We start from the raw sequence: 83,676 nt of genomic DNA on the forward strand, positions 1-83,676 counted from the left end.
TCCCATCAACAACCTAGGTTGATGATGGTGGAGCTAGGCGGGATCGAACCGCCGACCTCTTGCATGCCATGCAAGCGCTCTCCCAGCTGAGCTATAGCCCCGAAATTAAGAACCGCAGTTTAATGAGACACCTCAATACTGTCAAGCAAATTTTAAAATAAATCTGGATTAATGCCCACTTAACCCTCATCTGCACTTTTTAGAACTCTATTTGCTAGAGCAAACATTAAGGGAAGATTAAATTCTATGCAATCACTTAATCTTTCGTTAAGGAAACGCTCTTATAATTTGTGTCCTTTATTCCAACTAGAATTTAATTTTATATGTCAAAACTTACGCAATTATTTAAAAAAGCTCAATCCAACTACGATAATTATCTAAAGAGAGATAACGTTGATGGTCTAGAAGAAACTATTAAAGCCTTTGAAAAAATTTCTCAATCAGAACTTAACGCAACGCTTAAAAAAGCTACTCTTACAGAACTCCAAAATTGCAATGAAGTATTGTTCTTAATTGCCAAAAGTTATACAGCATATGCTTTTGCCAAACAAAAAGAGCTTTCTTATACAGACGCTGTAGACTCCCTTACCAAAGCCAACCAATGCTATCAAGATATCACTAATTACATAGCGAAGATTCCACCTTTCAGCCTCCCCTTAGATCTCGGACGACAGAATACCGAAGCTGAATTTTATAAGCATAAGATGAAATTCGAACAAGCAAAAATGGAACAGTTTTTTATTAAACATAAAATGACAGGTGCTTATGATGCAGAAAAAGCATATGAAGCCTTGCAAAATATCGCTACCGCTTATTCTACCTTTCAACGTGTGCTTGAAAAAAGTTACAAATATATTTCTTACAAAATAGATTTTGGTATTAATGACGAGTTGACAAATTCTATTAAAGACGAACTTAGTGAAGCTAGAACTCTCTTGGCACAGGCTAAAAATAAAAAATCCAAACGACGAGCCGATGAAACACCTACTAGCAAAAAAAATGATAACGGCAATACCCAAAAGAAAAGAAGACTACGGCAGCGAGTAATTATTGAAGAAGAAAGCGAACAGATTGAATCTTTGTCTAGTATAAACCATTCAAAAGAAGAAGAAGATACCTACGAGATACCTGCTTCTGAGCAAGAAAAAAGGCAAGCAACCAGTGAAAGTTTGCCTACAGCGATGGAACTTAGTCAATCGCAACCTGTGCCTTTACAAGGATTAGATCTCTTAAGCACTCTGGCAATGAGCTTTTTTGCACCACCTCAGAATGTATCATCCCCACTCCCCCGAATGTCTTCTACTCTAGAAAATTCGATAACAGCCCAACCCCAGCTAGAAAATACAAATGTGTTCTGGAATCAAAATTCAACCCATATTAAGGATAGCCAAGAATGTAACCGTTTATTGAATGAATGGAGTCTAATTTATTTTAACAGTTTGAGCACACCTGTCTCTGAAAAAGACAATCAAGCCTTAACCCTTGAAAGGTTAGGACATGCTCTGTTGTTGGCAGCCGCAAGACTACAAAAGGAAAGCCAGTTTTTTGGTCAACAAAAGATAAATCCGGCACTTCGTATTGCTGTACAACTATTATCAAGGTCAGCCGAATTGTCAACTAAGCATTTCAACCCCGAACTAACAATGAAAGAGCTATCCGCTCAGTACGCTCCCTTACTCAAAGCATTCGCAAATCCTGGAAGACAATTATATAACCTTGAGTACCTACAACATCTCCGTAGGCAAGTCTATAAAGAGTCTCTTCTTATTAATACGCGAGAAGCAAGCGTGACAGACATAGTCACAGCATCCTTTAAAGCTTTGGCTAATACCTGTTTTGGCAAGGATTATGAAATAGTGAGAGATACTTGTTTTGAAGCCTTACTAAGTGCCACATACGCATTGAGTAAAAATAATCATATATAATCTTGTTTTGATAGTAATGGGGATTATAAATCCCCTTACTAAATTCTATTGACTTCAATTCTATCTAAGGCGACACTGCCTAAAAATCAGCTCCTACTTGATTTGTAAAATCGGAGCAATAATTTTTCCAGGATAGTTCTCAAGTTACTTAGGATTAGTATGAAATTTAAAAACGCCATTGTTAGAAAACCAAGTCAATCTCTGGTTCGCGGATTGACCTCATCTCCCATGCTTGGCAAACCTGATTACTACTTAGCATTACAACAGCATGAAAACTATATCAATGCGTTAACACAGTGCGGTGTTGAAATAACCCAATTACCCGCAATTGAGGAATATCCGGATGCTTGTTTTGTAGAGGATGTAGCCTTGTTAACTGAAAAAATAGCCTTGCTAACCCATCCAGGTGCAGCTTCAAGGCAAGGCGAGGTCACACAAATAGCCCCCACAATCCAAGCTTTTTTTCCTAATAATTTGGCTAGAATTACTGTCCCAGGAACATTGGAGGCAGGCGATGTTCTTTGTATTAATAACCACTTTTATGTCGGTTTATCGGCACGAACTAATCTAGAAGGGGCTCAGCAAATGATGCAAATCATAACCGCAGTCGGTTATACAGCATCTTGCATCCCACTGAAGGAATTTCTCCATCTTAAAACCGGCGTCAGTTATTTAGATCATGGTTATTTGCTTGTCAGTGGTGAATTGATTAACCACCCTGAATTTTGCCAGTTTAAGCAAATTCCTATCGATAACAATGAAGCCTATGCGGCTAATTGCATCATGGTCAATGGCACAGTATTAATGCCCAATGGATTTCCCAAAGCAAAAAAAGCGGTAGAAGACCACGGCTTTTCTGTGGTAACACTTGATGTCAGTGAGTTTAGAAAAATCGATGGCGGCTTAAGTTGCTTATCATTGAGATTTTAAATGAATAGGCACTTATCTGTACTTAGTCTTAGCTTAATTACAGTTTGCTCGGTAGACAGTATACGCAACTTGCCGGTAGCTGCCATGGCAGGAAGCCAATTACCAATCTATTTTACTTTAGCATTACTATTTTTTTTACTCCCTTCGGCAATCATTGCTGTCTGGTTCTCACAACAATCACAACAGGGTGTCTACGGATGGGTAAAAATAGGTCTAGGGAAGCAATTTGCATTTTTAGCCATCTGGTTTCAATGCATACAAAACCTACTGATCTACCCCACTTTTTTAGGTTTTATAGCGGGAACTTTGTTATATAGCTTTTCCCCACAATTAGCCATTAACAATCATGCTATTTTCATAACTATCATTGCCTCAATCTGGACATTAACCTGGATCAATTTAAAAGGCATCCATGTTTCCAGCAATTTTAATAGCTTTTGTACCTTATTAGGCCTCTTATTACCTTTTCTTGTAATTCTTACTTTGGGGGTAGTCTGGTATTTTTCTCACAGACAAGGCATCAAATCTTTCTTACCCTCTTCTACCCCCTATTCTTGGAACTCATTAATAGCGATCATGCTATCTTTCTGTGGTATTGAAATAGCAGCTGTACATGCCAAAGAAAGTCAACATGGCGCATTTTCTAAAGCAATTTTTATTTCAGTCGCCGTTATCTTCTTTACGATGTTGTTTGGCGCAATAACTTTAGCGATGATTATTCCATTACAGCAATTAAATTTTATTAGTAGCATTCCCCAATTAATTGAACTGTTCTTTAATGAATTACACTGCAAAGAATTTGCTTTTTTGTTCAACGGATTAATTGCTTTAGGATGTATCGGCACAGCAAACAATTGGATTATCGCACCAATTAAAGGCTTAAGTTTTGCTACTAATGAAGGCTTTTTAGGGGCCGCATTCGCAAAAAAAAATGCTGAAAACATTCCCGCTAAACTTCTAATTTTACAAGCTGGAATTGTATCAATTATCAGTAGTTTATTCTTAATTTTTCCTACAATTAATGCTTCTTATTGGGTGATGCTTAATTCTGCAACACAAGTCTATTTATTAATGTATATTATGCTTTTTTTAAGTGCGATAAAAATTGTCTTCAAGGGAAAAAAAATATCGTGGATTATACTTATTTCTGCTTTATCAGGGCTTTTGGGTATTAGCCTGGGTTTGATAATAAGTTTGATTCCCCCTCTTTCCTTGCATTTAAAATCCCAATTACCCTACACCATGTTAACTGCCTTATTTTTACTGGTAATAATTCTAGTTCCTTTAAGATTAATGCAAAATAATTCAATTGATTCAGTTAGTGAAGCATTCTCTAAATAGCGTTTTACTCTTATTTTTATACAGTAACGATGAAAAAAATAGTTAGTTGCTTTTTAATTTTTTCCCTCTATATTCAAGCCACTACCGCTTGTACTCGTATTTTTTGGAATAAAAAAAATTCCATGACCGTTGCCAGGACATTTGACTGGGATAACCATTATGAGGAAACCCTCCTTGTCTTACCACGAGGCATGCGGCATACAGGAGGAACGGCAACAAATGAGGCAAACTGGTATTCCAAATTTGGCAGTATAGTTGTTCAAGAAAATTATAAGACACAACGAAACGAGCAATCACTGACGGGGTCAACGAGGTAGGATTGGCTGCTCATTTGTTGGCTTTTGAAGATGGACAATATCAGACACGTGACCCTAAAAAACCTGCTGTCACTATCCTTCAATGGTTACAATATTATTTAGATAATTTTGCTTCTGTAAGTGATGTCATTAATAACATTGATAAGATTCAAATTGTACCCGCCTCTTTCGCTGAATTTAACAATCTTTCTTTACATGTAGCGATTGAGGATAGTTCTGGAGATTCAGCAATTCTTGAGTTTGTATTGGGATCTTTGAAATCTATCATGATAATGCTTATCGAATTATGACCAATGAACCCGAGTATGAACTTCAATTGCAAAATTTACAGTATTATGAACAAAGAAATTGTAAACGAGCAGACCTCCCTCTTGATGATCAATCAAAATCACGCTTTGTTCGTGCTGCATGTTACTTAGAATCCTTACCCATGGCACAGAATCAAGCACAAACGGTAGGCTTACTTGCCTCAATTGCTGAAAATGTTTCCATAGCTCACGGTATGTCGAGAAGCGAAGCAACGTGGTGGCGCACATATATTGATCTCAACAACCACTATTATTACTTTAAATCGACTCTAGTCCCGACGATATTCTGGTTAAATTATGCAACCATCGATTTCAGTAATCCCGCATCCTACCGCGAAATTAATGCTCATGATACTGAATTGATAGGGGATATCACTTAGATATTAGCCCAGCCTCTGCTAATGAGGAAGATAAGGCGATTAAATCATTGCTATTTAATCGCCTTATAAATTTCTAAGCGTGCGCGGCTTCAGCACGTTTTTTAGCCGCTTTTTTATGCTGTTTCCAATCACGATCTTTTGCAAAAACAAAGCTGGCTGCTTCCTCAATAAAAAATCCGACATCATCAATGTTTGCCCAAGCGCAATACTCATTAATCATTTCAAAGGTTTCACTACTGATTTCCGCCTTGATCTTTTCTTTTTTTTGTACACGAGTACTGTTAATAATTGGCATATCTGACCTCAATGTTATTTAAACGAATTAAATCTTAACAAATAAAATAATGATTGCAAAGTCGACTAATCTGAACTTTTCAAGACAAAATTTATTGTTAATTCGAAATATTGACCTCCCTTAAGACTAAATAATACTGAATGGCTTAGGGATTTCGGGATAAAAACTACTCCAAATTCTTTCACAATAATTTAGTAAATTATTGTGATTTTGCAGATGTATTTTTAAAGGATCTTCAAAAGGTAACCAAGCAATGTTTGTTAAAAAACCAAAAGCAGTTGCATCAATACTGGTAAGCTCATCACCGTGAAAGTATTTCTTATTACCAAGAGTAATCGCAATAGCATCCAGGGTTTTATAACCCATTTCTTTAATCTCATCAGAGTTATGACGTCCCATACCTTGTAAGTACAATGCTTTTTTCATTGTTTTATGAACAACATTTGGAACAACTAATTTTGCAAATCCACGTAATTTGGCAAAAAAAGGTTCGCGCAGATGTGACCAGCCATACTCATCTTGCCAACGTAAATAGACCATAAGCCAATACAAACGTTCGGAAAAAGTATTATCAAGTAGTACCGTCAATGCTTTTTGTTCTTTCGTTAAATTCCTATCGAGCGAATCGCCAAACTTACCGACAAGATAATCAATAATTAATTCACTATCTGAAATAACCTCTTCATCAATTTTAATAAAAGGCAATTTTCCCTTCGGCGCTTTTCTAGGATTCATAACGAATCTAATTTCATAAGGAATTTCTGCCATTCTCAGATAAGTTTCTATCTTTAGGCAAAAAGGACTTGCGTTAGGTAATCCCCAAACGCCAGGAAATTGATACAATGTAATCATATTTTGTTTATACCTTCGGCGATAATTTATACTTTGAAAGCTATTCGCTAGGTGCGCGATTATACCCATGTACTTTTTTCTGTAAAGCGCGCTGATAAATTCAGGTCATAGGAATTAATAATGAATAAATGCCCTTGTGGCTCTGCTTTAGACTATTTAACTTGCTGTGGTACATACATCGAGGGATTTTCTGTTCCGCAAACCCCTGAAGCGCTAATGCGCTCGCGCTACACAGCCTATAGTCAAGCTAATATTGATTACATCAAACAAACCATGCGTGGCCAACCTCTTATAGGCTTTAATGAAACAGAGGCGGCAGTATGGGCCAAACAAGTGATATGGTTGGGTTTGCAAGTCATTAAAGCATTCAATGATGAAGCCAATCCTAATAAAGGCTATGTTGAATTTATCGCACGCTTTAAAGAAAATAATCGGCTTCAAACTATACATGAGTTAAGTGAGTTTCAATGTATAGACAGCGTCTGGTTCTATACCGCCGGTCAAAAACCTGAGGCAGAACCTCAATCTAAACAAAAAACTCCACGCAATGCCCCCTGTCCTTGCGGGAGTCAAAAAAAGTTTAAAAATTGCTGCTTAAAATAAATATCTGAGATGTAAAGTCAGATAATGAAATCAATGAACTTTTTAATTGTAAAAGGGATGCCAGATGAATACTTGCGAATTTGGCTAAATCCCTTCTATTCAAACCTGAAATATGCTTATGAAGTTTGTGACAGTAATTTATTGGTGTAGGCAATGGCCAAAGCTGATACGAGTAGTGTTAAATGAATAACTACTTGCCACATTACATTGTCATAGGATTGCTTGCTTGGATCAATAAATGTTCTTAGCAGATGGATAGAGGATATACCAATTAAAGCCAGTGCTAATTTAATTTTCATGGCTCCTGCATCGATATGATCCAGCCATTCCGGTTGATCGGGATGATTATGTAACTGCAGTCTGGAAACAAAGGTTTCATAGCCTCCCATAATCACCATGATTAGTAAATTAGCGATCATGACAACATCGATCAAATCCAATACTCCCAGCATGATTTGAGTATTATCGGCCGTATTAATATGCACCATTAAATGAAATAACTCGGTAATAAATCGGTAGGCATAAGCCGTTAGAATTAAGAGCAACCCCAAATACAAGGGTGCTTGTAACCAACGACCCATAAAAATTAATTGGCTAAACATTTGGGGAAATTTTCTCATTTTTTTATCGTCCCCGCCTATTTTGGTAGTATTGTCATTCATGATTTACAACTGTATTGAAAAGAAGTAGCACATTTTAAAACTGATTAAGACTATTTAATAGATGAAAAGTGTTCATCTTTGGAATTAAAGAGATGGTGGGCCGTATAGGGTTCGAACCTATGACACAGAGGTTAAGAGCCTCCTGCTCTACCAGCTGAGCTAACGGCCCACAACTTACAGCATAGCTTGGCTCAGAATAAAATTTCAAGTATTTCATAAGGTTTTAGATTACCAAGATGATACAGGTCTCTCTCCAAGTTCCTCTTGGGTAATAGGTGCAGCATTTGTTGATAATAATAACAAGGCCATAATTTGTTCCCGCAAAAGTCTTTCTTGCGATGAAATAGGTTCGCCTTGTAAAGACCTGTCCTCAATGCTAGCTAGGATAGTTTTTAGCATATTAAACTCTTCTTCTAAATTTTGTTTTAGAGTTTGGTTTTTTACTTGTAATTCCAGCACTTCGGTTTTGAGAGTCTCATTTTCTTTAGTAAGTCTCTCGAACTCTCCCTCTAGATTTGCCTTAAGTTCTTTTTTGCGCGCTCTTGATTTTTGTGCCGAGAGCCTATTACGGATCATTCGCTCTTCTTTTTTTTGTGATTCAGTAATCTTGGCAGCTTCTTTTTTTTGTCCTAACTTTTCGAGATCCGATAACACTTCCTTTCCTTTTAGTTTGGATATCCCGTTACCTTGGGAATAAACAAGTGAAGGAGAGTCTTCTATGATAAAGCTTGAATCTAAACTTATTTGTGGATTAGAAAAAAATGATCCGGGAAAGGTGACTTTTGGAGGTAAAGTAGTAACGGATTTCAGGGCGAGAATATTTTGTTCATCGTTCGTAGGAAATAAATCAGGTAAATTAAAAGACTCCTCAACTAAAAAATCACTCAAGCTAGTTTTTGTGGTTGGAAAATTTAACGCTGGAAGCCAGGTTTCTGATGCAGCTCCAGTGCCTAAGAGAACAGCTAGCAACCCTTGTTGTTCATCATAATTAAGAGCATATTGATTGCTGAGGCTCAGGGAATCCAATAGCTCCCCCATTAATTCTAGGTTGATAAGCTTATCTAATAACCCAAGCTGCTGTTCTGTAAGAAGTGATAATTTTTTAGAAGTATTATCTTGAAAACTAACCTCTACAAATAATTTAAGAGTAAGCTGTTTTCTTTGTTCTTCTTGGTAAAAATCTAGCATGTCTTTACTACCCTTTAAGAATTAAAGGCCGCAGTCTAACAATATAAAATTAAGAAACTATTAAAGATTTAAACTGCAGGCTAAATTTTTACCAAAATCTAGATTAATGCATTCTCAAATGAACCAATTGTCTCGCCCTCATAACAAGAATTTTGTGTTTGTTTTTTAGCGGCAATTTCCTCATCCTTGGGCAACCTATTCTTGGCAAATAGACGATGCCTATCTTCTTTACATCGGTCAAAAAATTTTTCTCGCCTTTTAGGCAAAGCTTTCTCGATCATTTCCATTATACCGCGTAATTTTAAAGGTATCTTTTCTGGATCCAAATCTGCTGGTTTGCTACTCAGTTCATGTTGGTGCAACTCGATAGGAAAAAATTGATTATTAACTTCTGCGAAGCGCACACCTTTTGCATCAGGCGTGTAGATTGAACCATCATAATAATAGATGGGACTATTCTCAGTTCGTAAACACTGAGATTGAAAACTCACTGCTCTTTGAGAATTAATACTTTGCTCCCCGCAGAAATAAGTATGGACTGAGTAAAAACAATGAGCAACAGGTAGAGTGTCTTGAGTAAATCGTTCAGCCACAGTTTTCATATCAATAAATATAGCTAAATCTCCATCACTATTATTTGCTACTTGACCAGGTTTATTATTATAGCCGTGTGCAAGAACAAAAATCGTACTGCCATAATTAATGGCTTCCTGGTCATAGTCTTCATTATGATAGATGAGTTTTATTTCCTCAATAGAATTAGACTTATGATTTGTTATCCAGATATTGGCAAGTTTCGTTAAATCGCCAGCCTCAGAGAATTCAAAGGGTATATACAGTATTATCATTGCAAAACCAGTAATAAAAAAGAACAATTTTAGTGGTTTTTGCTTAAAGAAATATTAATAAACCATACAAATAGATCAAAATTAACAAAAAAAGAATTAAATTATCACCAATAGTGACAATATTATACCATTTTACTATTATTCACTCGCATATGTAATCTGTACACTCAATCTAACAGCTAGTTCCTTTTGTTCAATCACCGCATTAACAATTCGTAGTTCTTGAACACAACTAGATATTTCAGATCTTATCCATGCATTGCGTTGCTCCAACTCATTTCTCTGCTTTTCAAGTGTTATTAATTCTTTTTTTGCAAGGTCTTCATTAGCATCATTACTGACATGAAGGCACATTGCTTGTAAGATTAAATAACGCTCCGCAGAATTGCCTGGTAAGTTCTCAAATATGCTTTGGCGATACTCTGCTTCTGATAATATTTGACGGTTATTTATTTCTATTTCTTTTTTTATAGTATTAACTCTATCGCTAATTGCACGAAGCTTATCTACATTCTCATCTTCTTGATTGCCAAGCCTCTCAAAAAGTTCTCCGTATTGATGATTGAGTTTTTTTAATTCACTAAGAGATTGATGTTGACAATAGTCTTCAATCTGCTTTGGGTTTTGCATATTAAAAAAAGGCATAATAGTCTTCCTGAATACATTAATGATCATGTGCATATTATCAGTTATATGGCCAATAAAAAACCAACAAATGAATATGCGCCAATTGCCTATGACCAGTTAAAAAATGCAGTTATGCAGAGTGAACAAAAGTTTGTTTAAAAGCATCCACGAAAGAAGTAGCAGTCAATACCTAAATTTTTGCTCCAGGCCCAGACTCAATGTCGCTATTTTCTGTTTTGCCAGCTAACGATTCATATAATTTCGCACCCTCGTTGATTGCTATTCCACGTGCAAACATTCCGAAAGCAGACAACGCGATTAGCGGATAAAAACCTCTCACACCGCTTGACTTATAAATTTTCCCCGTCATTTCGACAATATTGAGAGAGTCTACGGAAGTTTTTTGATTAAGCCCAATAACACTAAAGGGGTTACTAAAGAGATATCCCAGAATACCCGCAGCACCGGCTACCACGACATTATCTCCAAATTGTGCTTTAAGATGTGCTATCACATTAAAATAAACACCAAATTGAATACCATCCCGTATGGCAATTGCATTCACACCAGACATCAGACGTCTTACGCTGAGAGTATCAAGAGATACGTTAGTCATCATTCTTGTTTTTAATACAGAAATTGGAGTAGTGACATAAACAGTTCCAATTCCAGCCAAGAACCCGGAATAACTTTGTGCTATTTGCTCATTAGGCCATATCATACTTAATACGCTTTCAGTGGCGTATTTTGTTGGGAAAAACACAATATTTTTCGTGCAAGAGTTAAGAAGAGCAACTGGATAGCCTGTTACAGGATGCTGCCAGGAAGAACGATATGCGGTTGCATAGAGACTATTATTCCAGCATATCGAAAAATTTCCTCGCCTGAGCTCTTGTATAAATCCAGAAAAACCGAACGATGGCTTACGAAAAGTTTCTGCAACTGCTTTCGTCGCATAGGACAAGGGTTTATCTATTGCAAAGAAAGTCGCTGTTGTACTAATACTGCCTATTACAGCTCCCTTTTTAACATTTTCAATGAACTCTTTTGCATTGAATGACTTAAGTTGAGGTGTTACTATCTCTTTCTTTTCTTGCATAGTTTATTTAAATCTATATTGAGTTAATTGATAGAGGATGATAAAAAATTAACCTTAAGTAAGTATTAAGTCGGCTTTTTAATTGCAAAGGGGTTGCTATGTTTAAAAAAACTGAGTCAATGAAAAATTGTGAGCAAACATCCAAACGAGCTCAGTCTTTAATAAAAACGTTGGAGGAATCTCTCTTTTTTGATAACGGCTTTTTTCCAATTGGCTTTCGTGAATCTCCGGCAAAAGACGCTAGAAATAAAACTCAGAAAGAAAAAGAGATGCAACCAACCCCACCGGAAATCACCTTCTAAGAGTTAATCTGCTTATTTACTAACGAATAGAGATTGAGTTTCTTATCCACGAATATAATCAGCAGGTGTCGAGTGGTATTGGCAAAGATAGTTAGCAATACCACTTCTTAATGCAGTTCATCACGATAAAAGATTAAATTAAAAGGTGCGGGTACAACGAACCGGCCGCACATTATTCTTGCCCGAAGAGGTAAGGTCAGTGTTCCAGAGACGACTTCCCCACGCGCTACCAATAGGAGTAACACGTTGTGAAGAACTCCAGTAAAAATCAGATGAAAACTCGCCGAAGTTGCATGGAAGCGCATTATTGGAACAAAGTACATTATGGATACTAGAAACCAGAAGTCCATCACATCGCATCCGTCACTTCCCTTACTTATTTTAAAATCCTTGATCAAAATGTCTTATCATAATAACGTCTAACTTGTTTTTTAATGGGTAAATTTACCCGTTTCATATGGCGTTTATGGCAGGAAATTCTGAATAGTTACAGTATCTATTTTTTTCTGTTTCGTAGCTCGGAACAATCTTGGACTATTGCTCTGTTTAACATCGCTATTGGCTTGTCCAACATCGTTTGATTCGTTCGAGAGATTATGCAGCCCAAGCTTTGGACTGTGTTGTCTTTTAGGTATTCGTTTTGGTGAATGTGAAGCAATAGGATCATCACTGCCTTTTTTGGAACGATGAAGAACAGGTGGGAATGTTGTTGCAGTCATTGAGTTTTCGACACTAGTACCATGCACATCTAGTAGCACATGGTAAAAAAGATCTTTAGAGATACGATGCACTACTCTTGGTTGTCCGGGGCTACTTGCATCATTAGGATCGATAAAATAAAGATAGCCACCATTGTCTGATTCTGCACCGATAATTTTAATGATATGAGTATCCTCCCCAGCTTCCTCTACTTCTGTGGGGGCGACTTCATAAACAAGATATCCTTCATTTATGGCAGAAGCAAATTGCAGTGTTGGATTTGTTGTGAATTGCTTAATTAAATTGTAATCGATTTCGGCTAGAAAATAGCCAGTTCGTAATTCATCAAGTAAAGGCTCGAATCCTTTGGCAGGATGCCATGAAGAAGGAGTGTAATGAAACTGCCAAATATGCTGGATAATAGAGCGGTCATAGTACGAAGCTAATTCATCTGGTGACATTTCCTGCTGACTCATACCAATGTTGTTTTCTTGAAGTACATCGCTCACAGCTTTTACAACATCAAAATGAAGTTGCTTACTGACCTCTATTGCAGCCGCAATAATGGCCTTTCCTTGTCGGTTTAAAATAAAGTAAGTTAAGTCACTCTCGATCTCACATTCTAAAAAGTCTTGAAGAAGACTTGGCACTGTACTGTTTGCCGGAAAAGAATGCTTTTGTAATAAAAGACTCGCAAAAACTTTATCCTTAGAGATATGTGGAGCGGCTTCTTGGATATTATTTAACGACAACTGATCATTAAACCAATCAACAAAGCTATTTTCCTCAGTTTTAAGCTGCTCCAACTGCTTACAGGTTTTATGATAATCTGAAACAATTTTTTCAATTTGCCGCCGTTTTCCTTGAAAAAAAGGGCCAAAGTATTCACTTTTAAAAGCACCATACCAACAAATTTTTCCTGCACGTTGCGGTTTTGCAGTTGGATGTTCTGGTAAAGGAAAGAAACGGTCATCTTGTAGATAAGTTAATGTAATCGAACTTCCCGGTAAATTTTGTTCAAGTTCCTTTATACCAGCTGTTTCTAGAGTATTTTGGTAGATTTTTCCTGCACGAAATTTATGAATAACTTTTGTTTTTTCATTGACATAAAAGGACATTGTTACACCGTATCTTAATTATTTATAACCAACTTCCATGCAGTGAAGATCAAATCATTTTGAAAGAATGTAAACACGTGATGTTTTTACCCCCAAACACTATTGAGAGTTCATTTCTAAAAAGTGCCCACATTAACAGAATTACAGATAAACAGACACTTATTTTTTCAGATAGCTACGCTTGGAATTTAGTCTATTTCGTCAATGCTCTGGCTGTCGGATGATAGATTAGGATCAACAGGTTCACCAGGAATTTTTTTGTTTTCGCTAGCCCACTCGCCTAAGTCAATTAATTTACAACGATAAGAACAAAACGGTCTAAAAGCGTTTTCAGGCTGCCAAGTATTTTTTTTACCGCAAGTTGGACAAGTGATTTTCTGCAAATTGCTCATATTAATTCTTTGCTAGACCCTATTACGTTGGAGTATGTATAAAGCACACCAGATTATCAACCTCCAGATTACATCGACTCATGAAATGGGTGTTTAACATACTCCCCCTTCTAGTCATATTTCTTTTCCTTGTGGATAATTTTTAACCATAGTCTATACTGGTAAATGTTTGACCTATTTTTAATAAAATAGTTTAGTTTTACTTATTAGAGGCTTCAAGCATAGAACAAGAAGCAGTATCAATTTATAGAGATGAATCAAACTTAACTTTCCTAATCAGTTAAGTAAAAAAGTATAGGGTTCAATTATCATTTTTATCCTCTTCCGAAAATATTTTGTTCTTTCACGTAATATTAGCTTAATTTTTTTGAGTTAATATTAATCATTATGGTTTTAAAAAAGATTGCCTGGACAACCTCAATACCACCCAATCGCAATCTGAACTAGCTCAGAGGTCAGTATGAAACACCGTATCGTAATTAATTTTGCCGATGACCTTGGAGGCCCACTAAGGCTTAAGCTTGGAGATATCTTACTAATAGCCCGTAGAGACAAAAAGGGAATCCTTAAAGTCGTACAGGAGCTACAGTATCATTATAACGATGAACAAGGTATGCCTATTATTGCTCCAGCCCTCTATGATTCTTTGGATGAGTACATAGAAGAAGCATTAAATGAAGGAATGCTCAGTGTTGAAATCTTAGCGCACTCCCCCTATAAAAGTTCACATCATCTTTCCTCATCAGTGACAAAAAATTGTCCAATTCAACTATTTACAATTGATGAATTAACAGCGTGGATTGAATCAGATATTTTAAAAAAACATATCACTCAAACATCAATCTCTTTGATCATCTGTCAGGCTGCCTCAGCAACAGTAGACTTCCCTTCAATCGCCGAGCAAATGTTTGCATTATTTAAGGAGAAACCTTTAAAAATGACAGCAAGGGAAGGTTTTGTCTATATGCGTAACAGAGATAAAATTTACAGCCTTAGCGCTTTTGATACGTTGTTGCATAAAGCGTATATAAGTCAAGAAACTTCGGCTAACACCTTTCTAGAACGGTTCTCATTTCCGCTCCTACGGGGATTAAGAACTTTTCTTAGTACAACTCAATTGCATACTTATGATAATAGCACCCCGCTTAATGAAAAATTTGCTTATTTTATAAATGATCAAAATGAAACTTTCAAAATCGATAAACACCTATATGATCTTTACATCTTATCTAATCCCAAACCAGACAAAAAACTAGAACTGTGCACCAAAGAAGATTTCATAAACTTGGCTAATTTGGGAATAAAATCTGATAAGAACGGAAAGTTATACAAAAAATCAGAAATTGTTTTAAAAGAAATTGATTTGATCCATCCAGCAATAGTTTTACAAATTCAATTAGGAAATTACCAGAAAAGAGATCAATTATTTACTATGATTGATCAAATGCATGAAGCCATTAGCACAACCCCATCAATCCAAAACGCAAAGAAACTAAATGTGCTATTAAATATCATTGAAGCTTATATTAATGCTCGTTACTTCTTAAATCTCCCTGTTAATTCTACAGAGCATTTATTGAATTTGTTACATACAGTTATTGCGAATAATGGGCAATTTGATCAGCAAGATTTTCAAAAAATAGAAGCAATGGCTCAGTACCTACAATTAGACAAGACTATATCGTTAGATGCTTCTGAATACGTGCGTTTAGCAGGACTTCTATGGCCATCTGACGCTATCGAAATAATGACTCATTGCAGGCAAATGAATGAACAGTTTGCAAACCGTTTAGAAACTTTTTGTAAAATGATTAAAACAGAAAATCAATTATTCGAAAATAGAAAAATTTATATAAAAAAATCAGATATCAATGAAAATCCTAATGAACTAGTTGCCCCAGAAAAGAACGAGAATCAAATACACGCAGATCTTGAGAAATTGCAGCAATTAATCCATCATCAAATACAAGAGACCTCTTATTTATTTAGTTTTAATAAATTTACACCTACTCAAACAGAAATTTTAACTTCGCTTCTACAATTAATCCATGTAGCACAAAAGCAGGAAATTAAAAATAATGAACCAGATTCTTTAGTGCCTTTATTGGTACAAGGAATAAAAAAACTCGTGTCAACAGATACTGAAAATACTCGCTTAAAGCTCATAGAGCATGCAGTAGATGGTTTTGTTAAGAAACACTATAACATTTCGGAAAAAATCCCAGAAAATAAAAAAGAAAAGAAAACTTTACAATTAGAATTTTTTGCCCATAAAAAATCGGAAAACCAGGAAACTAAAGACAAGTTCGATCCTAACAATAGCTTATTTGAACTAGATTAAGCAGTGTAAACCTTATTTGGAAAAACTATTTAAAAATGAGAGGCTCCAATTTTAATGGAAATGCGAACTTTTAATCAAAAAGGGGAACTCTCATAATGTGACTTAATTTAAGAGTCCAACTAAAAAGAAGGACTCGCATCATATCTACCTGTGGCGCTTTCGCCAAAGTCATTTGATTCATTTGTACACATTGTTTTATTTTCTGCTAAAGGCAATAAAAAGTCCGTTATATACGTAATGCGCCTTGCTAGAGAACCCTGTGTATTTACCAATTGAATTTTCTGTAACTCCACTAAAAGTTCATCCACTGTCTCAGGAAATGAATTCAGAATCTTCGTTACCGCAGGAACATGATGACGATTCCAGTGGCCAGTAAAAAAACGTGCCCAGGCTGAATCAGATTTCGTATAATCACGCAGCAAAAAATATGCTTTCTCCATAGCATTATCTTGTGAAAGAGTGACACGATTGTAAGCATCAAAAGTACGAATTTGAGTAAACCACGAAACCAACTCTTTATGTCCATGCTTTTGGGCTATTTGATACAGAGGTAAGATCTCTAACTCTTCTCCTGTACGTGCTACAGCACGCGTGATGGCTTTGACTAGCGGCAGATTTCCTTGCTGCACAACTTCTCTTAATTTTGTACGCCATTCATTTTGTTGCCAAAAATTATTGAATTTTTCGAGATGGCTTATCATTTCCGGTTTATTTAATCGCACCATTTGATTAAATACTAGAGTTATTAATTTGAATGGTGTGGCTGATTCTTCGCATAGCGATTGAATCATCGCACCTTGATTTGTCTCTACTAAAAAAGAAATCGCTTTAATTTGGTTAGCAATCGATAAACATTGAAAATAAGCAGATTTTGACAAAAGAGAAAGCAAGGGAATTTGCTTAGAAGATAAAGCTTGTATGAAGACGTCATTAATGACATCTGCGTTTTCTTTAAGCTTTGGTGCGCGCAATAAAGTTAATACCACAGACAAGTTACCTGCTTCTATGGCTACAAATAATTCCTTTTTCAGACTCTCAAAAGTAGGTGCTAATTCTCCACTTAAATTAGTAATTAGATCCACAGACTTATAATCATTGGCCTTTAACGCACCAGTCATCAAAGCATCCGCATCCTTAGAGGTTATTTTTTTTAATCTGCAAACACTTTCTAGTTGTCTCACAACATCCTGGTTATAACGTTTTTTTCGAGCCTTTGCCAAACTGAATAGAAGCATCTCGCTGTCAAGATGAGTCAAACTATATTTACACAAGATTTTGAGTATCCCTGCATCCCCCTTTCGTAAAGCGAAATCAAAAGCTTGTTGTACAGTATCAGCATCAGGATGTAATTCCGGCTCAAACGTTTTATAAATTAACTTCAGCACAGTTTTATTACTGTCAGGGACAATAACATCAAGAATGGCATTTTCTATATCAGCTCTCTCCAGAGCTCTCCCCTCGGGTAAATTGACAAGAATATTTGCAATTGAAAACCACGTCGGGGTTTTTAGAACACTTTTTAACAGACCTTGAAGCCATGATTTGGTTAACTGATTTTCCCCCGTTAAATGAAGTAAAAACGCCAAGCCTTCATATTTTCTGTGTTGTTGATACCATGTCGCACCGTGACAAGTCATCTTGTGACTGAAGTGATTCCCACAAGCTTTTACAAACCGCTCTTGTTCTGGCCAAGACATCTTTTCTAAAACGTACTGCCAAGCAGTATCCATGGTAGTTTCACTGGGACGCTTGCTATCCTCAAGGCCACACAGAAATTCCACACACTCCCAGTTTTTGGCTCTAAACGCCTGCCTAAATATTTTGTCAATCTGTCCTGCTTTGGGCTTAAACTTAGGTCCCAATAGCAGCGACAATCCGTCCGGCCAATTAAACTCAACAGCCTTAGACAGTAATGTTGAATACAAGCTATCGGTCAAATTTAATAATCGTCTATTTTCGACAAAATAACTAAACAGATCTCTGTCTTGTGTTGCTAAAGCTTTCAAATACAAACTTTTAATATCATTCTCATCCAATTGACTAATCACCCTTGGGATTAAGAATAATTTGATAAATGGTGAAGCCTTTTTCTCTATAGCCTCTTCAAATGCCCTAAAAAGTGAATCTTTCTCACAGAAATCATATTCTTGCGAAAGAAGATAAGTGGCTAGCTTAAGATTTTGACGGTCGACTGCTTCCTCTAGCAAAGGCTTAAGATTGTTATCCCACGAAATAAGCAACCAATGGCGATTATATTGGCCCAATATTTTGATGGCTTGCTCACATAACCAACCATCATTGTTAATCAATACATTGATTAACAATTGCTGACATGCAATGACCTCCTTTTCTTGAGATAAATTAAAAATGACAGATAACATGTCTTGTAAATTGAACTTTTCACCTAGTAATAAGAATCGTTGTTCGACAAGTGTTTCTTTAAATTGGGTATATTTATTAGATGATCTATCTTCATTTTTGGCCGAACAAGTCTTATGAAAAAAATCCATTTTTTGTTTAAAATTAGGCCAATTTTCCTCTAATTCTTTATAGTCAGTTTTTTCAAATGTGGACTTACCTAGATTCAGACGACATAGATCCAACCATTGCTGCTCACAATTGCTTTTTTGTTTTTCTAAAAACTCAAGAGTCTGAAATTGAAAATTTGCAGCTATAACCTCATTCTCTGACCATTCTTCACCGTCCTCAATTTCACTGCTGCTATCATCATTCTCGCCGTCTTGAAGACAATGATACTCTTCCTCAAGTATAGAAACGTTATCGTCATTCAGTAGAATATCAGGAGGCGATAACAACAAAGCAACCAATTGCTGATACAGATAGTGAGTTAAAGCTAATTTATCATTTTCTCTACACCATGTTTGCAATCGACAAAGAAGATCAAATTTTCTCTCAATACTTATCTGCTTATCATTGAGTAATTGTTCGGTATAATCAATTAAAAAAGGAAGCTCAAGAAATTCTTCCATATCATCACGATATATGAGCAAATACATAACTAATACTTGCCTATTAGCTATTAAATGCTCCATCATTGTTTCTTTAGAAATCAATGAAGACAGTGATCGTAATCGACGGGAAAGTTTTTCATCTTCAAAGGAATGCAGCAATTGGTTAATTAATGCTGGTAATGCCGAAGAAGCAACCCCTGCATTATTTAGGCCTGCAATCAAATATTCAGAGTAATCTTCTTCATCATAATCATCGTAGTAACATAAAAGCATTTGATAAAGAAACTCAATACCAAATAATTCATACAAATTATTAAATAAATCTTGAGACTCTATACTTCCACCATCAAAATCAGCTGCCTTAATCTCCACTACATTTAGATTCTTAGCTACTTGGCCTTGTAGATTATAGCCCTGTAACTCCTCTCTCTGCACCGTGGTCTTAGTAGCAAGCTCGACTAATTTTTTAGTGCGCTCATGTGAAGCTAATACACTGTAAAATTTGTTTAGTGGATTGTCCTCGTCACCAATTGTATGGAGATGAAATATAAAAATAGACTGCAGTATCCCTGACTGAAGAATTTCTTCTTCCTTCAATCCCTGCTGACGCATCCAAATAATAAAGGCTGCTAAATGTCCTGGTTTTTCGAAATAGGCTTTTAATAAAGGAACAATGACAAGAGGGGCTTTAATTGTATGTAATTTTACAGTGATCTCCTCCACCAACTTCTTTAAATCTAAGTCAGATTCAGACACTGTTTTACTGTTCTTAATTAGTTGTGCACCAGTCGGATAGTGAGATCTTAAACGCTCTCGCTGTGCATAAAAAGAAATTGCCTCAGCATTCTGATTTTCAAGAAAAGTACTAAATATTGGTCCCATTTTCTGCTGATATTTAAACTTCTCTGCTCGAGAATCAGACGAGTCATAACGTTCAACCAACCAAAGGAGACTAGCTTCGTAGATATTTTGTAATTTTTCCTTTTCACAAAAAGTGATAAATTTTTTGGCATTCTCTACTATCACTATTTCAGTATTCTGCATTTTTTGCGAAGCCAGATCCTGATCTTCCATTTTGGAAAGGTCAACTTCCCTGCTTTTTAATCCCATTTGTAGAGAAGCCCAAATGTCTGCAGAAAATTTAATATCATTTGGTAAGGGGAATTTCCCTCCGCTGACTGCAAACCATTGCATCAGCTGGATTAACTGTTCAGAAGTCATTCAATAATCCATCACAAAAAAATAAGCCTAAATTGTATATTATTGATTCATGCTAGTAAAATACTAGACTGACTAGCTCTTATTTTTAGAACTCAAATTCAGTAAGAATAAAATGAGATTACAAATGGTATACATTCAGTCTATCTTTATTTAACATGAACTTAACCCCCAATCCCCATCTAGAATAACTTCATGACAGGCAATTATTATGATGTTTATCAGAAAAACCCCGTTTTTTCGGAGGAGTTTTTTGGACAATTTCTAAGGACGCTTGGTAAAAGTTATGTACAGTGCGCAGATATAGGTGAATGTTACGTTACACTTGCCAAAATTGAAGATCAAAATTTTAATAGTTGGTATGATGCTTGGTATGAATTAGCCATGTATCTTACGAGCCTTGCGGAAAACAGTTGGCAGATGGGGAATTTGCAAACAGCAGGTTTAACTTACCTTCGAGCAACTGAGTACTACCGTACCAGTGAATTTTTTTTAAGAGCGAATGTCGACGATCCCCGCATCTTACCTTGCTTTGATCAAGTACGATTTTGTTTTGAAAGAGCCTTACAGGCCTTACATCCTGATGTCAAAAAGGTTGCCATTCCTTATGATAATCATGTGCTAGGAGGGTATTTGTTTTATTCTCCCAAGAAAGCTAAAGCGACCTTATTACTCCCGGGTGGTTATGACAGTACTGTAGAAGAAAGTTACACTCTTGTGCCTGCAGCTTTAGGACATAATTACAATATTTTAATCTTTGATGCCCCAGGCCAAGGACAGGTTTTACGAAGACAAAAACTTTACATGCGCCCTGATTTTGAACATGTACTTACACAAGTATTGGATTGGGTGGAGCAAGTTCCTGAGCTATCGAATAATAAATATGTACTAATTGGTAGAAGCTTTGGTGGTTATTTAGCCCCAAGAGGTGCTTGTGGAGAATCACGTTTGGATGGCTTAATTTGTGATCCTGGTCAAATGGATATAGCCGGCTCAGTCAATAAATTATTGCCCCCTCCTATCCTGGCTTTATTCCAACAAGAAGATGCAACTGCGGTCAATTCGTTTTTTTATGACTTATTTTTAAAAAATAAAATGAAAGAATTTTATTTTAAATCGCGTATGAACACTCATGGAGTGACTACTCCTTTTGATTATATAAAGGAAATGACTCGGTATACCTTTATTGATCGCGTTAGCGAAATTACCTGCCCCACTTTAGTTTGTGATAATCCCAGTGATAAAATCTCTAACCGCGGCAATACACTTTATGAGGCCTTGCTATGCGAAAAAACTTACATTGCTTTTTCCGATAACAGAGGTGCAGGCATGCATTGTGAAGCCGATGCTAATGGACAATTCCAGCGAGTAATTTTTGATTGGTTAGACCAACATTTTGCTTGTAAATAACAGTACTATCAATCTTAGGGAGATCCTGGGGTATCTTCTCCCGTCACCCTATCTTCGTCCTCATCTTCTTCAACAACCTTATTCCCATCCTCCTCATCTTCTTCGCTCGCAAATTGTTTATTAGCCACTTTAGGCTTTTTTTCCTCCACTGGTGCTTTCTTCACTTCATCCACATTTACAGTAGGTTTTGGTATTGGTTTTTGCATGGGTGGTGGGTTAGTATCTTCTAATTCAACATCGCCAACTTTCTCGTTGTTTTCTTCTGTGTGCGGGGGTTTCTGTTTACGAAACATACCAAGAGTAGCTGTTTTTTCATGCTGCATTACAAGAACGGGAATACTGGATTTAGTAGGAATCTCATTGTATACCCTTTCAACTTCCGTCATTATTTTTTCATCGTCAGCAATCTTTTCATCAATGTGAGTATTCAAATTTTGCTGATGCTGCTGTTCACGAAAGACGCGCACAGCTAAAAGGCTCGCTGCAAATACAGCCACAGCTAAGGATAGTGCAGTAACTACAATAACAGCAGCAATAGGTACCCCTACCCCAGGGATTATTAATGCCAATGCAGTAATCGCTAGCACAAAACCTGCAATAGAAGCTGTATAACCAGCTCCTTTAATTAAATTCGCTTCGCGAGACCAATGCTTTTTCTCCAACAACTGTCGCGCAATAAAATTGCTCTTTGCAGGATCATGAAGAGTATTTTCTAATGCTTCAATTTCGGCGAGGGTATCAGGTGCAATTTTACGTTCCCCTAATGACAACTCTTGGGAGCCCCTATAAAGATCCGTACTTTGTTTCACGAAATCAACAGCCCCGTATCCTAGGACTACAGCTCCTAAAACCAAGCCTGGAATAATTAACGGTGGGAAAGCCAGTCCTAATACAGCTGCGGTTGCCACAAGTAATGCTCCAACCCCAATCCAGGCTATATCTATCAATAGTTTTTTACGATTATTGGTTTCTTTTAAATAGGATAAACGAGTATCAGCCAGTAATTGATTATTCTGCTCAATCAACGACATAGAAATCATATTCGCTAAATCTTGATATGACTCATTAGCAACTAAATCTTCGATTAATATTTTCTTGTGAGCATCATAAATACGTGGATTACTCTCTTTCTCTAAAAAGTCTAATTCAACTTTCCAATGAGGATAATAAGAGTGGTCTTTAAACCATGACGGTAAATTTTCATTTAACTCTTTCGTATTTGCAATTGTTGCATCCCGAAGAAACTGGAGGAGGTGATTGAAAAAACGGTAGTCTTCCAAAATGCTTTCAAGATCCTCATCCAATACTAATCTCTCTTTTAAATTAGTAATTAATTGATTAAACCGTTTTTGTTGAATGAGGAAAATTTCTCTGGATTCTGCATTCAGCATTGCCCTTAAAGATTCTTGCGTGGCTATAAGGATTTTACTCTGTAATTGTTTTGCTTCCTCTGAAGGATTTTTAGCAATTATGTCATCTGTAATAGCATGCAATTGATGCTCTATAATCAAGACTGCAGCCAGTTCGCGTTTCAAAGCTTCCTGATTAAAATCCTCAATTTCCTGATCTAAATTTTGTGCCATTCCGTTATATCCCAAAATACCTTAGTTCGATAAGTTATTTATATCACAGAGAAGAATATTACACCTGACTTAAAGAAAAATTATAGCAATATTGATAGGTGTTGGAGCCTTGTTACTCTCGAAATCACGACAATTAACTACAATATATTTAGGGACAACGAGCAAGTCTTATGAATATTAAAGCGAAGCTTTCTCAGGCCATCAAAACACATCATGCAATTGAATGTATTTATCATGGCAAAAAGAGATTTATTGAGCCCTATCACTACGGAACTCTTGGGGGTAAAATGCAATTGCATTGTTTTCAATATGATGGTGAGAGTGAGTCAGGGGGACTTCCAGAATGGAGAAATCTCAAACTCAACGAAATTAAAGACATTCAAATCATCGAGAAACATTTTACAATTAGAGCAAGTTATCATCCCGAAAATGCACATTATATAACGATAGAACAAAGTATTTATGACAACGCAACAAAATAAACCATCCATTATTAGTTCATTCAATATCTTTAGTTGCTACTCTATTTTAGGACCTTCGACTACTGAAACTTCATCGACGTGCAATTTTTTTTCTAGCCTCCCTGACTCAGCCTTTTTTCTCGCTCGTATATAAGATTCGCTGTCATCATAGGTATAAGAGAACCGAAATAAAGATTGCGGGCGACGCTTTAGCATCATGACATCCTTTGATTGTTGATAATCAACATAACTATCAGGATTGTTACCAAGAAAAGCCTTGACATCATTTTTGTACTTAGTATCTGTACAATGAATATTCATATAATGTAATTGGTTTATTGTGTCTAATTGATTAAAGCCGGGAATTAAATTGAAATACCCTAATGCCCCTTGGGCATATTGATTATAGAAAATGGTCGATAAGCAAGGGAAACGGAAAGAATTAAGCATTAGATATTGGTTAAGGAAATCAGGACTCGTGAATCCAAAAACCTCATCTGGATAAACATCTAATAATTGCATTTTCCCTCGTTTCCTCTCGCGCATAATATCAAATAAACAATAGACATCTTCTGAAAGTCCACTCTTTACAAGCCAGGCATCTGCTTTGAATAACTCACGCTCAGTAATATCTTTCTCACCAGGAACAGTAAGATCTCCTAAATATCCACCTTCTAAAAGTTTGGAAATCAGATATTCCTGGATTACATGACTATACACCCCATGTAAGCGAGAATCTGAGTCTGGAAAATCAGGTGGATCGATAAAAAGCATTCCTTTTTTTAATATCGTAATTGCCGCCTCTGGTGAAACAATGCCAAAAAAAGCCAACCATCCATCTGTTTTAAAAAAAGTAGCAGCCTTACCACGAGGAGCAATATTCACATTATGTTTTTGCAATTGCTTGGCTAATACTTGAGTTAAGATTTCGAGGGGATATTTAATATCAAGAATTTCTTTTGAAATAATGGGGAAATAGTAGACCTCTTCAATTTCATCATCCTCTTGCGCAGGGTATTTGACAGTAAAACTCTTATAATATTTAGGGCATAAGTTATCTTTTAAAAGCCTCTCTTGGTCAATTGGAAGATTCAGCATATTGAGTGAGCATTCTTTTTCCAGCTCATCAAATAAACTATCAATCAAGAGTTTTTTGCTAATAAAAATATTAAAAATAGTTGCCTTTATGTATAGAATTTTTTTAAATCGTGCGACAGAAATATCTTCTGGTTTCTTAATTACCTTTAGTAGGCTAGCATAAATATGACGTGTCAAATCCAATAAGTCAGATAACATCAACTCCATATCAGCATTGCAAGAGAGATATTTTTTTTTATCTTTTTCAATTTCTGCAAGTGTAGGTTTAGGAAGTGGCATAATTTCACAAAATAAAAACAAATTGCATTTATTTTATCCCAATAAAATTAACATTATATTAAAACTTAAAATTTAATTTTTAATGAGAGTCTTAACCAGTCCCTTCCCGCAATAGATAAAAAATATATTAAAATTTAAATAGTTATACTCAATTTTTGCTTAAAATTTGTGTTTTATGGCCAACATGTGTTATATTTTTTCAAGTTTGATTTTTTTGGGAGCACTATGGCTAAAACTAAAAAATTCAAAATACGCCGTGATTATCTAGCAAATTATGGTGGAGCAGATCACACAAATTCAACAAGCTTTCCTGTACCAACATCCAATTACAAAGAAATTTATGCTTCTTTATTGACTCTCGTACGGGCCAATAGGACACAGCAGTTGGAAAAAACTTTAACCTCCGAATTTATTGATCCCCAAGTTCTAGAAAGAGAACAAATAGAGACTCATAATTCATTTCCTGAAAGCGAGGGAGATTTTGTCTACTTTGGTGAACAACTGAAATATATTCCCAATACTCGTTATGGCATGGGTCAACGTGATACGGATACCTTTGAAACTCATAGGGTAGCTCCTGTATTAGAAGAGTTAGTCATTCATCATTTCGATGATTTTGTTACCTTACTGAAAGAGGCGTCGCCTGGGTGTCAAGCAATATTATTAAATTTTACTGACTTAGATTTAACAGGTCTCGATTTTACCAAGTTTCAATTAGCCCCCCCATCTATATTAACGCAAAGTATATTTACCAGAGCCAAGTTAAAATCCACTAAAGGCCTCACTCAGCAAATACTTGATGATAGCCAAGATTATATAGACGCCCAATTACCCGAGCGCTTGGTTCCTTTCTGGACACAGTCTAAAAAGGAAAAAGTTCTAGAATACATTAATCAACTTAGTGATTATGGCAATATTTTATCAAAATCAAATTTTGAAGCAGGTCGGCAAAGAGGCCAACTAGCAAACGAATTAGCATTAGAGCTAAAAGGTATGATTGCTTCAGCAAGCAAGCACAATGGTACATTTCAAAAGCAATTTTTAAAAACTCTGCATCAACATGATGAAGCATTCAGTGATCGCCGCTTTTATGGTATTAAAATGATTATCGCAAACCTTTCCTTATTTATCTTAGGTTTTGGAATCGGGTATGCCGCAGCCGTAGCGGTTAACTATAGAAAGACAGGAAACTGCCTCTTCTTCAATAAAACTGAGACTCAGCGAAGGGTAGAAAAAATTCAAAGTGAATTTAAAGAGCCGATAGAAGAAACAACAGCAGACACTGAGACTCCAAGTATTTAAGTATCGATTTAGCTCTTTAAAAGGGCTAAATCTGATTTTCTTGTGTTTCAAAATAAAAGCAATTAGCCATAATCTGGTCAAAATTCCTACCGACAGTTATAATGGTCTAAACTTAAACATTATGGTTATAAGAGACACATTCGAATGCCAAGCAAATCTTCTCGCGATGAAGCACTAGAGATTTCTTCTAAATGTCTTGACAAAACAGCTAAAGCTTTTCGTCTAGACTCTACCAATATTAAGCCAATAACCAAGAACTTATATTCGGATAAAATTACAATTTCCCCCACATTTTTTGCAAATAACTCTAGAAAGCGCAATTTAGATGCAATTTTGTTGCAAACCAGCCATGAGATCTCTAAACAACAATTGAATAAAAAAAGGAACAACGAATTATTTACAGAAAATTATTACAACATGTCATCTTTTAACCCTAGAACACAGGATCATATTGATGCGATGATTTCCGCCGAGGTTTCCTCAGGAAACTGTGGCGAGTTAGCATTTTTTACAGCGATTATTGCTAAAGAATTAGGGTATACTGGCTCAGTCGAATGTATAGGATTTCAGAAATACGACCATGTTTTTGTTGTGCTCAACAGACCTAAAAACTCAAATCCCAATGATCCCTCTACTTGGGGTAAAGATACCATTATCATAGATCCCTGGCTAAAAACCTCTTTTCCAGCCGACAGATTTAATGATTTCTGGTTAAAACACATTGACTTAGTCAAATTTAAATCTGGCTTGTCAACAAAACAGAAGTTAACAAAAACCACCGACTTGGCAACTGAAATAGAGCGTAAAGCAAAATACTTTTCCCGTTTATATACTAATTCAACAGGACCGCGGATTCCCAATGCCCTAGTCCATTCGGATATCGTTGGTGGTTTAAATGCCGATGATGCTTTCCGACTATTTAAGTATTTCGAAAAATTATATGGGGCAGATTATTTGCAGAAGAGCATTCTCACACCAGAAAATAGATTAAAAATATTACAGGATCTCTCCTATGAAAATTATTCCTCGTTTATCCTGCAGAGACTTTGTGCAAATTCTTATAAAGAAAAATATCAAGCTAATACAGCCAGCTCCCTAGAGGTAATATTATTTGCACTAACAACTGATGATATCACTTTAATCTCATCCACTCGCTTACAAAAAGCTATTCATGAAATGGAATCCATGTTAAATAATGATTCTATAAACAGTCTATCTAGCACAGTACAGTTACTTTCAGAACTAGAAAGTGGTCAACCTGAATCAATCGTTCGTTCCAATATCGTCGACATTCTGCTCAATGCTCTTCCGAGCCGATTTTTTCCGCCCAGCAAACTTTTTCTGGATAATGTCAATGTAGAAAATAGAGATTTGAAAGAAATAAAATTAGTAGAATGTAGCCTAAAGAACGCCAACTTAGCGCATTGTAATCTTGAAAATAGCGATCTCCATGGTACCGTTTTAACAGGTGCCAATCTTAAAGGCGCCCATCTTCAAAATGCCGTGTTGCGAGACGCTAATTTGTGCCATGCGAATTTAAAAGATATCGTTTTTGACAACAATACCAATTTTTATAATGCAAAATTTTTAGAGGAAGCAGCCTTTGTAAATAGGGTGGCTTTTGAAACTGCACTCGATGAACTAATACAACATACAAGTTTCGAACCACACGATGAAAATTTGGCTGTTGCAATTGCAACTGATATCGATAAGCAACTTAAGGAATTAAGCTTAATTCATCCTGAATTAGCCAACGAGCTTAGAATGCGTGCCATCCAACATCCTTTATTCTCTAAATGCCAATCAGAACAAATCAAAGCAGTGATGCAATCTGATGAGCCATCCGATTATGAAGAGAGCGATAACGATTCTATGCGTTTCATATGAGTCATCAGATATTAAAGGGAAGAAACCTTCCCTTTATGACATTCTAAACGTGCAGATAAGCTATTGAGCCGCATTTGCTGTACGTTCACGAATACGCTCTAAGCCCTGCTGTAAGCGTGTCAATGTCCGTTTTCTGCCTAATAAAGCAAGTGTTATATCGATTGCTGGGGACATGCTACTACCTGTTACAGCAACTCGCAACGGCTGTGCTATTTTACCCATATTAAGATCAAATTCTGCACTGACATCATTAATGCATTCTTGCAAACTATCTTTTTCCCAGTTCTCTAATTGACTAAGACGCTGAAAAAGCGCTTCCAGTGGTGCCAAGACAACAGGCCTTAAGTGTTTTTTTACTGCATCTTCGTCATACTCAATTTCATCTTGATAAAAATAAAGACTTTTCTCGCAAATTTCTACCAATGTTTTACAACGCTCCGCTTGCATTGTAACCAAATCTGCTAAACCCGGTCCTTGATCAAGATCGATATTTCGTTGAGCAAAATGCCATTGCAATGCCTTGGCAACTTCTTGTGGGGAGTCGCTTTTTTGATAATGCTGGTTTAACCAATTGAGTTTTTCATAATTGAAACTTGAAACGCCTCGACTAACATTCTTCAAATCAAAATGCTTAATCATTTCAGCCACATTAAAAATTTCCTGGTCCCCATAAGACCAACCCAACCGCACTAGATAATTAAGTAAGGCATGGGGCAAAAATCCCAATTCTTTAAATTGCAATACACTAACCGCACCATGACGTTTGGAAAGACGTTTGCCATCATCCCCAAGAATCATGGGTAAATGGGCAAATATAGGAACTGGCGCATTAAGAGCTGTAAATAAATTAATTTGTCTAGGTGTATTATTGATATGATCATCACCGCGTATCACATGCGTAATTTGCATATCCCAATCATCGATCACTACGGCAAAATTATAAGTGGGATGGCCATCCGAGCGCACCAATATCAAATCATCCAGCTCACTGTTATCAATATGAATGTCACCATAAACCTGATCAGTAAACGAGACTACACCAGTTTTGGGGTTTTTAAACCGTATTACATGAGGGGCATTACTCGCTGGCAAATTTTTATCGCGACAATGACCATCATAGCGAGGCTTTTCTTTTGCTGCCAATTGGGCTTCACGTAATTCTTCTAAGCGTTCTTTACTACATTCACATCGATAAGCCTTACCTTCCTCTAATAATTTTTGAGCTATTTCCTGGTAACGGTCATAGCGCTTGGTCTGGTAAAAAGGACCTTCGTCATAATCCAAACCTAACCATTCCATCCCATCAAGAATAGCTTGTACTGATTCCTCGGTTGAGCGCTCTTGATCAGTATCTTCAATACGCAATATAAATTGGCCTTTATGATGTTTCGCGTATAACCAGGAAAACAAAGCAGTACGAACCCCACCAACATGCAAAAATCCAGTTGGGCTGGGGGCAAAACGAGTTCTAACAACCATTAAAAGCTCCGTTGTAAGCGGCTGAATAATCGAGCTATAATAGCCCACTTTACAAGCAACGCAAAATAAACCATAAGGCTCTTTTTATATGCTTTTCCCTGCGGGGCTTCACCAGCTTGAGTCGACAAGACTTGATTTCAAGCATGAAAAATCAAGAGTAGTGACCCAAAATAGTGGAGACGCTTCGAAATTTGCTAAGCTTAAGCAAATGCGTTTTAATGTGGGTAACTTGTTTGTAAGAAATAACAAACCCTGTGTCCGTCAATCATGATGAATGACAAAACCAACTAAAAATTAAAACGTCTCATAGGGAACCACCGTGGCAACAATGTTTAAAATAACTTGTAGCGGGTGCCATTTATGAAAAGACTTGGCATCAAATATCAGCTTCGAATCACCACTCTTATTCCAGTTTTTTTGGTTGCTCTCTTGTTTGCTGTATTTTATAACGGCCAATTTAATAAAGATTTAAATCAACACATGTCCAGGCTTGGTGAAGCCTATATTCGCCAGCTCTTACCTGCAGCACAATTTGCCATGATGCGAAACGATAGCAGAACTTTACAAGGTTTGATTAATGCATCCACTATTAATCCGGAAGTAAAAGCCCTGGCTTTCTACAATGCGCAAGGAGAGCTATTAGCCTATCGAGGAGGAAAACACTCCATTCACAAACCCTTTAGGCCCCCTGAATTTACAGGTGATTATATTGAAAGTAAGCAAATCGAACCTTATACCATTAATTTTATAGCACCAATCACTATTCCTAAATTTAACCTCTATTCGAGCCCCTTTAAAAAATCTTCTAACCCTACTTTACAAGCAGACGATATTTTAGGCTGGCTCTCACTTGATATTGATACGCAATCAATGCTTATTAAACGCTATCAAATGTATATCGTGACAATTTTTATCACTCTTTTTGGTTTATTGATTAGTTTAACCATCCATTTCTTTTTATCCAGACGCATTTATCTCCCTATTTCACGATTACGCCGCAGCATGAAACAGATTCTTAGTAATGAATTTGAAACACATATTAGTACAACAAGCACTGGTGAGTTGGGTCTCATTGAGAAAGGTTGCGCCCATCTACAAAAAGAGTATTTAAATACTTTGCGAGATTTAAACCATCATATTGAAGTAGCCACTGCAGATTTACAGCAAAGCTTAGAGTTATTGGAAGAAAAAAACATAGAATTATCTTTAGAAAAAAAGAAATACGAAGAAAAAAGCAGGCAAAAATCAGAGTTCATTGCCAACATGAGTCACGAAATCCGCAACCCCATGAATGGAGTCATCGGTTTTACCAACGTTTTATTAGAATCTAAATTAGATAGCTTGCAATTAGATTACGTCAAGACCATCAAATCGTCTGCACAAGACTTACTAACAATCATCAATGACATTCTCGACTATTCTAAAATGGATGCAGGGAAACTGCACTTAGATTGCATTCCTTTGGATATCCGCGCTTGCATTGATGAAGTTTTAGCCTTGGCTGCTCCAAATGCCCATAAAAAAGGGCTTGATCTAATCCCTGCCACTGAAGTGAATGTCCCAAGAAAAGTACTTGGCGATCCAATTCGCATTAAGCAAATTATTACCAACCTGGTAAGTAATGCAATTAAGTTCACTGACCACGGTTACGTTTTGATTCGAACGGCAATTGAACAAGAGTCTGAAAAAGATTACACCTTGTGTTTATCAATCACCGATACTGGCATTGGTATTTCTCCTGAAGATCAGCCGAAACTATTCAATGCCTTTAATCAGGCAGATACGACAATAACGCGTCGATTTGGGGGATCAGGATTAGGCTTGGTTATTTGTAAAAAACTTACAGAGCAAATGCAAGGGCGAATTTCTTTCGTCAGTGAAATCAATAAAGGCTCAACATTTTCTGTGCGTATGAAACTTGAAAAACTGGCCGCTTATGAAGTTGAGAAAGAACAAAGTCATCGTTTTGATAACCTCAAAGTACTTTGCTTTGATGACAATCCCTTATATCTGGAAGCCATGTGCAATGGGTTAGGCTTTTGGGGCATTGAATGTGTACAGATTTCGGCATTTAACCAACTAGAAAAAGCCTTCAAAGAGCATAGCGATTGTTCACTAGCTTTTATCAATGTTAATGAAGGTTGCGAAAAGCAAGTTGCTCAGGTTTTACGCAAAAAAACCATCCCTTGCGTACTGGTTTCTAAATGGGTAATTCATAATCCTCAAGCACTAGGGGCTAAAGCCTTCTTATTTAAGCCCATTAGTATTCAAAAAATGCATGAAATTATTGAGTCGGTATTGAATGAAGCCTCACAAGCCTTAACAACCAATCATGAATTGGATAACTTGCGGGCTCAACTGCGCCTCTCTCATCCGGATATCCTCATTGCTGAGGACAATCCTGTGAACCGAATGTTATTAACCTCCCTATTACAAGAAAACTCTAATATTGAGACAGTCGATAATGGTGAAGAAGCTGTCAAAATTTGCCACAGCAAACGTTATCATGCCATTTTACTTGATTTGCAAATGCCCAAACTTAATGGTCTTGATGCTGCACACCTCATTCGCCATGAATCCATGCTAAACAAGCAAACTCCTATTATTGTCATTAGCGCTGATAGTAGTAATTTAAGTAAAGACAAACTCAAAAAAGCCGGTGTTGATTTTTGCTTACAAAAACCGATTGATGAAAAACAGTTGCTGACTTATTTGCTTCGTATCGTTAAAAAAGCTAAATCAGCGGCCATAGACTGGCAAATGTGTGTGCAAAAAGTATCAGGAAATCAGGCTCTTGCTGAGGAATTCTTAAGCCGCTTTATACAGGAATTACGAAAAAATCGCGAAGAATTTATTCAATTGTTACATGATAAAAATATTAAGGGATTAGAAAGCGCTGCTCACAAATTACATGGGGCTTGTTGTTTTTGTGGTGTTCCTCACTTGCAAACACAAGTTACTCGTCTGGAAAAACAAGCAAAAACCGCTAAACAAGTCGATGATCTCAAAGATACTTTTGCCGAAATGATTCAAAGTATTGACGAGGTCATCGATGAATTTGACAATTTATATCAAACCAGTTCTTCTGACTGAATTTATATCACGGAGAAAATATGTCCATTAAAAATGCAATCTATGCACAATCTGGTGGTGTTACTGCAGTTATTAATGCCTCGGCTTGTGGGGTCATTCAAACAGCAAGGCTGCACCCCGAAAAAATTGGAAAAGTCTACGCAGCACAGAATGGCATTATCGGTGCCTTGAATGAATTATTAATTGATACTTCTTTAGAAACTGATGAAGATATTGCCAAACTTTTGCATACCCCCTCAGGCGCTTTTGGCTCATGCCGCTACAAATTAAAAGATAGCGGTCCAGAATACGAACGATTAATCGAAGTATTTAAAGCACATAAGATTGGTTATTTCTTTTATAATGGTGGCGGCGACTCTCAAGATACCGCTTATAAGATATCAAAATTAGGCAGTGAAATGGGTTATCCAATCACCTGCATTGGTATACCCAAAACAGTTGATAACGATTTACCTTTCACCGATGCTTGTCCAGGTTTTGGTTCTGTTGCCAAATATGTAGCGATATCTACTTTAGAAGCAGGGTTTGATGTTGCCTCGATGGCAGCATCTTCAACTAAAGTTTTTATTCTCGAAGTCATGGGACGTCATGCGGGATGGATAGCAGCTGCTAGTGGTTTAGCCGGACGCAACAAAGAAGAGCCACCCCATATTATTTTATTCCCGGAAATTCCTTTTAAACAGCAAAATTTCCTCAATAAGGTAGATGAATGTGTTAAAAAATACGGCTATTGCGTAATCGTGGTTTCCGAAGGTATTCGCAATGAGACTGGGCAGTTTTTAAGTGACGCAGGCCTAAGAGATGCCTTTGGCCATGCTCAATTAGGTGGTGTAGCACCTGTTATTGCACAATTAGTTAAAAGCGCATTGGGGTATAAATATCATTGGGCTGTTGCTGACTATCTACAACGTGCAGCAAGACACATTGCTTCTCAAGTAGATCTTGAACAAGCTTATGCTTTAGGTAAAGCAGCGGTTGAATTGGCTTTAAGCGGTCATAATGCAATTATGCCTATCATCAAGCGTGAGCAAGACTCTCCCTATCGCTGGTCAATTGGACATGTTGCTTTGGCTGATGTGGCCAATCAAGAAAAAACTATGCCTGATAACTTTATCAGTGAAGATGGTATGGGTATCACTGATCATTGCCGCCGCTATTTAGAGCCCTTGATTCAAGGTGAAGCTTACCCGCCCTATCAAAATGGCTTACCTATTTATGTACGTCTTAAGAATGAACTGGTAGCACAGAAGCTATAAAATATAGCCCGTATGAAACACAGTTTGATACGGGCATGCTTACTTGTTTTATCCGTAATTCAAATATCACTTATGAGCTTCACGGTCAAAACCGCGAGATTTGAATCCTTTTATCGACAACCTGAAGGACGATATTTCTCTTCCAATGTACCTCCAGTGCAGGTCCAGGTCAGCTCGCCATTTGTCCTCATGGTTGGCGTTAGCAAAAGCGTGCCATCACCTGCTTCAGGGGTATAAGTAATTGTGATTACACCTTTATCACCAATGGTAATAGACTTAACATTAGAAGTAGGAGGAGGACTAGTATAACCGGTCACCTCTTGACTGGTAGGCAAAGTATGTTTAGCCATGGCGGCTTCCGTCACTGCAATTTTTGCAGGAGATGCCAAATTTAATCCCTCAATAACTTTCGCTCTTACTATATGTTGTCTATAGGCAGGCACAGCAACAGATATCAGAATACCTAAAATTGCTATCACGATCATTAACTCTATAAGCGTGAATCCTCTATCTTTCATACCATCTCCTTAGGATACTATGAGGTGTCTTTACCATTTCGCTAGCTTGTCCTAGACAGTCGGTAAACAGCTCCCCTTAAAATTTAAAGAAGATATCATAGCTTATGGGATAATTCATTGAAAAAATTATTGTGGTAATCTAATAAACCATCATTAATCAAATAATTCATATATTACTCTTTAAGTAAAAATTATTTGCTATAAATAATTTGATAATACGATTATCATGACAACTCACTAAGGCCGTTTACATTTGCTAATTATTAGAAATATAAACAGATCTTGGATTTATTAGGTATACTTTATTAATGCAAAATTAGAGAATTTCCATGAAACGAGAAGAACGGATCGCTAAGTTAATCACTACCCATTTAACAACTTCTCATTTTTTAATTGAGAATGAGTCCAATAAGCATCATGTACCAGAGGGATCAGAAACTCATTTTAAGGTTCTCATTGTTGCTGAAGCATTTAAAGAGATGACGATGCTCAACCGCCACCGTACTATCAATACGTTGTTGGCTGATGAGTTAAAAACTGGATTACATGCTTTAAGTTTGCATTTATATACTTCAGAAGAATGGGAACGCTGCCAACAAAAAACACAAACCTCACCTGCTTGCCGAGATGGGTATCGTCATGGATAAACAAACCCCTCTTTATTGGCAAACTGAATGTATTTTGGCAATGAAGTCTCGAGGATTCCATCTTATTACAGAAGAATTAAAACCTACCCTCGCTACAATCCCAATGATAAAGAAAGGATTGGCTCATTTCTTTCTTCAACACACATCAGCCTCGCTAGCTATTAGTGAAAATACTTGTGCCGATGTACGCCTCGATTTAGAAGCTCATTTTAATAACACAGTTCCTGAGGATAACAGTCTTTATCGCCATACTCTTGAGGGTGAGGATGATATGCCAGCGCATATTAAAAATGTTTTGTTGGGCTCAAGCCTTACCCTCCCTGTCACAGAGGGCAAATTAGCCCTTGGACAATGGCAAGGAATTTACTTATGCGAACATCGCAATAAAGCCCCTGCACGGCGAATTATTCTTACCGTGCATGGTATTTAGCTTTTTAATTTATTGCGGCGCCATACCTCTTGTTCGCTCTGGCGCGGGTTCATTGAGTAATGGAACAACCGTATTTGACAAGTGAAGTACTGCATCAACAGCGAGTGCAGCTCCTGGCACCTCAGAACAACCCAGAGTTGTCATCCCCGCATAAATTGCTCCTAGTCTAACAGTATTAATAAACGAAGAGCCTGTGGTAGTTAAGAGATTAGCGGTGTCACTTAAAGCAAAATAACTTACACCGTGAACAAGCATGTCTAAACCAAATTCAGCTACACTAGCTTCAGGATTCGTCAGTAAATTATAAGCTGCGCCCCCAAATGCAACTAAATTAACTACCTGCATACCCCCACTAACAATACTTTTACGATTAAATGAATCTTTAAACAACCTAAACATAATTTTTCCTTAAATTAATCAAGCGCTTCTATTTAACAAAAATGTTATTGAAGATACAAGCACGTTGAAAAATAAATTTTTAAACAGATAGGTTTAAAATTAAATTCATTTATAAATTCATAATGATGCGACATTCTCAATCAAAATCCGGTTGATTGTTTACCGTTTAAAATTCTACCAAGACCCCGCAGTCTTTTTCGCAGCGAGGATTGGTAATCATTGCAATAATCCACCTGCGATAACCAAAACCATCTCCCGCAGCAAATGACCGCGGGATCCAATATTTTTATGCCTACTTTCAATAGAAGGATTTGATCTAGAAAGAAATTTTTATGAAACACCAGAGCAATACTTTCCATAGATTCCATCCTTCCCTATAATGTCTATCTTTTTGCCAATTATCTTATCGGAACTGTTTATGAAAGCATGGTCTTCGGAAAAAATCTCTGTACTCGCTTTAGTATTGTTAATTACTGGGGCCATTGACAGTATCCGTAATTTACCAGCCACCGCACTTTTTGGATCCTCATTAATTTTCTTTTTTGCTTTTTCGGCAATCGTTTTTCTTATTCCGGTTGCATTGGTTTCAGCGGAGCTTTCCTCAACCTGGTCAGAGGAAGAAGGGGGAGTGTATAGTTGGGTGAAACACGCCTTTGGTGATAGCGTAGCATTTTTGACAATCTGGCTACAGTGGATTAATACCATGGTTTGGTATCCAACAATTTTATCATTCATTGCTGGAACCTTAGCCTATTTAGTCAATCCTGCTTTAGCCCAAAATAAATATTATTTAATCTCCGTTATTCTGGTTGTTTTTTGGTCCCTGACTTTTTTAGGGCTTGCAGGTCTGCGAGCTTCTGCAGCTTTTGCTAGTTTTTGTGCTGTCATTGGCATGATTTTACCCATGGGATTTATAATTTCGCTAGCAATAATTTGGCTTATTAAGGGGAATCCATTAGCCATTGATTTAAGTTTCCACAGTTTATTTCCCCATTGGAAAGACAGCCAATCGTGGGTCTCATTAACAGCTATTATGACCTCTTTTCTTGGGATGGAACTTGCTGCAGTTCATGTTCGCAACGTTCGTGACCCACAACGCAATTTTCCCAAGGCCATGTTTTTTTCAGTTTTGCTAATTTTAACAACAATGATTTTTGGCTCCCTTGCCATCGCTTTTGTGCTACCTCAAGAAAAAATTAGTTTAGTAGATGGTGTGATGCAAGCATTCACTAATTTTTTTCAAGCTTACCATTTAACAGGGTTAATGCCTTTGATTGTTATTCTCTTATTACTGGGTAGCCTGGGAAGTATGGTCAATTGGATTATCTCGCCAGCCAAAGGCTTACTGCTCGCTGCAGACAATGGTTTCTTGCCTCATTGGCTTTATCGTTTGAACCATCATGGTATTGCATCGCGGATTCTAATTCTGCAGGCTATCTTAGTAACTTTACTTTGTAGCGGTTTCCTATTATTTCCCAGTGTAAATGCCATTTATTGGCTATTTACTGACTTGAGCACAGAGTTGTATATTATGATGTATGTTCTGATGTTTTTAGCAGCTTGGCACTCTAAAAGGAAATTCGCACAGCTACCTCGTACTTTTGTTATTCCTGGTGGGAAATTTGGCTATTACCTGACCTGTATTTTAGGTTTAGCCGGTTGTTTGATTACATTGTTTGTTGGATTTATTCCACCTGAGAGTAGCATGGAGATGGGAGGAGCGGGCCACTTTCGCGTCGTTTTTGCAAGTGGTATTTTATTGATGATTTTTCCGGCCTTGCTATTGTATTTGCGTAAAAGAAGAATCGATAAAAACTAACTGATAGGGAGCATGTCATGAATGATAATGACAAGCTTGCGAATATCCGCACACAAATTGATGAGATTGATAAGCAATTTTTTGATTTGCTGCGCAAGCGAGCGGTTTTAGCGGCAGAGGTTGCCAAGATAAAACAGCAACATCAATCTCCTGTCTATTATCGTCCCGAACGGGAAGCACAGATTTTGCGTTCTATTACCGCTAATAATGACAGCCTCTTGCCTGACAGTGAGGTAGCACGCATTTTTCGCGATATTATGACAGCATGTCTTGCTCTACAGCAGCCTCTATCAATTGCCTATCTTGGTCCTGAAGGTACTTTTTCACAACAAGCAGTTGAAAAGCATTTTGGTGAAAGTGTCGATATGGTTCCTGAACTGTCCATCAAGGAAGTATTTAAGCAAGTTGAAAGTGGCAACGTCCATTACGGCGTGGTGCCTATTGAGAATAGTACGGAAGGAGTAGTCAATATCACGCTTGATAATCTTATAAATAGTGAGGTACAAATTTGTGGTGAAATTTCGCTACGCATCCGCCACCATTTAGCACGAGTTGCCCCCCAAGAGCCTTTAAACGTTATTTACGCCCATCAACAGACACTTGCACAATGTCAACATTGGCTCGCTGTACATTACCCCAATGTCTCATTAAAAGAAGTAGCCAGCAATGGCTTAGCGGCACAACTTGCTTTACAGGATCCTAAATCTGCAGCCATTTGCGGCGATAAAGCTGTCGAAATTTATAAACTTCATAAATCTCATCAACACATCGAAGATTTTCCAAACAATACCACGAGATTTATAATTTTAGGTAAACAACTCCCCGCTCCCAGTGGTTATGACAAAACATCACTTGTTATCTCTACTCCTCATGAACCAGGCAGCTTGATGCAGTTACTTGCCCCTTTCGAAAAATATAAAATCAATATGACATCGATAGAATCACGTCCCTATCGTCATAGAAACTGGAGTTATCTCTTTTTTATTGATTTTGAAGGCCATCAGTCTGAACCCCATATTCAAACAGCCTTAAGAGAATTAGCCAGCAGTTCAATTATGATGACGTTGTTGGGATCTTACCCTCAAGCTATGGGGTAATGTCAGAAAATAATTCTGACCGTTATTACATCCAACTAAAATCTTTTTGCAATCTCACTGAGAAACTAAATTACGCGCTGATACTAAATCCTCCTGGGTATTAATATCCTGCAAAGGCTTTACACAAGCTTCTTCCACTTTAATTTTATAACCAGCCCATAGCACTCGAAGCTGTTCTAAAGCTTCACTGGCTTCAAGCTCACATACTGGCCATTTCACAAAATCCAGCAAGAAATCCGCGCGATAGGCATATAAACCAATATGACGAAAGACTTGTTTAATACTTTCAGGTTTGTCGCGATTGTTAGGAATTGCACTCCTGGAAAAATAAAGAGCGTTCTGCCAGCAATCCCGTACTACCTTGACAATATTAGGATTATGTAGCTGTTGAAAATCATCCAAAGGCCAACACAATGTCGCCATAGGTATTTGCTGCGAATCATATAAACTTTTTGCAACTTGAGAAATTAACTGTGGTGCAATAAACGGCTCATCACCTTGCACATTTACAATAATATCTTGAGAGTTAAACTCCCCCTTCGATACCACTTCTGCAATTCTATCCGTTCCCGTTTGATGAGTTATTGCCGTCATTTTTACTAACGCGCCAAAACTTTCGGCATGTTCTGCAATGATTAAATTATCCGTTGCTATCGTAACTGATTTAGGCCGGGCTTTGAGAGCTTGCTGATAAACTCGTTCAATAACAGTTAGACCATCAATCTCCATCATTAATTTACCAGGCAAACGTGCGGATTGATAACGTGCTGGAATAATTACATGAAAGTCGTGATTCATAATTGCTCTTTTTCCTCTAGAGGAATCAAACGTGCCTCCTGTTCTAACATCACAGGTATACCATCGCGAATCGGATAGGCTAGGCGATCAAAACTACAAATCAACTCATTTTCTTTAAGAATTAATTTACCTTTACATAGCGGACAAACCAGAATGTCAAGTAATCGCTTATCCACGTGATTCTCCTTGCGTTATTTGATTACGTACGTATACAGGCAATGCCTCCGCCGCACTGATAGCTTTTATAGTACCACTTAAAGCCAGGCGAATCATGGTTTGCGCGTGGGGATAGACCGTTGCTTTTTTAATAACCCGCTCTTGAATTGCATTGGGTAATTGTTCTAAATAGGGTTCAAAACCAACGCCTGCTATTATTAATGACGAATCCGATGGTAGCTTTAGCATCGAAACATCTGTGACAAACTCTTCTGCTTGTCGTTGGTTTTTAGCATAGCAAGACCAATACACTTGATTCATACGCGCATCAATCAGGGTTAATACTTCCGTATTTTCCGCGGTAGTATCTTGTTGAGAAAATACTTCCTCGGCGATTGCCGCAAGGCTACTCACAGGATACAAAGGTAGATTATGAGAATATGCCAAGCCTTTGGCAATGCTACAGGCAATACGAAGGCCTGTAAAACTACCTGGCCCTCGACCATAAACCAAGGCATCAAGCTGATGCAGTTTAACATTAGCCTCTGCTAATAATTGCTCAATCATAGGCAGCAGCACTCGTGCATGCTGGCGTTGTGCGCCTTGTTCTGTGCTGCTTAGTTCACCGTTTATACTTAACGCGACGGAAGCACATTCTGTTGAAGTATCAATAGCCAACAGGTTCATTTTTTAAAGCCAATTCATTAATAAAATTTAGTACCGTTCGTTCTTCGCGAGTTTTCCGTAAAGATGGCAAACTGGCAAAAATAAGACGACCATACTCTCTGCTTGTCAAACGAGGATCGGCAATCATCAATACCCCACGATCACTGACATCACGAATTAATCGCCCTACACCTTGTTTTAAAGCCAATACGGCATTGGGTAGAGATAATTCATCAAAGCCTGATAAACCACGAGATTTAAGATAGGCCATTTTCCCACGTACTACAGGGTCTACAGGATTTGCAAACGGTAGCTTATCGATAATTACACAGGATAAAGCATCACCTTTAACATCAACACCCTCCCAAAAAGTTGCTGTCCCCAAGAGTACAGCGTTACCTAATTGGCGAAACCGTGCTAATAAAATTGGCTTGGCTTCTTCCCCTTGAATTAAAAGGGGGTAGTTTAAATTATTGGTAAGCCGTTGAGCAACTAGTTTTAATGCTTTATGGCTTGTGAATAAGAAAAAGCAACGTCCACCACAAGCATTTATTATCGGCAATGCTTTTTCCAATAACGCATCATAATAACGAGCATCTTTAGGATCAGGTAAATTGCGTGGCAAATAAAGTAATGCTTGCTCTTGAAAATTGAAAGGACTTGCCAGGGCCAACGTTTGGGCATTAGATATGCCAAGAGGCTTAAGAAAACAATCAAATGACGAGGCCATCGTCAACGTTGCTGAGGTAAATATATAAGCGCATTGCTGTCTTGCAAGTAGTGCACTAAACGCATCCGCGATCTCAAAAGGAGTCGCTTGGAAAACCAAGCTATGCTTAAAACGCTCTAACCAGCGAATTTGAATTTTATCAGTGTTTGTAAAGCTTAATAAGCGTTTTTTTAATTCCTCTAGTCGCTTTAAGCAACGCGTGAGACCAGCGTTTCTTTCAATATCGGCCTCTTTTAAACATATCAGTAAAGCATCAACCAACTCTAACAACTCTTCCCATGCACTATTGAACGCTTTATTCCGTACTAATGCATCCCAAGCAATGCGTTCCTCATAAGCAGGGAGCGCTAAAAATAATTGATCAGAAATCCTATCAGCGCGTAAGCTTAATTCTTTCAACGGCTGATTTGCCAAATCAAGAATGGGCCACTCCCGTAATAAATCATCAATTAAATCCCTAATTTGGCGTGTGCCAATTCGCTCACCATTAAAGTTGGCAGCAATTTCAGCAAGTTGATGTGCCTCATCAAACACTACGGCATCCATATCAGGTAATAACTCACCAAAACCATCCTCCTTCAGACGTGAGTCAGCAAAAAATAAATGATGATTAATGACTACAATATCAGCTTCCAAAGCTCGCTTTCTGGCTTTCACTAAAAAACAAGTCTCATAATGTTCACATTCACTACCAAGACAATTTTCAGTGGTTGAGGTTACAAAGGGCCAAACGGTAGAATCTTCATGAATCTCTGGTAATTCAGAACGCTCACCCTCTTTAAGCTGAGGCAGTTTTTCGCGTATGTGGAGAAGCTCATGCACTGATTGGGGATTCATGAAGCGACCTTCTTCAGCATGTAAGTCGATACGATAACGGCAAAGATAATTGGCTCTTCCTTTTAGATTTTGCATCCGTACTGAAAGGCCAAGTGCACGAATTAGCATAGGTAAATCTTTTTGAAAAAGTTGATCTTGCAGGGTTTTCGTTGCTGTCGAAATCAGTGTTTTTTTATTGCTCAACAGGCAAGGGATAAGATAGGCGAAAGTTTTACCAGTTCCTGTTCCTGCTTCTGCAACCAGGATAGTTTTTTCAGCAATCGCTTTTGCAATTGCCGTTGATAAAGTAATTTGTGGCGCACGTGCTATAAAACCTGGAATAGCTGTAGCGAGTCGTCCATTTTCCCCTAGCACGCGCTGACAATGAGCAATAGCATCATCAGCAAGCGTGTTTATTCCTTCCACTCTTTTTCAAGATATTGTAGTTTATCTTCGACGCCTTCCCAAGACTTTGCATCATCTGGAGCATCTTTCTTCGCGGTAATATTCGGCCAAGTTTTTGCTAACTCAGCATTAAGCGCTTGAAATTGCTTTTGCTCGTCAGAAAGATCATCCTCAGAAACAATGGCTTGCACTGGGCACTCTGGCTCACATAAGGCACAATCAATACATTCGTCAGGGTGGATGACTAAAAAGTTAGGACCTTCATAAAAGCAATCCACAGGACAAACTTCTACACAATCCGTATATTTACATTTGATGCAGTTTTCTGTAACAACAAAGGTCATAGTAGCCCATTCAATTTATCTCAATAATGAGTCTATTAAACCATAAACCCCCTTCCTCCGGCTAGTTTCTTGATGAATCTTCCGCAGACTTTTTAGCGAATTCCCAATATACTCTTTGCTTACATTAAAGCAGCAGTTCATCTTTAGAATTGCGATTTAACGTACCTTCATCCATAGCTGCCGCATAAATCCTGCTGGGTAAACCGCTAAAAATGCGAATATTTTTTTCCTTGTAGTCTGAGGTTCCATAAGGACCAATATTCCTATTTATTAGCCAATAGATTACAAAACAGATTTTATGAACAATGTAATTTTTTACCTTTTCCCACATCGACTCACCAAACACTGAAGCATATTCTGTTTGGAACCAAGAATAGGAATCGCTGTCCTTTTTATCGCGGTTATAAGTTTGCCTGCTTCCCTCGAAAATAATGTTACGATCACCAAAAAGAAATTCCGGTATGAGTTTACCCTGTGTTGAATGTGCAGGAGTAATGGAGAGATGACTACATTCATGCGAGCGGTCTCGAGCCTTTAAGTTTTTTTGAAAGAATTGTTTTAACTCACCACCATCCTGCACTGCAAACATGCCTCCTTTAAAATAGTGAGCAATATCTTTTTCATTAGGCTTAAATTGCAAGAAAATATTTAAAACCAGTAACTCTTCAAGATTAAGATGCTCCCAAGCTTTCATTACTTTTTGATGCAAATTAACTTCTTTATGCAATGCACGATTTAATGTCTCAGTCACAATGGGATACAGTACTAAAGCCTTGTGCTTTTCACTGGGACATTCTTTAAGCAAGCTATTGCATAAAGCAATTAGTTCTCTGTCCTCGCTCGCAAGAATTTTTTGATAAACCGCAAGCGTAATAAATTGATGACGTCCGTTAATCATTTCGTTTTGCAAGAATGCTTTCACAAAAGCAATTTTCTGCTGCGCCAATAAAACCCCCAATAAAAAACCAGGTTCGGGTTGCAGCTCTCGATTTTGAGCCGGCTCATCCCCATAGCGGTTAATCAATGAAACAAATGATTCATCGAGACTCGTTGCTGTTAATTTGTCACGGAGGTGATGATTAATGGAGATAGTTCTTTTGAAGAAAAAGGACATAGCCACCCCGCATGAAAGGAGCATACATACTGCAGCTATCGTCATTCTCATCAAGGTTCTTTAATCAAAAATCAATCTTGGTCCAACAGGAACAATCTGCGTTGGATTAATATTTTTATGACTAAAATAGTAATGTTGTTTGATGTGTAAAAAATTCACTGTGTCACGCACACCAGGATGGTGATAGAGTTTTTTTAGATAGGATTGTAGAGCTTGATAATCAGCAATTCTTTGCTGGTTCGTCTTGAAATGACCATAGTAAACAGCATCAAACCGAATAAGCGTCGTAAACAAACGCCAATCTGCCTCGGTTAATATATTACCCACTAGATACTCATGATTACTCAGATGAAGCTCTAACTCATCAAGTGTCGTGAACAAGTCACTATATGCGCTTTCATAGGCTTCTTGCGTTGTTGCAAAACCACATTTATAAACACCATTATTCACCGTGTTGTAAATTTTATCATTGATAGCATCAATTTCGGCACGCAAAGGCTCTGGATAAAAATCTTGTTTATCTCCCGTTAAATGATTAAAGGCATGATTAAACAGGCGGATAATTTCAGCAGATTCATTATTAACGATTGTTTTTTCCTTCTTATCCCATAAAATTGGAACGGTAACCCTCCCAGTGTATTGATTATCGGCTTTGGTATAAATTTCATATAAATAATTTAAGCCATAGAGGTTGTCTCCAGTAGCACCCATTCCTACTTTAAATTCCCATCCATTTTCCAGCATATGTGGATGCACAATAGAGATATCAATGTGATGTTCTAGTTTTTTGAGCTTTCTAAAGATTAGAGTACGATGGGCCCATGGGCATGCTAGAGAAACATATAAATGATAGCGTCCTTTTTCAGCAGGAAACTGGGCATTCGCATCACTTTTAATGACATTCCGAAATTGCGTAGGCTCTCGCTTAAACGCACCTCCTGTTTTGGAAGTGTCATACCATTTATCATGCCAATTTCCATCAATTAATAAGCCCATTATCTTTCTCCATCAACGTTTTCGTTGTAGCAATGATCCTTCGATACTAGGGTCTATTTACAATTCAATTTATTCAAAATAATCGTCTATTAAACCATAAACTCCCTTCTTCCAGCTAGTTTTCTTGATGAATCTTCCCGAGGGCTTTTTAGCAAATAGTTTGAAATAACCATCACAATACCTTTTATATTTTAAGGTATGTCTAAGTGCAGTTGTAATGCATCATTTATTTTCAACATAACATCATTCATAACAACACCTACTGGGATAGATTTAGAAATCCTCAATTTAGATATAGTTCTGATTTGATGACATTGAGCTTTAGAGTCTTTATTAAGACCAGTGTCTTTTCTCTTCAATAACACTTCGAAGGGATATACCTTTTTAACATTTGAAGTAATTGGAACTATTGTGACTGTGGCTGCTACATTATTGTTGGCATTATTACTAACAATTAAAACAGGTCTCTTTTTTTGAGTTTCCTCCCCGATAGCAGGATCTAAATTAGCGAAATATATCTCACCACGCTTCATTATCTTCAATTCCATCTAAATTTGTATTTTCAAAATCATGATTAATTTCTTGATTTGCTTCCCTATAACAGCGCTCTAATTCTCTTTGTTGTAGTAAATATAGTGCTTCTTTAATTACTTCAGATCGATTTTTAATTTGATGGTCTACTAAGTAATGTTCAATAAATTCACATTGCTGTTTTGGCAATGAAATAGATAGTTTTTGTGATTGCATACCCCCCCCCAAAAAAAAAGTAACACTAAATTTGCTACTAATAGTAGTATAAAAGTTAGGAAAATAAAAGCAAACAACAGGGGTTTTCTATATCAGGTAGTTTTAAAGGTTATATTTATAACTCCCTGACTACATCGTGTTCTGATTATTAGAGTTATTTATCATAGGTCTTCATACACTATGCTTATTTATCTCAGTTTTTAATAAGCACTAAAAGCTTTAAATTAAACTCATTTCCCTCCCCCAACCCTCTCCCGCGAAAGAAAACTTCGAGGACGTTGCCTAAAAGGAGCATACGTATTGCGGTTATCATCACCCTCATCAAGGTTCTTTAATCAAAAGCCAATCTTAGCCTGGCCCAACAGGGTACAATCTGTGCTGTATTAATACTTTTATGACTAAAATAGCAATGCAAAACAGAGCCTGATGGTCCTCAAATAAAATTACCAAACCTAGGACGTGCCCTCAACTACACCAATAAAAAACGAAAGTTTTTTTGAATTTCGGTAAGGCTAAATTTATTTAGAAATAAGGAGAAGCTCATCCATGCACTGAGTGCTGCCAGATCTTGAAACGGTGGTGGCAAATAAACAGGCGGAGCTAAGAGACCACGTTCTTTTAATTCACCAAGAAGAGGTAAGTCATCAAGAACCAACTTACCTGTAAAAAGTAGCGGTATAGAATCAATCCGGCGCTGGCTAATAGCAAACCGCATGTAATTGTATATCAGCAAAAATCCTTTGGCATAAGCCAAGTCTTTCGTAAAAGGCCCCCCTTCCGGAGTACTACCACGAAATACGCGCACAGTGTGATTATAACTGTCGTCTTCAGTCAAACCACATTCGATAAAATATCGATAAATATCAATAAAATTTGCACCCTGTCTTACTTTATCCAAAGCAATGACACGATTAGTAATTTTACGAACACGAGCAGGATAAGATGAGAAGGTTACAATTTCTGTAATTACCGCAAGCCCCTCTTGAATTACGCTGCTTGAAGGAGAACCTTTTGAGAGAAAGAAACAATAAGGTTGCGTGGCGCCATTAAGTGTTGTCCCCACATGAACCCAACCCTCATGAACTTCAAGATACTTAAGATCGCGATCACTAAACATAGCTTGTTGGCTTAGTTTAATAGAATCAGCTCCAGCCGAAGCATCAGCGACCATATCATCACTGACCATCACAGTGACTTTACCCGGATGCTGAACAAAAAATTGACTAAGTCGCTCCTGTAACAACTCTTGTGCCTTTTGAGGGGTATGGCGTTTGACATCTGCTTCTGACTTCAGTTGTACTTCAAGCGCTGTTAGTACATCAAACAAAAGCGTCCCTAACTCAGACAATCGTGGCCCACCTGAATAAAAAGCATCATTTGGGCTTCCATAAAGCTCCATGGCCAACTCGCAAAAAGCAGGTGTTCCGCGTACATCTAACATTTGGACAGCGCGAGCATACTCTTCACATTGCCGTTTAATTAAACGAGTAACTGGGGAGTATTGCCCAAGCTGATTTTGCGCATCACGCAAAATTAAACGAAACTCATCCTGTTTTTCAGCAGCATCAAACGGCAAAGGTTTTTCGAGATAATAATCTCTGTCTATTTTAGGTAAACTTTGTCCCTTTTTTGCCAAAAAATCCTGCTTTACGGAATCATCCCATTTAATACTATCCAAGATACGTATCGTTCGTTGTGCCTCAACCAAGCGCGTGGATAGTTCCTGGATAACTATTAACTCGTCTGATTCTGTCGCCATAAGTCAACCCTTTACTTTAAAAATTATGTCGCTGGTTCATTAATTGTTGAGTCTGAAGGTGGTGCAATACTTACACGCGCATTTTGAGTTTGCGCTGGCAAATCATAAAAATGGCTAATATTACTATCGGTTAATGGTGGAGGAACTACTACCGTTGGGCCGTTCTTGCTACGTAAATATTGTGCTTCCCCGTTACTAGCATAATTTGAGCATGCAGATAAAAGTGATACCGAAAGAATTATAAAACCAATTTTTTTCACAACAATTTTCCCTCGTTAATAACATGAGTTTGGCATAAAAATTACCAATTTTCTTATATTCAAACTTACTAAATTAATTGCAAGTTTCTTAATACCTGTTCCAAAGCCTGGTGATGTTCCTGAGATAAAGATGTTAGTGGTAATCGCAGTTCGTCTTGCACTAAGCCCATTTTGCTTAAAGCCCATTTTACCGGAATAGGATTTGACTCCACGAATAACAACTGATGGAGTGGCATCAATTGTTCATTAATCCGCAAACAACCCGCATGATCGTTATCAAAGGCAGCATCAGCTAATTTTGCCATCTGTCTTGCTGCTACATTAGCTGTGACTGATATAACCCCTTTTGCTCCCGCTAAAACCCACTGGGCGGCAGTTACGTCATCACCGCTGTAAACATCAAGGCCTTCGCATAAACGCAATATTTGCTGCAATCTTGTCATTTGCCCAGTTGCCTCTTTGATCCCAATAATATTGGAAATCTTTGCCAGTCTGGCAACAGTTTCAGGCATTAAATCGCAAGCTGTACGACTTGGAACGTTATACAAAATAATAGGAATAGCTACTGCATGTGCTATATGACTATAGTGCTGATAAAGTCCCTCTTGCGTCGGCTTAATATAGGCGGGAGTCATAATGAGAGCAGCATGCACACCACACTCCATCGCCTCCTGAGTTAAAGCAATACATTCTTTCGTACTATTTAACGCAGTACCTGCGATAACCGGAATGCGCTCTCGAGCTTGATCTACTACGGTTTTAATTACTAACAGTTTTTCTTGGTGGGAGAGAGTTCCTGCTTCACCAGTAGTGCCTGCAGCAACAATAGCATGAGTTCCTGCTGCAATATGAAATTCTACTAACTCACGCAAGGACGTGATGTCAATTGTATCATCCTTCATAGGTGTAGCTAGTGCCACTATACTACCACGAAACATAGCGCCCCTCTTTTTCCAAAATTGATTTGCCAATACTACTGGGGGATTGATAATTTCTCAAGCGCAAAGGAAGAAACCCAACTATATTCCTTAAAATATAAGGTCATCAAATAGCTTCAGAAAAGTTTCATCTTTAATCTTTTGTAAGTAAATTACCTACAAATAGCTATTCATCAATCCTAATACCTAATTGTCAGGAAGCAGCAACTTCTAAAAAAGTCCCTTTTCAATTTGATGCTTCGCTAATTCCATGGCTTTTATTTCTGCCTCTTTTTGCGTAGAAAATGTTTTTCCTACGGATTTTTTTACCACATAGGTGTATTGATCATGATGAAAAATGAGGAGGTATGCTCCAACATATTTGCCGTTACATTTTTGAGACAAACACTCAAAGTCTATTCCGTGATGTTTTCCTTTCATAGATTTCCCTACCTACTTCTTATTACAGTGCATCCATTCACTACTTTTTAAGTATAGATTATAGAACGCAGTTGCCTTGCATCTAGATTAAATTTTTCTTATTAACGCCTCTGATAGAAATGGTTTATTTTTAAGCAATTGAATGTTTTTTGTACTAATATCTCTAGTGAAGGAACTACTTTCAAGAGGAGCTTAACCATGAAAAGAGTAATTTATGTTATGTTTTTCTTGGGGTTATCGACCACTGGATTAGTTTCATGTACTGCAACCCAGGTAGGTACGGCAACCGGAGCTGCTGCAGGTGCTGGCATAGGATATGCAGTCAGTGGTGGCGATGCGTTGGGAACTGCCATTGGTGCTGGAGCTGGCGCATTAATCGGTCACCAAATAGGTCGAGAACAAGACAGGAGAAATTGGTACTATAGAAACGGCTACTATTATTATTACTAATTTACAAGTAATAATTTCAAAGTTCATCCATTTTGTCTTGATTATAGGTCTGTGTACACTATGAAGTTATTGAGGCAAAATGGAAAACTCATTGTTATACTGGTAACAATAATTCAATACAAGGAAAGTACCATGCGATTAAAAAATAAAGTAGCTATAGTTACTGGAGCCGCCAGTGGAATTGGGAAAGAAATTGCTATTGTTTATGCTCGGGAAGGTGCAAAAGTAGCAATTGCCGACCTCAATCTTAATCAAGCTCAACAAGCCGCCGATGAAATTCAGTCAATGGGCGGGCAAGCCATGGCCGTGGCAATGAATGTCACCGATGAAGGACAAGTAAACGCAGGCGTTGACTCAGTTGCTAGTAATTATGGTGGAGTTGACGTACTTGTTAGCAACGCTGGGATTCAAATTATTGAAGCTGTTGATAAACTGTCATTTGCAGACTGGAAAAAAATGCTGGCAATCCATTTGGATGGCGCTTTTTTAACAACTAGAGCTTGCTTAAAGCATATGTACTCCTCTAATAAAGGTGGCAGCATTATTTATATGGGCTCTGTACATTCCAAAGAAGCATCTTTATTGAAAGCTCCTTATGTAACAGCGAAACATGGCTTGCTTGGTTTATGCAAGGTAGTTGCTAAAGAAGGTGCGGCTCACGGAGTACGAGCGAATGTTATTTGCCCAGGTTTTGTCCGTACACCATTAGTTGACAAGCAGATACCTGAGCAGGCAAAAGAACTTCACATTAGCGAAGAAGAAGTCATCAAAAAAATCATGCTTAAAGATACTGTCGATGGTGAGTTCACAACCACTGATGATGTGGCACAAACCGCACTGTTTTTTGCTTCTTTTGCTTCAAATGCCTTAACAGGACAATCCTTGGTTGTCAGCCATGGCTGGTACATGGAGTAATTTTATTACAAAAAAACGAATGTCTAAAAATACTTCCTTGCAATGCATCTGCAGATAATGCTACGAAGGTTCTCTAAGGTTACATGTAGCAATTTAGATAGGTCGTGGGGTAAATATTCTCTACTCAAATTACAGGAGTTCTAAAGATGAATGAGTCACAAATTAAAGAAAAAGCCTTTGCTATGCCATTCTGCAGTCCTTCTTATCCTCGTGGCCCATACCGTTTTATTAATCGTGAATATTTAATTATTACTTATGAAACAGATTTAGATTTACTTCGCGAGGTAGTCCCTACCCCTTTAGAAGTCACCGAACCATTGGTAAAATTTGAAGTCATTCGAATGCCTGACTCAACTGGATTTGGGGATTATACCGAATCGGGTCAGGTTATTCCCGTTCGTTATCAAGGCAAAGAGGGAGGATACAGTCATGCCATGTATCTTGATGATCACCCCCCTATCGCAGGTGGCCGTGAAATCTGGGGCTTCCCTAAAAAACTCGCTCAGCCTGCCCTTAGAATTGAAAAAGAAACACTTCTTGGTACCTTGGATTATGGCTGTAACCGAATTGCTACAGCCACCATGGGATATAAATATGAAAAACTCGATCTTAAAAAAGTTGCCGCTGCTTTAGGCACACCTAATTATCTTTTAAAAGTAATCCCCCATGTTGATGGCAGCACACGAATTTGTGAATTAGTTGAGTATTATCTTGAGGATGTAGCCATTAAAGGCGCATGGACAGGGCCCGCACAATTAGAGCTTTTTCATCATGCCTTGGCACCTGTAGCCAAGTTGCCAGTGAAGAAAGTTATTAGTGGCGTTCATTTCGTATCTGACTTAACACTTCCTTATGGACGGGTTGTTCATGACTATTTGAAATAATTCTTATGAAATTAATAACTATCTGTTGAATAACAGATAATTTCCCTTGTATCTTAATCATCAACAACAAGATAGGGACATAAATGCTTATTTTACTTGGATATTTTATAATCCTACTCTCAGTTTTTGGTGGATTTGCATTAGCTGGCGGACATTTGGCGGCAATTATACAACCTGTGGAATTTTTAATTATTGCAGGTGCCGCCATCGGTTCTCTCGTGGTAGGTAATAGCTTTAGCGTCTTAAAATCCATTGCCAAAGCAATACCTACCCTATTTAAGAGCCCCAAATCAGCCAAAATCTTATACAAAGACCTCTTAGGCCTTTTGTATGCCTTACTAAATAAAGGGCGACAAGAGGGTTTTATGTCCTTAGAATCCGATGTGGATGATCCAGCAAACAGCCCCATTTTTAGCAAATATCCACGCATCCTGGCTCAATCCCATCTTATTGAGTTTCTCTGTGATTATTTGCGCTTAATGATAACCTCCAACATGCAACCATTTCAGCTTGAATCGCTGATGGAAAGTGAAATTACTACTTATCATCAAGAAGAATCTATTCCTGTCAACGCCATTACTAAATTAGCTGATGGTATGCCAGCCTTTGGAATTGTTGCTGCCGTTCTAGGCGTTGTACACTCTATGGAATCAATAAACCTGCCCCCCTCCGAATTAGGAGTCTTGGTAGCACAAGCATTAGTAGGGACTTTTTTAGGGATTTTACTAGGTTATGGCTTTATCGGCCCGCTTGCCACCGCCCTAGAACAACGCGGCAATGAGTTTATCCTGATGTTGAATTGCGTCAAAGTAACCTTATTAGCCAGTGCTCATAATTATCCACCTATTATTGCCACTGAATTTGGTCGCAAAGTTTTATTTTCAACAGCCAGACCCTCTTTCAACGAACTCAATGAAGAAATTAAACCAGTCAAACAAGAGACGCCAGAAGCAGCTTAGAGAACCCCTATGTCAGCAAATAGTGAAAAAAATTTGGTTATTATTAAAAAAGTCACCAAAAATCATGAGGGGGCACATGGAGGTTCCTGGAAGATTGCTTATGCCGATTTTGTTACCGCAATGATGGCATTTTTTTTATTAATGTGGCTACTTGCCTCTCTTAATAAAGCACAAAAAGATGGTTTAGCGGAGTACTTTAAGCAACCCTTGCGCATTGCACTAATTGGCGGTGATAGCATGGGAGCAAGAAAAAAAACTATTAATGGTGGTGGTGAGGACATCAAAAAGAAAGACGGCCAAGTTAAAGCCGGTAATCAAGCCACTGAAGAAAAACAGGAAATAAAACAATTAGAAGATCTAAAAACTCAAGTCATGTCCACGATAACTCAAGATCCGGCATTGGCAGAGTTAAAAAAACAACTCTTGATAGATATCGTTTCTGATGGTTTACGAATTCAATTGATTGATAATAAAAACAAACCTATGTTTGGTATGGGCAGCGATGAAATAGATCCTGATGTCGAACAACTCCTTAATAAAATAGCAAAAATATTAATTAGCGTACCTAACAAAATCAGCATCCAGGGTCATACAGACGCCCACCCTTATCATAATCCCGAAGATTTGAACCAAAGCAACTGGGAGTTGTCCACCCAAAGAGCAAACACAGCACGCCGTGCACTTGTCAAAGCAGGTATGCCGGAAGATAAAGTGATGCAAGTGATAGGCTATGCTTCAACCGTTTTACTGGATAAGAGTAATCCATTAAACCCTGGTAATCGTCGCATTACAATTATCGTTATGAAGAAAGAAATTGAAGCAAAAATTATTCGGAACAACTAAATCAATACAAACGCTTAGACGTCTATTCTAAGATATGATCTACAACATAATACCCCTGCACGTGGTCTTTGCCGCGGGAGCCAAGCCATCTCTTGCTATTGTTAGAATTAACAACCTGACAATGCAATTAAAAGCAAAGACCTATTGACATCTTATTATTTTCAGATACATACTGCTCATAATTAAATCTAAGAAAGCATTTTTAATTCTTAAAATATAAATTATGAACCAAATACTTCTTCAGCGAATGATGCGCAACCTGGACACTGTTTTCCGGGTTGGGCAAGAAAAAGATAGTGAATAAGCGCTAATCTATTTATCAGCCACCAACACCAGTGTCCAGGCTCCCAACACTGGCGCCGCCAATAAGCGCTTTAATTGATAATTCAATGGTAATCACTGATCTATCACTGAATTCCATCTTAAAAAGAAACTGAATCATCGTTTCTTTTAAGGTATCCAGAAAGGTTGTCACAAATGAAAATATCGAACCCTAATGTGCAATTAGATTCTTCTTCACTTGAGTTTTTCTTTAGAGCATATATTCGACGATATGTTAGTGCAGTTCCTCCTAAATACTCTTATGTCAATGAATCAGGAGTAAATCCTGCTTTTCAATCAATTGAGGAAATTACCTACCCTCTACTGACTAATGAAAAACGGCTATTTGTTTTACGGCGCGATTTAATACTTGCAACAGGCATTAAGAATGCATACCAAGAGTATGGCTATCAGGGTCTAAAAAAAGCTTTTGCCAGTAAAAATCATGACTTTATCAATTGGGAAGACAGGTATGGCCACACTTCCTTGGCAACTCCTGATAATCAGTATGACGGGCAAGTTCTTTATGCTGGCTTTATTTGCCAACGCGACAGTTATTTGGAAATATTTTTATCCTCAGGCCGTTTTAATAGGCATAGTAGAACCAGCGAAGGTGTTGAACCCTTATCGACGGAGCAAAGAACAATTGTCGAGAGTTATTTAACATTAAAGTTCACACAAACCTATGGTCAACAATCTGTTATTTTTTATGACACATTGCCTGGTAAACAAGATGATGAAGACTCCGCACTCTTCTTTGCAGATAAACCCTTTCCAGATACCAAAATTTGTCGAATCTACGATGAAAAATCCATCTCTGAAGCAAAAAAATTTGCTTTAGTCGCTCTTAATTATATCGGAGCACAACAGTATATTTGTAAATATATAGCCCCGATTAAACCTAAATATAAATATGACAATGAAGGATGTATTAATCCGGCATTTGAGAACATTGAACAAATAAAATTCCCCCTAAAGCCATTAGAAAAACGCATATGGGTTTTAAGAACTGATTTTATTTTAGCCACTGGAGTAAAAAATGCTTACCAAGAAGAGTATGGATACTTTGGACTAAAAGACACCTTTAATGAAACTCTGCATACTTTCTTAAACCCCAGGGATAGATACGGCCACCCTTCTTTGACCATCCCTGAACAAGAGTATGATGGTTCAGTATTTTATGCAGGTTATTTGTGCCAAAGACAAGGTTTTTTGCAGGCTTATTTAGTCTCTGGCCGCTTTGATAGGAAAGATTTGAGTGATGAACAAACCCAGGTTCTAGAAGCCTATATCGCCTCATTACTACAAACAGCCTATGGGCAACAACCCATTGTTTTTGATTATGGCGATCCTGATAATACTAATTATCACAAAATCTTTTTTGGCAATGGGATCTTCGCCAAGACCAATCCTCAACGGATTTATACCCTCTCTCGTGTTAATGAAGTCATGGATAATATCCCGCAATTGCTTGGGCAAAAACGAGGCTCTCAAACCGATCATCAAGATTATCATTCTGAGTTGCCTGAAGTTGTTGTATATTCTTGACTGCCATGAAATGATTCTTTGATTAATTAAGTTATAGAGATAAGGATATCCTTAATGAAAACAAGACCTGTTTACATTGCGGGGGGCATTCGCACCCCCTTTGTCAAATCCATGACGGTTTATAAACAAGTTTCTACGCAAGACTTGATGATTACATCATTGCAAGCCCTTGTAAAAAAAATGAAGCTTGAACAAAGAATTATTGGTGATGTGGGACTAGGGGCTGTTATTAATAACTCTTCAAACTGGAATCTTGCACGAGAATGCGTTCTAGGCACTGAGCTTAACCCGCATACTCCTGCTTACACGTTACAACGAGCCTGTGGAACCAGCCTGGAAACCACCCTGCAAATCGCCCTTAAAATTGCGAATTACCAAATTGAGGATGGCATTGCAGCCGGGGTAGATACTAATAGCGATATCCCTCTTCTTTTTCGCCACAGCTTTGCTCGTAAGTTAATTCAATTAAATGAAGCAAAAAACTTTTTAGATAAATTAAAATTCATAGCCTCTTTTCGCCCTAAAGATTTTAAACCCGTGCTCCCTACAGTTGTTGAACCCCGCACTGGCTTATCAATGGGCGAACATACTGAAAAAATGGTTAAAGAGTGGCATATTTCCCGGTTAGAACAAGATAAGTTAGCGCTTAGAAGCCATCAATCCGCTTCCAAAGCCTATGAAGAAGGCTTCTATGATGATCTTGTTGTTGAATACATGGGATCAAAACGCGATGGAATCTTACGATCGGATACCACAATTGAAAAATTAGCAAAATTAAAAACCTCCTTTGATAAGAGTAGCGAAGGTAGTTTAACCGCTGGTAACAGCACGCCACTGACAGATGGCTCTTCCGCAGTCTATTTAGTCAGTGAAACTATTGCTAATCAATACAATTATCCTCTTTTAGCTCGTTTCGTTGATGCGCAAGTGGCAGCTGTTGACTTTGTCCATGGTGAAGGTTTATTAATGGCTCCAACGATTGCAGTCAGTGAATTATTAAAACGTAACAAGCTAGAACTTCAAGATTTCGATTTTTATGAAATTCACGAAGCTTTTGCAGGCCAAGTACTTTGTACCTTAAAAGCGTGGGAATCCGCAGAGTACTGTAAGCGCGTCCTCAATCGCGAGCATTCACTTGGCTCTATTGATAGAGACAAAATGAATATTAAAGGTGGTAGTCTTGCACTTGGCCATCCGTTTGCAGCAACTGGTGCGCGTATAGTCATTAACCTTGCTAAAATTTTGCATCAAAATGGGAAAGGACGAGGACTAATTTCAATTTGTACTGCAGGAGGAATGGGCGTTGCAGCCATTTTAGAAGCAGTGTAGTTGACATAAATATTGCGAATGACTTGAAAATTGCTGCTTTTTTAGCATTTATAACTTCAAGATTTCCTTGGAAACAACTTCTTTCCGAACTTGCTTGCTGCAAGTTTACGAAGAAGTTGCATGGAAATTTGATAGATTCACTGGCTGGTTTAACGAACCATTTTGCGTTAAGATACAACGGCATGTTTTATCGGGACAGCAAGCTATGAAACCCCTGACTCGTGATATTCTTCTAACATTGTCAGTCAAATTCGCCTTATTTTTTCTTTTATGGTTTATTTGCTTTAAAGACATTCAAAAACCTGTAAAAAATACACAGCAATGGTTGTTGGGTTCCAATTTGCAATCTGATACAACTGCAAACCCGAAAAACTCAGAACTTATACAAAATTCCAAATTTGAAGCAAAAGATATTTTTAATAAGGGCGTTTAGATAAACTAGCAACCGCATTAAAACATTTTTTAAGAGATTGGAATTTCTGTAAGTCCTAAAGTTAATAACCTAGCCATCGAGGTGATTTATGATTCCAGGTAGTGATGTAGTTGATCTCTCCCGCCTACAATTTGCTCTAACAGCACTTTATCATTTCTTGTTTGTTCCACTAACGCTAGGTCTGTCTCTTTTACTTGCTATTATGGAAACAGTGTACGTCATGACAGGCCGCGAAATTTGGCGCCAAATGGTCAAGTATTGGGGAGTATTATTCGGAATTAATTTCGTCTTAGGGGTAGCTACAGGTCTAACCATGGAGTTTCAGTTTGGCACCAACTGGGCTTATTATTCCCATTATGTGGGTGACGTATTCGGGGCTCCATTAGCTCTTGAAGGGTTAATGGCGTTTTTTTTAGAAGCGACATTTGTAGGATTATTTTTCTTTGGCTGGGATAGATTAACTAAGCTACAACACATGACATGCACATGGCTGCTAGCCTTAGGCACCAATTTATCAGCACTCTGGATTCTCATTGCCAATGGTTGGATGCAAAACCCTGTAGGAGCCCGATTTGATTATCAAACCATGCGCATGGAAGTTACTGATTTTGCAGAAGTTATTTTCAACCCCGTAGCTCAGGCAAAATTTGTGCATACAATTAGTGCTGGTTATGTTACAGGTGCAATTTTTGTCTTAGCAATCAGTGCATATTTTCTTCTACGTGACCGCAATAAAGATTTCGCAAAACGTTCCATGACTGTGGCAGTTTCCTTTGGGCTAGCTTCTGCTTTATCGGTCGTTGTACTTGGTGATGAAAGTGGCTATGTTTCAAACATTAACCAAAAAATGAAATTGGCAGCAATCGAGGCAATGTGGCATACAGAAAAAGCCCCTGCAAGCTTGACACTCATAGGCATTCCTAACGAGAAAACCAGACGTACTGATTTTGCCATTGAAATTCCCTTTGCGTTGGGTTTAATTGCTACCCGCTCTATTAACGAACCGTTAGAAGGAATTTTTGAACTCATCGAGCAAAGCAAAGAAAAAATTCGAGATGGAATAACTGCTTACGATGCCTTATTACGTCTGCAAAAAAATCCAAAAGATAAACAGGCAAAGAGTGATTTCGCCGCCCATGAGAAGAATCTTGGCTATGGTTTACTATTAAAAAAATATACTGAAAATGTTACTGATGCGAATGAAGAGCAAATTAATAAAGCTGCCAATGACTTAAAGCCACATGTTAAACCCTTATTTTTCTCATTCCGAATTATGGTGGCCTGTGGGTTTTTCTTTATTTTATTATTTGCAGTCGGTTTTTACTTATCTATTAAAAGAAAGTTACATACTTCACGCTGGTATTTACACATCGCCTTTTGGTCCCTTCCATTGCCCTGGTTAGCGGCAGAGCTGGGATGGGTCATTGCCGAATATGGCCGTCAACCCTGGGTAGTCCAAGGTGTTCTCCCCACAGCATTAGGTTCTTCTTCATTAGATGTGTCACAACTACTGACCTCTCTTTCAGGCTTTATTATTTTTTATACCATTCTTGCCATTATTGAGATTTATTTAATGGTTAAATATATCCGTTTAGGCCCTGATGGCTTCGCTCACTGAGGAGAGTACTATGCCTTTAGATTATGAAATTTTACGCATTATATGGTGGGCATTATTAGGCCTTTTACTTATTGGCTTTGCCGTGACTGATGGTTTTGATTTAGGAGTGGCTATTTGGCTTCCTTGGCTAGCAAAAACAGATCCTGAAAGACGAGTTTTAATTAATAGCATTGGACCAGTCTGGGAAGGCAACCAAGTCTGGTTTATTTTAGGTGGAGGAGCAATTTTTGCTGCCTGGCCAGCATTATATGCTCTTTCTTTTTCGGGTTTTTATCTAGCAATGCTTGTTATTTTACTTGCTCTAATCTTACGTCCTGTTGGATTTAAATATCGCTCCAAACTATCTAATCCACAATGGCGTAACTTTTGGGACAGTGCTTTGTTTATTGGTGGTTTTGTTCCTGCCTTAATATTCGGTGTTGCTATTGGTAATGTATTACAAGGGGTTCCTTTTCATTTCGATGAGAGTTTACGTTCCTATTACACAGGTAGTTTTCTCCAATTATTAAACCCTTTCGCCCTTCTTTGCGGCTTACTTTCAGTAACCATGTTGGCTATGCATGGAGCCTTTTTTATTAATATAAAAACTGAAGGCCCTATTCAACAACGAGCAATTGCTGCTGCCAAAACTTCCGCATTGATAAGTATCCTTCTTTTTATCATTGCAGGTTTATGGCTTTATTGGGGAATGGAGGGTTACAGTTTAGTCAGTTCTCTTCCTCATGATAGCCCCTCTAATCCACTCTTTAAGACCGTGGCTCGTCAAAGTGCTGCCTGGTTTATAAACTATAAAAGCTACCCACTTACGTTACTCGCCCCAATAGGAGCCATTATCGCGGCTTTATTAGCGGTAGTTACAATCAGAAAAGCATTTTTAGCTTTTGTTTGTAGCGCACTTTCAGTAACAGGGATTATTGCAACTGTAGGCCTTAGCTTATTTCCTTTTATTTTGCCATCCTCATCTCACCCTAACCAAAGCTTGACGGTCTGGGATAGTTCGTCGAGCCAATTAACTTTATTTATTATGCTGATAGCCACCGCTGTTTTCTTGCCTTTAGTAATAATTTATACCATTTGGGTATACCGGGTGCTACGGGGAAAGGTAACTGTGGAGTCCTTACATAATAATCATACAGCTTATTAGGAGACACTCATGTGGTATTTTTCGTGGATATTAGGTACAGGATTAGCCTGTACCTTTGCAATTTTAAATGCAATGTGGCTTGAGCTTAGACTTAGTGATAAGGATAAGCAATAGAATTTTCTATTGCTTATCCTTCTACTTCTAATAAAGGCTAATAGTAAGTCCGCTGCCATGAACAGTCCTCTTCTTGAGTGTTATTGCCTTCTTCCGTGTGGTCTGTTTTTTGTCTTTTATTCATGTCCTCTTCTTTCTCCTGCAACTTTCTTTTTCTACTACGAACTTCCTCTTTATTACTCCAACGATAACCAAAAAACTCTCCAGACTTATTTTCATCATCATCGCGAACTCCAGTACATCCACTCCAGGCAAACAGGCGGCTTGTACCATTAAATCGCTCTAAAACGTTCGATAAACGAAAATAGTTTCTCTTTGTATTATGTATTTTCAGATCGTAAAACACTCTCATTGTATAGGGCTCGATCACTCGTGGCTTTGGTAGAGACTCTTTATCATCAACAAGACAAAAATCAGGAACTTCAGTCACAGGTGTTAGTCGATTAAAAAATCTAGGATAAGCATTAATATGGGATACAGGCTCTGTATCGTTATCTTTTTTTACTACAACCACTTCTTCAGGATTAAATTGATTATTTTCTATATCTTTAGCCAATTCATTACTAAGGCTTGCCCCCATTCCTGATATAAGCATTACAGTTGAGTCATACTTTTTAAGATCGACCACTCCATCACTATCATACCAGACACCATGACCTGAAATTACAAGCTGAGTGGGAGTAATTCCTTGGTCAATATAGAACAATAAAGTTTTTAAATAAGGTGTTTCCTCAAGTTTAGTTTTTAACGCAAGTAAATCTTGTTTTACCTTCTCTGATACATTAGAAGAAGCGAGTGCGGTATTCAGAATGCGGTAAGTCTCTCTTATTTGCCAATTTAACGAGATGTCATAATTAAAACGGCGTGGGGATTTAATAAATACCCCGGCAATTTTCCAAGCATAATATTCAACAGACTCATCTTGTTCCAAACGTATGTGGCTATTGGGATCTACATCTTGAGAAAAATTATACCGAATAGACTCTTTTTTTCTCAATTCTTTTTCAAATATTGCCAATAATTCAAAAGCAGGGGCATTAATTTTCATACACACAGACACATTAATTTTCGATATGTGTATTATATGATCAATTTATTAAGAAATTATTAACCTTAATGTGCAAATAATATGCAAATTTTTTCAGGAATATAAACTTTTGATTTGAAAACATCAGAAAACCAACAGATTTAAAATCAGACGTAGCAATTGAGGGTAAAATAAATAATCCGGCCGGAAATAAAGCACCGGATTATCTTAATAACTTACACCTGTTATTTTGAAGGTTGCCAGAAAGCAACATGAGCACCAGTTGGATCAGTAATGATGGCTAAGTGTCCCATTTCTCCGGCTGCAGTGACTCCTTTAATTACTTTAGCCCCATGTTGTTGGGCTTTCTCTAAAGCTGCCTCTACATCCGAAACTAAAATATAAGCCATCCAATGAGGAGGGATTTCTTTTTGGTGTTCAGCAGGAATCGGCCATATACCAGCAAATTGCTTATCATGGGATTCAGCAATAGTATAAGTCATATCATCCATTTTCTTATCAACAAACTGCCAACCAAATACCTTGCCATAGAAATCCTTGGCCTTTTTCACATCACTGGTAGCTAATTCATTCCAACAAAATTGACCTGTGACTGGCATAGTCATAAACTTCCTTATCTTATTGAATGGATTATTAGATTAATGAAATGGGCCAGTTTTTGCAATTCAGTCCGTTGAGAGCCCTGATTTCAATTATTATAACGACTTAAATGATGCTTTATTTTTTCTTGAGTCTCTAATATATGTTCTTCACTCATGTATTTTGTACGTGGCCAAAAAAAACCTTTTAAGCCATCGCCTTTATTTCTTGGTACGAGATGTGCGTGCAAATGAGGTATGCTCTGGCTGACTCTATTATTCATAGCAATAAAACTTCCCTCAGCCCCCATTGCCTTCTCAATGGATTTGCCAATTGACTGCATCAATTGATAAAAAGGAACAATCAACGAAGCTGATAAATCATAAAAGGTGTGAATATGTTCTTTAGGAGCCAATAAAGTATGCCCTGGAAATAAAGGACGATAATCCAAGAAAGCTATAAACTGTTCATCTTCGAAAACAATGTAAGCTTTTTCTTTTTTGCCTACAATCAAATCAATAATACAATCTTTTTCTTGTAACGACATATTCCCCATTCCCTTAGCTAAGAGCCCTCATCTTTTTTATTCAATTGATCAGCCACATAACGGCCTACTAACTGCGCCATGATTATTGCTAAATAAGCTTGCCCGACGAAAGACTCCATCCAGGAAAAAGTTTGTGTAATAGGGTTTTGGGGAACCATATCGCCAAAACCAACTGTCGTTAATGTAATAAATGAATAATAAATAACATCATTATCATTCCTAATTACTAAACCCGAGAAAGCATCTGCATCCAGGAGATTTAGGCATAAATAAAGATATGCGAAGGCTAGACCTATAAACAAATAGGCGGATAGAGAACCAAATAAGGTTGTGACATCGATAGTTTTATCAGCAAGGGTATATCGCAAACAAACTGTTGCCATTAAAGCAAAATATAGCATTGCAAAGAAAGCTTTAATTACTACTAAAAAAGGAAAGGCAAACAGAACATTAAGCAATAAACAAAGCGCTTCCGTCCCTGCCAAAATTATTAATAGCCACAGAAGCCTACGGGATTTTTCGCCTATAAGCATCAGGCTATAAACAATGAGAATGAAAAAAATAATATCGCCCAATCCCCAAAGATCAAATTGAGCATCAAGGGCTTTTGTAAAACAAAAGAATATAATGACAAAAAAAAGAAATAAAAAACGTAATCGCTCAATTAAATGCAACAACGCTGACATTCTCATTTATTCCAAAATGCAACAATTGATTGATATTATCTTTAATAACCCAAAGATCAAAGTCTAAAATAAGCAGAAATATCAGACAGATTCTAAATCTATGAGCAATATTGGGAAAAATTAGATAATCGCTCTCACTGATTAGCTCTACTTTAAACTTGAGGTGAATTATCGGGCTGCTCTGCAGTTACATCTTTTCTATGATTACTTCCCTGTCTTGCAAAAAAAGAAAAATAGGACGAACCAGGGGGTTGAGGGATTTTCTTTTTAGTCAAATCAATAACATCATTCAATTCAACCTGAGTACTGGTCCCACCTAATAATCCCCGTATTACACGAATAATCCAGAGGGTACTGCGCAATTGTCTGATAAATTGCAGCTCAGGTCTTGGTTCTTTACTGTGATTACCGTTTAAAGCAAGTTTAAATTGTTCCAAGGTGTATCCTAATGAAGCATTTTTCTCTTTATCTTTGAGAAAATACTTCACGCAATACACAGAAATTTCTTTCTTCATTTTCAGACTAAAACGAAAATCTTCACCTAGATCACGCAATACCTCTATTAAATCTTCCGCGGTTTTTGCAGCTTTTGTCTTGTTTAAATATACAGTGCCAAAACGGTAGGATGTTATTTTTAAATCTTTATGTTCGTTTCTAAAAGTTCTATAAGCATCGGTCTTATTTACACCTTCACCCAATAAATGGTTCATTATGAATAGCGGATCTCGTCTGGGGTCCTCAGTCTTAACTAATTCTGAACCCCTCTCCACTTTAACTTGGGCTAATTTTACAGCTAGATCCAGAGGTGTTTCATTTTTATCATTGGTTTGATTAGCATACTCTTTAAAATGCTCCCAGGTCTCATGATAACGATAGTCCCCCAAACGGATGGCAGCATGCAATGGTGTATCGCCTTCTTCAAAACCACCATTTGGTTGGCATAATCCTTGAAAAAATAATAGTTGCTCATTAATAGCACTTTTATGCTTGGGCGCAACTACTCCCGTAATTTCTTTAATCAGCGACTTATGATCAACAGAGCTTACATAGTGACGAAACTCAGGTAATGAAAAAAGGGTGGCTTTTAAATAAGAAAGGCGAGCTACAGACGCTTGAGTAATTAAAGCAATCTGCGCTCTTTCATAAGGATCCTCAGCATTAAGGGAGCGAGCTAAACATTCTTGAATCATGGTTGATTGCGTAAGAATATGTTTATACCACCATCGCCATTTTGCTTGTTGGAATTCCTTCGATTTACCAAGTTTAATAAAAGATTCTATCTCAGCTGAATTGCTATAAACCTTAGGGTCACTATGATTCACTAAATATCGTCTGCTTGTAGGCCAATAGTGATTTTTAGAATCCTGTAACTTAGGGAACTCTAGTAAGTCCCTGGGAGTAATTCTAAATGCATTTCCTCCATGACGCCAATTTACGATTCGCGAATCATAGTAAGACATCACACTTTCAGACATCAGAAGATCATTATCTATCTTAAAGAAAACTATCTTTGGACGGCCTTCTTTTTCGACAACGTAAAAACCTAAATTTCCTTTATGCAGATCATCTTCTTCTAAAGTATAGGAACCACACAAAACACTTGCTAGAGAATCAATATCAAGGTCAAACTTACCTTTTTGGGATGCTTCATAAAGATGAGCAAAAAAACCGCGAGGAAACTCATTCAAGAAATAAATAGGGATGTCTTCTGCCTTTTCCCTTTTTTCAGGCTTTATTTCAAAACCATTCTCTACACTGAAAGAAAGAGAGCAAAAATTAGGTGCTAAGGTTTCTCGACGCTCTACGCAATAGCAAAAATGCTCTGTAGCCAAGCCCACAATTTCACCATCTTCTCCCTTTACTAAGGTTTGTCTTGGCGTTAAATCGCGTGCCACAAAAAGACTAAGCAAATTAGTAAGGGCAACTTCGTATAGAGATAAATAAGGATGACTGCGTTTGTTTAACTTATAAATGATGCGCTTGCCACTAGCTGCAAGCTTGGCTTCTTTAAAGACGACATGCCCCGAATGGCTTGGCATACCGCGCACTATATCGGCGTCTCTGTAGGAATCAACCATGGCAATCAAAACAAATACTTAATGTACATTATTTTATCAAAATACTCATCATAGTCAACTCTAAAAAGCACAATAAATACCATTAAACATAAGCAATCGAATATAGTCTAAAATTATAAGAGAGAGTTTCTTGCTTTGGCTTATACAAACCCTTGGGCTAATGTGATGAGTGTTTTATAGGAGTTCATATTATGAGTCATGAAGATCAAGCCCTGACTATTTCTAACCCTCGTCTACTTGCGGCAGTCTATTTTGCTCTACTCGCAGTTATTGCCACTTGTATAATAGATATCATTTTTTATTTAATTGGTACCGAGCAGTTTTTACCTCTTTTCAAAGCTATCTTATTGGCAGTCCTCGTTGCTGGCTGCTTCGGTGCAATTTTTGGTGAAAGTATCATTCACAGTAAAAAACCCTACCGTAGAAAGGCTTTTCTGTATGGTTTTTTGATGGTAATTGCCGCTTTACCTTTCTATGTGTTAGGTTTTCTTTTACTCACTAATAACTTCACAATGGCTTTCACCAGTGCAAATCTCAGAGATGCATTTTTTGACTATCTGTTCACTCTATTCTACAGTTTTATACTCGCTGGTTTATGGCTTGCCATTGCTGCGGGATTTGCGGCAATGTATTTGCGTGGGCATATAGTTTACGACATACTACACTCAAAATACCGAAGAAAACGAGCATTGTAAAAATCCCTTAACACGAGCGACAGAAACTATGACTCTCAAGAATAAAGAAAAAACTTCCATGAATCCCCAGTTTGCTGGGGCTATTTTTTTTGCTATTTTTTATTTGCTATTACTGGTATTTACTAAATACACATTAATACCTCTGAAAGATAGCGCCCTTATTCCTCTTTTACCAGCTTCCCTTATTACCATAATAATTGGAGGGTTGGTTGGAAGTGTATTTGGAGCAATGTTAGCTAAAAAAAGCACCTGGATACGCCCTTTTTTAATTGGTCTCTTAGTAGCTTGCATCGTACTATTATTATTAAGCCTAATAGTCATGGCTTATTATTATTTCACTAACTCTCCTCTAATTAGCCGTTTGCAACGTTGGCAAGATTATTTCATTTTTTATGGTGTGATTTTATCCACCCTTTCTTTGACCTTAGGTCTATTTCTTATTCCCTTTACAGGCCTTGCTTCTCTTTATTTTAATAAACGCTTTTGGCCCGGGCTTGTTACCGCGGCTCAAAAACGACAGTCAACAAACAATAATGACCTAACTCATGAATAATAAAGAGCAACTTCTAGCACTCATGCAGGGTGGTGCTACTGTTATTACGCCCAATAATCGCCTAAGTAATGAGTTATTAAACGATTTTTTAAAAGCCTTTCCACGACAGGTACACCAAAAACCAAATTGTTTACCCTATTGTGCCTTCCTATTCAATGCTTTTCAGCAACTTTCTCATAAACATACGCAGGTTACTCGTCCACTTTTATTAACTGCACAGCAATCACGCTATTTATGGCGACAAATACTGTCAACCTCAGAAATAACCATTAATCGTGGTCTCTTAGACGCAATAGAAGAAGCATGGACTCGCTGCAATCTATGGTTGCTTGATTTTAATCACCCAGCTTTTGGCCTTACTCATCAAACACGTCAATTTCAGCAATGGGCGCATCGATTTTCTCAAGAGTTACATCGTCTTGAGGCTATCACAGAAGCTCAATTAGCTAATTACCTATGCTCTCAAGGTGAAAATTTTGATCTTGAAACAGTCATTTGGGCCTGTTTTGATGACTATTCTCCGCAACAAAAAAAATTGCAGCAGTCTCTTACACAACAAAATTGTCAGTTACATCACTATGATTTAGACCAGCAACAACGTAGAGCTTACCAATATGCCGCAAAAAACGAAGATGATGAATATGAGCAACTTTTTTATTGGTTAAAAGATAATCTTGAACAAGGTAAAACACGCATTGGTGTCGTTGTCCCGGATCTAGAAACTAAATCATCATTGCTGCAACGACGCATCCAACAACATCTCTCAGCAACACAATTTAATATTTCCTTAGGAAAGTCTCTAGCAGACTATCCTTTGGTAGCTCATGCCCTGCATTGGCTTAATCTTGATGGTAAAACGCTTAATCTTTCACAAGCTCGTTTGTTACTAAGCTCCCCTTATCTTGCTAGTTCACAAACCGAACTATTACCTCGAGCACAGTTTATGGAAAATAGCCTCACATTGCGAGAATTGAGCTTTTCACAAACAACCTTCATCAGCGAATTACAAACTAAAGCACCAAAACTTGCTGATTTGTTAAAAAACATCGTTGATTATCCAAAAGAAACAAGCGTTCAAAACTGGATTGAGCAATTTCATCAACGTCTTAAAACCTTAGGGTTCCCCGGTGAAAGCCCTCTTAACTCCACCACGTATCAATGCTATCAGCGTTTACTTATGCTATTCGATGAATTTAAGCAACTCACTTTAGTAATGCCACGAATGAATAAAACACAAGCCTTAGCTTCCTTTGCGGAGTTGGCACAAATGACAATATTCCAACCGCAAAAGTCGTCAACCCCTATACAGATTCTGGGGTTACTTGAAGCATCCGGTTGTACCTTTGATAGTCTTTGGGTTACTGGTCTAACTGATCAATATTTACCACAAAGTACAAAATTATCCGCCTTTATACCTATATCTTTGCAACGTGAATATTTTATGCCACGCGCAAATCCAGCCAGAGAACTCTTTCTAGCAGAAAAAACAATAGCACGTTTACAAAATGCAAGTTCTTGCAGTGTCTTCAGTTATTCTCGATTAAGCAATGATAAGCCTAATCTGGCTAGTCCTTTAATTGTCGATTTTATGCCTTTCCCAATATTTGAACAGAAACTACCGTCCTTAAAATCTAAATTAGAGTGTTTCTCAGAGACCTATTCTTTACCTCTTATTTCTGAAGAAAAAATAACGGGGGGTACAACCATTTTGGCCAATCAGGCCAAATGTCCCTTTCGTGCCTTTGCCGCCCATCGATTGCACAGCAAAACAACAGTGGAAGCTTCCGATGGTCCAGATGCCAAAGAGCGTGGACAATTGATTCATAAGATTATGGAACTTTTATGGAATGCTTTAAAAACACAAAAAAATTTATTACAACTTGGAAAAACAGAGTTAAATAAGCATATTGACGCGGCTATTGAATTGGCCTTAAAACCTATAATTGAACAACGGGGTTATTCATTTTCGAAGTTAATACAAGAAGTTGAACTAGAACGACTTAAACAATTAATTCATGCATGCTTAGAGTGGGAGCGTCAACGCCCCCCCTTCACTGTTGAAGCAACTGAACAAGCTTTCACAATTAACCTGGCAGATATAGAGTTTCAAGTTCGCGTGGACAGGTTAGACAAAATGGAAAATGGGAAAAAATGGGTAATTGATTATAAAACCACCTTGCCTCAAACTCTTCCATGGAATGAAGAGCGGCCGAAAGAACCACAATTACTACTTTATGCTTTATTAGATGAGAACATTAATACCTTATTGTTTACTCAATTGAAGGCAGGCCAGTTAACACCAAAAGGTTTGAGTGAAGAAAGTCTGTCGCAACCTGGTATAAGCTCGCTTAAAAATGGCCAGGACTGGTCTGAGCTTCGGCAATATTGGCAATCCCAACTCAATGAATTAGCGCATGAATTTCTTCAAGGACATTGTCCTCCGCAACCTAGTAGTGTCACGGTCTGCCAGCAATGTGATTTCCAGAACCTATGTCGCTTTAATTCTCAAGACTAGTTAAATCTCTAGCAAGCTACTAAAGCAAGCCAGTAGATTAAAATTGGAGTTATCATCCATATGGAACATTTGATCATTGGCTATGGTTATTGTGGCTTTCATTTAGCACGTTATTTATTAGCAAAACAACTATCAGTTACTGTCGTATCACGTCATCTAGATAATACATTCCTGTTACCTGGTCTAAATCATCTTTGTCATAACATTGATGAGCCTTTTATTTGGGAAAAACCAGATACAATAATTTACTATCTGATTCCTCCCATAGGTGATAATAAGGAAGACTTAGGTTTAAAGCGCTTTTTAGAATCAAGTCACTTGGATGTTTCTAAGGTTATTTATTTTGGTTCAAGCGGAGTCTATGGAGATCATCATGGTGCATGGGTCGATGAATATTCTCCCTGTTATATCTATAGTGCTAGACAACAACGGCGATTAGATGCCGAGGCACAATGGTTAACTTTTTGTCAGAAAAAAGCAATTCCTGCTATCATCCTTCGAATTGCTGGCATCTATGGTCCATCTCGTTTGCCAGTAGAGTCAGCAATAGCGCAAGTCCCTATAGTTCATCCTCCCTCAGCTCCATACACTAATCATGTCTATGTTGAAGATCTGGTGAGTATTAGTTTCCAACTTGCTGCAAAAATAAACGTGTCTTCTATTTATAATATTGCTGATGGTAATCCTGCACCTTTGGGCACTTTGCAACAAGAAGTGGCTCAAATACTCAAGCTTACCCACGCTTCTTATGAATCTTGGGAAGCAGCCTGGGAAAGAGCCAGTCCAATGAAAAAAGAATTTATGCAAGCATCAAGGCGCTTGTCAATTCGGGCATTGGAGACTAGTCTAGGGTCATCACTGACACTAACTCGATTGACGCAGGCGATTACCTTAAGCCTTCAATCTCAAGGATTAATCACATGAAACTTTTAATTGCAGGAGCTTCAGGATTTGTTGGCAGTGAATTGGTCAAAGCACTCCTACCACAACACGAGATTACAGTTTTAGGGCGCTCCCAGCACAAACTGCAACATCATTTTTCTGCAAATGTCACGCAAACCACGTGGGATACTTTGTCTAACCTGGATGCAAGTCACTATAATGCAGTTATCAATCTTAGTGGTCATAATATTGCGGCTTCTCGATGGAATGACAAAATAAAACAATTACTTATTACTTCCCGAGTCAACACAACTACCGACTTGATTCACTGGGCAATTAAACAAAATGCCAAACCTCATTTTTACTGTGCCAATGCAGTAGGTATTTATGGGTTACAAAAAAATGGCGATCCAAAAATTCTTGATGAAGATACCCCCATTGACTTTGAGCACCCGAAAGATTTCCTTAGTGAAATTGGTATAAAATGGCAACGAGCTTTAGAGCCGGCGCTTGAGCATGGCATGAAAGTAACCATTACTCGTTTTGGAGTCGTGTTAAAAAAAGAGAATGGAATGCTTAAGAAATTAGCTCCGAGTTTTAATTTAGGATTAGGCAGTATCGTTGGCGATGGTGAACAAGTTATTTCGTGGGTGCATATTGATGATGTCGTTGGCGCTTATACTTTTTTATTAAAACATCCAGGCTTAACAGGAGTATTTAATGTGACCTCTCCTAATCCGGTCAGTCAAGCTGAGTTTGCTAAAATTTTAGCAAAAACAATGCATCGTCCTTTATGGCTTAAAACACCAGCATTTGTTATACGCACTTTATTTGGCGAGATGGGAGAATGTCTGTTATTGCAAGGACAACGTGTTATAGGAAAAAAACTTCCACAAGCGGGATATCAATTTCACTTCCCTGAGTTAGCCCAGGCTTTAGAAAAAGAATTTTTGATAAAAAATGCATGAAAACAAGTTTCATGCATTTTTTTAGATTTAAGACATCGGTGAAAAGCCAGCTTCGGGATCTTGTTCATCTAAATCCCAACAAGGAGAACGATGAGTTGATGACAGCTGCAAGAATGGATTTTCTTCATCAAACTGCTCCATTAACGAGCGCCAGTCCCTATCAGAGCTCTCGGATACACTAAACTCAGGCTCTTTGCCAAAAGATATTGATGAGAATTCCATTTCTGCATGCCCTGGGGTATAAGTGTACGGTGCTTGAGTTATCGTCTCTTCATCCATAGCAACCACTTGAGCTGTACCCGAAGTAAGTTTCTTTAATAAATTCTGAATTTTAGCGAGTATTATCATATTCACAAATGGTTTAGATGCGAACTCGTGCAAATCAGCAATAGCAACTTTCTTGGTTTCTTCTAAATAGCGGGTAGCATATCTTTGGTCAGTAAATAATCCTGCTGCTATTTGTCGAGAAAGATTATCAATCATTGACTCAACATTAGTACAGTATTGATCAACTGACTGGCCAAAATTAATACCAAAAAGACCTTGATGCCCCGGCGTATATTTTTTAATCGATTTATAATGGGGAACAATCATACTATTCCAAAAACGGTTATAGTTATTCTCAAAATCTCCTTTGAATTTCATAAAACCACCTGATATTTAATTAATCAAAATTATTAAAAATATTTCTTCGGTGCTAATTTTATACAGGCTTTCTTAACAAAATCTTAATTATCCAAGAAATAATTTAAATTTTTTTATCAGGTAGTTATGACTGTATAAACATATTACTACGAGGAAGTTTATAGCATTTAATTTATCCAGGTTGTAATTTTCTTACCTCTTCCTCTCTTTTTCCAATGAGATCTCGTGCTTTGACAATAATGGGATTCAACTCTAATTTCTCCTCTTTATGATTCTCCTGCCAAAACACTTCATAATTTCGTAATTCTTTTTCGCGTGTATAAAGCTCAAACTCTTTATAAAATAATCTCCCCTCAGCGCTTCCTAAAACATCAATAAATTGCTCATATAGACCTGTTTTAGGATTACTATAGAAACAAATATCCATAAATTTTTTCTGGTAAATATTCAAAAATTGATAGGGCTCACCTATAAATTTGGGAATTTGATTAAATAGGATATCCATCGCATCTTCTGCAGATATATTTTTTGCCCTAAAAAGAAGCTCGACAACCTCTTTGCATTTTTCTTTAGGGAAAGTAATTGTTCTGACAGCAGCGAACCTCTTACTTTCTGGATGCAACAAAGGAGCTCCACCAACTCTAGCACCTCGCTCAGCAAATGATAATTTTATAGTCCCGTCTTTTTGATCCTTTAAAGTAGCAAGAATTGCATGTCGTATGAAACCTGTCGCTTGCAGGACAAAGCCTCTGGAATCCAAATCACTCAAAATCCCTTGCGGCATTTGATAGCATTTAAAATTCTCAAGAACTTCCAAAAGCATTTGAAACCGAGGCGCTAATTCAGGATGTTTCTCTGCAAGAAAATTTTCAAAATGGTTCTTAAGTATCTGCACGCCATCTTCAAAACTACCAGAACCTAGTTTTACTTTGCCCTGGGGAAAGGCAAGGACATCGTTAAGCTTCTCTCCACCAAAAATGAAATAAAGTCGACGCCGATGTTGGTATTCTTGCTCATCAATTTGATAGGTATCAAAAAATTTTTTGCGAATACTTTCAGGGAAAGCGTTTAATGAAGTAATAGTAACAACGCTATCCCCCTTATTGTTTTTTGCTAGAATGTCGACACCTTCTTTAAGCAGATACCGAATAGCATCAAAATTGTTGGAAGCAACCGCTAACAGCAATGGCGTATTCCCTTCTTCATCGCGCTCTTCCAATTCTCTCGGGTTCTTAGCAAGTATAGAAAACAAGCTGTTTTTTTGGTGAATAATTGCCAGATGCAAAGGCGTTTGTCCCTTATCATTCTTACGTGCCCGTAGTTCTGGGTATTCTTTAAGAAAATACTCTACTGCCCTACCATAATTTTTGGATGATAATGCAAGATGAAGGGCGGTATCCCCATCTTCATCTTGCTCAACAGGGGAATAACCTGCTTTATAAAAGATTTCTACCAAGTCTAAAGCATTCATTGCGGCAGAAGCTAACAAAGGACTTTGATCTTCAGCATTTTTTTGTGGATGGGGGAAATCTTTCCGTTTCAAAAAAAACTCCACAATATGCTTGTGGCGATTTGCGATCGCCACGTATAAAGCATTATCTTCCGCTTCATTTTCATCATCCAGTACGGCGGGATTCACACTCAAGAAATATTCAACAAGTGGTAAACTGCCACCAGCGACTGCTAGAAGGAAAGGGGTATTACCTTTTGCATCTTTAGCAGATAGAGAAGCACCATGATTAACCAACCATGTGGCTGTAAGAAGATCCCCTCTTATAACAGCTGCAATCAATGCTTCATCCTTTTCTTGCTGTGTACTCATGTCGACTAAAAGCTCGGCAACCTCAATAAATCCGTATTCTAAAGCTCGATAAAACGCTGATTTACCTTGATTATCTTTTAGATTAGGAGATACCCCTGCTTTTCTTAAAAATTTAACTACTGACGCATGCCCTTTTTTAGCAGCCAGAAGCAAAGCATTTTCACCTTTACTGTTCACTGCTGCGATTTCCACTTGGTGACCCAGCAAAAATTGGATGGTTTCCAATTGTCCTTGCTGGGCAGCAATCATGATCCCATTGTCACCTTGATAATTTTTACCATAGATATTGCAGCCTTGAGCCATAAGGTATTGTAGAAACTCTACTGGATTACGTTCTATAGCAACCAAGAAAGGAGTATTACCCTCATTATCTTTGACTTCTATATCAATTTTGGATGTCCAATTTTCAAAAAAAGATTTCAGAAAATCCGTACTGTGATTAAATACTGCAAAATGTAAAAGAGACCACCCCTCTTTTGTACGATGAGAAAAAAACTCATCCCTTAAATTAGCGACAATGTTAAACGCCTCAACATCATTGGCAGCCGCAGCAAAGAATGCGACTCTTAACTTAGCGTCAAGACGCCGGGGAGATTCTCTTTTCAATCGCTCATAATTTTTAGCAAGAATTGATACTTCTGCCTTATCTAATTGTGTCCTTGCTTGTAATATTTCAGCCACCTTGGGAGCAGAATAAAAATAACAGTATTCCAAGGGTGAGTATCCATTGTTATCAGGTTGCTTCAGGATAGAAAGACCCGATTTGTCTATACACTCTATTGCACCAATAAATAGCTGCATGAATACTGGTCGATTCAATCTGACAATCAAGTGGGCTAAGGTATGGCCTTTGGCATCGTCTAAAGTAAGGCTTTCTAGATCAGCGTTGCTGAGAAGAGCTGCAAACTTCTGTTCATTCCCCTCCTCTATTGCTGCATGCAACTGCTCAAACATGACGTTCTCAATTGGCTCAATTTATCTAAGTATAGATGTTTATAAACAGAGCAACTGAAAATGCTTAGGCCCTTGCAAAATCGAAGGCTAGAGTTTTTGCGATTCCTGACAGGGAAAGTGCTAACGTTAATAGCCTATCCACTCCCAGAGCTACACCACTACAGGAAGGAAGACCATGAGACAAAGCTTGTAATAAATATTCATCAGGCGCTGAGGGTGGCAATCCCTGACGCTTGCGAATCGCTAAGTCTTGATTAAAACGCTCAGCTTGAGCTTGCCAATCTGTTAGCTCATGAAAACCATTAGCTAGCTCTACCCCTTTGAAATAAACTTCAAAACGCTCAGCAACCCCCTGATTAATTTGCGCTAATGCCGCTTGAGAGGGAGGAAAATCATAGACTGCTACAGGAACATTTTTTAGGCCAAGCGCAGGCTCAACAACATGACTCATAAGTAAGAACAAGTATTGATCTTGATCTTGCTCATCAGATGGAAGAACATTGTCCAGCTCATAACGTTTTAAAACTTTTTGTAACTCGGCAATGGTTGTCGACAAAGGATCAAATTCACAAATTTCAAGAAAAGTTTGTTGGTAGGTTTTTCTAATCATGGGTTGGCATTGCAATATCATTTGCAATAGCTCACCCACTTCATCCATCAGCTGATGATGGTTAATGTCCAACTGATACCATTCGAGCATAGTAAATTCTGGATTATGCCAGCGGCCTAACTCATCATCGCGAAAAACACGCGCCAATTGGAAAATAGGCCCACTACCTGCCGCTAATAAACGTTTCATATGATATTCTGGTGAAGTCTGCAAACAATAGGCTTCACCACGGAAAGTAGCTTTAATATTCGAAAGATAGACATCAGTAATACCGAAGCGCGCCATCACAGGGGTTTCAACTTCAAGGTAATCTCGTTGCTGAAAAAAGGCGCGAATTTTGGTAAGAAATTGTGTGCGCTTGCGTAAAATGTCAATCGACGCTGAAGGTTGCCAAAAAGACTCTTGCATAACTGGTGCCTAATAAAAAATCCCCAACTCAAGTCGTGCCGCTTCGGTCATTCTCTCTTGCGTCCATGGTGGATCCCAAACCAACTCAACAGTGCAATCGCTAACTCCTTCGACTTGATTAACCGCCTGCTCAACCGTTCCTGGGAAAGTTTGAGCAACAGGACAACCCGGGGTAGTCAAAGTCATTTGCACATGCACATGCTGCTCTTCATTGATAGCAATATCATAAATTAATCCCAAATCATAAATATTTACCGGAATTTCAGGATCAAACACAGTCCGTAGCGCCGCAATGACATTGTCTTTTAAAATCTCATTATTTTGTTTTTTTCTAAAACCCAACATCGTCATCACTCCGTACTAACAGTTCCCTTGCTTTTATTGAGTGCAGCTTCCAGAGTATGCCAAGCTAATGTGGCACATTTAACACGTGCAGGATATGCTTTTACACCAGCAAGAACTGCAAGCTTATCTAATGAAACGACCTGCTCTTCATTACTGGTTATCATTGTGTGGAATCGCTCAAATAGCTCATGCGCCTCAGCCATTGTTTTGCCAATTAAAGCTTCCGTCATTAAAGAAGCCGAAGCTTGGGAAATTGCACAACCAGAACCAACAAAGCTAACATCTATAACCACATTACCTTTTAATTTTAAATAGACAGTGAGCTTATCACCGCATAAAGGATTAAATCCTTGTGCCTGTGTACTCGCTTCTTCCATCACATAGTGATTACGTGGGTTGCGATTGTGATCAATGATTATTTCTTGATAAAGCTCACGCAATTCCATCGTCATGCAAATACCTCTTTTACTTTGTGCAGTGCTTTTACACACCGATCGATTTCTTCTTTCGTATTGTAGAAGGATAAAGAAATACGACTGGTTGCCGCGACACCCAAAAAATCCATCAATGGCATCGTGCAGTGGTGTCCACTACGAATAGCAATTCCTGCAGAATCTAAAATAGTACCAATATCATGGGCATGAATTTTTCCATGCACAAAAGAAATGATGGGGACTTTTTGTTTGGCAGTACCAACAATGTTAAATCCTTTTACCGATTGCACAGCAAGAGTCGCATAATCAAGCAAATGAGCTTCATAAGCAGCAATTGCTTCCATATCTAAAGACCACAAATAATCAATGGCAGCGCCTAAGCCAATTGCACCAGCAATATTTGGGGTCCCTGCCTCAAACTTATGAGGGAGCTGGGCATAATCGGTGGACTCCAAAGTGACATAGTTAATCATTTCACCGCCACCTTGATAGGGCGCCATGTCATCTAATAATTGTTCTTTGCCCCACAAAATGCCAATTCCAGTAGGTCCATACATCTTATGGCCTGAAAAGGCATAAAAATCACAACCTAATGCCTGGACATCAACAGGCAAATGAGCCGTTGCTTGGGCCCCGTCTAAAAGAACCAAAGCACCATAGGCATGTGCCATTTCAATCATTTTTTTAACTGGGTTAATAGTTCCCAATGCATTAGAAACATAATTGATAGCGACAAATTTCGTATTTTCACTTAACTTGGCTTCAAACTCATCCAACAGTACGTCCCCATCAATAGAAATGGGAGCAACTTGCAGACGAGCGCCTGTCTTTTTGCACACCATTTGCCAAGGCACGATATTAGAATGATGTTCCATGTGAGTAATTAAAATTTCTTCGCCAGGTAATATGCGTGGTGCTACAAAACTTTGAGCAACCAAATTAATGCCTTCTGTCGCACCACGAACAAAAATACATTCACGTGCAGATTTAGCGTTAATAAACCGATGCACTTTATTACGAGCAGCTTCAAATTGTTGGGTAGCTCGCACACTTAACGCATGGACACCCCGGTGAACATTAGAATTGTCATATTCATAATAATGAGTGATGGCATCAATGACTGATTGTGGTTTTTGTGTTGTTGCTGCATTGTCTAAATAAGTCAATGGATAGTCATTGATAGTTTGTTTAAGCACTGGAAAATCATTGCGAATTGCTCCGATATCCAGGGTCTCAATTAAAGCTGTTGCTGTACTCATAGCTATCACCTCAATTGCTGATTTAATAAGGTTCCCATCCAATCAGCTAAAGTCCGATTAGGAACTAAACGCAAATTATCAGCAGTAAACGCATGAATTAAATAACTACTCGCCTCCTGCCTATTAATCCCGCGCGTGGCCAAGTAAAATAAGGCTTCTTCATCTAACTGCCCTACCGTTGCACCATGGGTACAAATTACATCATCAGCAAAAATTTCTAATTGCGGTTTTGTATCAATTTCAGCTTGCGCGGATAACAACAGATTTTTATTTTGTTGTTTGGCCTCAGTATGTTGGGCATCTTTCGCCACGATCACTTTTCCATTAAATACGGCTCGGGAACGGCCAGCTAAAATTCCCTTATAGTCTTGTTCGCTATGGCAATTGGGTACCAAATGTTGGACGGTTGTATGATGGTCAATATGCTGCCCATCAGTCGGCGCATAAATACCATTCAGTAGACACTCGGCTCCCTCGCTTTGGAGACACAAATGAATATCACCGCGCACTAACTTTCCACCAAGACTCAACGAGTGACTGTGAAATTGGCTATTCTCCTCCTGCTGCACAGAGATTTGGCCAATGTGATAAGCCACCTTACTCTCACGCTGAATTTTATAGTGCACTAACTTGGCACGACTCGCCATGCGTATTTCAGTAATGGTATTTGTAAAATAGCTAGACTGCTCAGCTCCACGATAATCTTCAATAACGGTAGCTTCACTTCCTGCCTCAACAACTATCAAATGACGGCTATGAACTGCTTGGTCCTTATCTTGCCAATGGGAAATAACTATTGGTTCTTCAATAGCAATACCTGCAGGAATATAAATTACAACACCAGTATGCAACAGAGCCGTATTTAATGCATGAAAACCATGTTCATGTTTCAATAGCTTATCAAAATAAGGCTTTATTTTTTCTTCATGCTGATTTAATGCTTGAAATAGCGGCTGTATAACAACGCCTACAGGCAATTGCTTAACAAGTTCTTCAACACCAAAAACATGACCATTTTGGATAATAATTTGCCCACCAACAGGAACATCTGACTTTATAATTTCCGCAGTTTCTTTCGCTTGCGGTCTGCCAAATTGTTGCTGTAATAGTGTATCCACCACAGTATATTTCCAATCTTCATGATGTCGACTGGGAAAACCATAGAAAGTCAGTTCACGCAAGCTTTTTGTCTGTAACTCGGCCACCCAAGGAATTGTTGACAATCCTTCTTTTGCTTGCTTTTGATAAAAATCAAGAACTTCGTTCATGCCTGTTCCATCTCCTCAAGCCAACTGTACCCTTTTTCTTCTAACTCAAGGGCCAAAGACTTGTCTCCCGATTTGATAATACGTCCATTGGCTAATACATGTATGAAATCGGGTTCAATATAGTTTAAAAGTCGCTGATAGTGGGTCACCAAGATAATGCCTCGCTCAGGAGAGCGCATGGCATTCACACCCTGCGAAATAATTCGCAAGGCATCGATATCTAAACCAGAATCTGTTTCATCTAGAATTGCAAGTTTAGGTTCAAGCGCTATCATCTGCAAAATTTCATTGCGCTTTTTCTCACCACCGGAAAAACCTTCATTAATACTACGATATAAAAAACTTTCATCCATATCTAACAATTGGCATTTTTCGCGAATGAAACTTAAAAACTCAATGGCATCAAGCGTTTTTTTACCCTGTCCTTTGCGTACCGCATTGACTGAGGCTTTAAGAAAATTGATGTTGGTAACACCTGGAATTTCTACCGGATACTGGAAAGACATAAAAATACCAGCTTGAGCACGTTCTTCTGGAGACAAATGCAATAAGTCTTGACCAAGATAGTTAATCTTGCCACCAGTTACTTCGTAGGCGGGATGTCCTGCTAAAACTTTTGACAAAGTACTTTTACCAGAACCATTAGGTCCCATAATCGCATGAACTTCGCCTGGTATTATATTTAAATTTATCCCTTTTAAGATGGGTTGCGCATTAATTGCGACATTTAATTGCTCAATTGTTAACATATCAACCTACTGCTCCTTCCAAACTGATACCTAATAATTTAGTAGCTTCCACCGCAAACTCCATAGGTAGCTCTTTTAATACTTGTTTACAAAAACCATTCACAATCATTGACACCGCATCTTCGGTATCGATACCCCGTTGTTGGCAATAAAATAATTGTTCCTCGCTAATTTTTGAGGTTGTGGCTTCATGTTCTACTTGTGCCGTTGGATTCTTAACTTCGATATAAGGGAATGTATGCGCTGAACACTCACTCCCCATTAGCATGGAGTCACATTGCGTATAATTACGAGCATTCGTCGCGGTAGGCGCGATACGCACTAAACCACGGTAAGCATTGTGAGCACGACCGGCACTAATCCCTTTAGAAATAATTGTAGAGCGAGTATTTTTGCCGAGGTGAATCATTTTCGTTCCTGTATCGGCCTGTTGCAGATTATTAGTCAATGCCACAGAATAAAATTCGCCAACTGAATCATCCCCCTGCAAAATCACGCTCGGGTATTTCCAGGTAATGGCTGAGCCCGTTTCTATCTGCGTCCAGGAAATTTTAGAACGCTTACCTCGGCAAGCACCGCGTTTGGTGACGAAATTATAAATTCCACCCTTACCTTCTTTATCCCCTGGATACCAATTTTGCACAGTTGAATATTTAATTTGCGCACCATCCAAAGCAACCAGTTCAACCACAGCGGCATGCAATTGATTTTCATCACGCATTGGCGCGGTACAGCCCTCTAGATAAGACACATAACTGTCACTGTCGGCAATAATTAAAGTACGCTCAAACTGTCCTGTGGATGCCGCATTAATACGGAAATAGGTCGATAACTCCATAGGGCAACGAACACCCTTCGGGATATAAACAAAAGAGCCGTCGCTAAACACAGCCGAATTAAGAGCCGCATAGAAATTATCACGATAAGGAACTACGGAACCTAAATATTGGCGAAGTAAATCCGGATACTTATGCACTGCCTCAGAAAAAGGACAGAAAATAACCCCTACCTCAGCCAATTTTGCTTTGAAGGTAGTAGCAACAGAAACGCTGTCAAACACGGCATCGACCGCTACACCAGCAAGCATTTCTTGTTCTTTTAAAGGAATGCCCAACTTTTCATAAGTCTTTAATAATTCGGGATCAACTTCATCAAGACTTTTTGGTGCATCTTTTTTACTCTTGGGGGCTGAATAATAAGAAATGGCCTGATAGTCTATTGGAGGGTAGTGGACACTAGACCATTCTGGCTGAGGCATTGTTTGCCAATACTCAAAAGCCTTCAAACGCCATTTGAGTAAAAATTCAGGTTCACCCTTTACGGCCGATAAACGACGAATGATTTCTTCATTTAAACCAGGTTCAAATGTATCTACTTCAATGTCGGTCACAAAACCATGTTGATATTCCCTTTCAAGTAGGGAATTAATTTGTTCATTGCTTTTAGCCATGACTAACTCCACTTGCCAACTGCCTAATACGATCTATTTCAACCGCCTGGAGTGTTGGTTTTGCCAGCATTTCCAAACTAACACTATCAAGTGCTGTTTCTATAGCCTGGCTTATTAACCGCCAATTACCTTGAATATGACATACCCCCTGTAGAGAGCATTCATTAGGCTGTAAACTGCATTCTGTTAATCCACGCTGCTCATCCAGTGCATAAATAATTTGTGCCACTGAAATCTCGGATGCAGATCGCTGTAAACGATAACCACCAGCCACACCACGCACAGATGTTAATAGCTTTGCGGCAGTCAAGCGTTTTAATATCTTACTCACTGTAGGAACTGTCAGGTGGGTATGTAATGCGATATCACGAGCATTGCACAATGCTTGTGAATGTTTAGCAAGATACACCATGACAACTGTTCCATAATCAGCCAATTTGCTGATGCGCAGCATAACACCCCCACGCCCAATAATCTAGTACTAAATAAGTCTTATTTTATTACTCTTAATATAGTACTAAAATGGTTCTATTTGAAGCAAACACGAATAATACTCTATTTTGAAGGGTTTAGCCAATGGGGATGAGCCTAATTATTTAACTTTAACTCCCAAAAAGACTGTCCTGAGAGAAACTATAGATAAATCGATTCCTTAATATTAACTTAAGCTTTCGATGGTAAAGTTTTGCCCTATTTTGGTTAAAATAAGTTAAACCGAGTAATATTATGCCTTTGAATCCTAATGAGTTGACCCCCTTAATTCTCCCAACAGACGAAAATAATTTGGAAGAAAAATTAGAAAATGCTGAAAGAATTCGAAAAGAATTAATAACGATACTAGATAAATTCGAGAATAACACAAATAGTGCCATTGCCTGGTTAGTACCGGTAAATACTTCAACAAGTATTTTTCCAGAATTTGTATCTCCTGGGCAGCGCCTATCAGCCAGTGCAGTTTCTGCTCTAGCTGCATCGCTTGCCAACTCACTTGGCTCCGTGTGGCAAAATTATGATAAAACCGGTTCTACAAAATGTTGCAGTTTTAAATCATTTATTGATTTTATCAAATCACCCATTGGAGCCCCAGTTTTTAGTTACAGCATGTTGCTTTGTTTTAAAACTTTGGGAGACTTTGCTCCTGAGTTGCCGGACAACCCTGCTATGCTCAGCCTTATTGGAGCTATCTTTGCAGTGTCATTGTCCAATGGAGTTCTAACACATTTAGGCGCAAAGAGTGAAGTTAATCCACTGTTTAAGATAACACGCAAAGATGTAGCTAATGGAATGATTGCGTTTATTAGCGCCGCTGGTTTTCTTGCTCAAATTGATCGTATGCTCAAAATGAATATGGATCCCACCACTTATGAAACATTTGGTCCCTATATGTTGCCAGCTGAAGCAGCAATAGGATTAGTTTGTGGTGTATTACGTCTAATTATTCCGGCTACTGTAAGATCTTCTAATGATAAAGAAGATGCTCTGTTAATAATGAATAAAATCAAGCAAAACTGGGATGAAATCAATAAACACATACGCTTTACTGGTAATCTCATTTACATCTCTGGCTTAGCTATCGAGGCGAATAAATTATTAGATCAAGAAGCTGCGACCATCCTCATTTCTGCAATATTAGCAGGGCCTGTAGTAGCTACTGTCATTGACAAAGTAACTTCTTGTTCGAAAGCGACAACCACTTCCGACTTAATAACATCTAGCGCAGTCAACTCACCTATTTTTGGTAAGACAGAGAATAATATTAACGGTACAGAAGAAAAAGAGGTCAATGAATATCATGTCGACATGTTATAAAAATTTGATGGTAAAAGGTTTAGTTACCCTATTGTTTTTAGGGTGCTGCACCGCATTCGCAGCTAATAAGCAAACTAATATTGCTGCACACTCTACTAATTTTATGTTTTTGCAAAACGCAGAAACTGGTGTATTAAAATTAACCCCTCAAGAAGGGAGTTATCAGCTAGTACTACAAAATGTACAACCTTATGTGACTTATTTTTCAGACCGTCCCAAAAGAATGACGGGCTTAATGTCTATAGAGAGTTTTTTAAAGGAGTGGCAGAGTAATACAAAGAACGGATTTAAAAACGATGCACCTAATGTTGGAATAGAGGGTATAAAATTACATGCATTTTCAAATGGCCAAACAGTTAGCGTAGTTATGGTACTTAGTAATCCAATATACGATAAAAATGCTAACACACTAACTTATATGGCACATGAATTGAATACCAAAGAAGGAGAAATTAAGAAGGATATAAAACTAAACAATCTCGTTTTATTTATCGATAATATTGATAGTTGTCCTAGTTGCTGTTGTGGCTTTAGTATTAACTAAACTGAAAAATAAAGATAAAAGCATTAAATAATGAGTACTAATACATCTAGATTTTTTGAGTAACCATTTTATGGTACGATTGCTTCAATCAATTTTTAAAATCACATAATAATTATGCGATTTTCGTATTAGTACTTGAACCTTATGAGAACGTTTTTAATTACAGGGTGTTCAAAAGGGATTGGGCTTGCAACAGCAAAACATTTAGCAGCTCTTAACTATCAAGTAATCGGTATCGCCAGAAATAAGCCTGAGAAATTTGAAGGCATTTTTTATCAGTCTGATTTAAGCAATCATAATGAAACTATAGATGTTTTTAATAGGATTAAAAATAATTATCAGATTGACGGTATCATCAACAACGTTGGGAATGTTAATCCTCAATTATTGGAAGAGTTAACCCTTGACTCCTTTTTTGAAGTGATTGATTTAAATTTAAGACCAGCCATTCAAGCCGCACAGACCTTTGTCCCATCCATGAGAAAAAATGCGTGGGGTAGGATTGTTAATATTTCAAGCCGAGCAATGCTTGGAAAAGCTGGAAGATCTAGCTACAGTTCAGCAAAAGCAAGTATAGTTGCCTTAACTCGCACTTGGGCTTTGGAGCTTGCTAAAGATGGAGTTACTGTTAATGCAGTGGCACCAGGACCTATCGAAACAGAAGGCTTTTTAAAAACTACCCGTCAAATAGCATTGAAAAACAAAAACTACTCGATATTATTCCAATGAAAAGAACGGGTTATCCCGAAGAAATTGCCTATGCGGTAGGTTTTTTTCTTGATAACAAAGCAAGTTTTATTACGGGCCAAACCCTTTTTGTTGATGGCGGTGGGAGTATCGGTATTACTCAGACTTAGAGAGAGTGTTCATCTAACTGTGTCACCTCATTGATTATCTAAGTGTCAGGTTCATACGGTCTTCAAAATAAATATGAAGCTGAGACGCG

At 37.9% G+C, this 83,676-nt stretch carries 81 protein-coding genes, 2 tRNA genes and 1 pseudogene; 38 read left to right on the forward strand and 46 right to left on the reverse strand.

What is annotated here, in order from left to right; all coding sequences use genetic code 11:
• Positions 1–25 precede the first annotated feature (25 nt).
• Positions 26–101: transfer RNA gene (locus tag Lbru_RS10610), tRNA-Ala, on the reverse strand.
• A 222-nt stretch (positions 102–323) separates the two neighbouring features.
• Between Lbru_RS10610 and Lbru_RS10615 the strand changes: the two genes are divergently transcribed.
• From Lbru_RS10615 to Lbru_RS17825, 5 genes and pseudogenes are all read left to right on the forward strand, one after another.
• On the forward strand, positions 324–1,925 hold the full coding sequence (locus tag Lbru_RS10615) for a hypothetical protein (RefSeq protein WP_058442103.1): 1,602 nt from the start codon (positions 324–326) through the stop codon (positions 1,923–1,925).
• Between the two features lie 159 nt (positions 1,926–2,084).
• Positions 2,085–2,855, forward strand: coding sequence for a dimethylarginine dimethylaminohydrolase family protein (locus Lbru_RS10620; RefSeq protein WP_058442104.1), 771 nt, complete (start codon positions 2,085–2,087; stop codon positions 2,853–2,855).
• Entirely contained in the window at positions 2,856–4,196 is a 1,341-nt protein-coding gene (locus Lbru_RS10625) for an APC family permease (RefSeq protein WP_058442105.1), read from the forward strand. It abuts the gene before it with no gap.
• Positions 4,197–4,225: 29 nt separating this feature from the next.
• A complete protein-coding gene (locus Lbru_RS17925) occupies positions 4,226–4,513 on the forward strand; it encodes a linear amide C-N hydrolase (protein ID WP_058442106.1) in 288 nt (95 codons plus the stop codon).
• A gap of 17 nt (positions 4,514–4,530) precedes the next feature.
• Positions 4,531–5,201 (forward strand): annotated as a pseudogene (locus Lbru_RS17825) (linear amide C-N hydrolase).
• Between the two features lie 73 nt (positions 5,202–5,274).
• Here the strand turns inward: Lbru_RS17825 and Lbru_RS10645 are convergent.
• Together Lbru_RS10645 and Lbru_RS10650 are read right to left on the reverse strand one after the other, a co-directional pair.
• Positions 5,275–5,496: a hypothetical protein gene (locus Lbru_RS10645; RefSeq protein WP_058442109.1), complete on the reverse strand. Its 222-nt coding sequence runs from the start codon at positions 5,494–5,496 to the stop codon at positions 5,275–5,277.
• A gap of 126 nt (positions 5,497–5,622) precedes the next feature.
• The gene (locus tag Lbru_RS10650) at positions 5,623–6,348 is read right to left on the reverse strand and encodes a glutathione S-transferase family protein (RefSeq protein WP_058442110.1); all 726 of its coding nucleotides are present in this window, start codon (positions 6,346–6,348) and stop codon (positions 5,623–5,625) included.
• Between the two features lie 120 nt (positions 6,349–6,468).
• On the opposite strand from Lbru_RS10650, the gene Lbru_RS10655 reads away from it, so the two are divergent.
• The gene (locus tag Lbru_RS10655; protein WP_058442111.1) at positions 6,469–6,951 is read left to right on the forward strand and encodes a YchJ family protein; all 483 of its coding nucleotides are present in this window, start codon (positions 6,469–6,471) and stop codon (positions 6,949–6,951) included.
• A 116-nt stretch (positions 6,952–7,067) separates the two neighbouring features.
• On the opposite strand, the gene Lbru_RS10660 is transcribed toward Lbru_RS10655, so the two are convergent.
• The 6 genes from Lbru_RS10660 to Lbru_RS10685 all read right to left on the reverse strand — a co-directional run bounded on the left by Lbru_RS10660 (position 7,068) and on the right by Lbru_RS10685 (position 11,375).
• Positions 7,068–7,553: a TIGR00645 family protein gene (locus Lbru_RS10660; protein ID WP_238583878.1), complete on the reverse strand. Its 486-nt coding sequence runs from the start codon at positions 7,551–7,553 to the stop codon at positions 7,068–7,070.
• Positions 7,554–7,706: 153 nt separating this feature from the next.
• A tRNA-Lys gene (locus Lbru_RS10665) sits at positions 7,707–7,782 on the reverse strand.
• Between the two features lie 59 nt (positions 7,783–7,841).
• Positions 7,842–8,801: a bZIP transcription factor gene (locus Lbru_RS10670; RefSeq protein ID WP_058442112.1), complete on the reverse strand. Its 960-nt coding sequence runs from the start codon at positions 8,799–8,801 to the stop codon at positions 7,842–7,844.
• Between the two features lie 98 nt (positions 8,802–8,899).
• Positions 8,900–9,649 carry a hypothetical protein gene (locus tag Lbru_RS10675; RefSeq protein ID WP_058442113.1) on the reverse strand — a complete coding sequence of 250 codons (750 nt, stop codon included), beginning with the start codon at positions 9,647–9,649 and terminating at the stop codon, positions 8,900–8,902.
• A 138-nt stretch (positions 9,650–9,787) separates the two neighbouring features.
• A complete protein-coding gene (locus tag Lbru_RS10680) occupies positions 9,788–10,294 on the reverse strand; it encodes a hypothetical protein (protein ID WP_058442114.1) in 507 nt (168 codons plus the stop codon).
• Between the two features lie 172 nt (positions 10,295–10,466).
• Positions 10,467–11,375 (reverse strand): MC/SLC25 family protein, encoded by a 909-nt coding sequence (locus Lbru_RS10685; protein ID WP_058442115.1) that lies wholly within the window; start codon positions 11,373–11,375, stop codon positions 10,467–10,469.
• 98 nt (positions 11,376–11,473) lie between these two features.
• On the opposite strand from Lbru_RS10685, the gene Lbru_RS10690 reads away from it, so the two are divergent.
• Positions 11,474–11,677: a hypothetical protein gene (locus Lbru_RS10690; RefSeq protein WP_058442116.1), complete on the forward strand. Its 204-nt coding sequence runs from the start codon at positions 11,474–11,476 to the stop codon at positions 11,675–11,677.
• Between the two features lie 464 nt (positions 11,678–12,141).
• Here Lbru_RS10690 and Lbru_RS10695 read toward each other — a convergent pair whose 3' ends face one another.
• On the reverse strand, positions 12,142–13,494 hold the full coding sequence (locus tag Lbru_RS10695) for a hypothetical protein (protein WP_058442117.1): 1,353 nt from the start codon (positions 13,492–13,494) through the stop codon (positions 12,142–12,144).
• A 188-nt stretch (positions 13,495–13,682) separates the two neighbouring features.
• Positions 13,683–13,886: a DNA gyrase inhibitor YacG gene (yacG, locus tag Lbru_RS10700; RefSeq protein ID WP_058442118.1), complete on the reverse strand. Its 204-nt coding sequence runs from the start codon at positions 13,884–13,886 to the stop codon at positions 13,683–13,685.
• Positions 13,887–14,346: 460 nt separating this feature from the next.
• On the opposite strand from yacG, the gene Lbru_RS10705 reads away from it, so the two are divergent.
• Positions 14,347–16,227, forward strand: coding sequence for a hypothetical protein (locus Lbru_RS10705; RefSeq protein ID WP_058442119.1), 1,881 nt, complete (start codon positions 14,347–14,349; stop codon positions 16,225–16,227).
• A gap of 119 nt (positions 16,228–16,346) precedes the next feature.
• Here Lbru_RS10705 and Lbru_RS10710 read toward each other — a convergent pair whose 3' ends face one another.
• The gene (locus Lbru_RS10710; RefSeq protein WP_058442120.1) at positions 16,347–20,420 is read right to left on the reverse strand and encodes a DUF5617 domain-containing protein; all 4,074 of its coding nucleotides are present in this window, start codon (positions 20,418–20,420) and stop codon (positions 16,347–16,349) included.
• A 192-nt stretch (positions 20,421–20,612) separates the two neighbouring features.
• On the opposite strand from Lbru_RS10710, the gene Lbru_RS10715 reads away from it, so the two are divergent.
• Positions 20,613–21,827 carry an alpha/beta hydrolase family protein gene (locus Lbru_RS10715; RefSeq protein ID WP_058442121.1) on the forward strand — a complete coding sequence of 405 codons (1,215 nt, stop codon included), beginning with the start codon at positions 20,613–20,615 and terminating at the stop codon, positions 21,825–21,827.
• Positions 21,828–21,841: 14 nt separating this feature from the next.
• On the opposite strand, the gene Lbru_RS10720 is transcribed toward Lbru_RS10715, so the two are convergent.
• Entirely contained in the window at positions 21,842–23,410 is a 1,569-nt protein-coding gene (locus tag Lbru_RS10720) for an MFS transporter (protein WP_058442122.1), read from the reverse strand.
• Between the two features lie 170 nt (positions 23,411–23,580).
• Between Lbru_RS10720 and Lbru_RS10725 the strand changes: the two genes are divergently transcribed.
• Positions 23,581–23,892 (forward strand): WYL domain-containing protein, encoded by a 312-nt coding sequence (locus tag Lbru_RS10725; protein ID WP_058442123.1) that lies wholly within the window; start codon positions 23,581–23,583, stop codon positions 23,890–23,892.
• Between the two features lie 36 nt (positions 23,893–23,928).
• On the opposite strand, the gene Lbru_RS10730 is transcribed toward Lbru_RS10725, so the two are convergent.
• Positions 23,929–25,248: a hypothetical protein gene (locus Lbru_RS10730; protein ID WP_058442124.1), complete on the reverse strand. Its 1,320-nt coding sequence runs from the start codon at positions 25,246–25,248 to the stop codon at positions 23,929–23,931.
• A gap of 225 nt (positions 25,249–25,473) precedes the next feature.
• Here Lbru_RS10730 and Lbru_RS10735 point away from each other — a divergent pair, with 225 nt between their 5' ends.
• Positions 25,474–26,550: a hypothetical protein gene (locus tag Lbru_RS10735; protein ID WP_058442125.1), complete on the forward strand. Its 1,077-nt coding sequence runs from the start codon at positions 25,474–25,476 to the stop codon at positions 26,548–26,550.
• 144 nt (positions 26,551–26,694) lie between these two features.
• Complete coding sequence (locus tag Lbru_RS10740) at positions 26,695–28,437, forward strand: pentapeptide repeat-containing protein (protein WP_058442126.1); 1,743 nt, start codon at positions 26,695–26,697, stop codon at positions 28,435–28,437.
• A 60-nt stretch (positions 28,438–28,497) separates the two neighbouring features.
• On the opposite strand, the gene gltX is transcribed toward Lbru_RS10740, so the two are convergent.
• Positions 28,498–29,916, reverse strand: coding sequence for a glutamate--tRNA ligase (gltX, locus tag Lbru_RS10745; RefSeq protein ID WP_058442127.1), 1,419 nt, complete (start codon positions 29,914–29,916; stop codon positions 28,498–28,500).
• Positions 29,917–30,276: 360 nt separating this feature from the next.
• Between gltX and letS the strand changes: the two genes are divergently transcribed.
• Entirely contained in the window at positions 30,277–33,009 is a 2,733-nt protein-coding gene (gene letS, locus Lbru_RS10755; protein WP_058442129.1) for a two-component system sensor histidine kinase LetS, read from the forward strand.
• A 20-nt stretch (positions 33,010–33,029) separates the two neighbouring features.
• On the forward strand, positions 33,030–34,265 hold the full coding sequence (locus Lbru_RS10760) for a 6-phosphofructokinase (RefSeq protein ID WP_058442130.1): 1,236 nt from the start codon (positions 33,030–33,032) through the stop codon (positions 34,263–34,265).
• A gap of 110 nt (positions 34,266–34,375) precedes the next feature.
• On the opposite strand, the gene Lbru_RS10765 is transcribed toward Lbru_RS10760, so the two are convergent.
• Complete coding sequence (locus Lbru_RS10765) at positions 34,376–34,783, reverse strand: pilin (protein ID WP_058442131.1); 408 nt, start codon at positions 34,781–34,783, stop codon at positions 34,376–34,378.
• 329 nt (positions 34,784–35,112) lie between these two features.
• Between Lbru_RS10765 and Lbru_RS10770 the strand changes: the two genes are divergently transcribed.
• Positions 35,113–35,430, forward strand: coding sequence for a BolA family protein (locus tag Lbru_RS10770; protein ID WP_065235457.1), 318 nt, complete (start codon positions 35,113–35,115; stop codon positions 35,428–35,430).
• Complete coding sequence (locus Lbru_RS10775) at positions 35,423–35,860, forward strand: secondary thiamine-phosphate synthase enzyme YjbQ (protein ID WP_058442132.1); 438 nt, start codon at positions 35,423–35,425, stop codon at positions 35,858–35,860. The genes Lbru_RS10770 and Lbru_RS10775 overlap by 8 nt, the downstream gene beginning before the upstream one ends.
• Before the next feature lie 9 nt (positions 35,861–35,869).
• On the opposite strand, the gene Lbru_RS10780 is transcribed toward Lbru_RS10775, so the two are convergent.
• Positions 35,870–36,259, reverse strand: a complete 390-nt coding sequence (locus tag Lbru_RS10780) for a hypothetical protein (protein ID WP_058442133.1) — start codon at positions 36,257–36,259, stop codon at positions 35,870–35,872.
• A gap of 418 nt (positions 36,260–36,677) precedes the next feature.
• Between Lbru_RS10780 and Lbru_RS10790 the strand changes: the two genes are divergently transcribed.
• Positions 36,678–38,078, forward strand: coding sequence for an APC family permease (locus Lbru_RS10790; protein WP_058442135.1), 1,401 nt, complete (start codon positions 36,678–36,680; stop codon positions 38,076–38,078).
• A gap of 17 nt (positions 38,079–38,095) precedes the next feature.
• Positions 38,096–39,175, forward strand: coding sequence for a prephenate dehydratase (pheA, locus tag Lbru_RS10795; RefSeq protein WP_058442136.1), 1,080 nt, complete (start codon positions 38,096–38,098; stop codon positions 39,173–39,175).
• A gap of 54 nt (positions 39,176–39,229) precedes the next feature.
• On the opposite strand, the gene kdsB is transcribed toward pheA, so the two are convergent.
• From kdsB to Lbru_RS10860, 13 genes are all read right to left on the reverse strand, one after another.
• The gene (gene kdsB, locus Lbru_RS10800; protein WP_058442137.1) at positions 39,230–39,973 is read right to left on the reverse strand and encodes a 3-deoxy-manno-octulosonate cytidylyltransferase; all 744 of its coding nucleotides are present in this window, start codon (positions 39,971–39,973) and stop codon (positions 39,230–39,232) included.
• Positions 39,970–40,149, reverse strand: coding sequence for a Trm112 family protein (locus tag Lbru_RS10805; RefSeq protein WP_058442138.1), 180 nt, complete (start codon positions 40,147–40,149; stop codon positions 39,970–39,972). The genes kdsB and Lbru_RS10805 overlap by 4 nt, the downstream gene beginning before the upstream one ends.
• Complete coding sequence (gene tsaB / locus Lbru_RS10810) at positions 40,142–40,816, reverse strand: tRNA (adenosine(37)-N6)-threonylcarbamoyltransferase complex dimerization subunit type 1 TsaB (protein ID WP_058442139.1); 675 nt, start codon at positions 40,814–40,816, stop codon at positions 40,142–40,144. Before tsaB ends, Lbru_RS10805 begins: the two co-directional genes overlap by 8 nt.
• Positions 40,797–42,767, reverse strand: coding sequence for a DNA repair helicase YoaA (locus Lbru_RS10815; RefSeq protein WP_058442140.1), 1,971 nt, complete (start codon positions 42,765–42,767; stop codon positions 40,797–40,799). Before Lbru_RS10815 ends, tsaB begins: the two co-directional genes overlap by 20 nt.
• Positions 42,755–43,090, reverse strand: coding sequence for a ferredoxin FdxA (fdxA, locus tag Lbru_RS10820; protein WP_058442141.1), 336 nt, complete (start codon positions 43,088–43,090; stop codon positions 42,755–42,757). The genes Lbru_RS10815 and fdxA overlap by 13 nt, the downstream gene beginning before the upstream one ends.
• A gap of 124 nt (positions 43,091–43,214) precedes the next feature.
• Positions 43,215–44,255, reverse strand: coding sequence for a hypothetical protein (locus Lbru_RS10825; protein WP_131793479.1), 1,041 nt, complete (start codon positions 44,253–44,255; stop codon positions 43,215–43,217).
• 9 nt (positions 44,256–44,264) lie between these two features.
• Positions 44,265–45,200, reverse strand: coding sequence for a glutathione S-transferase family protein (locus tag Lbru_RS10830; protein WP_058442143.1), 936 nt, complete (start codon positions 45,198–45,200; stop codon positions 44,265–44,267).
• Between the two features lie 191 nt (positions 45,201–45,391).
• Entirely contained in the window at positions 45,392–45,733 is a 342-nt protein-coding gene (locus tag Lbru_RS10835; RefSeq protein WP_058442144.1) for a type II toxin-antitoxin system PemK/MazF family toxin, read from the reverse strand.
• Positions 45,720–45,947 carry a ribbon-helix-helix domain-containing protein gene (locus tag Lbru_RS10840; protein WP_058442145.1) on the reverse strand — a complete coding sequence of 76 codons (228 nt, stop codon included), beginning with the start codon at positions 45,945–45,947 and terminating at the stop codon, positions 45,720–45,722. The genes Lbru_RS10835 and Lbru_RS10840 overlap by 14 nt, the downstream gene beginning before the upstream one ends.
• Before the next feature lie 469 nt (positions 45,948–46,416).
• Positions 46,417–47,706 (reverse strand): flavohemoglobin expression-modulating QEGLA motif protein, encoded by a 1,290-nt coding sequence (locus tag Lbru_RS10845; RefSeq protein ID WP_058442146.1) that lies wholly within the window; start codon positions 47,704–47,706, stop codon positions 46,417–46,419.
• Positions 47,707–47,729: 23 nt separating this feature from the next.
• Positions 47,730–47,966, reverse strand: a complete 237-nt coding sequence (locus Lbru_RS10850; RefSeq protein WP_058442147.1) for a hypothetical protein — start codon at positions 47,964–47,966, stop codon at positions 47,730–47,732.
• A 68-nt stretch (positions 47,967–48,034) separates the two neighbouring features.
• Positions 48,035–48,904, reverse strand: a complete 870-nt coding sequence (gene dapA, locus Lbru_RS10855; protein WP_058442148.1) for a 4-hydroxy-tetrahydrodipicolinate synthase — start codon at positions 48,902–48,904, stop codon at positions 48,035–48,037.
• Between the two features lie 210 nt (positions 48,905–49,114).
• Positions 49,115–49,324 carry a hypothetical protein gene (locus Lbru_RS10860; RefSeq protein ID WP_058442149.1) on the reverse strand — a complete coding sequence of 70 codons (210 nt, stop codon included), beginning with the start codon at positions 49,322–49,324 and terminating at the stop codon, positions 49,115–49,117.
• Between the two features lie 198 nt (positions 49,325–49,522).
• On the opposite strand from Lbru_RS10860, the gene Lbru_RS10865 reads away from it, so the two are divergent.
• The 5 genes from Lbru_RS10865 (at position 49,523) to motB (ending at position 53,375) form a co-directional block, all read left to right on the forward strand.
• Positions 49,523–49,774 (forward strand): glycine zipper domain-containing protein, encoded by a 252-nt coding sequence (locus Lbru_RS10865; protein ID WP_058442150.1) that lies wholly within the window; start codon positions 49,523–49,525, stop codon positions 49,772–49,774.
• 132 nt (positions 49,775–49,906) lie between these two features.
• The gene (locus tag Lbru_RS10870; RefSeq protein WP_058442151.1) at positions 49,907–50,689 is read left to right on the forward strand and encodes a 3-hydroxybutyrate dehydrogenase; all 783 of its coding nucleotides are present in this window, start codon (positions 49,907–49,909) and stop codon (positions 50,687–50,689) included.
• Between the two features lie 146 nt (positions 50,690–50,835).
• The gene (locus tag Lbru_RS10875) at positions 50,836–51,573 is read left to right on the forward strand and encodes an acetoacetate decarboxylase (RefSeq protein ID WP_058442152.1); all 738 of its coding nucleotides are present in this window, start codon (positions 50,836–50,838) and stop codon (positions 51,571–51,573) included.
• 83 nt (positions 51,574–51,656) lie between these two features.
• Complete coding sequence (gene motA / locus Lbru_RS10880; protein ID WP_058442153.1) at positions 51,657–52,532, forward strand: flagellar motor stator protein MotA; 876 nt, start codon at positions 51,657–51,659, stop codon at positions 52,530–52,532.
• Between the two features lie 9 nt (positions 52,533–52,541).
• The gene (gene motB / locus Lbru_RS10885) at positions 52,542–53,375 is read left to right on the forward strand and encodes a flagellar motor protein MotB (protein WP_058442154.1); all 834 of its coding nucleotides are present in this window, start codon (positions 52,542–52,544) and stop codon (positions 53,373–53,375) included.
• A 319-nt stretch (positions 53,376–53,694) separates the two neighbouring features.
• Here motB and Lbru_RS17225 read toward each other — a convergent pair whose 3' ends face one another.
• Positions 53,695–53,850: a hypothetical protein gene (locus Lbru_RS17225; RefSeq protein ID WP_157061508.1), complete on the reverse strand. Its 156-nt coding sequence runs from the start codon at positions 53,848–53,850 to the stop codon at positions 53,695–53,697.
• Between the two features lie 2 nt (positions 53,851–53,852).
• Between Lbru_RS17225 and Lbru_RS10890 the strand changes: the two genes are divergently transcribed.
• The 6 genes from Lbru_RS10890 (at position 53,853) to cydX (ending at position 59,882) form a co-directional block, all read left to right on the forward strand.
• A complete protein-coding gene (locus Lbru_RS10890) occupies positions 53,853–55,244 on the forward strand; it encodes a hypothetical protein (RefSeq protein ID WP_065235458.1) in 1,392 nt (463 codons plus the stop codon).
• A gap of 54 nt (positions 55,245–55,298) precedes the next feature.
• Positions 55,299–56,573 carry an acetyl-CoA C-acetyltransferase gene (locus tag Lbru_RS10895; protein WP_058442155.1) on the forward strand — a complete coding sequence of 425 codons (1,275 nt, stop codon included), beginning with the start codon at positions 55,299–55,301 and terminating at the stop codon, positions 56,571–56,573.
• Between the two features lie 67 nt (positions 56,574–56,640).
• The gene (gene cydP, locus Lbru_RS10900; protein ID WP_131793478.1) at positions 56,641–57,006 is read left to right on the forward strand and encodes a cytochrome oxidase putative small subunit CydP; all 366 of its coding nucleotides are present in this window, start codon (positions 56,641–56,643) and stop codon (positions 57,004–57,006) included.
• 88 nt (positions 57,007–57,094) lie between these two features.
• Complete coding sequence (locus Lbru_RS10905; protein ID WP_058442157.1) at positions 57,095–58,624, forward strand: cytochrome ubiquinol oxidase subunit I; 1,530 nt, start codon at positions 57,095–57,097, stop codon at positions 58,622–58,624.
• Positions 58,625–58,634: 10 nt separating this feature from the next.
• Complete coding sequence (gene cydB, locus Lbru_RS10910; RefSeq protein ID WP_058442158.1) at positions 58,635–59,768, forward strand: cytochrome d ubiquinol oxidase subunit II; 1,134 nt, start codon at positions 58,635–58,637, stop codon at positions 59,766–59,768.
• A gap of 9 nt (positions 59,769–59,777) precedes the next feature.
• On the forward strand, positions 59,778–59,882 hold the full coding sequence (gene cydX, locus Lbru_RS10915) for a cytochrome bd-I oxidase subunit CydX (RefSeq protein WP_058442159.1): 105 nt from the start codon (positions 59,778–59,780) through the stop codon (positions 59,880–59,882).
• Positions 59,883–59,919: 37 nt separating this feature from the next.
• Here cydX and Lbru_RS10920 read toward each other — a convergent pair whose 3' ends face one another.
• From Lbru_RS10920 to ankK, 5 genes are all read right to left on the reverse strand, one after another.
• Positions 59,920–60,930, reverse strand: a complete 1,011-nt coding sequence (locus Lbru_RS10920) for a DUF6863 domain-containing protein (RefSeq protein WP_058442160.1) — start codon at positions 60,928–60,930, stop codon at positions 59,920–59,922.
• A gap of 224 nt (positions 60,931–61,154) precedes the next feature.
• Entirely contained in the window at positions 61,155–61,535 is a 381-nt protein-coding gene (locus Lbru_RS10925) for a VOC family protein (protein WP_058442161.1), read from the reverse strand.
• A gap of 83 nt (positions 61,536–61,618) precedes the next feature.
• Positions 61,619–62,056 carry an HIT family protein gene (locus tag Lbru_RS10930; protein ID WP_058442162.1) on the reverse strand — a complete coding sequence of 146 codons (438 nt, stop codon included), beginning with the start codon at positions 62,054–62,056 and terminating at the stop codon, positions 61,619–61,621.
• Positions 62,057–62,073: 17 nt separating this feature from the next.
• Positions 62,074–62,742, reverse strand: coding sequence for a potassium channel family protein (locus Lbru_RS10935; RefSeq protein ID WP_058442163.1), 669 nt, complete (start codon positions 62,740–62,742; stop codon positions 62,074–62,076).
• A gap of 152 nt (positions 62,743–62,894) precedes the next feature.
• Positions 62,895–64,820, reverse strand: coding sequence for a Dot/Icm T4SS effector AnkK/LegA5 (gene ankK / locus Lbru_RS10940; RefSeq protein ID WP_058442164.1), 1,926 nt, complete (start codon positions 64,818–64,820; stop codon positions 62,895–62,897).
• 191 nt (positions 64,821–65,011) lie between these two features.
• Here ankK and Lbru_RS10945 point away from each other — a divergent pair, with 191 nt between their 5' ends.
• Genes Lbru_RS10945 through Lbru_RS10965 form a run of 5 tightly spaced genes read left to right on the forward strand, consistent with a single transcriptional unit; the run spans position 65,012 to position 70,433 of the window.
• The gene (locus Lbru_RS10945; protein WP_058442165.1) at positions 65,012–65,515 is read left to right on the forward strand and encodes a hypothetical protein; all 504 of its coding nucleotides are present in this window, start codon (positions 65,012–65,014) and stop codon (positions 65,513–65,515) included.
• A 58-nt stretch (positions 65,516–65,573) separates the two neighbouring features.
• Positions 65,574–66,068 carry a hypothetical protein gene (locus Lbru_RS10950; protein ID WP_058442166.1) on the forward strand — a complete coding sequence of 165 codons (495 nt, stop codon included), beginning with the start codon at positions 65,574–65,576 and terminating at the stop codon, positions 66,066–66,068.
• Positions 66,061–68,583: a PD-(D/E)XK nuclease family protein gene (locus Lbru_RS10955; RefSeq protein ID WP_058442167.1), complete on the forward strand. Its 2,523-nt coding sequence runs from the start codon at positions 66,061–66,063 to the stop codon at positions 68,581–68,583. Before Lbru_RS10950 ends, Lbru_RS10955 begins: the two co-directional genes overlap by 8 nt.
• A 60-nt stretch (positions 68,584–68,643) precedes the next feature.
• Positions 68,644–69,507 (forward strand): NAD-dependent epimerase/dehydratase family protein, encoded by an 864-nt coding sequence (locus Lbru_RS10960; protein WP_058442168.1) that lies wholly within the window; start codon positions 68,644–68,646, stop codon positions 69,505–69,507.
• Positions 69,504–70,433: a TIGR01777 family oxidoreductase gene (locus Lbru_RS10965; RefSeq protein ID WP_058442169.1), complete on the forward strand. Its 930-nt coding sequence runs from the start codon at positions 69,504–69,506 to the stop codon at positions 70,431–70,433. The genes Lbru_RS10960 and Lbru_RS10965 overlap by 4 nt, the downstream gene beginning before the upstream one ends.
• Before the next feature lie 27 nt (positions 70,434–70,460).
• On the opposite strand, the gene Lbru_RS10970 is transcribed toward Lbru_RS10965, so the two are convergent.
• The 10 genes from Lbru_RS10970 to Lbru_RS11015 form a co-directional block, all read right to left on the reverse strand.
• On the reverse strand, positions 70,461–71,078 hold the full coding sequence (locus Lbru_RS10970) for a hypothetical protein (protein WP_058442170.1): 618 nt from the start codon (positions 71,076–71,078) through the stop codon (positions 70,461–70,463).
• A 172-nt stretch (positions 71,079–71,250) separates the two neighbouring features.
• Complete coding sequence (locus Lbru_RS10975) at positions 71,251–73,854, reverse strand: ankyrin repeat domain-containing protein (protein WP_058442171.1); 2,604 nt, start codon at positions 73,852–73,854, stop codon at positions 71,251–71,253.
• A gap of 64 nt (positions 73,855–73,918) precedes the next feature.
• Positions 73,919–74,872: an elongation factor P--(R)-beta-lysine ligase gene (gene epmA / locus Lbru_RS10980; protein WP_058442172.1), complete on the reverse strand. Its 954-nt coding sequence runs from the start codon at positions 74,870–74,872 to the stop codon at positions 73,919–73,921.
• 9 nt (positions 74,873–74,881) lie between these two features.
• A complete protein-coding gene (locus Lbru_RS10985) occupies positions 74,882–75,217 on the reverse strand; it encodes an SUF system Fe-S cluster assembly protein (RefSeq protein ID WP_058442173.1) in 336 nt (111 codons plus the stop codon).
• 5 nt (positions 75,218–75,222) lie between these two features.
• Positions 75,223–75,669 carry a Fe-S cluster assembly sulfur transfer protein SufU gene (gene sufU / locus Lbru_RS10990; RefSeq protein ID WP_058442174.1) on the reverse strand — a complete coding sequence of 149 codons (447 nt, stop codon included), beginning with the start codon at positions 75,667–75,669 and terminating at the stop codon, positions 75,223–75,225.
• Positions 75,666–76,910, reverse strand: a complete 1,245-nt coding sequence (locus tag Lbru_RS10995; RefSeq protein ID WP_058442175.1) for a cysteine desulfurase — start codon at positions 76,908–76,910, stop codon at positions 75,666–75,668. The genes sufU and Lbru_RS10995 overlap by 4 nt, the downstream gene beginning before the upstream one ends.
• A gap of 5 nt (positions 76,911–76,915) precedes the next feature.
• Positions 76,916–78,178, reverse strand: a complete 1,263-nt coding sequence (sufD, locus tag Lbru_RS11000; RefSeq protein ID WP_058442176.1) for a Fe-S cluster assembly protein SufD — start codon at positions 78,176–78,178, stop codon at positions 76,916–76,918.
• Positions 78,175–78,927, reverse strand: coding sequence for a Fe-S cluster assembly ATPase SufC (gene sufC, locus Lbru_RS11005; protein ID WP_058442177.1), 753 nt, complete (start codon positions 78,925–78,927; stop codon positions 78,175–78,177). Before sufC ends, sufD begins: the two co-directional genes overlap by 4 nt.
• A gap of 1 nt (position 78,928) precedes the next feature.
• Positions 78,929–80,377, reverse strand: coding sequence for a Fe-S cluster assembly protein SufB (gene sufB / locus Lbru_RS11010; RefSeq protein ID WP_058442178.1), 1,449 nt, complete (start codon positions 80,375–80,377; stop codon positions 78,929–78,931).
• Complete coding sequence (locus tag Lbru_RS11015) at positions 80,370–80,831, reverse strand: SUF system Fe-S cluster assembly regulator (protein ID WP_058442179.1); 462 nt, start codon at positions 80,829–80,831, stop codon at positions 80,370–80,372. Before Lbru_RS11015 ends, sufB begins: the two co-directional genes overlap by 8 nt.
• 329 nt (positions 80,832–81,160) lie before the next feature.
• On the opposite strand from Lbru_RS11015, the gene Lbru_RS11020 reads away from it, so the two are divergent.
• From Lbru_RS11020 to Lbru_RS17930, 4 genes are all read left to right on the forward strand, one after another.
• The gene (locus Lbru_RS11020; protein ID WP_131793476.1) at positions 81,161–82,186 is read left to right on the forward strand and encodes a hypothetical protein; all 1,026 of its coding nucleotides are present in this window, start codon (positions 81,161–81,163) and stop codon (positions 82,184–82,186) included.
• Positions 82,170–82,730: a hypothetical protein gene (locus tag Lbru_RS11025; protein WP_162262408.1), complete on the forward strand. Its 561-nt coding sequence runs from the start codon at positions 82,170–82,172 to the stop codon at positions 82,728–82,730. Before Lbru_RS11020 ends, Lbru_RS11025 begins: the two co-directional genes overlap by 17 nt.
• 144 nt (positions 82,731–82,874) lie before the next feature.
• Positions 82,875–83,459, forward strand: a complete 585-nt coding sequence (locus Lbru_RS11030; RefSeq protein ID WP_202967549.1) for an SDR family NAD(P)-dependent oxidoreductase — start codon at positions 82,875–82,877, stop codon at positions 83,457–83,459.
• The gene (locus tag Lbru_RS17930; protein WP_202967550.1) at positions 83,456–83,587 is read left to right on the forward strand and encodes an SDR family oxidoreductase; all 132 of its coding nucleotides are present in this window, start codon (positions 83,456–83,458) and stop codon (positions 83,585–83,587) included. The genes Lbru_RS11030 and Lbru_RS17930 overlap by 4 nt, the downstream gene beginning before the upstream one ends.
• The last annotated feature ends 89 nt before the right edge of the window (positions 83,588–83,676 follow it).

Source organism: Legionella brunensis, from assembly GCF_001467025.1.
GTDB classification, from domain to species: Bacteria; Pseudomonadota; Gammaproteobacteria; order Legionellales; family Legionellaceae; genus Tatlockia; species Tatlockia brunensis.

What these genes read in the sequence shown, in the direction of transcription:
- sufU (WP_058442174.1), bottom strand. Translation starts at nt 75,669, where the DNA reads ATGACGATGGAATTGCGTGAGCTTTATCAAGAAATAATCATTGATCAC.
- Lbru_RS11015 (WP_058442179.1), bottom strand. Translation starts at nt 80,831, where the DNA reads ATGCTGCGCATCAGCAAATTGGCTGATTATGGAACAGTTGTCATGGTG.
- Lbru_RS10760 (WP_058442130.1), top strand. Translation starts at nt 33,030, where the DNA reads ATGTCCATTAAAAATGCAATCTATGCACAATCTGGTGGTGTTACTGCA.
- Lbru_RS10835 (WP_058442144.1), bottom strand. Translation starts at nt 45,733, where the DNA reads ATGAAGCGTGGTGAGATATATTTCGCTAATTTAGATCCTGCTATCGGG.
- motA (WP_058442153.1), top strand. Translation starts at nt 51,657, where the DNA reads ATGCTTATTTTACTTGGATATTTTATAATCCTACTCTCAGTTTTTGGT.
- Lbru_RS10865 (WP_058442150.1), top strand. Translation starts at nt 49,523, where the DNA reads ATGAAAAGAGTAATTTATGTTATGTTTTTCTTGGGGTTATCGACCACT.
- Lbru_RS17925 (WP_058442106.1), top strand. Translation starts at nt 4,226, where the DNA reads ATGAAAAAAATAGTTAGTTGCTTTTTAATTTTTTCCCTCTATATTCAA.
- Lbru_RS10675 (WP_058442113.1), bottom strand. Translation starts at nt 9,649, where the DNA reads ATGATAATACTGTATATACCCTTTGAATTCTCTGAGGCTGGCGATTTA.
- Lbru_RS10720 (WP_058442122.1), bottom strand. Translation starts at nt 23,410, where the DNA reads ATGGCACAAAATTTAGATCAGGAAATTGAGGATTTTAATCAGGAAGCT.
- Lbru_RS10960 (WP_058442168.1), top strand. Translation starts at nt 68,644, where the DNA reads ATGGAACATTTGATCATTGGCTATGGTTATTGTGGCTTTCATTTAGCA.
- Lbru_RS10645 (WP_058442109.1), bottom strand. Translation starts at nt 5,496, where the DNA reads ATGCCAATTATTAACAGTACTCGTGTACAAAAAAAAGAAAAGATCAAG.
- Lbru_RS10845 (WP_058442146.1), bottom strand. Translation starts at nt 47,706, where the DNA reads ATGGCGACAGAATCAGACGAGTTAATAGTTATCCAGGAACTATCCACG.
- Lbru_RS10995 (WP_058442175.1), bottom strand. Translation starts at nt 76,910, where the DNA reads ATGAGTACAGCAACAGCTTTAATTGAGACCCTGGATATCGGAGCAATT.
- Lbru_RS10705 (WP_058442119.1), top strand. Translation starts at nt 14,347, where the DNA reads ATGAAACACCGTATCGTAATTAATTTTGCCGATGACCTTGGAGGCCCA.
- Lbru_RS10685 (WP_058442115.1), bottom strand. Translation starts at nt 11,375, where the DNA reads ATGCAAGAAAAGAAAGAGATAGTAACACCTCAACTTAAGTCATTCAAT.
- pheA (WP_058442136.1), top strand. Translation starts at nt 38,096, where the DNA reads ATGAATGATAATGACAAGCTTGCGAATATCCGCACACAAATTGATGAG.
- Lbru_RS10730 (WP_058442124.1), bottom strand. Translation starts at nt 25,248, where the DNA reads ATGCCACTTCCTAAACCTACACTTGCAGAAATTGAAAAAGATAAAAAA.
- Lbru_RS10625 (WP_058442105.1), top strand. Translation starts at nt 2,856, where the DNA reads ATGAATAGGCACTTATCTGTACTTAGTCTTAGCTTAATTACAGTTTGC.
- Lbru_RS10690 (WP_058442116.1), top strand. Translation starts at nt 11,474, where the DNA reads ATGTTTAAAAAAACTGAGTCAATGAAAAATTGTGAGCAAACATCCAAA.
- Lbru_RS10925 (WP_058442161.1), bottom strand. Translation starts at nt 61,535, where the DNA reads ATGACTATGCCAGTCACAGGTCAATTTTGTTGGAATGAATTAGCTACC.
- Lbru_RS10780 (WP_058442133.1), bottom strand. Translation starts at nt 36,259, where the DNA reads ATGTTTAGGTTGTTTAAAGATTCATTTAATCGTAAAAGTATTGTTAGT.
- Lbru_RS10790 (WP_058442135.1), top strand. Translation starts at nt 36,678, where the DNA reads ATGAAAGCATGGTCTTCGGAAAAAATCTCTGTACTCGCTTTAGTATTG.
- Lbru_RS10840 (WP_058442145.1), bottom strand. Translation starts at nt 45,947, where the DNA reads ATGCAATCACAAAAACTATCTATTTCATTGCCAAAACAGCAATGTGAA.
- Lbru_RS10770 (WP_065235457.1), top strand. Translation starts at nt 35,113, where the DNA reads ATGAAACGAGAAGAACGGATCGCTAAGTTAATCACTACCCATTTAACA.
- Lbru_RS10920 (WP_058442160.1), bottom strand. Translation starts at nt 60,930, where the DNA reads ATGAAAATTAATGCCCCTGCTTTTGAATTATTGGCAATATTTGAAAAA.
- Lbru_RS10710 (WP_058442120.1), bottom strand. Translation starts at nt 20,420, where the DNA reads ATGACTTCTGAACAGTTAATCCAGCTGATGCAATGGTTTGCAGTCAGC.
- Lbru_RS10945 (WP_058442165.1), top strand. Translation starts at nt 65,012, where the DNA reads ATGAGTCATGAAGATCAAGCCCTGACTATTTCTAACCCTCGTCTACTT.
- letS (WP_058442129.1), top strand. Translation starts at nt 30,277, where the DNA reads ATGAAAAGACTTGGCATCAAATATCAGCTTCGAATCACCACTCTTATT.
- Lbru_RS10965 (WP_058442169.1), top strand. Translation starts at nt 69,504, where the DNA reads ATGAAACTTTTAATTGCAGGAGCTTCAGGATTTGTTGGCAGTGAATTG.
- cydX (WP_058442159.1), top strand. Translation starts at nt 59,778, where the DNA reads ATGTGGTATTTTTCGTGGATATTAGGTACAGGATTAGCCTGTACCTTT.
- Lbru_RS10895 (WP_058442155.1), top strand. Translation starts at nt 55,299, where the DNA reads ATGAAAACAAGACCTGTTTACATTGCGGGGGGCATTCGCACCCCCTTT.
- Lbru_RS10740 (WP_058442126.1), top strand. Translation starts at nt 26,695, where the DNA reads ATGCCAAGCAAATCTTCTCGCGATGAAGCACTAGAGATTTCTTCTAAA.
- Lbru_RS10725 (WP_058442123.1), top strand. Translation starts at nt 23,581, where the DNA reads ATGAATATTAAAGCGAAGCTTTCTCAGGCCATCAAAACACATCATGCA.
- sufB (WP_058442178.1), bottom strand. Translation starts at nt 80,377, where the DNA reads ATGGCTAAAAGCAATGAACAAATTAATTCCCTACTTGAAAGGGAATAT.
- Lbru_RS10650 (WP_058442110.1), bottom strand. Translation starts at nt 6,348, where the DNA reads ATGATTACATTGTATCAATTTCCTGGCGTTTGGGGATTACCTAACGCA.
- Lbru_RS10970 (WP_058442170.1), bottom strand. Translation starts at nt 71,078, where the DNA reads ATGAAATTCAAAGGAGATTTTGAGAATAACTATAACCGTTTTTGGAAT.
- Lbru_RS10775 (WP_058442132.1), top strand. Translation starts at nt 35,423, where the DNA reads ATGGATAAACAAACCCCTCTTTATTGGCAAACTGAATGTATTTTGGCA.
- dapA (WP_058442148.1), bottom strand. Translation starts at nt 48,904, where the DNA reads ATGTTTCGTGGTAGTATAGTGGCACTAGCTACACCTATGAAGGATGAT.
- Lbru_RS10680 (WP_058442114.1), bottom strand. Translation starts at nt 10,294, where the DNA reads ATGCCTTTTTTTAATATGCAAAACCCAAAGCAGATTGAAGACTATTGT.
- Lbru_RS10890 (WP_065235458.1), top strand. Translation starts at nt 53,853, where the DNA reads ATGAAAATATCGAACCCTAATGTGCAATTAGATTCTTCTTCACTTGAG.
- Lbru_RS10935 (WP_058442163.1), bottom strand. Translation starts at nt 62,742, where the DNA reads ATGTCAGCGTTGTTGCATTTAATTGAGCGATTACGTTTTTTATTTCTT.
- sufC (WP_058442177.1), bottom strand. Translation starts at nt 78,927, where the DNA reads ATGTTAACAATTGAGCAATTAAATGTCGCAATTAATGCGCAACCCATC.
- ankK (WP_058442164.1), bottom strand. Translation starts at nt 64,820, where the DNA reads ATGGTTGATTCCTACAGAGACGCCGATATAGTGCGCGGTATGCCAAGC.
- Lbru_RS10655 (WP_058442111.1), top strand. Translation starts at nt 6,469, where the DNA reads ATGAATAAATGCCCTTGTGGCTCTGCTTTAGACTATTTAACTTGCTGT.
- fdxA (WP_058442141.1), bottom strand. Translation starts at nt 43,090, where the DNA reads ATGACCTTTGTTGTTACAGAAAACTGCATCAAATGTAAATATACGGAT.
- Lbru_RS10985 (WP_058442173.1), bottom strand. Translation starts at nt 75,217, where the DNA reads ATGTTGGGTTTTAGAAAAAAACAAAATAATGAGATTTTAAAAGACAAT.
- yacG (WP_058442118.1), bottom strand. Translation starts at nt 13,886, where the DNA reads ATGAGCAATTTGCAGAAAATCACTTGTCCAACTTGCGGTAAAAAAAAT.
- Lbru_RS10670 (WP_058442112.1), bottom strand. Translation starts at nt 8,801, where the DNA reads ATGCTAGATTTTTACCAAGAAGAACAAAGAAAACAGCTTACTCTTAAA.
- Lbru_RS11025 (WP_162262408.1), top strand. Translation starts at nt 82,170, where the DNA reads ATGTCGACATGTTATAAAAATTTGATGGTAAAAGGTTTAGTTACCCTA.
- Lbru_RS10735 (WP_058442125.1), top strand. Translation starts at nt 25,474, where the DNA reads ATGGCTAAAACTAAAAAATTCAAAATACGCCGTGATTATCTAGCAAAT.
- Lbru_RS10875 (WP_058442152.1), top strand. Translation starts at nt 50,836, where the DNA reads ATGAATGAGTCACAAATTAAAGAAAAAGCCTTTGCTATGCCATTCTGC.
- Lbru_RS10620 (WP_058442104.1), top strand. Translation starts at nt 2,085, where the DNA reads ATGAAATTTAAAAACGCCATTGTTAGAAAACCAAGTCAATCTCTGGTT.
- Lbru_RS10615 (WP_058442103.1), top strand. Translation starts at nt 324, where the DNA reads ATGTCAAAACTTACGCAATTATTTAAAAAAGCTCAATCCAACTACGAT.
- Lbru_RS10695 (WP_058442117.1), bottom strand. Translation starts at nt 13,494, where the DNA reads ATGTCCTTTTATGTCAATGAAAAAACAAAAGTTATTCATAAATTTCGT.
- Lbru_RS10825 (WP_131793479.1), bottom strand. Translation starts at nt 44,255, where the DNA reads ATGAGAATGACGATAGCTGCAGTATGTATGCTCCTTTCATGCGGGGTG.
- tsaB (WP_058442139.1), bottom strand. Translation starts at nt 40,816, where the DNA reads ATGAACCTGTTGGCTATTGATACTTCAACAGAATGTGCTTCCGTCGCG.
- kdsB (WP_058442137.1), bottom strand. Translation starts at nt 39,973, where the DNA reads ATGAATCACGACTTTCATGTAATTATTCCAGCACGTTATCAATCCGCA.
- Lbru_RS11030 (WP_202967549.1), top strand. Translation starts at nt 82,875, where the DNA reads ATGAGAACGTTTTTAATTACAGGGTGTTCAAAAGGGATTGGGCTTGCA.
- Lbru_RS10830 (WP_058442143.1), bottom strand. Translation starts at nt 45,200, where the DNA reads ATGGGCTTATTAATTGATGGAAATTGGCATGATAAATGGTATGACACT.
- Lbru_RS10930 (WP_058442162.1), bottom strand. Translation starts at nt 62,056, where the DNA reads ATGTCGTTACAAGAAAAAGATTGTATTATTGATTTGATTGTAGGCAAA.
- Lbru_RS10870 (WP_058442151.1), top strand. Translation starts at nt 49,907, where the DNA reads ATGCGATTAAAAAATAAAGTAGCTATAGTTACTGGAGCCGCCAGTGGA.
- Lbru_RS10975 (WP_058442171.1), bottom strand. Translation starts at nt 73,854, where the DNA reads ATGTTTGAGCAGTTGCATGCAGCAATAGAGGAGGGGAATGAACAGAAG.
- Lbru_RS10660 (WP_238583878.1), bottom strand. Translation starts at nt 7,553, where the DNA reads ATGTTTAGCCAATTAATTTTTATGGGTCGTTGGTTACAAGCACCCTTG.
- cydB (WP_058442158.1), top strand. Translation starts at nt 58,635, where the DNA reads ATGCCTTTAGATTATGAAATTTTACGCATTATATGGTGGGCATTATTA.
- Lbru_RS10765 (WP_058442131.1), bottom strand. Translation starts at nt 34,783, where the DNA reads ATGAAAGATAGAGGATTCACGCTTATAGAGTTAATGATCGTGATAGCA.
- Lbru_RS10955 (WP_058442167.1), top strand. Translation starts at nt 66,061, where the DNA reads ATGAATAATAAAGAGCAACTTCTAGCACTCATGCAGGGTGGTGCTACT.
- sufD (WP_058442176.1), bottom strand. Translation starts at nt 78,178, where the DNA reads ATGAACGAAGTTCTTGATTTTTATCAAAAGCAAGCAAAAGAAGGATTG.
- epmA (WP_058442172.1), bottom strand. Translation starts at nt 74,872, where the DNA reads ATGCAAGAGTCTTTTTGGCAACCTTCAGCGTCGATTGACATTTTACGC.
- gltX (WP_058442127.1), bottom strand. Translation starts at nt 29,916, where the DNA reads ATGGTTGTTAGAACTCGTTTTGCCCCCAGCCCAACTGGATTTTTGCAT.
- Lbru_RS17930 (WP_202967550.1), top strand. Translation starts at nt 83,456, where the DNA reads ATGAAAAGAACGGGTTATCCCGAAGAAATTGCCTATGCGGTAGGTTTT.
- Lbru_RS10950 (WP_058442166.1), top strand. Translation starts at nt 65,574, where the DNA reads ATGAATCCCCAGTTTGCTGGGGCTATTTTTTTTGCTATTTTTTATTTG.
- Lbru_RS10715 (WP_058442121.1), top strand. Translation starts at nt 20,613, where the DNA reads ATGACAGGCAATTATTATGATGTTTATCAGAAAAACCCCGTTTTTTCG.
- motB (WP_058442154.1), top strand. Translation starts at nt 52,542, where the DNA reads ATGTCAGCAAATAGTGAAAAAAATTTGGTTATTATTAAAAAAGTCACC.
- Lbru_RS10905 (WP_058442157.1), top strand. Translation starts at nt 57,095, where the DNA reads ATGATTCCAGGTAGTGATGTAGTTGATCTCTCCCGCCTACAATTTGCT.
- Lbru_RS10860 (WP_058442149.1), bottom strand. Translation starts at nt 49,324, where the DNA reads ATGAAAGGAAAACATCACGGAATAGACTTTGAGTGTTTGTCTCAAAAA.